Source organism: Hyphococcus sp. D3-15, from assembly GCF_055809375.1.
This window is the reverse complement of record NZ_CM147910.1, coordinates 1,569,926-1,683,265: the sequence shown is the minus strand read 5'-3', so window position 1 is coordinate 1,683,265 and position 113,340 is coordinate 1,569,926. Positions and strand designations below refer to the sequence as shown.

Annotated in this window: 105 protein-coding genes, 1 other RNA gene and 7 pseudogenes (1 of these 113 running past the window's edge); 42 read left to right on the top strand and 71 right to left on the bottom strand. The window is 59.5% G+C overall.

Translation table 11 applies throughout. The annotated features are described in order from the left end of the window. The 5 genes and pseudogenes from AC0L8G_RS08300 to AC0L8G_RS08280 all read left to right on the top strand — a co-directional run. Positions 1-111, top strand: the 3' end of a protein-coding gene (locus tag AC0L8G_RS08300) for an XrtA/PEP-CTERM system-associated ATPase (protein ID WP_473388296.1). Its footprint begins 1,311 nt before the window's first position; the window shows 111 of its 1,422 coding nt (coding positions 1,312-1,422); its start codon lies off the left edge, out of view; the stop codon is at positions 109-111. A 13-nt stretch (positions 112-124) separates the two neighbouring features. Further along, on the top strand, positions 125-997 hold the full coding sequence (locus AC0L8G_RS08295) for an XrtA system polysaccharide deacetylase (protein WP_473388294.1): 873 nt from the start codon (positions 125-127) through the stop codon (positions 995-997). Positions 998-1,501: 504 nt separating this feature from the next. Beyond that, positions 1,502-1,825, top strand: a pseudogene (locus tag AC0L8G_RS08290) (GNAT family N-acetyltransferase); the annotation flags it as partial. A gap of 84 nt (positions 1,826-1,909) precedes the next feature. Beyond that, a complete protein-coding gene (locus AC0L8G_RS08285; RefSeq protein WP_473388293.1) occupies positions 1,910-2,062 on the top strand; it encodes a hypothetical protein in 153 nt (50 codons plus the stop codon). Next, positions 2,059-3,255: a TIGR03087 family PEP-CTERM/XrtA system glycosyltransferase gene (locus AC0L8G_RS08280; protein ID WP_473388292.1), complete on the top strand. Its 1,197-nt coding sequence runs from the start codon at positions 2,059-2,061 to the stop codon at positions 3,253-3,255. Before AC0L8G_RS08285 ends, AC0L8G_RS08280 begins: the two co-directional genes overlap by 4 nt. Before the next feature lie 2 nt (positions 3,256-3,257). Here the strand turns inward: AC0L8G_RS08280 and AC0L8G_RS08275 are convergent, their stop codons facing one another. Then, positions 3,258-3,461 carry a hypothetical protein gene (locus AC0L8G_RS08275; RefSeq protein WP_473388289.1) on the bottom strand — a complete coding sequence of 68 codons (204 nt, stop codon included), beginning with the start codon at positions 3,459-3,461 and terminating at the stop codon, positions 3,258-3,260. Between the two features lie 9 nt (positions 3,462-3,470). After that, positions 3,471-6,132, bottom strand: a pseudogene (gene clpB / locus AC0L8G_RS08270) (ATP-dependent chaperone ClpB). 231 nt (positions 6,133-6,363) lie between these two features. Here clpB and AC0L8G_RS08265 point away from each other — a divergent pair. Continuing rightward, complete coding sequence (locus AC0L8G_RS08265) at positions 6,364-7,491, top strand: aminotransferase class V-fold PLP-dependent enzyme (protein WP_473388287.1); 1,128 nt, start codon at positions 6,364-6,366, stop codon at positions 7,489-7,491. A gap of 22 nt (positions 7,492-7,513) precedes the next feature. Here the strand turns inward: AC0L8G_RS08265 and AC0L8G_RS08260 are convergent, their stop codons facing one another. The 3 genes and pseudogenes from AC0L8G_RS08260 to thiS form a co-directional block, all read right to left on the bottom strand. After that, positions 7,514-8,323: a UDP-2,3-diacylglucosamine diphosphatase gene (locus AC0L8G_RS08260; RefSeq protein ID WP_473388286.1), complete on the bottom strand. Its 810-nt coding sequence runs from the start codon at positions 8,321-8,323 to the stop codon at positions 7,514-7,516. Positions 8,324-8,389: 66 nt separating this feature from the next. Further along, positions 8,390-9,159 (bottom strand): annotated as a pseudogene (locus AC0L8G_RS08255) (thiazole synthase). Between the two features lie 15 nt (positions 9,160-9,174). Next, positions 9,175-9,375: a sulfur carrier protein ThiS gene (gene thiS / locus AC0L8G_RS08250; protein ID WP_473388285.1), complete on the bottom strand. Its 201-nt coding sequence runs from the start codon at positions 9,373-9,375 to the stop codon at positions 9,175-9,177. 126 nt (positions 9,376-9,501) lie between these two features. On the opposite strand from thiS, the gene aroQ reads away from it, so the two are divergent. Genes aroQ through accC form a run of 3 tightly spaced genes read left to right on the top strand, consistent with a single transcriptional unit; the run spans position 9,502 to position 11,861 of the window. Next, positions 9,502-9,957 (top strand): type II 3-dehydroquinate dehydratase, encoded by a 456-nt coding sequence (gene aroQ, locus AC0L8G_RS08245; RefSeq protein ID WP_473388283.1) that lies wholly within the window; start codon positions 9,502-9,504, stop codon positions 9,955-9,957. A 43-nt stretch (positions 9,958-10,000) separates the two neighbouring features. Beyond that, positions 10,001-10,471, top strand: coding sequence for an acetyl-CoA carboxylase biotin carboxyl carrier protein (gene accB / locus AC0L8G_RS08240; protein ID WP_473388282.1), 471 nt, complete (start codon positions 10,001-10,003; stop codon positions 10,469-10,471). 46 nt (positions 10,472-10,517) lie between these two features. After that, positions 10,518-11,861, top strand: a complete 1,344-nt coding sequence (accC, locus tag AC0L8G_RS08235) for an acetyl-CoA carboxylase biotin carboxylase subunit (protein ID WP_473388281.1) — start codon at positions 10,518-10,520, stop codon at positions 11,859-11,861. Here the strand turns inward: accC and AC0L8G_RS08230 are convergent. From AC0L8G_RS08230 to AC0L8G_RS08215, 4 genes are read right to left on the bottom strand one after another with little or no spacing between them, the layout of a single operon-like run. After that, on the bottom strand, positions 11,858-12,985 hold the full coding sequence (locus AC0L8G_RS08230; RefSeq protein WP_473388279.1) for an ABC transporter permease: 1,128 nt from the start codon (positions 12,983-12,985) through the stop codon (positions 11,858-11,860). The two genes, accC and AC0L8G_RS08230, sit on opposite strands and share 4 nt — an antisense overlap. Then, positions 12,982-13,923 carry an ABC transporter ATP-binding protein gene (locus AC0L8G_RS08225; RefSeq protein ID WP_473388277.1) on the bottom strand — a complete coding sequence of 314 codons (942 nt, stop codon included), beginning with the start codon at positions 13,921-13,923 and terminating at the stop codon, positions 12,982-12,984. Before AC0L8G_RS08225 ends, AC0L8G_RS08230 begins: the two co-directional genes overlap by 4 nt. After that, entirely contained in the window at positions 13,920-14,789 is an 870-nt protein-coding gene (locus AC0L8G_RS08220; protein ID WP_473388276.1) for an HlyD family secretion protein, read from the bottom strand. The genes AC0L8G_RS08225 and AC0L8G_RS08220 overlap by 4 nt, the downstream gene beginning before the upstream one ends. Positions 14,790-14,796: 7 nt before the next feature. After that, a complete protein-coding gene (locus AC0L8G_RS08215) occupies positions 14,797-15,426 on the bottom strand; it encodes a TetR/AcrR family transcriptional regulator (RefSeq protein ID WP_473388275.1) in 630 nt (209 codons plus the stop codon). 115 nt (positions 15,427-15,541) lie between these two features. On the opposite strand from AC0L8G_RS08215, the gene aat reads away from it, so the two are divergent. Next, positions 15,542-16,207, top strand: a complete 666-nt coding sequence (gene aat, locus AC0L8G_RS08210; RefSeq protein WP_473388273.1) for a leucyl/phenylalanyl-tRNA--protein transferase — start codon at positions 15,542-15,544, stop codon at positions 16,205-16,207. On the opposite strand, the gene AC0L8G_RS08205 is transcribed toward aat, so the two are convergent. The 3 genes from AC0L8G_RS08205 to AC0L8G_RS08195 are packed head-to-tail and all read right to left on the bottom strand — an operon-like array spanning position 16,159 to position 17,745. Then, positions 16,159-16,812 carry a DUF2155 domain-containing protein gene (locus AC0L8G_RS08205; protein WP_473388272.1) on the bottom strand — a complete coding sequence of 218 codons (654 nt, stop codon included), beginning with the start codon at positions 16,810-16,812 and terminating at the stop codon, positions 16,159-16,161. The genes aat and AC0L8G_RS08205 overlap by 49 nt on opposite strands. Next, entirely contained in the window at positions 16,812-17,312 is a 501-nt protein-coding gene (gene mlaD, locus AC0L8G_RS08200) for an outer membrane lipid asymmetry maintenance protein MlaD (RefSeq protein ID WP_473388270.1), read from the bottom strand. The genes AC0L8G_RS08205 and mlaD overlap by 1 nt, the downstream gene beginning before the upstream one ends. A 22-nt stretch (positions 17,313-17,334) precedes the next feature. After that, entirely contained in the window at positions 17,335-17,745 is a 411-nt protein-coding gene (locus AC0L8G_RS08195) for an NADH:ubiquinone oxidoreductase subunit NDUFA12 (protein WP_473388269.1), read from the bottom strand. 205 nt (positions 17,746-17,950) lie between these two features. Here AC0L8G_RS08195 and AC0L8G_RS08190 point away from each other — a divergent pair, with 205 nt between their 5' ends. Next, positions 17,951-21,694: a vitamin B12-dependent ribonucleotide reductase gene (locus tag AC0L8G_RS08190; protein ID WP_473388267.1), complete on the top strand. Its 3,744-nt coding sequence runs from the start codon at positions 17,951-17,953 to the stop codon at positions 21,692-21,694. A 112-nt stretch (positions 21,695-21,806) separates the two neighbouring features. Beyond that, entirely contained in the window at positions 21,807-22,658 is an 852-nt protein-coding gene (locus tag AC0L8G_RS08185; RefSeq protein WP_473388266.1) for a pentapeptide repeat-containing protein, read from the top strand. Here the strand turns inward: AC0L8G_RS08185 and AC0L8G_RS08180 are convergent. The 3 genes from AC0L8G_RS08180 to AC0L8G_RS08170 form a co-directional block, all read right to left on the bottom strand. Beyond that, positions 22,655-23,503 carry a lytic transglycosylase domain-containing protein gene (locus tag AC0L8G_RS08180; protein WP_473388265.1) on the bottom strand — a complete coding sequence of 283 codons (849 nt, stop codon included), beginning with the start codon at positions 23,501-23,503 and terminating at the stop codon, positions 22,655-22,657. The genes AC0L8G_RS08185 and AC0L8G_RS08180 overlap by 4 nt on opposite strands. Before the next feature lie 59 nt (positions 23,504-23,562). After that, positions 23,563-24,684: a glycine oxidase ThiO gene (thiO, locus tag AC0L8G_RS08175; protein WP_473388264.1), complete on the bottom strand. Its 1,122-nt coding sequence runs from the start codon at positions 24,682-24,684 to the stop codon at positions 23,563-23,565. A gap of 207 nt (positions 24,685-24,891) precedes the next feature. Next, complete coding sequence (locus AC0L8G_RS08170) at positions 24,892-25,473, bottom strand: hypothetical protein (RefSeq protein WP_473388263.1); 582 nt, start codon at positions 25,471-25,473, stop codon at positions 24,892-24,894. Positions 25,474-25,746: 273 nt separating this feature from the next. On the opposite strand from AC0L8G_RS08170, the gene AC0L8G_RS08165 reads away from it, so the two are divergent. Beyond that, the gene (locus tag AC0L8G_RS08165; RefSeq protein WP_473388261.1) at positions 25,747-26,970 is read left to right on the top strand and encodes a cation:proton antiporter domain-containing protein; all 1,224 of its coding nucleotides are present in this window, start codon (positions 25,747-25,749) and stop codon (positions 26,968-26,970) included. A 4-nt stretch (positions 26,971-26,974) separates the two neighbouring features. Here the strand turns inward: AC0L8G_RS08165 and AC0L8G_RS08160 are convergent, their stop codons facing one another. Both AC0L8G_RS08160 and AC0L8G_RS08155 read right to left on the bottom strand, forming a co-directional pair. Continuing rightward, entirely contained in the window at positions 26,975-27,694 is a 720-nt protein-coding gene (locus AC0L8G_RS08160; RefSeq protein ID WP_473388260.1) for a protein kinase domain-containing protein, read from the bottom strand. A 69-nt stretch (positions 27,695-27,763) separates the two neighbouring features. Further along, positions 27,764-28,558: an ion transporter gene (locus tag AC0L8G_RS08155; RefSeq protein WP_473388259.1), complete on the bottom strand. Its 795-nt coding sequence runs from the start codon at positions 28,556-28,558 to the stop codon at positions 27,764-27,766. Between the two features lie 252 nt (positions 28,559-28,810). Between AC0L8G_RS08155 and AC0L8G_RS08150 the strand changes: the two genes are divergently transcribed. Next, positions 28,811-31,321, top strand: coding sequence for a hypothetical protein (locus AC0L8G_RS08150; RefSeq protein ID WP_473388257.1), 2,511 nt, complete (start codon positions 28,811-28,813; stop codon positions 31,319-31,321). Positions 31,322-31,334: 13 nt separating this feature from the next. Here the strand turns inward: AC0L8G_RS08150 and AC0L8G_RS08145 are convergent, their stop codons facing one another. The 5 genes from AC0L8G_RS08145 to AC0L8G_RS08125 form a co-directional block, all read right to left on the bottom strand. Further along, positions 31,335-31,799, bottom strand: coding sequence for a hypothetical protein (locus tag AC0L8G_RS08145; protein ID WP_473388256.1), 465 nt, complete (start codon positions 31,797-31,799; stop codon positions 31,335-31,337). Positions 31,800-31,870: 71 nt separating this feature from the next. Then, a complete protein-coding gene (locus AC0L8G_RS08140) occupies positions 31,871-32,500 on the bottom strand; it encodes an ABC-type transport auxiliary lipoprotein family protein (protein WP_473388255.1) in 630 nt (209 codons plus the stop codon). Beyond that, on the bottom strand, positions 32,500-33,420 hold the full coding sequence (locus AC0L8G_RS08135; protein WP_473388253.1) for an MlaD family protein: 921 nt from the start codon (positions 33,418-33,420) through the stop codon (positions 32,500-32,502). Before AC0L8G_RS08135 ends, AC0L8G_RS08140 begins: the two co-directional genes overlap by 1 nt. Positions 33,421-33,436: 16 nt before the next feature. Next, positions 33,437-34,225 carry an ABC transporter ATP-binding protein gene (locus tag AC0L8G_RS08130; protein WP_473388252.1) on the bottom strand — a complete coding sequence of 263 codons (789 nt, stop codon included), beginning with the start codon at positions 34,223-34,225 and terminating at the stop codon, positions 33,437-33,439. Next, positions 34,222-35,271 carry an MlaE family ABC transporter permease gene (locus AC0L8G_RS08125; protein ID WP_473388251.1) on the bottom strand — a complete coding sequence of 350 codons (1,050 nt, stop codon included), beginning with the start codon at positions 35,269-35,271 and terminating at the stop codon, positions 34,222-34,224. Before AC0L8G_RS08125 ends, AC0L8G_RS08130 begins: the two co-directional genes overlap by 4 nt. 260 nt (positions 35,272-35,531) lie before the next feature. Between AC0L8G_RS08125 and AC0L8G_RS08120 the strand changes: the two genes are divergently transcribed. Beyond that, complete coding sequence (locus AC0L8G_RS08120) at positions 35,532-37,805, top strand: CHASE2 domain-containing protein (RefSeq protein ID WP_473388249.1); 2,274 nt, start codon at positions 35,532-35,534, stop codon at positions 37,803-37,805. A gap of 15 nt (positions 37,806-37,820) precedes the next feature. On the opposite strand, the gene AC0L8G_RS08115 is transcribed toward AC0L8G_RS08120, so the two are convergent. From AC0L8G_RS08115 to queC, 6 genes and pseudogenes are all read right to left on the bottom strand, one after another. After that, positions 37,821-38,138: an ArsR/SmtB family transcription factor gene (locus tag AC0L8G_RS08115; RefSeq protein ID WP_473388248.1), complete on the bottom strand. Its 318-nt coding sequence runs from the start codon at positions 38,136-38,138 to the stop codon at positions 37,821-37,823. 1 nt (position 38,139) lies between these two features. After that, a complete protein-coding gene (locus AC0L8G_RS08110; protein WP_473388246.1) occupies positions 38,140-38,586 on the bottom strand; it encodes an SRPBCC family protein in 447 nt (148 codons plus the stop codon). 115 nt (positions 38,587-38,701) lie between these two features. After that, positions 38,702-41,120 (bottom strand): annotated as a pseudogene (locus AC0L8G_RS08105) (DUF305 domain-containing protein). Positions 41,121-41,327: 207 nt separating this feature from the next. Next, the gene (locus tag AC0L8G_RS08100) at positions 41,328-42,026 is read right to left on the bottom strand and encodes an MFS transporter (protein WP_473388245.1); all 699 of its coding nucleotides are present in this window, start codon (positions 42,024-42,026) and stop codon (positions 41,328-41,330) included. Beyond that, positions 42,026-42,493 carry an MFS transporter gene (locus tag AC0L8G_RS08095; RefSeq protein WP_473388243.1) on the bottom strand — a complete coding sequence of 156 codons (468 nt, stop codon included), beginning with the start codon at positions 42,491-42,493 and terminating at the stop codon, positions 42,026-42,028. The genes AC0L8G_RS08100 and AC0L8G_RS08095 overlap by 1 nt, the downstream gene beginning before the upstream one ends. Before the next feature lie 8 nt (positions 42,494-42,501). Continuing rightward, complete coding sequence (gene queC, locus AC0L8G_RS08090) at positions 42,502-43,233, bottom strand: 7-cyano-7-deazaguanine synthase QueC (protein WP_473388242.1); 732 nt, start codon at positions 43,231-43,233, stop codon at positions 42,502-42,504. 70 nt (positions 43,234-43,303) lie between these two features. Between queC and cutA the strand changes: the two genes are divergently transcribed. Further along, a complete protein-coding gene (gene cutA, locus AC0L8G_RS08085) occupies positions 43,304-43,645 on the top strand; it encodes a divalent-cation tolerance protein CutA (protein WP_473388241.1) in 342 nt (113 codons plus the stop codon). Between the two features lie 63 nt (positions 43,646-43,708). Beyond that, the gene (msrA, locus tag AC0L8G_RS08080) at positions 43,709-44,188 is read left to right on the top strand and encodes a peptide-methionine (S)-S-oxide reductase MsrA (protein WP_473388238.1); all 480 of its coding nucleotides are present in this window, start codon (positions 43,709-43,711) and stop codon (positions 44,186-44,188) included. Between the two features lie 83 nt (positions 44,189-44,271). Here the strand turns inward: msrA and AC0L8G_RS08075 are convergent, their stop codons facing one another. After that, complete coding sequence (locus AC0L8G_RS08075; protein ID WP_473388237.1) at positions 44,272-44,454, bottom strand: hypothetical protein; 183 nt, start codon at positions 44,452-44,454, stop codon at positions 44,272-44,274. Positions 44,455-44,926: 472 nt separating this feature from the next. Between AC0L8G_RS08075 and AC0L8G_RS08070 the strand changes: the two genes are divergently transcribed. Beyond that, positions 44,927-46,162, top strand: a complete 1,236-nt coding sequence (locus AC0L8G_RS08070) for a glycosyltransferase (RefSeq protein ID WP_473388236.1) — start codon at positions 44,927-44,929, stop codon at positions 46,160-46,162. 17 nt (positions 46,163-46,179) lie between these two features. Here AC0L8G_RS08070 and AC0L8G_RS08065 read toward each other — a convergent pair whose 3' ends face one another. Continuing rightward, positions 46,180-47,031, bottom strand: a complete 852-nt coding sequence (locus tag AC0L8G_RS08065) for a glycosyltransferase family 2 protein (protein WP_473388235.1) — start codon at positions 47,029-47,031, stop codon at positions 46,180-46,182. Between the two features lie 50 nt (positions 47,032-47,081). On the opposite strand from AC0L8G_RS08065, the gene AC0L8G_RS08060 reads away from it, so the two are divergent. Beyond that, the gene (locus AC0L8G_RS08060) at positions 47,082-47,813 is read left to right on the top strand and encodes a methyltransferase domain-containing protein (protein ID WP_473388234.1); all 732 of its coding nucleotides are present in this window, start codon (positions 47,082-47,084) and stop codon (positions 47,811-47,813) included. A 9-nt stretch (positions 47,814-47,822) separates the two neighbouring features. Here the strand turns inward: AC0L8G_RS08060 and AC0L8G_RS08055 are convergent, their stop codons facing one another. The 3 genes from AC0L8G_RS08055 to hppD form a co-directional block, all read right to left on the bottom strand. Beyond that, positions 47,823-48,761 carry a lysophospholipase gene (locus AC0L8G_RS08055; RefSeq protein WP_473388232.1) on the bottom strand — a complete coding sequence of 313 codons (939 nt, stop codon included), beginning with the start codon at positions 48,759-48,761 and terminating at the stop codon, positions 47,823-47,825. Between the two features lie 162 nt (positions 48,762-48,923). After that, positions 48,924-49,406 carry a MarR family winged helix-turn-helix transcriptional regulator gene (locus tag AC0L8G_RS08050; protein WP_473388231.1) on the bottom strand — a complete coding sequence of 161 codons (483 nt, stop codon included), beginning with the start codon at positions 49,404-49,406 and terminating at the stop codon, positions 48,924-48,926. 9 nt (positions 49,407-49,415) lie between these two features. Further along, on the bottom strand, positions 49,416-50,483 hold the full coding sequence (hppD, locus tag AC0L8G_RS08045; protein ID WP_473388230.1) for a 4-hydroxyphenylpyruvate dioxygenase: 1,068 nt from the start codon (positions 50,481-50,483) through the stop codon (positions 49,416-49,418). Between the two features lie 103 nt (positions 50,484-50,586). On the opposite strand from hppD, the gene maiA reads away from it, so the two are divergent. Continuing rightward, a complete protein-coding gene (gene maiA, locus AC0L8G_RS08040; protein ID WP_473388228.1) occupies positions 50,587-51,225 on the top strand; it encodes a maleylacetoacetate isomerase in 639 nt (212 codons plus the stop codon). Here maiA and AC0L8G_RS08035 read toward each other — a convergent pair. Then, positions 51,204-52,400, bottom strand: a complete 1,197-nt coding sequence (locus tag AC0L8G_RS08035; RefSeq protein WP_473388227.1) for a glycosyltransferase family 87 protein — start codon at positions 52,398-52,400, stop codon at positions 51,204-51,206. The genes maiA and AC0L8G_RS08035 overlap by 22 nt on opposite strands. Before the next feature lie 308 nt (positions 52,401-52,708). Between AC0L8G_RS08035 and AC0L8G_RS08030 the strand changes: the two genes are divergently transcribed. Further along, positions 52,709-53,248 carry a gamma carbonic anhydrase family protein gene (locus AC0L8G_RS08030; protein WP_473388225.1) on the top strand — a complete coding sequence of 180 codons (540 nt, stop codon included), beginning with the start codon at positions 52,709-52,711 and terminating at the stop codon, positions 53,246-53,248. Between the two features lie 9 nt (positions 53,249-53,257). On the opposite strand, the gene AC0L8G_RS08025 is transcribed toward AC0L8G_RS08030, so the two are convergent. Further along, a complete protein-coding gene (locus AC0L8G_RS08025) occupies positions 53,258-54,244 on the bottom strand; it encodes a mitochondrial fission ELM1 family protein (protein WP_473388224.1) in 987 nt (328 codons plus the stop codon). A 258-nt stretch (positions 54,245-54,502) separates the two neighbouring features. On the opposite strand from AC0L8G_RS08025, the gene glnA reads away from it, so the two are divergent. From glnA to AC0L8G_RS07990, 7 genes are all read left to right on the top strand, one after another. Then, the gene (gene glnA / locus AC0L8G_RS08020; RefSeq protein WP_473388222.1) at positions 54,503-55,909 is read left to right on the top strand and encodes a type I glutamate--ammonia ligase; all 1,407 of its coding nucleotides are present in this window, start codon (positions 54,503-54,505) and stop codon (positions 55,907-55,909) included. Positions 55,910-56,061: 152 nt separating this feature from the next. Next, the gene (locus AC0L8G_RS08015) at positions 56,062-56,616 is read left to right on the top strand and encodes a VPLPA-CTERM sorting domain-containing protein (RefSeq protein WP_473388220.1); all 555 of its coding nucleotides are present in this window, start codon (positions 56,062-56,064) and stop codon (positions 56,614-56,616) included. 275 nt (positions 56,617-56,891) lie between these two features. After that, positions 56,892-58,388 (top strand): UbiA family prenyltransferase, encoded by a 1,497-nt coding sequence (locus AC0L8G_RS08010; RefSeq protein WP_473388219.1) that lies wholly within the window; start codon positions 56,892-56,894, stop codon positions 58,386-58,388. Positions 58,389-58,395: 7 nt separating this feature from the next. Beyond that, complete coding sequence (locus tag AC0L8G_RS08005) at positions 58,396-59,709, top strand: ArnT family glycosyltransferase (RefSeq protein ID WP_473388217.1); 1,314 nt, start codon at positions 58,396-58,398, stop codon at positions 59,707-59,709. 3 nt (positions 59,710-59,712) lie between these two features. After that, positions 59,713-60,069, top strand: a complete 357-nt coding sequence (locus AC0L8G_RS08000) for a DMT family transporter (RefSeq protein ID WP_473388215.1) — start codon at positions 59,713-59,715, stop codon at positions 60,067-60,069. A 14-nt stretch (positions 60,070-60,083) separates the two neighbouring features. Continuing rightward, a complete protein-coding gene (locus AC0L8G_RS07995; protein WP_473388213.1) occupies positions 60,084-60,785 on the top strand; it encodes a class I SAM-dependent methyltransferase in 702 nt (233 codons plus the stop codon). A 33-nt stretch (positions 60,786-60,818) separates the two neighbouring features. Then, a complete protein-coding gene (locus AC0L8G_RS07990) occupies positions 60,819-61,190 on the top strand; it encodes a GtrA family protein (protein ID WP_473388211.1) in 372 nt (123 codons plus the stop codon). On the opposite strand, the gene AC0L8G_RS07985 is transcribed toward AC0L8G_RS07990, so the two are convergent. Both AC0L8G_RS07985 and AC0L8G_RS07980 read right to left on the bottom strand, forming a co-directional pair. Next, positions 61,169-62,029 carry a sterol desaturase family protein gene (locus AC0L8G_RS07985; RefSeq protein WP_473388209.1) on the bottom strand — a complete coding sequence of 287 codons (861 nt, stop codon included), beginning with the start codon at positions 62,027-62,029 and terminating at the stop codon, positions 61,169-61,171. The genes AC0L8G_RS07990 and AC0L8G_RS07985 overlap by 22 nt on opposite strands. Positions 62,030-62,142: 113 nt before the next feature. Continuing rightward, complete coding sequence (locus tag AC0L8G_RS07980) at positions 62,143-63,210, bottom strand: helix-turn-helix domain-containing protein (protein WP_473388207.1); 1,068 nt, start codon at positions 63,208-63,210, stop codon at positions 62,143-62,145. A 132-nt stretch (positions 63,211-63,342) separates the two neighbouring features. Here AC0L8G_RS07980 and AC0L8G_RS07975 point away from each other — a divergent pair, with 132 nt between their 5' ends. Genes AC0L8G_RS07975 through AC0L8G_RS07960 form a run of 4 tightly spaced genes read left to right on the top strand, consistent with a single transcriptional unit; the run spans position 63,343 to position 65,274 of the window. Next, positions 63,343-63,690, top strand: a complete 348-nt coding sequence (locus AC0L8G_RS07975; protein ID WP_473388205.1) for an ArsR/SmtB family transcription factor — start codon at positions 63,343-63,345, stop codon at positions 63,688-63,690. 1 nt (position 63,691) lies between these two features. Then, on the top strand, positions 63,692-64,225 hold the full coding sequence (locus tag AC0L8G_RS07970; protein ID WP_473388204.1) for an SRPBCC domain-containing protein: 534 nt from the start codon (positions 63,692-63,694) through the stop codon (positions 64,223-64,225). Positions 64,226-64,228: 3 nt separating this feature from the next. After that, positions 64,229-64,798, top strand: coding sequence for a DUF5655 domain-containing protein (locus AC0L8G_RS07965; RefSeq protein WP_473388203.1), 570 nt, complete (start codon positions 64,229-64,231; stop codon positions 64,796-64,798). A gap of 41 nt (positions 64,799-64,839) precedes the next feature. Further along, positions 64,840-65,274, top strand: coding sequence for a hypothetical protein (locus AC0L8G_RS07960; RefSeq protein WP_473388201.1), 435 nt, complete (start codon positions 64,840-64,842; stop codon positions 65,272-65,274). Positions 65,275-65,294: 20 nt separating this feature from the next. On the opposite strand, the gene AC0L8G_RS07955 is transcribed toward AC0L8G_RS07960, so the two are convergent. Next, on the bottom strand, positions 65,295-66,584 hold the full coding sequence (locus AC0L8G_RS07955; RefSeq protein ID WP_473388200.1) for an NADH:flavin oxidoreductase/NADH oxidase family protein: 1,290 nt from the start codon (positions 66,582-66,584) through the stop codon (positions 65,295-65,297). A 102-nt stretch (positions 66,585-66,686) separates the two neighbouring features. Here AC0L8G_RS07955 and AC0L8G_RS07950 point away from each other — a divergent pair. From AC0L8G_RS07950 to AC0L8G_RS07935, 4 genes and pseudogenes are all read left to right on the top strand, one after another. Beyond that, a pseudogene (locus AC0L8G_RS07950) lies at positions 66,687-67,479 on the top strand (crotonase/enoyl-CoA hydratase family protein). A gap of 83 nt (positions 67,480-67,562) precedes the next feature. Further along, the gene (gene parE, locus AC0L8G_RS07945; RefSeq protein WP_473388198.1) at positions 67,563-69,551 is read left to right on the top strand and encodes a DNA topoisomerase IV subunit B; all 1,989 of its coding nucleotides are present in this window, start codon (positions 67,563-67,565) and stop codon (positions 69,549-69,551) included. Between the two features lie 20 nt (positions 69,552-69,571). Beyond that, positions 69,572-71,353 (top strand): DUF262 domain-containing protein, encoded by a 1,782-nt coding sequence (locus AC0L8G_RS07940; protein WP_473388197.1) that lies wholly within the window; start codon positions 69,572-69,574, stop codon positions 71,351-71,353. 214 nt (positions 71,354-71,567) lie between these two features. Then, the gene (locus tag AC0L8G_RS07935) at positions 71,568-72,383 is read left to right on the top strand and encodes a M90 family metallopeptidase (RefSeq protein WP_473388196.1); all 816 of its coding nucleotides are present in this window, start codon (positions 71,568-71,570) and stop codon (positions 72,381-72,383) included. Here AC0L8G_RS07935 and lpdA read toward each other — a convergent pair. The 28 genes and pseudogenes from lpdA to AC0L8G_RS07795 all read right to left on the bottom strand — a co-directional run bounded on the left by lpdA (position 72,380) and on the right by AC0L8G_RS07795 (position 106,023). Then, the gene (gene lpdA, locus AC0L8G_RS07930; RefSeq protein ID WP_473388194.1) at positions 72,380-73,765 is read right to left on the bottom strand and encodes a dihydrolipoyl dehydrogenase; all 1,386 of its coding nucleotides are present in this window, start codon (positions 73,763-73,765) and stop codon (positions 72,380-72,382) included. The genes AC0L8G_RS07935 and lpdA overlap by 4 nt on opposite strands. A 3-nt stretch (positions 73,766-73,768) precedes the next feature. Beyond that, a pseudogene (locus AC0L8G_RS07925) lies at positions 73,769-75,081 on the bottom strand (dihydrolipoamide acetyltransferase family protein). Next, positions 75,081-76,097: an alpha-ketoacid dehydrogenase subunit beta gene (locus AC0L8G_RS07920; RefSeq protein WP_473388193.1), complete on the bottom strand. Its 1,017-nt coding sequence runs from the start codon at positions 76,095-76,097 to the stop codon at positions 75,081-75,083. The pseudogene AC0L8G_RS07925 and the gene AC0L8G_RS07920 overlap by 1 nt, the downstream one beginning before the upstream one ends. A 3-nt stretch (positions 76,098-76,100) precedes the next feature. Next, positions 76,101-77,333: a thiamine pyrophosphate-dependent enzyme gene (locus AC0L8G_RS07915; protein WP_473388191.1), complete on the bottom strand. Its 1,233-nt coding sequence runs from the start codon at positions 77,331-77,333 to the stop codon at positions 76,101-76,103. 226 nt (positions 77,334-77,559) lie between these two features. After that, positions 77,560-79,263, bottom strand: coding sequence for a DUF2207 domain-containing protein (locus AC0L8G_RS07910; protein WP_473388190.1), 1,704 nt, complete (start codon positions 79,261-79,263; stop codon positions 77,560-77,562). Then, positions 79,260-79,818: pseudogene (locus tag AC0L8G_RS07905) on the bottom strand (LemA family protein). The gene AC0L8G_RS07910 and the pseudogene AC0L8G_RS07905 overlap by 4 nt, the downstream one beginning before the upstream one ends. A 71-nt stretch (positions 79,819-79,889) precedes the next feature. Beyond that, positions 79,890-82,061 (bottom strand): NAD-dependent DNA ligase LigA, encoded by a 2,172-nt coding sequence (gene ligA / locus AC0L8G_RS07900; RefSeq protein WP_473388189.1) that lies wholly within the window; start codon positions 82,059-82,061, stop codon positions 79,890-79,892. Positions 82,062-82,070: 9 nt separating this feature from the next. After that, positions 82,071-83,822: a DNA repair protein RecN gene (gene recN / locus AC0L8G_RS07895; protein ID WP_473388188.1), complete on the bottom strand. Its 1,752-nt coding sequence runs from the start codon at positions 83,820-83,822 to the stop codon at positions 82,071-82,073. 102 nt (positions 83,823-83,924) lie between these two features. Next, complete coding sequence (locus AC0L8G_RS07890; protein ID WP_473388187.1) at positions 83,925-84,905, bottom strand: outer membrane protein assembly factor BamD; 981 nt, start codon at positions 84,903-84,905, stop codon at positions 83,925-83,927. 138 nt (positions 84,906-85,043) lie between these two features. Continuing rightward, positions 85,044-85,919, bottom strand: a complete 876-nt coding sequence (lpxC, locus tag AC0L8G_RS07885; RefSeq protein WP_473388185.1) for a UDP-3-O-acyl-N-acetylglucosamine deacetylase — start codon at positions 85,917-85,919, stop codon at positions 85,044-85,046. A gap of 245 nt (positions 85,920-86,164) precedes the next feature. Further along, positions 86,165-87,769 carry a cell division protein FtsZ gene (gene ftsZ / locus AC0L8G_RS07880; protein ID WP_473388184.1) on the bottom strand — a complete coding sequence of 535 codons (1,605 nt, stop codon included), beginning with the start codon at positions 87,767-87,769 and terminating at the stop codon, positions 86,165-86,167. 220 nt (positions 87,770-87,989) lie between these two features. Further along, on the bottom strand, positions 87,990-89,276 hold the full coding sequence (ftsA, locus tag AC0L8G_RS07875) for a cell division protein FtsA (RefSeq protein WP_473388183.1): 1,287 nt from the start codon (positions 89,274-89,276) through the stop codon (positions 87,990-87,992). Between the two features lie 39 nt (positions 89,277-89,315). Further along, complete coding sequence (locus AC0L8G_RS07870; RefSeq protein ID WP_473388182.1) at positions 89,316-90,182, bottom strand: cell division protein FtsQ/DivIB; 867 nt, start codon at positions 90,180-90,182, stop codon at positions 89,316-89,318. After that, positions 90,170-91,096 (bottom strand): D-alanine--D-alanine ligase, encoded by a 927-nt coding sequence (locus AC0L8G_RS07865; RefSeq protein ID WP_473388180.1) that lies wholly within the window; start codon positions 91,094-91,096, stop codon positions 90,170-90,172. The genes AC0L8G_RS07870 and AC0L8G_RS07865 overlap by 13 nt, the downstream gene beginning before the upstream one ends. Further along, entirely contained in the window at positions 91,093-92,010 is a 918-nt protein-coding gene (gene murB / locus AC0L8G_RS07860) for a UDP-N-acetylmuramate dehydrogenase (RefSeq protein ID WP_473388178.1), read from the bottom strand. Before murB ends, AC0L8G_RS07865 begins: the two co-directional genes overlap by 4 nt. 2 nt (positions 92,011-92,012) lie before the next feature. Then, positions 92,013-92,444 (bottom strand): hypothetical protein, encoded by a 432-nt coding sequence (locus AC0L8G_RS07855; protein WP_473388177.1) that lies wholly within the window; start codon positions 92,442-92,444, stop codon positions 92,013-92,015. A gap of 3 nt (positions 92,445-92,447) precedes the next feature. Continuing rightward, the gene (murC, locus tag AC0L8G_RS07850) at positions 92,448-93,899 is read right to left on the bottom strand and encodes a UDP-N-acetylmuramate--L-alanine ligase (protein WP_473388176.1); all 1,452 of its coding nucleotides are present in this window, start codon (positions 93,897-93,899) and stop codon (positions 92,448-92,450) included. Between the two features lie 10 nt (positions 93,900-93,909). Beyond that, positions 93,910-95,004, bottom strand: a complete 1,095-nt coding sequence (murG, locus tag AC0L8G_RS07845; protein WP_473388175.1) for an undecaprenyldiphospho-muramoylpentapeptide beta-N-acetylglucosaminyltransferase — start codon at positions 95,002-95,004, stop codon at positions 93,910-93,912. Further along, positions 95,004-96,140, bottom strand: coding sequence for an FtsW/RodA/SpoVE family cell cycle protein (locus AC0L8G_RS07840; RefSeq protein WP_473388174.1), 1,137 nt, complete (start codon positions 96,138-96,140; stop codon positions 95,004-95,006). Before AC0L8G_RS07840 ends, murG begins: the two co-directional genes overlap by 1 nt. Continuing rightward, entirely contained in the window at positions 96,137-97,549 is a 1,413-nt protein-coding gene (gene murD, locus AC0L8G_RS07835; protein WP_473388173.1) for a UDP-N-acetylmuramoyl-L-alanine--D-glutamate ligase, read from the bottom strand. Before murD ends, AC0L8G_RS07840 begins: the two co-directional genes overlap by 4 nt. 8 nt (positions 97,550-97,557) lie before the next feature. Continuing rightward, positions 97,558-98,691, bottom strand: coding sequence for a phospho-N-acetylmuramoyl-pentapeptide-transferase (mraY, locus tag AC0L8G_RS07830; protein ID WP_473388171.1), 1,134 nt, complete (start codon positions 98,689-98,691; stop codon positions 97,558-97,560). Further along, positions 98,691-100,157, bottom strand: coding sequence for a UDP-N-acetylmuramoylalanyl-D-glutamyl-2,6-diaminopimelate--D-alanyl-D-alanine ligase (locus tag AC0L8G_RS07825; RefSeq protein ID WP_473388170.1), 1,467 nt, complete (start codon positions 100,155-100,157; stop codon positions 98,691-98,693). The genes mraY and AC0L8G_RS07825 overlap by 1 nt, the downstream gene beginning before the upstream one ends. Continuing rightward, a complete protein-coding gene (locus AC0L8G_RS07820; protein WP_473388168.1) occupies positions 100,157-101,593 on the bottom strand; it encodes a UDP-N-acetylmuramoyl-L-alanyl-D-glutamate--2,6-diaminopimelate ligase in 1,437 nt (478 codons plus the stop codon). Before AC0L8G_RS07820 ends, AC0L8G_RS07825 begins: the two co-directional genes overlap by 1 nt. Continuing rightward, positions 101,590-103,452 carry a peptidoglycan D,D-transpeptidase FtsI family protein gene (locus AC0L8G_RS07815; protein ID WP_473388167.1) on the bottom strand — a complete coding sequence of 621 codons (1,863 nt, stop codon included), beginning with the start codon at positions 103,450-103,452 and terminating at the stop codon, positions 101,590-101,592. The genes AC0L8G_RS07820 and AC0L8G_RS07815 overlap by 4 nt, the downstream gene beginning before the upstream one ends. A gap of 33 nt (positions 103,453-103,485) precedes the next feature. Continuing rightward, positions 103,486-103,860, bottom strand: a complete 375-nt coding sequence (ftsL, locus tag AC0L8G_RS07810; protein WP_473388166.1) for a cell division protein FtsL — start codon at positions 103,858-103,860, stop codon at positions 103,486-103,488. Next, positions 103,857-104,882: a 16S rRNA (cytosine(1402)-N(4))-methyltransferase RsmH gene (gene rsmH / locus AC0L8G_RS07805; RefSeq protein ID WP_473388164.1), complete on the bottom strand. Its 1,026-nt coding sequence runs from the start codon at positions 104,880-104,882 to the stop codon at positions 103,857-103,859. The genes ftsL and rsmH overlap by 4 nt, the downstream gene beginning before the upstream one ends. Next, positions 104,879-105,373, bottom strand: coding sequence for a division/cell wall cluster transcriptional repressor MraZ (locus tag AC0L8G_RS07800; protein WP_473388163.1), 495 nt, complete (start codon positions 105,371-105,373; stop codon positions 104,879-104,881). Before AC0L8G_RS07800 ends, rsmH begins: the two co-directional genes overlap by 4 nt. Before the next feature lie 266 nt (positions 105,374-105,639). Continuing rightward, positions 105,640-106,023, bottom strand: coding sequence for a hypothetical protein (locus AC0L8G_RS07795; protein ID WP_473388162.1), 384 nt, complete (start codon positions 106,021-106,023; stop codon positions 105,640-105,642). A gap of 477 nt (positions 106,024-106,500) precedes the next feature. Here AC0L8G_RS07795 and ctrA point away from each other — a divergent pair, with 477 nt between their 5' ends. The 3 genes from ctrA (at position 106,501) to AC0L8G_RS07780 (ending at position 108,118) form a co-directional block, all read left to right on the top strand. Next, complete coding sequence (gene ctrA / locus AC0L8G_RS07790) at positions 106,501-107,202, top strand: response regulator transcription factor CtrA (RefSeq protein ID WP_473388160.1); 702 nt, start codon at positions 106,501-106,503, stop codon at positions 107,200-107,202. Between the two features lie 227 nt (positions 107,203-107,429). After that, positions 107,430-107,897 (top strand): hypothetical protein, encoded by a 468-nt coding sequence (locus AC0L8G_RS07785; RefSeq protein ID WP_473388159.1) that lies wholly within the window; start codon positions 107,430-107,432, stop codon positions 107,895-107,897. A 14-nt stretch (positions 107,898-107,911) separates the two neighbouring features. Then, a complete protein-coding gene (locus tag AC0L8G_RS07780; protein ID WP_473388158.1) occupies positions 107,912-108,118 on the top strand; it encodes a helix-turn-helix transcriptional regulator in 207 nt (68 codons plus the stop codon). Positions 108,119-108,130: 12 nt separating this feature from the next. On the opposite strand, the gene AC0L8G_RS07775 is transcribed toward AC0L8G_RS07780, so the two are convergent. Next, on the bottom strand, positions 108,131-109,003 hold the full coding sequence (locus AC0L8G_RS07775; protein WP_473388156.1) for a bifunctional transcriptional activator/DNA repair enzyme AdaA: 873 nt from the start codon (positions 109,001-109,003) through the stop codon (positions 108,131-108,133). Between the two features lie 129 nt (positions 109,004-109,132). On the opposite strand from AC0L8G_RS07775, the gene AC0L8G_RS07770 reads away from it, so the two are divergent. After that, positions 109,133-109,483 carry a hypothetical protein gene (locus AC0L8G_RS07770; protein ID WP_473388155.1) on the top strand — a complete coding sequence of 117 codons (351 nt, stop codon included), beginning with the start codon at positions 109,133-109,135 and terminating at the stop codon, positions 109,481-109,483. On the opposite strand, the gene AC0L8G_RS07765 is transcribed toward AC0L8G_RS07770, so the two are convergent. The 4 genes from AC0L8G_RS07765 to rnpB form a co-directional block, all read right to left on the bottom strand. Beyond that, the gene (locus tag AC0L8G_RS07765; RefSeq protein ID WP_473388154.1) at positions 109,480-110,961 is read right to left on the bottom strand and encodes a beta-ketoacyl-ACP synthase II; all 1,482 of its coding nucleotides are present in this window, start codon (positions 110,959-110,961) and stop codon (positions 109,480-109,482) included. The genes AC0L8G_RS07770 and AC0L8G_RS07765 overlap by 4 nt on opposite strands. A gap of 78 nt (positions 110,962-111,039) precedes the next feature. After that, positions 111,040-111,525, bottom strand: coding sequence for a YajQ family cyclic di-GMP-binding protein (locus AC0L8G_RS07760; RefSeq protein WP_473388152.1), 486 nt, complete (start codon positions 111,523-111,525; stop codon positions 111,040-111,042). Between the two features lie 17 nt (positions 111,526-111,542). Beyond that, entirely contained in the window at positions 111,543-111,965 is a 423-nt protein-coding gene (locus AC0L8G_RS07755; protein ID WP_473388151.1) for a hypothetical protein, read from the bottom strand. A 91-nt stretch (positions 111,966-112,056) separates the two neighbouring features. Next, positions 112,057-112,452: RNase P RNA component class A (rnpB, locus tag AC0L8G_RS07750), an RNA gene on the bottom strand. A gap of 58 nt (positions 112,453-112,510) precedes the next feature. On the opposite strand from rnpB, the gene AC0L8G_RS07745 reads away from it, so the two are divergent. Both AC0L8G_RS07745 and AC0L8G_RS07740 read left to right on the top strand, forming a co-directional pair. Continuing rightward, positions 112,511-112,954, top strand: a complete 444-nt coding sequence (locus AC0L8G_RS07745; RefSeq protein ID WP_473388149.1) for a hypothetical protein — start codon at positions 112,511-112,513, stop codon at positions 112,952-112,954. A gap of 103 nt (positions 112,955-113,057) precedes the next feature. Beyond that, positions 113,058-113,333: a hypothetical protein gene (locus AC0L8G_RS07740; protein WP_473388148.1), complete on the top strand. Its 276-nt coding sequence runs from the start codon at positions 113,058-113,060 to the stop codon at positions 113,331-113,333. The last annotated feature ends 7 nt before the right edge of the window (positions 113,334-113,340 follow it).

The window sequence follows — 113,340 nt, the reverse complement described above, 5'->3', positions numbered from 1 at the left end:
GTCCGCCTCACAAAATCGGCAAATGCCGGGCGCAAACGCCGCGCCAATATCGCGGAAGGTCTTCAACGCGCGGAAACCCTGCTCAATGAACTGCGCCAGGCGCAGCATTAACGCGCCAGCGCGCATGACCAGGCAAACCTCCATAAACCCAGCGGAAAACCGCCACCGCTTTGCGCTTTCGGTCGACGTTGAAGATTATTTCCAGGTCTGGGCGTTTGCCGACATTGTCTCGCGTAGATCGTGGGACGGTTTTTCACTACGCGTCGGCGACAATACGCGCCGCTGCCTTGATCTCTTTGACCAGCATGGCGCAAAGGGCACATTTTTCACCCTTGGCTGGGTCGCCGAACGGGATCCGGAACTGGTTCGCGAAATCGTCAATCGCGGGCACGAGCTGGCGAGCCATGGCTATGATCACACAAAGGTCACCGCGCAAACGCGCAATGCATTTTCCGCTGACGTAAAAAAAACCAAAGCCCTGCTTGAAGACCTTTCCGGTCAAGAGGTGAAGGGCTACCGCGCGGCCGGTTTTTCAATCGGACGCGACACGCCCTGGGCCCACGAAGCCCTCGCAGAAGCGGGGCATGTCTATTCTTCAAGCACGCATCCTATTTCACATGACCATTATGGCGACGCTACTGCACCGCAATCACCCTTTGAGACATCTGCCGGAATAATTGAAGCGCCTGTCGCGACCGCCAGCCTGTTCGGAAAGCGCGTCAGCGCCGCTGGCGGCGGCTGGTTTCGTGCAGCGCCATTGGCCGTATCAAAAATGCTGCTGGAAAAAGCTGCATCCTCGCTCACCGGCCCGGTCATTTTCTATTTTCATCCATGGGAGATCGACCCGGACCAGCCGCGCCTGAACCGCGCATCGGCCAAATCGAAATTCCGTCACTATCTCAATCTCAAAACGACAGAGAAAAAGCTGACGAAGCTGCTGACCCATTTTTCATGGGCGCGGATCGATGAAACATTGTTGCCGGATCAACGATCATGAGCGCATTACCGGCAATTCAGCGCTCACCTGTTACCGTCACGACCGATACAGCTTGCTGTGCGACGCGCTGGAACAAATATGTAGACGACCACAAGCAGGGAACTTTTTTTCATCTGTCGGGGTGGGGAGACGCCGTAAAACGCACGTACAATTACGACACCCACTATCTGACCGCAGAGCGCGACGGTGCGCTGGTAGGCATATTGGCGCTAACCGAAGCCCGAACACCGTTGCTCGGCGCCTCGCTTGTCTCAACCGCATTTTCCGTCGGCGGCGGCCCGCTGGCGGACGACAAGGAGGCCCTTGATTCTTTGTTGAATGAGGCCGCCAGACTTGGCGAAAGCCGGCGCGTTCGTTACATCGAATGTCGCAGCAATTTCGTCGCAGACAATTGGCGCTCGAAAACCGGCCTTCACGCAGGATTTGAGACCGCATTGATCCGAGACGAGGCCCAGGCGCTCGCCGCCATTCCGCGCAAGCGCCGCGCAGAGATCTCGCAAAGCGCTGGACGCCGCAACGACAGGCGGCCTGTCTATCCGCCACAATGGCGAGCCCGAACTCTTCTACGAACTCTATGCGCAGTCCCTGCATCGCCTCGGCACGCCGGTTTTTCCCAAACGATTCCTCGACGCGCTGCTGGCAATTTTTGCGCAGAACGCGGAAATCTCCATCGTTGAGCAGAATGGCGCAGCGCTCGCTGCGCTCGTTACATTTTATTTCAAGGATGTCGCCCTACCCTATTATGTGGGCGCATCGGAAACGGCGCGCGCCAGTCGGGCGTTTGATTTTCTTTATTGGTCCATCATGCGCCGGGCTACCGAAAAAGGCTGCACCCGATTTGACTTTGGCCGCAGCAAAATAAACAGCGGCGCTTATGCGTATAAAAAGCTTTGGGGAATAGAACCGCGCCCATTGACCTACAAAGTAAGCCTGATCGGCGCCAACGCCATGCCCGAGATTAATGCGCGCAATCCAAAATTTGCCGCGCTCTCCAAAATGTGGCCATCCCTTCCGGGCGCGGTGGCGAACCGGCTCGGGCCTTTGCTCGCGCCGAATTTCCCATGAAACCGGAAATCCTGTTTCTCGCCCATCGCATCCCCTATCCGCCGGATAAGGGTGACAAGATACGCTCATGGCGCATTCTCAAACATCTGACATCACGCTTTCGCGTGCACCTCGCCTGTTTCGCCGACGATCCGCGTGACCTCGTGCACAAACAGTTTCTTGAAAATCATTGCGCCAGCGTGACGATCATAAGATTGAATCCGCATATTGCGCGCATCAGGAGCCTCGGCGGTATCTTGTCCGGCATGCCCTTGAGTTTTTCATATTTCCAAAGCGACAGAATGAAAGCTGCGCTTCGCATCGTCAGACAGAAACCGCTCGCGGCGGAGATCGCCTTTTCATCTTCCATGGCGCCCTATCTGGAAACGCAAATACCGGGACGCAAACGCATTGTCGATTTCTGCGATTCCGATGCAGAGAAATGGCGCGGCTATTCACAGGGCGCCAGGGGCGTCATAAAGTCCGTCTATGCGCGCGAGGCTGACTTTATGGCGCGAGCGGAAACGCAGATCGCTGGCTGGGCGGATGCAAGCTTCGCGATCACGCCGGACGAGGCGGCGGTGTTCAATAACCGCTCGGGCATGACGAAATCCGTTGACTGGTTTTGCAATGGCGTCGACGCGGATTATTTTAATCCGGATGCTATCGATAGCTCGGAAGCGCCCATTCATGATTGCGTCTTTGTCGGCGCCATGGACTATCGGGCCAATATTGAAGGCGTCTGCGAGTTTGTAAGACGCGTGTGGCCATTGATTCGAATGCATCGTCCGGCCGCAAGCTTCGCCATCGTCGGCGCAAATCCTTCGAAAGAAATATGCGCGCTGGACGGAAAGGACGGGATCACCGTCACCGGCCGGGTTGACGATGTGCGCCCATGGCTTTGCGGTGCGAAAACCATCGTTGCGCCATTGAACATTGCACGCGGCATTCAAAACAAGGTGCTTGAGGCCATGGCGATGGAAAAACCGGTTGTCGCCTCGCCGGAGGCCATGACGGGCATTAACGCGCCGAAGGACGCATCAATCATCGCCGACACACCGAAAGCAATGGCGCAAGAAATTTGCGCGCTGCTTGAAAATGAAGACCGTCGCCGCGTGATTGGCGCGGCGGCGCGGCGTTTCGTGTTGAACCATCATGATTGGGGCGCCGCCCTGGCCAGATTCGACCAAGCACTCGATCGGCTGGGCTTGTAACGCTACTTCTTGCGCGTTTCGGCGAGAACCTTTTTTACATAGGCGTCGACATCAACATCACCCTTAACGCGGCCCCTGATCTGATCGCGCACTTTCGAAGGAAGGAGCGCGGGATCCAGCGATCCCGCACTCTTGATAGTGGCGCGAATAAGGTCTTTCAGACCCTCTTCATCGTCCGGCGTCCATTTCGAGTTTTTATCCGCCATGGCGTCACCCTAATTTAGGAGCGCGCCGGGCGCCGGCGCGTCCGGGCTCACGCCGCCGAGCGAAAACGCATCCCTGCCGCCGACCGGCTTGCCGTTTATCGTCAGCCCATCGCCATTGGCCGAAACATTTAGCGTTTCTCCGTCAGCCACTTCGCCGGCCAAAATCAATTCCGCAAGCGGGTCCTGCAGCTTTTTCTGTATGACTCGCCGCAAAGGCCGCGCGCCATAAACCGGATCATACCCGCTGTCGCCAAGCCAGCTGCGCGCCGCTTCATCAAGCGAGAGCGTGATCTTGCGGTCAACAAGCAGCTTTTGCAGGCGCTCAATCTGGATATCAACGATGGCATCCATATTATCGCGCGTCAGGCGATGGAACAGGATGATTTCATCGAGCCGGTTGAGAAATTCCGGACGGAATTTCGCGCGCACCGCCTCCATCACTTGCGGACGAACGGCATCTGAATCTTCGCCTTCCGGCTGGTTCGCCAGATAGTCGGCGCCGAGATTCGAGGTCATGATAATCAGCGTGTTCTTGAAATCCACCGTATGGCCCTGCCCGTCAGTCAGGCGGCCGTCGTCAAGGACCTGCAACAGCACGTTGAACACATCCGGGTGTGCTTTTTCGATTTCATCGAACAAGACAACTTGATAGGGGCGCCGCCGCACGCGCTCAGTTAGCACGCCGCCTTCCTCATAGCCCACATATCCCGGCGGCGCGCCAATCAGGCGAGCAACCGAATGTTTTTCCATGAATTCCGACATGTCGATGCGCGCGATCGCCGTTTCATCGTCAAACAGGAATTCCGCCAGCGCTTTTGTCAGCTCGGTTTTGCCGACACCGGTAGGACCGAGGAACAGAAACGAACCCATGGGCCGGTTCGGATCTTTCAGCCCGGCACGGGCGCGACGCACCGCAGCCGACACCGCCGTCACCGCTTCATGCTGGCCAATGACCCGATTGCCGAGCCCGTCTTCCATCGACAGTAATTTCGCCCGCTCGCCTTCAAGCATCTTGTCGACAGGCACGCCGGTCCAACGCGACACGATCGCCGCCACATTTTCATCATCGACGACTTCATGAACAAGCGCCTTTGCGGACGCCTCGTCAGCTTTCGCCTCGGTCATGGCAAGCTGCTTTTCAAGCGCTGGGATCTCCCCGTATTTCAACTCCGACGCACGGCCGAGATCGCCGCGGCGTTCGGCATCCGCGAGCATTTGCCGAGCCTGATCAAGCGTTTCTTTCACTTTTGTAGACGATGCGAGGCTATCCTTCTCCGCCCGCCAGCGAGCAGTGATATCGGCTGATTTCTGCTCCAGCTCCGACAATTCCTTGTCGAGCTTTTCGAGACGGTCCTTCGAAGCGCGGTCGTCTTCTTTTTTCAGCGCCTCTCGCTCGATCTTCATTTGAATAATACGCCGGTCGAGTTCGTCGAGCTCTTCCGGTTTCAGATCCACTTCCATGCGCAAGCGCGACGCCGCCTCATCTACAAGGTCAATCGCCTTATCCGGCAAGAACCGATCAGTGATATAGCGGTTCGACAGGGTTGCGGCCGCAACGATCGCGCTGTCGGAAATGCGCACCCCGTGATGAAGTTCGTATTTTTCTTTCAGGCCGCGCAGTATTGAAATCGTATCTTCAACCGTCGGCTCATCAACAAACACCGCCTGGAAACGACGCGCAAGCGCAGCATCCTTTTCAACATATTTACGATATTCGTCGAGCGTGGTCGCGCCCACGCAGTGCAACTCACCGCGCGCAAGCGCGGGCTTCAACAGGTTTGACGCATCCATCGCGCCATCTGACTTGCCGGCGCCCACAAGCGTGTGCATCTCATCAATAAACAGAATGATTTTGCCTGCCGCTTCGGTGACTTCCGTCAACACCGCCTTCAGGCGCTCTTCAAACTCGCCGCGATATTTCGCACCGGCGATCAGCGCGCCCATATCCAGCGCAAGCAATGATTTGTCTTTCAGGCTCTCGGGGACATCGCCATTGACGATGCGCAACGCCAGACCTTCCGCAATGGCGGTCTTGCCGACACCCGGCTCGCCTATCAACACAGGATTGTTTTTCGTCCGGCGCGAAAGCACCTGCATGGTCCGGCGAGATCTCTTCATCTCGACCTATAACCGGGTCGAGCTTTCCGTCTCGCGCTGCTTCAGTTAGATCGCGCGCATAGCGCTTCAGCGCGTCATAAGCTTGCTCCGCCGACGCCGTGTCAGCCGTGCGTCCCTTGCGGATGTCATTGATGGCTTCGTTGAGCTTCGCCGCCGTGACGCCGGAGTCCTTCAGAATTTTAGCGGTGCCTGCGCTTGCCTCTACCGCCAACGCAGTGAGCAGGCGCTCGGCGGTGACGAATTTGTCACCCGCTTTCTTTCCAATCTCTTCAGCAGCAGCAAAAACTTTTGCGGTCGGCGCCGCCATATAAATCTGGCCGTTGCCGCCCTCGACCTTGGGTAGCTTGCCAAGCGCCTCGTCCGTTAGCTGCAGCGCTTTTTCCGGCTGTCCGCCTGCAGCGCGAATCAAATTCGCGGCGAGCCCCTCCTGATCGTCGAGGAGCGCTTTTAGAACATGTTCAGGTGTGAATTGTTGATGGCCGTCGCGCAGTGCGATGGTCTGGGCGGCCTGAATGAGACCGCGAGCGCGGTCGGTGTAGTTTTCCAATTGCATATCGACCTCAAGTTGAGCGTCAAAGAGTTAATAGCGCCCCAAAAAGGCGACGCCTTGTTCCAAATCAAAATGGGGGCGGAACCGCCCAAATCAAGCCGGGGCGGCAAAAAAGCGGCGCTCAGGCGCGGATTTTAGGCCTCACACGGCAAGTAACGGGGCGGTTTACAAATCCCCTGCTTTGTGCGGAAAACACTTGGCCAGCCCGCCCGCGACTTACAACAGGACACCCCCATGCCAGCTCTACGCCCCGACATCGACCCCGACGGCCTGCTTGAATATTCCGTCGTTTATACCGACCGCTCGCTCAATCACATGTCAGCGGCTTTTCAATCGGTGATGCGCGGCCTCAATGAAGAGTTGAAGGGCGTCTATAATGCACAGGCCGTCGCCCTGGTTCCCGGCGGCGGCACCTATGCCATGGAAGCGGTCGCCCGCCAGATTGCGACCGACAAAAAAGTGCTGGTCGTGCGCAATGGCTGGTTTTCGTTTCGCTGGACGCAGATTCTGGAGACCGGCAAAATCGCCGAGGAAACCATCGTGCTCAAGGCGCGCAAACCCGCGAACGCGCCTGATGCTCCATTCGCCCCCGCGCCGATTGAGGAAGTAACCGCGCGTATCGCCGCAGAAAAACCGGACGTAGTTTTCGCCCCGCATGTGGAGACGTCATCCGGCATGATCCTCCCGGATGATTACCTGAAGAAACTTAGCGCCGCGGCGCATGCGGCCGGCGCGGTCTTTGTGCTCGATTGCATCGCTTCAGGCTGCGTCTGGGTCGACATGAAAGAAACGGGCGTCGATTTCCTGATCAGCGCGCCGCAAAAGGGATGGAGCGCCTCCCCTTGCGCCGGGATCGTGATGATGAGCGAGCAAGGCCGCGAGCGTGTGAAGTCATCTAAGTCGACGAGCTTCGCCTGTGATCTCGGCAAATGGCTTGAGATCATGGAGGCCTATGAAAATGGCGGGCATGCCTATCACGCGACCATGCCCACCGACGCGCTGCGCGGATTTTTGAATGCGGTGCTGGAAACCAAACAGCGCGGTTATGAAGCGATGCGCGAAGCTCAGTGGGAATTGGGCAGCAAAGTCCGCGCGCTGTTGAAGTCGCGCGGTTTCCCCTCCGTTGCGGCGGAAGGCTTTGAAGCGCCGGGGGTTGTCGTGTCATACACCACCGACCCCGGCATCAAGAATGGCTCGAAATTCGCCGCGCTAGGGTTGCAGATCGCCGCCGGCGTGCCCCTGCAATGCGACGAGCCGGAAGGGTTTTCCACCTTCCGCGTCGGCCTATTCGGTCTTGACAAATTATCGGATGTTGACGGGGCCGTTGCGCGACTCGAAGCAGCGCTCGACAAGATCGCCTAGTTCAAACCGCCAAGCTTTGGGTTTAAGCCACGCTGACCGGCTCCCGCACGGCCTGCGGCGCCCTTGCGGGCTGCATTGCGTCGGGTTTGTGTTCAACAAGCTCCCAGCGCCCGTCATGATGTTCCACCAGGGCTGTGCAGCTCTCAACCCAATCGCCGTCATTCATGTAGGCGACGCCCCCAATGTCGCGCATTTCGGCGACATGGATATGACCGCATATCGCGCCGTCAAATCCCTTGCGGCGGCAGTAGCCCGCGACGTGATCTTCAAAGTTGTGAATGTAGTTCAATGCGCGTTTGGTTTTCTTTTTCAGCGCCTGCGACAAAGACCAGTAAGGCATGCCGAAACGACGGCGAACGCTGTTGAGCTTGGTGTTTGTCCAAAGCAGAAAATTATAGAGATTGTCGCCAAGAAACATGATCCATTTCTTGTCGGCGCGCATCATGCCGTCAAACATGTCGCCGTGAACGACAAGATAACGCTTCTTGTCCACGCCCTCATGAACGGCCCTGTTGCGGATCAGGACGCGCCCGAAATTGACCCGGAACTGAAGAAAGGCGCGCAGAAACTCGTCATGATTGCCCACAAGATAAATCACTTCCGAGCCGCGCTTGGAAACCGTCAGAATACGGCGGATGACATTGGTATGAGACTGAGGCCAGAACCACTTCTTGCGCAGACGCCAGCCATCAACAATGTCGCCGACCAGGTAGAGTTGATTGCAGGTGTTCGCCTTGAGAAACTCACACAGGGCTTCGGCCTGACTGCCTTGTGAGCCGAGATGCACATCCGAAATAAAGATTGCGCGATATTTCGGTTGTTTGCGTTCCATTGCACGAAATCAATGCCCCGATTTCGTGAGAGTTTTGTGACAGAACGGCTGCTAAATCAGCCCCGCCTATATCAAGCCAGCAAGCGGGCTCGACGGGTCAGCATAGCGCTTCTTCGGCATGCGGCCGGCGAGATAGGCTTCGCGGCCTGCGATAACGCCGTGCTTCATGGCGCTCGCCATCAGGATCGGATCTTTGGCTTCTGCAATCGCGGTGTTCATAAGTACGCCGTCGCAGCCAAGCTCCATCGCCATCGCGGCGTCGGATGCGGTGCCGACGCCAGCATCGACAATGACCGGCACGGATGATTGCTCGACGATGAGACGGATATTGACCGGGTTCATGATCCCGAGTCCCGACCCGATGAGCGAGCCCAGGGGCATGATTGCACAGCAGCCTGCGTCTTCGAGTTTGCGCGCATAGACCGGATCATCGGAGCAGTAGACCATGACGTCGAAGCCCTCCTTGATCAGGAGCTTCGCCGCGCGCAGCGTTTCCTCCATGTCCGGATAGAGCGTTTTCTGGTCGGAAAGGACTTCCAGCTTCACCAGTTCCCACCCCCAGCCTCGCGGGCAAGGCGAAGGGTGCGGATCGCATCTTCGGCGGTGAAGCAACCGGCGGTATTCGGCAAATAGATGTATTTTTTCGGATCGAGATAGTCGACCAGAAGCGGCTTATCCTTATCGGTGAGGTTCACCCGCCGCACCGCGACCGTGACCATCTCTGCGCCGGCCGCTTCTGCGGCGCGCGCATTCTCCTCATAGGTCTTGTATTTACCGGTGCCGATAATCAGCCTTGAGGCGAGCTTGCGGCCCGCCACTTCCAAAACGTCAGACATTGTCTCTTCCCGGCCTCAACCTCCGCCCACGAACTGGACGATTTCAATTTGGTCGCCATTCATCAGCGCCGTCTCGCCAAATTGCGATTTCGGCACGATCTCCAGATTGCGCTCCACAGCGATTTTCCGGGGCTGAAGCTCCAGCGCAGCAAGGAGGTCAGACACGGTCAACGGGCCGTCAAACGACTTTTTCTCGCCATTCACGGTAATATCCATGAAAATTCAATCTCTTCCGTCTATTGCGCGAGGCCGGGGCGCGCTTTTATACCGGATAACCGGCCCCGATAGGGCGCAGATGTATTCAGGCGCGGCGGCGCCCGCAAGGAAAACGACGGAAAAACCATGGCTTCGAAGACAATCTATGTCCTCAACGGGCCCAATCTGAACCTGCTGGGGACGCGGGAACCCGAAATATACGGGAAAACCACCCTCGCCGACATCGAAACGGCGACGGTCTCCCGCGCCAAGGAACTTGGCTACACTACTGAGTTTCGCCAGTCGAACACCGAAGGAACGCTGGTGGACTGGGTGCAGGAAGCATCCGCCAAAGGGGCCGGCCTTATCATCAATCCGGGCGCCTATACCCACACCTCCATCGCCCTTCTGGATGCCCTGTCCGCAGCGGCGATACCCAAAATTGAGCTCCATCTATCTAATATCCATGCGCGCGAGCCATTCCGGCGGCAATCGGTCACGGCGGCAGCGGTCGACGGCGCGATTATGGGGTTCGGCGCTACGGGCTATCGTTTGGCGCTCGAAGCCCTTAAAAGCCTTATCGAAAGCCGCGCGGCCTCCTGATTCCGCCTGCGTAGCGTGTTGTATCTGAAGAAGCGGGAATTGCATGTCCGACAAAAAAGACCAAAAAGATCACGGGCCGGAGGCGGCTTGGATTCGCGAGCTCGCCGGCATCCTCGAAGAAACCGGCCTGACTGAAATCGAAATTGAAAAAGACAACACGCGCCTGCGTGTTTCGCGCCAGGGCGGCGCAGCGGCGTACGCGGCTCCTGCCCCCGCGCCTGTTGCAGCAGCGCCCGTTGCGATGGCGGCCCCGGTTGCGGCGGCGCCAAGCGCTGCGCATCCCGGCGCAGTCAAATCGCCTATGGTCGGCACAGCGTATTTATCACCGTCGCCCGGCGCCGATCCGTTCATTCGTGAAGGCGCCAATGTGACCGAAGGCCAGACCGTGCTGATCGTTGAGGCGATGAAAACGATGAATCCGATCGCGGCGCCGCGTTCGGGAAAAGTCGTGAAGATCATGGTCTCTGATTCCCAACCGGTCGAATTTGACGAGCCGCTGCTCATCATCGAGTAAGCCGGCCCCATAAGCCGACTTTACCGGCATGATTTACGGGTAGAAAATGTTCAATAAGGTTCTGATCGCCAATCGCGGTGAAATCGCTCTTCGTATTCACCGGGCGTGCAAGGAACTCGGCATCTCCACTGTCGCGGTCCATTCAACCGCTGACGAAAACGCCATGCATGTGCGCCTCGCCGATGAGAGCGTGTGCATTGGACCGCCGGCGCCGAAAGACAGCTATCTCAACATCCCGGCGATCATTTCCGCCGCTGAAATCACCGGCGCCGATGCGATCCATCCAGGCTATGGCTTCTTGTCGGAGAATGCGCGCTTCGCCGAAATCGTTGCCGCGCACAACATCACGTTTATTGGTCCCGATGCGGAACATATTCGCGTGATGGGCGACAAGATCGCCGCGAAGGAAGCCGTGGGCGCAGCCGGCATTCCGCTGGTGCCTGGCTCTGAAGGCGCCATTCTCTCCTATGAAGACGCCAAGGAAGCCGCCGACAAGATCGGCTTCCCGGTTCTGGTCAAAGCCTCTGCGGGCGGCGGCGGACGCGGCATGAAGCTCGCGAAAACCCCTGCGGATCTGTCGGAAGCGCTGTCGACCGCGAAGGCGGAATCAAAGGCCGCCTTTGGCGACGATACGGTATATCTTGAGAAATATCTCGAATTGCCGCGCCATATCGAACTTCAGATCATCGCCGACAAGCACGGCAATGTGGTGCAACTGGGCGAGCGCGACTGCTCATTGCAGCGCCGCAACCAGAAAGTGCTAGAAGAAGCGCTGTCCCCCGCCCTGACTCAAAAGGAACGGGTCAAAATTGGCGAGACGGTCCGCAAGGCAATCGAAAAGATCGGCTATCTCGGCGCCGGCACAATCGAATTCCTCTACGAGAATGGCGAGTTCTATTTCATCGAAATGAACACGCGCCTGCAGGTCGAACATCCAATTACCGAAGAAGTAACCGGGGTCGATCTCGTGCGCGAGCAGATCCTCGTCGCCGCCGGTAAAAAGCTGAGCTTCAAGCAGGAAGACATCACCTTCGCGGGACATGCCATTGAGTGCCGGGTGAACGCGGAAAACCCGCGCACCTTCCGTCCCTCTCCCGGCAAAATCAGTCAGTTTCATGCAGCCGGCGGACCTGGCGTGCGTTTCGATTCCGCGGTCTATACGGGCTACAAAATTCCGCCCTATTACGACTCGATGATCGGCAAACTGATTGTCTATGGCGATGACCGCGCGCATTGTATTGCACGATTGCGCCGGGCGCTTTCGGAAATGGTGTTTGTCGGCATTGAGACCACCGTGCCGCTGTTTATCGATCTTGTAGACGACCCGGATTTCCAGAAAGGCGACTATCACATTCACTGGCTGGAACAGTGGCTGGAGAAGTCCGCCTAATCCAGCGTTCTCTGGAAGCGCAGCAAGGCGATTGCAGCGAGCACAAACAGGATCACGACAAGCGGCGCCAAATCGCCGCTAATGTCGCTCATCCCTGCGCCCTTCAACATGATCTCGCGGACCATGCGCAGAAAATGCGTGTTGGGAATTCCCTCGCCGATCACCCTCGCCCAGGCGGGCATGGCGCGGAACGGAAACATGAAGCCCGACAGCAGGATTGATGGCAGGAAGACGAAAAACGTCATCTGCATCGCCTGCATTTGCGTCTTCGCCACCGTCGAAATCAGATAGCCCAGCATCAGATTGGTGAGAATGAACACGGCGATGACCAACAGGAACGCGCCCACATCACCCATGAAGGGAATATGAAAAACGAAACGCGCAGCCAGCAGAATGATCGACGCCTGGATCGCGCCGACAATAATATAAGGCGTCGTTTTGCCAACCATGATTTCCAGAGGACGAACCGGCGTAGACAGCAACGCCTCATAGGTGCCGCGTTCGCGTTCCCTGGTCAGGGCGATTGAGGTGATCATCGTCATTGTCATGGTCAAAATGACGCCGAGCAGGCCCGGAACAATGTTGAAAGCCGTCACCCCTTCCGGATTATATTGACGATGCACCACCATATTGTAAGGCGAGGCGCCGCCCCGCAGTTTCACCGGCAGCCGGTCGAGCTCCGGCGCAAAAGCCCGGCGCGCAATCTCGCCCACAGCGCCGACAACGCCGCCCGCCGCAACGGGATCAGAAGCGTCAGCAGCGATAAGGATTTCCGGTCGTTCGCCGCGAACAAATTGCGTTTCAAAGTTCTCCGGAATGACGATGAGAAAATTCACCCGGCCTGATCGTAACAAATCCTCGCCTTCCGCGGCGCTATGCACGATCTCCGTGATCTCCAAATAAGTCGATTGTTTAAGCGAGGCCAGAAAGCTGCGCGTCAACGGACCGTCATCGCGAAGCTCAACCGCCGCAGGAAGATGGCGCGGATCAGTGTTGATGGCGAAACCAAACAGCGCGAGCTGCATGATCGGCACCATAATCATGATCGCAAATGTTGGCCTGTCGCGCCGCATCTGCACCAGTTCTTTGATGAACACCGCTGCGATGCGCGAAAACGAAATCATGCGGCGCTCTCCACGCCGAAATTGTCATCGCTTTGCGACATCAGGAAGATGAACGCTTCCTCCAGCCCGGCTTCAATCTCCGTGATCCTGACGCCGGGCGCGTCCTGCACGCGGCCCACAGCCGCCGCGAGCTTTTCCCGGTCACGGCCGCAAACATGAATGGACGCGCCGAAGCGGGCGAGAATCTCAACGCCCGGCGCGCCCTTTAACATCGCCGACAATTTATCGAGATCGCCATTGTCGATTTTAAACGCATGAAGCCCCAACCGCCCGGGGATTTCCGCGGTCGGCGCATCGAGCAATTTCTTGCCATAGGCGATATAGGCGATGCGGTCGCACTGCACTGCTTCATCCATATAATGGGTCGACACCAGCGTTGTTACGCCTTCGCTTGCATAGCGCCGGATCGTGTCCCAGAAATCACGGCGCGCTTTAGGGTCAACGCCAGCGGTTGGCTCATCCAGCAGCAGCAATTTCGGATCATGAATCATGCAAGCCGCGAGCGCGAGACGCTGTTTCCAGCCGCCGGACAGACTTCCCGCCAATTGACGCGACCGTCCTTCAAGGCCCAGTGACTCAATCGCCTCGTCGACCCGGTGACGCATACGGTCGAGCCCATAGAGGCGCGAAAAAAAATCCAGATTTTCCCGGATGCTTAGGTCTTCATAGAGCGAAAAGCGCTGGGTCATGTAACCCACATTGGATTTGATTTTCACGCTTTCGCGAAGGACGTCATAACCGAGACAAGTCCCCTCGCCCTCATCCGGTTTCAACAGACCGCACACCATGCGAATGGTTGTTGTCTTGCCCGATCCGTTCGGCCCCAGAAATCCATAAATCGAACCGCGCGGCACTTTGAGATCAAAATGGTCGACGACCGTCTTGTCGCCAAAGCGCTTGGTCAGGCCGCGCACATCAATGACAGCGTCGCCATTCATGGCGCATCTATATCGACCGGCAAGCCGGGACGAAGTCCGGCTGGCGATAAGGGCCGCGCCTCAATCAGAAAAACCAGCTTTTCGCGTTCATCAAGACTGTAAATCACTGGCGGCGTAAATTGCGGTTCGGTCGCGATAAAAGTAATCCGCGCCTTCAATCCTTCAGCGCAACCGTCGCACCGAAACGAAACTTCACCGCCCGGCGCGAACGAAGACAGCAATCTTTCCGGCGCATAAAATCTGAGCTTCACATTTTCCGGCGGCAGCAACGCCACAACCGGATCGCCGGCCGCTGCGACCTCTCCTGTGCGGCGATAGATGCGCTCAATGGTTCCGGCCTGCGGCGCGCTCACCGCGAGGTCGTCCAGACGTTGCTTCGCCAATCCGGCTTGCGCCTTGACAGACTCCATGTCGTCTTGTGCTGCGTCCTTTTCCGCGCGCGCGCTTTCATATCTGGCGCGCGCCGCGATCAATGCAGCGCGGTCATTGTCCAAATGCGCCTTGGAGACATATCCATCCGCAAAGAGTTTTTCACTACGGGCGAATTCGGCGGCAAGTCGCTCATAATCTGCCTGCGCTTCAACAACCGCCTTGGCGAGCGAACCTGCGTCATCGACCCGCTTCTGCGCTGCTGACGCCGCCGCGTTCGCCTGTTCAGCCTGAAAGGAAATCCGGTCCGCTTGCATATGAAAAAGGACATCGCCCGCTTTTACGGAATCACCTTCCGCAACAACGACATCCGCAATCACACCCGCTTCCTGCGGCGCCATGTATAGCGTGTCGGCTTCAATATAGCCGTTCAACATATCCGCCGAACGATCGGAGCAGCCTGCGAGCGCTGTAAGGGCGCTAATAAAAATGAACACTCTCATTCTACGCCACCAACCCGTTCAATAGAATTTCCGCATGCGCCTCAACCCGTTCCGACGGGCTAAGAGGCCCGGATTCACCGAGCAAAATATGCGTGTAAAATCCGTGTATGAAGACTGGCCCCAGAACCGATCGCGCGGCGACATCCGGCTGACAGTTGCGGAACACGCCTTGCTCAATGCCAGCTTTCACAAGCGCGGTTACGGAACCCAGTCCCTGTTCAACGACATGCTCTCGATAGTAAGCGGCGACGTCCGGATAGCGACTGGCGACCGACAACACGAGACGCGGCACGGCGAAGAAACGCTTGTCGCTGGTAAGCTGCGTAAGTGCTGCAATAATCAGGCGCAGGGAACGCACCGGGTCATCGACGCCCGCTTCGGCCATCAGGCGCAAACGGCGCGCAAGCGGCGCGACTTCGCGTTCAATCAATCCGCGCAGGATCGCGTCCTTGGTGTCGAAATAGAGATAAACGCCCGCCTTGGAGAGGGACGCCGCTTTCGCGATATCCTCAACCCTTGCCGCATCAAAACCGTCTCGCTCGAAAATGATCAGCGCCGCGTCCAGAATCTCATCGGGACGGGATTCGGCGCGGCGGCGCCATTTCGGCTTCGGTGAGGCTTGTTGGCTCATGACCGACACTAACTTACTGACTGGTCAGTTATATAAATGAACCTCTGAAGATTTCAACAACGCCCGGCTCCGCTCTATAGATGACGCCTCCCCGGCAATTGGCGTAGGCTGGGGCATGCCCCGCGATTCGGCGAGCTCCATAGCGACTGAGGACCTCTTAAAGGCCTATACGCTCGGCTATTTTCCCATGGCGCGCTCCCGTGATGACGCGCAGGCGGTCTGGGTGCTGCCCGATGAGCGCGGCCTTATCCTGCTCGACAAGCCGCATGTGCCGAAAAAGCTCGCCCGGCAGCTGAAATCCTCGCCTTTCGAGATCCGTATCGACACCGCCTTTTCCGAGGTCATCGCCGCCTGCGCAAAGGCCACCAAGGCGAGGCCCGACACCTGGATCAACGATGCGATTATCGAGGCCTATTCAGAGCTGCATTTTCAGGGCCGCGCCCACAGCGTTGAGTGCTGGCGGAACGGCAAGCTTGTCGGCGGGCTTTACGGGGTCGTGATGGGCGCCGCTTTTTGCGGTGAAAGCATGTTTTCGCGCGAGACCAACGCCAGCAAGATCGCCATGCTGCATCTGATGGCGCGCCTGAAGATCGGCGGTTTCCATTTTATCGACGCGCAATTTTACAATGAACATCTGGTGCAGTTCGGACTGATCGGCGTGCCGGATGCAGAATATCAACTCATCCTCGCCAGGGCGCTTCGCGCGAAAGCGGATTTCTTCGCGGCGCCGGCTCAGTTAGACGCGACTTCGGTTTTGCAGTCGATCACCCAAACGTCATAGACCGAATGTTGAAGCGCGTTGAGCGCCGGCGTCGATGCAAACATCCAGCCGCGGAAAATATTCACCCCATCGGATTTCGGTCCTTCAAGCACTTCGGGCGCAGGCTGGGGTTCATCCATGGGAACGAATTCCGGCGCTTCGCCAATCGGCTCGCCGGGCAGCACATCGAGATCAGTCGCCATGATTGCATCTTCGATGATTTCCGGCTCCTGAATTTTCAGATCGCTTTGCCGGCTGTCGAATTCGAGATCATAAATTTCGAGGAACGCGGTTGTTTCCGGGAATTCTTCCGGCGGGCGCCGGTCACAGGTGCGCGGCAGAATTTCCAGCGAACCAAAACGCGCAATCTCATTCATGCCGATTTCAAGATCAGTGTAGCGCGCCGTGATTTTGTTGAGCGCCCGCAAGGTGACCGAAACAGGCGTGCGCTTCACTTCTTCAATCACGCCGGCAAACGGATCGTCCTGAGCGCGTGAAAGCCGGTCAAGCTCGCTCAATTCATCCTGCGGCGCAGGGTCAAGCGCCGTTTCTTGCGCGGTCAAACTCGCTGAAAACATAGCGGAAACCGCCAGCAATGAAACACCCAAACGGGACGCAATACGCATTACATATCTCCCAGCGGATCTGCCTCTGCTTCCGACTTGCCTTTGCCGCCGCCGGAAGCTTGATTGGTGAACGCCTGCACGGCGATGCCCAGCAAATCGACCGAGCCTTGCGTGATGGTGATCTTGTCGCCCGCGCGAAGCATTTCCTCTGCGGCGCCCGGCTCGATTGAAATATGCGCGCCGCCCAGGAACCCGTCTGAAACAACTTTCGCAACAGAATCATCGGGGATTTCGACGCTACTATCGATGGCGAGTTCGACATTCGCTTCGTAAGTATTTGGATCAAGGCTGTTGGCGGAAACCGAACCGATTTTTACGCCGGCGATCCGAACTTCCGAACCGACAGTCACGCCATCAACCCGCCCGAACACTGCGCCGAGTTTGTAATGATCGCGGCCGATGCCCTTGCCGCTGGCGCCATAGGCATAGGCGAGAAACGCCGCCGCGATGGCGATCACCGCCGCCCCAACAATTGTTTCAAAAAATCCGGCGCGGCTCATTGGTTCGCCTCCCTAATCGGCCTCAGGCGCTTTCCGGCGTCCAGGCTTCGTAATCATCATTCACATCAGCCGGACCGCCTGCGCGCGAAAGACTGCCTTTAGGATGATAGGCGAGCGGCGTGCCGGTCATGTTCGGCAAATGATCCGTCTCGAAGGCGCGGCGCGTCAAGGGCGAAACCGTCGGCGCTTCATCAAATGTATGATGCAGCCAGCCATGCCAGTCAGCGGAAACCCGCGAGGCTTCGGCGATCCCGTGATAGACCACCCAGCGGCGCCGGCGCGTACCGTCGCTCCCCGGAAGGCTCGGGTCCTTTTCCTCAAAATAGCGATTGCCCTGCTCGTCGGTTCCGACAAGCCGGGCGCCCCTGCGCCAGAGGGTGAATGAAGTGCCGAAGGTGGACGAGTTCCACCAGGTGAAAAGCTGTGAAAACATGCGGGATTCCCGAATTCCTGACGGGGATCCTGGCCCCCATACGCGGCGCGAATATGGCGCCCGTCGCCAGCCCCCGCAAGAGAGGCGGGCCGATGGCCCCAAAAGGGCGATTTTCCCTTGAATTACAAAGAAAACGGGTGGAGCCAAGGGGACCGGATGACTATATTTGGGGCTGGCGACAGGCTTCGCCCCTAGAGAAGGTTCTATGCGCATCGACCGCCGCTTTTCGGAAGACAAGGGCGCGCCTTATGGCGGCGTGGTCTTTCGGCGCGCTGATTCCGAGATTCGCGCCCTGTCCGGCGAAGTCATATTCGAAATGCGCGATCTGGAGGTTCCCAAAGCCTGGAGCCAGACCGCCGTCGACATTCTCGCCCAGAAATATTTTCGCAAAGCCGGCGTTCCCGCGAAAACCAAGCGCCTGAAAGAAAAAGGCGTCCCCGATTTTCTGCAGCGGTCCATGCCGGATATCGCCGCGCTGGCGAAAATGCCGGCAGATGAACGCTATGGCCCGGAGACTTCCGCCAAACAGATGTTCGACCGAATGGCCGGCGCCTGGACCTATTGGGGCTGGAAGGGCGGCTATTTCGATGACGAAAAAACCGCCCTCGCCTATATGGACGAAATGCGCGCCATGCTCGCGCAACAGATCGGCGCGCCAAACTCGCCGCAATGGTTCAACACCGGGCTGCATTGGGCCTATGGCATCGACGCCGCCGGACAGGGTCATTACTTCGTCGATCACCTGACCGGCGCGCTGGTTGAATCCGACAGCGCCTATGAACGCCCGCAACCCCACGCCTGCTTTATCCAGTCTGTCGATGACAGTCTCGCCGGTGAAGGCGGCGTCATGGATTTGTGGAAGCGCGAAGCGCTGTTGTTCAAATATGGCTCCGGCTCGGGCACAAATTTTTCAAATATTCGCGGCGCAGACGAACCCCTGTCCAGCGGCGGCAAGAGCTCTGGCCTTCTCAGTTTTCTGAAGGTCGGCGATGCGGCCGCCGGCGCGGTCAAATCCGGCGGCACCACAAGGCGCGCCGCAAAGATGGTGGTGGTCGATGTGGATCACCCGGATATTGAAGACTTCGTTTCCTGGAAAACCCGCGAGGAAGAAAAAGTCGCCGCCCTTGTCGCCGGCTCGCGCGCGCTCGCAAAGCATCTGCCGCGCGTCCTTGAAGCCTGCTGGGAAGGCGATGATCCGGAAACCCGGTTCGACCCGAAAGAAAACGAAGCGCTGAAAACTGCGGTCAAAGAAGCGCGGAAAGCGTTCGTCCCCGACGCCTCAATCCGCCGCGTCATCGACTTCGCCCGTCAGGGGTATCGCCGCATCGACGTCGATAAATATGACCTCGACTGGGATTCTGAAAGTTACCGGACCGTCTCCGGCCAAAACGCCAATAATTCCGTGCGCGTCACCGACGGCTTCTTGTCCGCGGTGAATGACGACGCGCAATGGTCGCTCACCCGGCGCACCGATGGCGAGCCGACCAAAACCATTCGCGCGCGCGCCTTGTGGAGCAATATCTGCTCCGCCGCTTGGACCTGCGCCGATCCCGGCCTGCAATTCCACAACACGATCAACGCCTGGCACACCTGCCCGGCGGGCGGCGAAATCCGCGCCTCCAATCCATGTTCTGAATATATGTTCCTCGATGACACGGCCTGCAATCTTGCATCGTTGAACCTGTTGAAGTTCAAAACCGATAACGGATTCGACGCCGACCTGTTCGAACATGCCTGCCGATTGTGGACGCTGACGCTCGAAATCTCCGTGCTGATGGCGCAATATCCTTCCTCGGAAATTGCGCGCCGGTCATTCGACTACCGCACGCTCGGCCTTGGCTTCGCCAATCTCGGCGGATTGTTGATGTCCGCCGGCCTCGCCTATGACAGCGAGGAAGCGCGCGCCGTCGCCGCCGGCGTGTCGGCGCTGTTGACCGGCGCGGCCTATCGCGCCTCCGCTGAAATGGCGTCGGCAGTCGGACCCTTCACGAAGTTCTCCGACAATCGCGACGCCATGCTGCGGGTCTTGCGCAACCACCGCCGCGCCTGCGCCGGGACTGCAATTGGTGGCGCTTTTGAAGGGCTCGCCGTTGAACCCGCCCTGTTCGACGCTGACGCATGTCCCTGGAGCGAACTCACCGACGCCGCGCGCCGCGTCTGGAACGAAGCCTATGAGCTCGGCGCCATTAATGGCTACCGCAATGCGCAAGTCACCGTCGTCGCGCCAACCGGCACGATCGGCCTCGTCATGGACTGCGACACGACCGGCATTGAGCCGGATTTCGCATTGGTCAAATTTAAAAAGCTCGCCGGCGGCGGCATGCTCAAAATCGTCAACCAGGCAGTGCCCGCAGCGTTGAAAACTCTTGGCTACACCAAGGCGCAGATTGACGATATCGGCCATTACGCAGCCGGGCGCGGCACCCTTGAAGACGCGCCGGGCATACAGCTTAAAGACCTGCGCCGCGAAGGGTTTGAAGATCGCCATATCAAGGCGCTTGAAGACCGGCTGAGAACGACATTTGATCTGACTTATGCATTTACGCCGCAAGCGCTTGGCGAGGATTTCTGCGTGCATGTGCTCGGCATGCGCGAAAGCGAGCTTTCCCTCACCGGATATGAAGTGCTGCAGTTTCTTGGTTTCGCCGATGAGGAAATTCATCAGGCCAATCTGTTCTGCTGCGGGGCGATGACCGTCGAGGGTGCGCCGCATCTGAAAGAAGAGCACTACCCGATTTTCGATTGCGCAAATCCCTGCGGGCGCATCGGCACGCGCGCCTTGAGCGTCGAAGCGCATTTGAAAATGATGGCGGCGGCGCAGCCCTTTATTTCCGGCGCGATCTCAAAAACCGTCAACCTGCCGAACTACGCCAGCATCGGCGATTGCGCCAAAGCCTATATGCTCGCCTGGCGCATGGGACTGAAATCCATTGCGCTCTACCGTGATGGATCGAAACTGTCGCAACCGCTCGCCGCCGCTCTCCTCGCCGCCGAAAGCGATGACGAAGACGAGGATGAAGAGTTTCAGGCGGAGATTGCGGAAGCGCCCGCCGCCCAGAAATCAAAGGTCGTCGCCGAGCGCATTGTTGAGCGCATCATTGAGCGCACGCCCGGCCGCCGCCGCCTGCCCGACCGGCGCAAAGGCTATATCCAAAAAGCAATCGTCGGCGGCCATAAGGTCTATCTCCATACCGGCGAATTCGACGATGGCGAACTGGGCGAAGTGTTTATCGACATGCACAAGGAAGGCGCCGCCTTCCGCTCGCTGATGAACAATTTCGCGATCGCGGTGTCGCTCGGCCTGCAATATGGCGTGCCGCTTGAAGAGTTTGTCGACGCCTATGTCTTCACCCGCTTCGATCCGTCAGGGCCGGTGCAAGGCAATGACCAGATCAAGAATGCAACGTCGATCCTCGACTACATCTTCCGCGAATTGGCGATCTCCTATCTCGGGCGCGCCGATCTCGCCCATGTGCATCCGGAAGAAACGGCGATCGATTCCATCGGCCGCGGCGTCAACAAGGAAAAGACGCAAGCGGACGCGACCAAGCTGATCTCGAAAGGCTTTTCACGCTCCACCGTCACCGACAATCTGGTCATCCTGCGCGGCGGCGATTTCGACCGGCTGCGCCATTCGGCGAACGAAGCCAAAGGCATCGAGGACGACGCCCAGGAAGAAGAAGATATCGAAGTCGAAATCGAGGACGTCCAGGAAGCCGTGCGCGCGGAAACGGCGCCGGAAATCGAAGCGCAGGTCGCCAAACTAGCGGATGCGGTTAACCAGAAAGCCCCGCGCGGCGTGCTGGCGACCCCCGGCGCGGCGCGACAGGACGCCCGCATCAAGGGCTATGAAGGCGACGCCTGCGCCGAATGCGGCCAGTTCACGCTGGTGCGCAACGGCGCCTGTTTGCGTTGCGATAGCTGCGGCGCGTCAACGGGCTGTTCGTAAATTTCCGTTAAGACTTTTATCGCCTCTATAACAATTCGAATTTTATCCTTAATCGAACATTGACCCGGCGCCGTCTATTTTGACGGTCAGTAAGAACCGGGAGTTTGCCGCGATGAAGTTGATCGCGATGATTATTGCGTTGATGATTGCCGTCATGTCCGTTGTCGCTACGATAACGCCCGGCTCGAAGAGCTATAACAAACCGAACCCCGTGGCCGAGATCGGCAAGGAAATCGCAAAACCGCTCAGCCAGGTCGATCAGATCGGGCCGGAGCTTGAGCGCGTGCTGGATGGCGCCGGCGTGAAGCTGCCGTCAATTTCGGTTGGCCGTTCCGAGAAAAAGGTCGACCACAAACACGCGGTGCAAGATTTCAATGGCGCGAATTTCGCCAATGTGGATTTGCCGCGCACGAATTTCGCCAGCTCCTTTGTTTCAAACGCCCAGTTCCATGACGCCCTGCTCGACGGCGCCAGCCTTGAAGGCGCGACGGGCGACGTTGTGAATTTCAAAGGCGCGCGCATGGCGAAATCTATACTCAATGCGGCCATGTTCACCAATTCCGATTTCTCCGGCGCGGAGTTGCGCGAGGCGAAAGCCCGCGCTGGCGATTTCACCGGTTCGCTGTTTGTCGACGCCGACCTTTCTTTTGCAAGCTTCGCCGGCGCAAAATTGTCCAAGACTAATTTCCGCGCGGCCTATATTGCAGGCGCTTCCTTTGTCGGCGCCGACATGACCGACGCGCATTTCGAAGGCGCCGATTTGACCGGCGTGCGGTTCGCGCGGGCCACGCTCGACAAAGCGAACTTCACCGGAGCCAATCTAAAAGCCGCGACTTTTGACGGGACCAAGCTTCTCGGCGCGGACTTTTCTGCAGCGGTCAATCTGACGACCGAGCAATTGGCGAAGGCTTGCGCAAGCTCAGACACCAAACTGCCGCAAGAGGTCACCGCCCCGCGCTGCTAGCTGCGCTTTGCGGTCAGGCTGTCATCTTCATTGTCATCGCGGTCTTCGCGAAGGCTCGTCGCATCAAGCGCATCGAGCACGGCCAGCGCCGTGGCGCTGTAGCCGGTCGGCATAGTTTTCTTGATCGGCGCCGTAAACGACTCGACGATCTGATGCATATAATTGCGCACCGGCGAAAAATTCCGCGCCGATTGCGTTTGGGCGAGCGCCGGATTTGCGTCCGGGGACTGTACCGCGCCGCCCATGGATTGCGCGATCGAGCCGATGACTTCACCAACGCTTTTCGCGCGCGCGCCATCATAAAACACATTGCGGTTCGCCGCCGCTGCTTGCGGCAGCAGATCCGCCGCCTTCACCGAAGCGCCAGCCGAGAGCAGCTTCGCTGCGCCTGACGGCCCAAGGAAATGCGCGGTATAAAGATCCGCGCTGGACGCCGCCCGGCCGAGACGGCTTTCAAGCATTGTCTTGTTCTCATTCGCCAGTTCGCCCGCCATGGCGGATGCGGCTTCTGCGTTGAAGCGCATATTCAAAATCTTTTCGCGCGCCGCGCCGTCGGCGACTTCATAGCGGCCATTGGCGTTTTGCGAGATCGCGTTCGCCGCGGCGCCAAGGCCATGCTCGGCGCCGTATTTTTTCACCGTCGAGAACCAGGTCTGCTCGATGAACTGAAACAAACCCGCTGCGCTGGAGGTTTTCGCCTGCGCATTCGGGTCAAACCCGCTTTCGCGCGCGGCCATCTTCATCAAAAAATCGAAGCCCGCGCCGGTCGAGGCGCTGGCGCGTTTGACCGCGCCGGTTACGAGCGCCGCGCCACTGGCGCCGGCGGCGGAGATTTCCGTACTCATCTGCAGCCCCTCTGTTGGCGCAATGACCTCCAATCTGGCGGCCAATCGTCAACAAAGCGCTAACCATGATGTCCCGCCGTGAAACGGGCGATCCCGAATGGGACAAGGCTGACCGGCGGTTCGCGCCCGGAAATGAGCGCCGCCATGGCTTCCGCCGCCGCCGGCGCATGCAGCACCCCGTTGCGGTAATGGCCAAGCGCCAGAAACCGGCCTTCTTCGTCGCGCCCGAAAATCGGCGCGCCATCGGGCGTGCCGGGGCGCAAACCCGCCCAACGCTCCAATTCCCGCGCATCCGCCAGTACCGGCGCCGCCTTGGCGGCGTTGAGGCGCAAGCCCGCCACCGCCGCCGGTTCGACGGCGATGTCGTCGCGGCCGATCTCTTCGGTGGCGCCGATGACCAGCCGCCCCTCCGCCTTCGGGCAAAGATAGGCGCCGGGCGCGCGAATATACCGAGACAACAGCCCGTCCTTGATCTCGACCGCCGTCGCCTCGCCCTTCACCGGATAGACAAGCCCCATTGGCGCCAGACCGCTGACCGCGCCGGAGGCCAGCACGACCTTTCCCGCGGAAACCTCGTCGCCATTGGCGAGCGTCAGTCGAAACCCGCCGCCTTGCGCAACGACATCTTTCGCCGTCGCGACAATGACCGTGGCGCCGCGTTCCGCCAGCCAGATTTTCAGCGCCTTGATCACGCGGCGCGGATCGAGCTGCGCATCTTTCGGCGCATGCAGCGCCGCGATGATCGCCTCAGACAGCGCCGGCTCCATTTCTCTCGCCGCGTCGCCGGAAATCATTTCCACCGCGCCGCCCAGCGCCGCGACGCGCGCCGCCTGCGCTTCGAGCAGAACCCTGTCGCTGTCGCTATAGGCGACGCCGAGCGCGCCAGCCCCGCGATAATCGACAAACACCCCGGTCTCTTCTTCCAGCGCGGCGGCGTAATCGCGCCAAAGCGACAAACCGCGCGCGCCAAACCGATAGAGAGCTTCACCCAACGCCGCCGGCAGCTCGCCATATTCAAATGACGGCGCCAGCATGCCCGCCGCCGCCTCGCTTGCGGGCGGGATCGCTTCGCCTGCATCGATGATGGCGACTTGCGCGCCTTCCAACACCAGCGCGCGGGCCAGAGTCAGACCGATGACGCCGCCGCCGATGATCGCGATCTCGAAACTCTTGGAACTCATTCGTTTTGCTTTTGCCACAATGCCTATCAATCTCTACCGCCATACCTCCCCGTTGAGGGGAGGTCAAAAACGCACACGCGTTTTTGGGTGGGGGTTGTCTTCACTTTCATAACGCAGCGGTTTGAAAAAACGCTATTCCCCCTCCCGAGCCGCCCCTATGGCCGGCTCGACCTCCCCGCAAGGGGGAGGTGAGATGTCGCGCGCGCTTCAAAATTTCTCACTTTCTTTCATCTTGCCTTCCGGAACGGGAAAGGCGATCAGCCTGGTCTTTTCCCGCGAGCCGGCGGATGAGCCGAAAAAATAATTGACCACTGCGGCGGTCATGGTGGCGAGCGCGCCAAGCATGATTGAAAACTCAGTCTCTGCGCCGACGGGAAGTTTTTTCGCCACCATGACGCCAAGCACCACAAAGAAGCCGAGTATGACCAGCGCGCCCAGCACGGAGGGCGTCCAGTCATTCATCTTGATCTGCCGGTCGCGCGCATTGGCGCGATCGCCCGCATCAATGCGCAATTCCGCAACGCTTGCCTGACGCAAGGCCAGTTGAAATTCCTGCTCGGCTTTTTTTAGCGCAAGAAGATGTTCCGGACCGGCGCGCTCCAAAGCGTCCGCGAGCGTGTCTTCGCTTGCCGCATCGCTGCCGAATATTGCACGGGACAATTGCTCAACAGCGGCGCCCGCCAACGGACCGCCAAGCGCATGGGCAAGTCCCGGCGCCGCGCGTGCAATCGCGCGTTTCAATCTGCCCCGGTTTTTTGTTTGCTTTGTCTCGTCCGGCGACGCGCTCATACAAACCTCTCACACCTTACCAATCGCCTCGCAGTGTAAGGCCGAAACAAAAGTGGTGGATAACTATCCACCAAAAAAATTTCCGTGTTAGAATGGAGCGTCGCAGTTTGCCCGGCGGGCGCCCCGCCAGCATGACCCGCCAAAAATAGGCCGCATGCGGCCTATTCTGTCAAAAATTCAATTTGCAATTGCAAACGGATCAATTCATTCTTGGCCAAATGATTCGGCGCGTCTGAATAGCGCCGAATGACAATGGCGGTCAAAAAAATCCCAATGGCTCTCGCAGGCGCGGCGGCTCTCCTAGCTGCTTTGTTTTTGATTCTTGGTCGGTCGAAAGCTTTCACCCTGAAAGCGGTCGATGCGGCTGCGCGCGCGCCCGCCTTGATGCTGGCCGCCGGCGCCGGCGCTTCCCTCATTTGGCGAATTTCCGGGGCGCCTTTCGCGCCGTCCGAATGGACCGCCGCCGGCGCCGATGTCCTGCTCGCGACGCTCGCCTTCACCGCCGCCGCGCAATTCCGGATCACCCGCCTCGCCAGCGTCTGCCCCGCCTCTTTCCGGCTGACCATTGGCGGCGCGCCGATCTTTCTGATTGTCTGCGGTCTCGCGGCGTTCATTCTCGTGCCGCAATTGTCGATCAGCGCGGCGTTCCTGCTCGCGGGCGCATTGACCCTTAACGGCGCCGCCTTTGACCGCCGCGCTGTAACGGGCGCGCCGGCGCCTGCAACGTTGAAAGCCGCCGTCCGGCTTGAAAGCGCCGCGATCCTCGCGCTCGGCATTCCCGTCGCCGTGCTGCTCGAAGCTGTCGCCACCGCCGCGCCGCAAGGCATGCCGCAGGCGACGCCGCTGTTTGAAGCCTCGCGCGGTTTCCTTATCTCCTTCGCGCTTGGCGGCGCGCTTGGACTCGCAGCCGGTCATTACGGCAATTTCTATCGTTTCCGGAAAAAGACGCCCGCCTTTGCGGTCGGCGCCGGCATGGCGGCGTTTCTGATCGCGCCGCATATCGGCGCGCATCCGGTGATCGCCGCCGCTGCGGCCGGTCTGTTATGGGGCGAACAAACTTCGGCGCTTACCGTGACGCGGGTTCGCCTGCGCCGTTCCGCCGAGCGCCTTGTCGCGCCGCTCGCCTATTTCGGCTTCGGGCTGGTTCTCGCGCCGCGTATCCTGCAAGCGGATCTGCTGATCGTGCTGTTCGCCGCCGCCGCCGTCACCATCATGCGCGCCGGTCCGCGCCTTGCGGCGTTGCGCAAGACGACGCTGCCGCGCGAAAGCCAGATGTTCCTCGCCTGGTTCGGCGGCGCGCCGGGCGCAGCCTCGGCGCTGTTCCTGATTTCGCTGTTCGATGCGCCATCCATCATGGCGCAGGATGCGGTGCTCACTGTCGGCGCGGTCGCCGTGACCTTCGGCATTCTCGCCGCGCGGATCACCTCGCGGCCGCTGGTCACGCTGCTGTTGAAGCAGACGGCCCTGGCGCGCAAACGCGCCAAGTTCGCGGGCTAGCTCCTCACCATTCAAACGTCTCAAGATGCGCCCGCAGGTGAAACACCGTCGGGAACTTCTTCAAAATCAAGTCCGAGCGGTTGCCCATGCAGATCTCGCGGATCGCGGGAGGCTGTTTCTTGTAGTGCTCGCGTCCGCCAACGAGATCGTAAAGCAGCCGCACGACGCAAAGAATGTCGGCGCGGCGCTCCACCGCCGCCGTGCGGCCCCAATCGTGGAAATCAATCGTGCGCAGGCGAAAGAACACGCCATTGCGCTCCACGAAGATATTGCCCTTATGCAAATCGCCGTGGAATTCCTTGCGCGCATGGATCTCCTCCAGACCGATCACCAGCGCGTGGATCAGGTTCAGCGCCTCGAACACCGGCATCCGCCCGCCGCGATAGGTCTTCACAAGGTCTTCGAGAATGGCGCCGCCGAAATATTCGCTGATCAGGCAATAGATGAAGCGGTCATCGATCCACACTTCCTCGGCATGGAGATAGGTGATGACGATGGCGCAGTCGCGCAGCGCGTCGAGCTTCCTCGCATAGCGCAGGAACTGCTTTGAGTGGTCTTCCTTCGAGCGGAAATAGAGCTTCGCCGCGCGGGTCAGCCCCGTCGCCTTTTCGCGGATCTTGTAGACCTCGCCTTCGGACCCCGCGCCAATGCGCTCGATCACCTCATAACGCCAGGTCAGCCGGTCGCCCTTGGATAGGCCGAAGGATTTATGATCTTTCGCCACGCAGCCCTCTCGCCGGACAGGTTGTTCAAGCGGTCGTCCAGTGCGCCTTTCTAGACGTTTCGCGAGCCTCTAGGAAGCAGGCGGCAGCCGCTTCGACAGCGCCTGAATCTCCTCACGCAAGGCGCTGATATCACTGCGGATTGTCTGCTGGCCTTCAATCACTTCATCGACAACCGGCTCGCTGTCTTCCTCCACAACCCGGACGACGATGGCGACGAACAGGTTGAGCATGGTGAAGGTCGCGATCAGCACGAAGGTCAGGAAAAACACCCAGGACCGCGTATGGGTTTCAGCCACCTGCGAGGCGATGTCGGGCCATCCCTCCAGCGTCATCACCTGAAACAGCGTGTACATAGCCGTGAAAACATCACCGAAAAGCTCGGGATGGTCGGGCCCGTAGAGATTGGCGGCGATCACCGCGAAGACATAGACGATCAGCGCCAGCACGACCCCGACCGAGGCGATGCCGGGGATCAGATCCAGGAGCGCCGAGACCACCACCCGCATGCGCGGGATGATGGTGATCACCCTGAGAACCCTGAGGACCCGGAACGCCCGCAGCGCCGCCAGGCCGGATGTCGCCGCCCCGATGGAGACCACGACAATCAGGAAGTCGAAGATATTCCAGCCATTTTTGAAATAGGCGGCGCGCCAGGCGATGACCCGCATGCCGATCTCAATGACGAAGGCGTAGACAATGATCCGGTCAATCGCCGCCAGCCAGCGCCCTGCGCTTTGCTTGACGCCGGGAAAGGTCTCCGCCCCCAGGATCACCGCATTGATGATGATCAGCGCCAGCACCACCGCCTGAAACGGCGCGCTGTCGATAAAGCGTTGCAGCAGTGTTTTCTGTGGTTCGGTCATGGGCCGCCAATATGGGGAAAACCGCCCGGTAGAGGGGCGCGGAACCTCCCTATGGGGATTCTGCCGCGCTAGAAAACCAAGGCCCTTCCCTTTCCCGGGCGGGACGCGCAAATATTGCCAATTGGAAACGGAACGCTGGCGCAAGAATTTGCTCAAGCGATTGGCGGTCCTTGCAAATTCCGCTATGCGGGAACGTTCGGGCGGGCAAGCGCGCCCGGCTGGAGAGAATTCGGCGATAAAGAGGCCGGCACATTGACCGAACACGCAGACGACAAGCAGCAGGCGGAAGCCGGACAGCAGGCGGATATCGACCATCCGGACGAGGCTGGCGAGACCCCGCGCATGCGGTTCAAGGGCATTGTCGAGGCCGAAGGACGCGAAGCGGCGGGCTATGGCGCGCCGGCTTATGCGCCCCATCGCGAACGCCGCTGGAACGCGAAAAGCCGTCAGCTCTGGCAAGCCGCGCGCATGACCGCGGTGTTCGTGTTCTTCTCGATGATTGTCGGCCTGCCGCTGGGCAACTGGTTCGCGCATAATCATCTGAAGGCGCTGACCGGAACCGACACGCCGTGGAATCCGCTCGCCGCTTATGAAATCGAAACGCTGCTCTTTGCGTTCATCGTGCCGGCCTTGCTGTTGTTCATCGGCTATGCGCTGTCGCGTTTGATCGAAATGATCCGCGCTGCGGAGTCAATCGCCGCAACAGCGCAGCGCATGGTGACGCCAGACGTGACGGCGGCGAGTAATGCAGACAGCGTCGGGCTCGTCGTGCAGGGACATATGACGGCGCTCAATGCGGGCCTTGATTCCGCCCTCACCCGCCTTGCGTCGGTTGAGGCGATGATCCGCCAGCATGTGGAAGCGATCGAGATCGCCGGCGAAGCGATTGAAGCGCGCGCCACCGGCGCCGTCGGCCGCGTCGCCGATGAACGCTCGCGCCTGATGGAGCTGACCGAAAGCCTCAACGCCCATGCGGACAGCTTTGCCGCCGCGATTGCGGAAAAAGCAAAGACAACGATTTCGTCCCTGGAGTCCGCTGAAAATACATCCTTGCAAGCGGAGAAAGATTTCGACGAACGCCTCTTGCGGCTTGAGACCGCAGCGGAGCGCGCCTTTGGCAGCTTTGAGTCCCTGCGTGAAGCGTTGCGCGATGTGGATGAAACCATGCGCGCCTCGGCTCAGTCGATCGACAGCTCCACCGCCGAGACGCACGCAGCAACGCAAAAAGCGAAAGCCGCCGCAGACGCCGCCGCTGAATCGGCGGCCCGCAACGCCGCGAATATCGGCGCCGCCGCGCGCGCCGCATCGGAAGAAGCGAAGAAAGCCGCCGCCGCAGCGATTGAATCGTCGCGCGAACATGCGACCCGCACCGCGAAGACCGCCATCGACGCCGCGACAGAAGAGTCGGCCAAAGTGCAGGACGCCGCCGCCAAGGCGCTTGACGACATCACCAAGTCGACATCGCAGGCGCTCTCCGCCGCCGCAGACGGCGCTGTCAAAGCCACCAAAGCCGCCGAGAGCGTTTCCGACGCGGCGCGGCGCACGGGCGAAGCCGCAGATAAAGCCTCAAGCGATGTCGCCGCCGCCGGCGAACGCGCCCGCAAAAGTTCTGAAGACGCCATGAAATTTTCCGAAACCGAAGCCGCGCGCATTGAAGAACGCAATCAGGCGCTCGCCGAAGCGCGCGCCGCGCTGGAAAAAGAAAATGCGCGGCTGGAATCGCTGATCGACGAACAAAGAAATCGCGCCGACCGCCTCGCAGAGGCCATAGCATCTCAGACCGACCGCCTGTCGCGTCTTGCTGAAGCGCAATTGCGCGAACAGGAAGCGGCCGCCCGCCTCGCCGAAGCGCAAAACGAAATGCAGGCCCGCGCCGACCGCCAGGCTGCTGAAAAGAAAAAAGCCGAAGCGAGCGAGCGCAAGGCCGCACAAGAAAACGCCGCCAAATCCGCGGAAAAAGAAGCTGAGGCGACGCTTGACCTCGCAGCCGCCGCCCGCCGCAAAGAGCCGCCGCTGACCGCCGCGAAACCGGCCGCCGGCCCTGCGGCTGCAACGCCAGCTTCCGGCGCCGCTGCCGGACCCGAGGCGAGCCCGCCGGCGTCCCAAGCTAAAACGGCTCCTGCTTCCGCACCGGCGCAAACGCCGACCCCCGCGAAATCGTCAAACGGCGCCGCGCGCCTTGATGAGCTGGCGCGCGACATCGCAGAACGCCGCCCGAGCAAACAGGCGAAAGCTAAAGAGCCGCCGCTAGCGCTTGGCCGCGAAGAAAAAGCCGAAGACACAAAACGCAGCAAGGGCAACCTGTCCTGGCGCGAAATCCTTGACGCCGCCGATGACAGCGCCCCGCTCGATCTTGGCAAGGCTGCAAAAGAAAACGACGCAGAAGCCGTTGCACGCAAGCAGGCGGAAGACGCCATCCGCATCATCGCGCAACTGCAGGACTTCACCCATGAGCTGGAGACCCGGCTCTATGGCGAACCGCCCCCCGCCCTGCAGGAACGGTTTGATCGCGGCGACCGCAATGTCTTTGCAAATCGGATGCTGCGCCTCAATGAGGCGGATGTGAAACGCCGCATACGGACAGAGTCGGGGCGCGATCGGCATTTCGAAACCGGGGTGCATGAATTCCTGCAAGGCTTTGAGCATTTGCTGGAAGACGCCACCACATCGGAAACCGCCGATGAGGAGCTTGAGGAATATCTCTCTTCGCCGCTCGGCCGGGTCTATCTGCTGATCGGCGCGACTGTCGGCTATTTCGCCTGACGCGGCGCGCCGCTTACTGCGCTGTCACGACATCCGTGATGTCCGCCAGAACGCCGTCACCGCACATCACCACAACACCGCGATATTGTTTCGCGATCGCCGGGCCTTCATAGCGCACCGTCTCGGACGTGATTACCTGTGCGGCCATGCCGTCGGGCGCCGAGGCAACCAGATAAAGTTTTTGAACCGGAATCGCGCTGCGGTCGGCGGCGCCGGGCGCCCACGAAATCTGATAACCCGGCGTCGGCAAGACAACGACGCCTTCAACGATCAGCGTCGCGGACGCATCCGGTCCGGGCATAGCGTTCACCCACGCCGTCCAGCCATGCGAGTCGAGCACGGGACAGTCTGCGCCGGGCGTCACGTCTTCTTCCTCGTCAACTTGATGGGCCCCGAGACCCGGCGCGCCGCCGGGTTCTGCGCAGCCTTGCAAAGCGAATAACAAACAGGCGGAAAGAACGGAACAAACTGGTTTCATGGCCTCTGCTCCTTTAAGTGCGGGAGCAGCTTATGATCGGCCGGTCGCGAAGTCTAATATCGCAAAACGCCTTAAGAGGCTTTTTCGCCTTTGGCTGTCGCGCCGGCGTCATAGGCCCAGCCGACGACGCTGGCGATCACTTCGTCAAATGCGCCGTCAAACGCCTTGTACACCGCATCCGGCTCGATTGAGCCCGCAGAAACGCGCGCGCTGAACTTGCGCGCGGCATAGACCGAGCCTTTACCGTCGGTGAGACGCGCATAGATCGAAATATCGGCGGCGCGGTCCCGGCCCTCGACCGCCAGCTCCATGCGGCGAATGTCTGTCTGTAAAATGAGGTCAGCGACGGGAATCGCGGAACGGTCGCCTACGCCCAAAATCCGGCCGGCGTCTTCAAAGGTTTGCACCAATGCTGTCTGAAACAGGCGCGGCGCCCGGTCAGCCCATTCAGCGCCCGGAAGATATTCAATCCGGCCCGGCGCGGAGGCAACGGCGATGCGCACCGTATCATAGACGCGCGTCGCCCGCGGCTCATCAACGATCAAGGTGAAAGACAACGCCTCGCCGCTCAACTGCGCGCTGTCGGCGGCGGCGATATGAAAGCGTGGTTTCGCCGGCGCCGCATCGGGAAGCACAGATACACAGCCCGTCGCGAGCAATGCGAATGCGGCGGCTACGCCCTGAAGAACAATCTTCGCCATTATTCGTCCCCTGCATATTCAGGCGCGCGCTCGCCAAAGAAATAGGCGTTCGGATCGCGATCAATCTCGCGCAACATCGCATCCAGCGTGCGCAACAAGCGGCGCGCTTCGGCGAGCGCGGGCGCGACCTGACCCAATCCCTGATCTGCAAACACTTTAATCGACGCACGGTTCTCATTGGTGATGGCGCGCAGATCCGTCACCAGCGCGCGCGATTCCGACAGCAGCGCCTCGACGTCCTCTACGGCGCCCGGCGCATCGTCTTCCATGAATTTCTGCAAGCTCGTCGCCGCCGCGTCGAGTTTCGACGTGACTTTTGCAAGATCGGTGGTGATCTTGTTGAGGTTCTTGATGGTCGCGACGATGTCTTCTTCGTTTTCCGCGAACGCGCCGGTCAGCGTGTCCACATTGGCGATGATGCTGGAAACGCCTTTGATATTGTCATCGGACAAAAGCCGGTTTGCTTGCGCCAGCACATCGCCGGACCCTTCGAGAAAGGCGCCAAAGCCGGACGTGTCGGCTTTCAGCTGCGGCACTTTCATGTCGCTGGCGTCTTTCAAAAGCGGCGCGCCCGGGCTGCCGCCGACGAACTGGATGATGGCGAGACCGGTGAACCCCACAAGTTCAAGTTCTGCTTTGGTGTCGGTTTTGACCGGCGTGTCATTTTCAACGCGCACACGCGCGATGACGATCGACGGGTTGTCCGGATCAATCGACAGCTCAACGACTTCGCCTTTTTGAATGCCGTTAAAACGGACCGCCGCGCCATCCGACAATCCGGAGACGCGCTCGGTGAAGATGATGTCGTACTCGTCAAAGTCGCGTTGGGCTTGCGTCAAATTGATGATGAACAAAAACGCCGCCGCGATCGTGATCAACACGACCGAGCCGATGACGACATAACTGGCGCGCGTTTCCATCGGACTCAACTATCCCCTAGCTCGCCTTTGCGGTGAGCGCGGCCCTGCCCCTTGGGCCTGAAAAATACTCCTGTATCCACGGATGGTCGGTCTTGCGGACTTCATCGAGAGGTCCGCAGGCGATGACTCGCTTTTCAGCCAGCACCGCCACCCGGTCACAGGTCGCATGCAGCGTATCAAGATCATGGGTCACCATAAACACTGTTAACCCTAAGGAATCCTTGAGATTGACGATGAGCTCGTCGAACTTGGCGGCGCCGATCGGGTCGAGACCGGCGGTCGGCTCGTCGAGAAAGACGATTTCCGGGTCAAGCGCGAGCGCACGCGCAAGCCCTGCGCGCTTTCTCATGCCGCCCGACAACTCTGAAGGGTACTTCGCGCCCGCCTCTTCCGGCAGGCCGGACATGGAGATTTTGAGCGCCGCGATGTCTTTAGCTAATTCTTCAGGAAGATGAAGATGTTCTCTAATCGGCGCCATGACGTTCTGTGCGACGGTCATCGAGGAAAACAAGGCGCCGCCCTGAAAGAGCACGCCCCAGCGCTGTTCAATCGCTTCGCGCGCCTTGTCAGTCGCCTTGTAATAGTCCTCGCCAAACACGTTGACGATGCCGGCGCTGGGCCGCTTCAGCCCGATGATCGCGCGCATCAAAACAGATTTGCCGGTGCCGGACCCGCCGACCACGCCGAGAATCTCGCCGCCGCGCACATTAAGGTCGAGATTTTCGTGCACGACAAAATCGCCGAACTGGGTCTTCAACCCTTCGACTTCGATGACGTGACGCCGGGAGGTTTGCGCATCGCTCAAAAGTCGATCTCCAGATAAAACATCGCGAAGAAGGCGTCGATCACGATGACCAGAAACAACGCCTGCACCACCGACAAGGTCGTGCGCTGGCCGAGCGACTCGGCGCTGCCTTCGACTTCAAGGCCCTGAAAACATCCGATGACCGCAATGACGAAGGCAAAGAACGGCGCCTTGATGAGCCCCGCCCAGAAATGATTGATGACGATGGTTTCCTGAAACCGCGCCATGAACAGCGCCGGCGAAATATCCATGGCGAGCCAGGCGACAATGCCGCCGCCGATCATGCCGAGCATCGCCGCGATAAAAGAGAGCACCGGCAACATGATCACCAGCGCAATCACCCGCGGCAAGACCAGCACTTCAATCGGATCGAGACCGAGCACGCGCATGGCGTCAATTTCTTCGCGGATTTTCATCGAACCGATTTGCGCTGTGAAAGCGCTGCCCGATCGCCCGGCGATCAGGATGGCGGTCAACAACACGCCAAACTCGCGCAACACCGAAATGCCAACCAGTTCAACCGTGAAAATATCCGCATTGAACATGCGCAAAATCTTCGCGCCCATGAAGGCGACAACCGCGCCGATCAGAAACGACATCAGCCCGACAATTGGAATTGCGTCGAGCCCCGCCTCTTCCATGTGATGGACGGTCGACGCCCAGCGCATCTTTTTCGGATTGACCGTCACCCGCGCGCCCGTCGCCAGCGTCAGCCCGATAAAACTCAACACTTCGATAGACGCGTCATAGGCGTCGGCGACGCCCTGTCCGAGACGCTCAACCACCACCAGAAACGCATTGCGGTGCAAGGGCTCAACATGGCAAGGCGCGAGATGCGTTTCGACCTGGGCGAGCAGCGCCGCATGGGCCTCGTTGGCGCCGATAAACCGCGACGCCTCGGTGCGGCTGGTGCAGCTATGCATGGTCCGCTGCAGCATCATGGCGCCGACCGTGTCGAGCTTTTTCACCCCGGTCATATCGATGACGAGATCGCGGCCCACCGAGATCATCTGCGAAATCGCGCAAGCCGTCATCGAGCGGGCCAAGGAAGCGCGCGCGCCAGTCGCCGCGGGGAACAAGTTTCAGCGTTCCGCGCGAAACATCGATGTCGAAATTCGCCGCCGAGATCCGTCATGGTTAACTCTTTCTTAAAGGGCCCGACGCCCGGCCCGGCCCTTGCAACGACATGGTTTAGAACAGGATAATAAATTCATCCTGAATAAGGACTTGCAAGTGGGGGTGGCTTTGGGCTGATGGGGCTCGCTGCAGATCGCTGCGCGCAAATGTGTGATAAAGGGGTCATTTTTTGACCAAACGTATGTTTTCCAAGCCTTTTCAGTGGCTTACGGCGCTTCCGCTGTTATTTGTCACGGGCGCATTGGCGGTCATCGCGCTTGGGGCCATCACCGGCGCGCAATCCCCGGACGCCCATCTGCGCGAGCAACTTTTCGATTATTTTCAAAGGCTTGACCCTGCCGAGGGCGCCGCTGTGGATAACTTCCACCTGGTAGTGATCGACCGGGAGAGCGTCGAGGCGGTCGGCCCCTGGCCATGGCCGCGCACGGTGATCGCCAGACTGGTCGAGGCGGCCGGGGCGGCTGGCGCAAAAGGCGTCATTCTGACTGAAACGGTCGATGCGCCCGATCCCTTGTCGCCAGAGACCATTGGCGAATTCTGGCTTTCCGGCGCGCGGGACGAAACCCTGGCGCAACAGCTCGCCTTGCTGCCGCGCACCGATGAGCGGCTGGCCGAGGCCTTCGCCGCGATTAATGGCGCGGTCGGCGTTTCCGGCGCTGCGCCGGTCGACCCTAATCGCGCAGCCTCGTTCCGGCGCACCGATATGAAGGGCGCGCCCTGGGTCGAGACCAGCGGCGCCAATGGGGATTTCCTGGCCTTGCCGGGCGCGCGCTTTTTCTATGCGCTCAACCCGGCGCTGGCGAATGCGGCGCAGCCTTCGATTTCCGCACTGGCGCCGGATGGCGACGGCGTGTTGCGCCGCGCGCCGCTTTTGTGGTCACTCAATGCACGCCCCGCCCCCGCAATCGCGCTTGAGGCGGCGCGCCTCGCCAGCGGCGATGGTACTGTGATCGTCAACGCCGCCGCCGCCGCCAATGCGCAAGGACGCACCGTAAGCAGTCTGGAAGTCGCCGGTCACAAATTGCCGGTCTCCGACAGCGCGGCGATCCGGCTCTATCTGCCGAAAAATATTTCATTGCCGACAACCTCCGCCGCTCGTCTTGTCTCCGGCTTCAACGGCGCCCCGGCGACCATTGCCGGGTCGAACGCGCAACTGAAAGATACGGTCGTGCTGATCGGGCTCGACACCGAGCTTGGACCGTCCGTGCGCACGGCGCGCGGCGACATGGCGCCCGCCGCCGCCCACGCCCTCGCCGCCGCGCAAATCGTTTCCGGCGAAGCGCCGCGCCGCCCCGGCTGGGCCGGCTATGCTGAAGCGCTCGCCGTCATGTTGTTCGGCGCAGCGGCGATCATGACGGCGCAACGGCTCGACTTCTGGCGCGCCGCCGGTTTCGCGGCGCTGGCATCGCTGGTGCTGATGCTTGGCGCCTATGCCTCCTTTGCATTTGGCGATGTGTTGCTGAACCCGATCCCCCCGGCGCTGGCGCTGTTTCTTGGCGCGCTTTCCATCGCCGGCGGCAAATCCATTGGCGGCGTGTTGCGCGATGATAATCTGCGCGGCTCGTTCCATGACACGCTGCCCGAAGCGGCGATGAAGAAACTGCGGGAAGACGCAGGCGCAGAAATTCTCGCCGGCGTGCGCCGGGACATCACGGTCCTCGCCTGCGAATTGCGCTTTGCAGATGAAGATCTGCGCACCATGGAAAATCTTCCCGACGACATCACCAAGCTGCTTGCTTCCGCATCGCTCGATGTGCGTCAGACGATCATCAATGCAGGCGGCGTCGCCGATCAAGCGGAAGGCGGACGCCTGTTCGCTTATTTCAACGCGCCGCTGGAAAGCGCCGACCATATTCAGGCCGGCTGCGCGGCGGCCCTGCGCCTGATCGAAAGCATGGACAAGGTCAACGCCGATCTCGACGCCTCATCGCGCACGCGCGGCCTGCAAATTCATCTGGCGATCGGCGTCGCCACCGGCCCCTGTTTTGTCGGGCCTATGGGGCATGGCCGCAATAACCGCTACTCCGCCGTCGGCCCGGCGGTCGATCGCGCGACCTTCCTACGCAGTCAGTCGGAATTTTACGGCCCGGCGATGATCTGCGATGAACAGGTTTACAAGGAAACCCATCACCACTTCGCGTTCCTCGAACTCGACAGGCTGCGCCTGCGCGGTGAAAAACGCCCGGTCTCGATCTATGCTCTGATCGGCAATCCGTTCATCAAATCGTCAAAGGCGTTCCGCGCGCTGGACGACGCCCACCGCCAGCTTCTCTCCGCCTATCGCGCCGGCGACATGAACGCCGCGCGCGCCAATCTTGAAAAAGCCAAAGCCTCCCCCGGCGCCAAGATCGCGCTGTTCGACATCTACGAAGAGCGCATCGCGAAGCTTGCGGAAAAAGGCGTGCCTGAAGGCTGGGACGGCGCGCATTCGGCTGGGGTGTAAGCGCGCCTCGCCCGATCAGTCTTCGACCAGATTTTTAAGCCGCCCAATCGCCTCGTCCCACTGGCGCGATGCGCGATCAAGATAGTCGCAAGCCTGTTTCAGTGTTTCAGGCCGCACCTGATACAGGCTTTCCCGACCTATGCGGCGGCTGCTTACGATTTTCGCACGCTGTAAAGTCGCCAAATGCTTGGTCACGCCTTGCCGCGTCTGATTGGCGCCCGAAGCAAGCTCCGTGATGGAATATGCGCGCCCGTCGCAAAGCCGGGAAAGCAGTGACAATCTTGTTGGGTCGCCGAGCGCAGCAAAAACCGGCGCCGCTCGCGCCGCGGACATATTACCTCTGGACATAGTCAGCGATATTCTTGGCTTGTAGGTTCCATCCTTCGGTATTGCCGCGCAGCACTTCGAGGCGGCGCGGATCAGGCAGCGATTCAAACCCGCTTTCCGTTATGGTCAGCCTTGCGCCCTCGGCAGTCGGCTCCAGCAGGAACTCGACAAGCATGGTCGGCTGGTCCGCTACGTCGACGCCCGATGTTTCATCGAAATCATGCCAACTGAATGAAAACAACCGTTCGGGCTCCATACGCACGACCATCGCGCGCCAAGGATAATTCTCGTAACCGGGATAGACCATATGACCCGTGGAAAGGCCGCCAACTTCGAATGGTCCATCGAGCTTGACGCGAAACCACTCCCCAAACTGCTCATGATCAGTCAATGCGCGCCAGACCCGGGAGACAGGCGCCTTCAGGTCAACGATTTTTACAATGCGGTTTTCCATTCGCAACCTCCTGGTTGCGAATACTGTATTGCAAACACAAAGATACGCAACCTTTTAGTTGCTCTTTTCACACAAAAAAGGGCGCATGATTGGCGCCCTTTTTATTGTTACGTTTTCAACGAAGCTTAGCCGCTATACCATTCAGCGTTTCGCCAAGCGCGGCCTGACGTTTGTCGTCGCTTAGTTTGCGCGCCAGCGATTTCAGCTTTGATGAAAGCCCCCTGTCGGCGCCGCCTTTTGCAAGCGCCGCGTCGGCGCTGTCGAGCGCCGATTTGATATCCTCCGCCAAAGACGCATCAAGCGCCTCCGCCCGCGCGAGCTGATCCATATAGGCGCGGGCGACAACCGGTTCCGCCGGCCATGTCACCGGATACTGATCCTGCGGGTTGAAGGTTGCGCCCTGATCGGCGAGCGCGGCGGCGGCGATTTCATTTTCGGTGAGATATTCGCTCGGGGTCAGCGCCAACATGTCGAGCCCGCGCGCAATCGCCGTGCCGTAGATTTTTCCCTTATACCAATAGGTCGACCAGTAACCGCCAAGGATAAGATGTTTGTCATTGATCGGGCCGCGGTCGAAATAAGCGATCTCCACCGGGTTTTCGGAGTCCGTGAAATCCATCACCGACACGCCGCCCTGATACCAGGCCTGCACGAAAATATCGCGGCCCGGCACCGGCACGACGGAACCATTATGAGCGACGCAGTTTTCCTGATCGGTCTGCGGCGCGAGCAGTTTGTAGTAGCTGCGGAATTTCAGCTTGGCGCCGTCAATGTCGTAAATCGCATCGGCGCCCCAGGTCTTCGGGTCGGAGGCGCGGCAACGCGGCCGGCTGCCGCCGCCCCATTCATCCGTGAACACTACTTTTGAGCCGTCATTGTTGAATGTCGCCGAATGCCAATAGGCGAGATCCCGCATCGAGCACCGCGTCGATGCGTTTGGGCTTCAATGGATTGGATATGTCGAAGATGATGCCATTGCCGGAACACGCGCCCGCCGCAATCTTCATCGCCGGAAAGACAGTGATGTCGTGGCACTGATTGGTCTGGCTCGTGGTCTGGGTTTCATCGCCATGATCGCCGCCCTGCCACAGGCCCGCGACATTGCCCGTCGCCGCGTCAGCGAACACGCGCGGACTGTCAACGATGCGCGCTTTCGACGGATCAGCGACGGGGATTTCGATCACATCAATGCTGAACAGCGCTGTGCGCGTATCGCCGGGAATGTCGCCGACGCAGCCCGCAAGCTCTGCTTCCTTGCGGACGCTGGAAGTACCGGAATTATAGACTATGATCTTGCCGTTCTTGCCGGCCGGTTTTGAGACAACCGAATGGGTGTGCGAACCGCGGCAAGTCTGGACCTGACCGACTTGCACCGGCCGCGCGAGATCGGAGATGTCGAAAATGCGCAAGCCGCGAAAGCGTTCGGCGCTCACATCCTCTGCGACGCCCTGCAAACCGCAATCGACCCGGCCACGGGTTTGCTCAACCGACATGATCAGAAGGTCGCCGACAATTGAAACGTCGCCCTGCCCGCCCGGACAGACGACCGAGCTGTAAAGCGCCGGCGCGCCGTCGGCGCCCAGCTTGTAGATGTTGAAGCCGTGATAGCTGCCGACCACCAGCACATCGCCGGTAAAGGCCATATCGGTATTGGAGAAACTGAATAGCGGCGAGCGCTCGCTCCACTCGGTGTCTTCATTGCCCTGCGCATCATCTTTTTGCGGCTTTGCCGGCGGCAGCCTGGCGGGATTTTGCGGATCGAAAAATCCTGACGGCTTGGGCAGCGCAGCGACAAGCGCCATATTCATGGCAGCCTCGCCCGCATCATCAAAGCCCGGCTTCAAGGTCGCGCGCGGATCGCCCGAAAGCCCCACCAGCAGCGCGTGCATCCGCTCAATTTCTGCGGTCTGTCCGTTTTTCACCTCGGTGACGAAGTCGAACAGCAGCGGGTCATAAGCAGACCCCGGCTGTTCAAGCAGATGATCCACCATCTTCACCGCGCCTTCATGATGCGGGATCATCAGTTCCAGAAACAGTTTGTCGAACGCAACGCCCTTCGACGCGGCGAGCGCCGCCATCTGTTCAGGCGTCGCCATGCCCGCCATCATTTTATGCGCGGCGCCCATGCCGTGATGCCCGCCATGACCGCCCGCCGACGGATCCGGCGCCGTTTCGCCGCGTTCGCGCAGCCAGGTTTGCATGAAGGATATCTCATCAGCCTGAGACGCGTTGATGCGCCCTGACGCATCGAGAATTTCTTTCCGGTTTGTGCGGTCGGCGACAAGCTCAGCCATCAAAACAGCCTGGTAGTGATGCGGGATCATGTCCTGCATGAACTTCACATCATCCGCAGAATAGCTGTTGTCGGCGATCTTGATCGCTTCATCGGCGCTCAGCTCACGCCCCACCTGCCCCGGCGCGCCCGGCTGTACGATAACCGGCGTTTGCGCCATGGCGACGCTGGCAAGGACGAGCAGACCGGCGCCCGCGCAAAGGCTGAGCTTTCGCTTATGTGCCGGGAAACGTAAGACCATCACAGTCGCTCCTATGGTTTTGCTTTTATTTGGCGAATGCCAGACTCTTCGATCCTTGGCCCCACTATAAAAATGGGGCGTCATACGCAGCAGGAGCGCGTCAGGTCGTAAGGATGGGTCCATGCCCGATGCATGCGAATAGCGCCCGCCCGCAAATAGAGTAGACGTCTGAAATGCTGGAATGGCCGATCCGCCCAATCATGGGCGTCAGTCAAACATCTTCCCGCCATTCCACATACGTGGAAGCGCCAGCGCTGCAAGGAATGCGACAACGCCCATCGCCGCCATCATCAGATAGGCCGGCGCGGGTCCATAGGCGTTCCAGACAAATCCGCCGATGATCGTGGCGATGCCGGTCACGGCGCCAACACCCGTCGTCGACATCAAGGTCATGCCGGTATTGACGAGACGCAGCGGCGACGCGCGGTCAAGAAATTCGATCATGCCGAGATAGGCGCAAGCGAATGTGCCCGCATGCAAGGTCTGGACGAGAAACAACACCGGCAGCGGCGGCTCCGCCGCGACGACCGCCCAGCGCAGGGCGGCGGCGGCGCCGGCGATCGCCAGCAAAGTCGCCGGGCCGAACCGTCTCGCCAGCCCGCGCGCGCGCGTCAGCAAAATAATTTCCGCGATAACCCCGGTCGCCCACAGACAGCCAATGATCAGTGTCGAATAACCAAGCTGCTCCCAGAGCAGAAACGAAAACGCATAATACACCGCATGCGCGCCCTGGGTGAGGCCCGCCGACACCAGCACAATCAGGAACACCGGATTGGCGATCAGCTTCGGCGCCTCGCGCCAGGAGACAGGCTTGGCGCCGCCGCGCCCGCCAGCGCCCGCGGGCAACAGGAATGTCGTGGCGAATGCAAATATCGCAGCGAGCGCCATCGCCGGGGCGGCGGCCATTATGCCCGCCGCCGCGAGAAAGGCGCCGCCGATAATATTGGTCGCCAGAAAAAAACAGAACCGGCGGCGCGGGTCTGACCATAATGCAGCCATCCATTGCGGTCCGCGCGCAGAACCGCCGTGTCGGTCAGCGGCACCAAAAGACCAAAGGTCCAGATCATCACCGCCGCCGATGCGCCAATGAGGAGTTTCGTCGGCGCGATCAGCAATCCCGCGGCGCCAAGCGCAAAGAAGAATGTGACGACGCGCAAGGCGCGGCGTTCGTCCGCCTGATGGTCGGCCCAGAATGCAATGGGCGGCCCGAATAGCAGCCGCGCAATCAGCGCCGCCCCGGTGATCAACCCGATCTCCGACGCGTTAAAGCCCTTCATCGCCAGCCAGCCGGCGAAAAACGGCAATTGAATGCCGAGCAGCACAAACTGGCCGCCATAATATAGCGCGTAAAGCGGACCGGCGTGTTTCTTCAAATCAGGCTTCAAGACTGCGCCGCGGCGCCGTCAGCGCGATAGTTGGCCCAGCCCCTGGCGCGCAATTCGCAAGCCGGACATTCCCCGCAGCCATAGCCCCACTCATGACGGGCGGCGCGCACGCCATGGTAACAAGTGTGACTGTGCTCGTTGATCAGCGCGACGAGTTTTTCCCCGCCGACCTTTTCCGCCAGCCGCCAGCTTTCCGCCTTGTCGATATGCATCAGCGGCGTTTCCAGATCGAAATTCGCATCCATGCCGAGCCGCAGCGCATCAAGCTGCGCTTTCAGCGCCGCATCGCGGCAATCGGGATAACCGGAGAAATCCGCCTCACACATTCCCGCCACCAGCACACCGAGATTGCGGCGATAGGCGAGCCCGCCGGCGAGCGCCAGAAACACAAGGTTGCGCCCCGGCACGAAGGTCGTCGGCAAGCCGTCATCGGCCAGCGCGATCTCCGTCTCGTGGGTCATCGCCGTTTCGCCGAGATCTTTCAGACCATGGGCGCCGACAATCGCGTCATTCCCCAACCGCGCGGCCCATTCGGGAAACGCCTTCGCGATCTCCCGGCGCACCGCCAGCCGCGCGCCGAGTTCGACCGAATGGCGCTGGCCGTAATTAAAGCCTACCGTTTCCACATGGGCGTAGCGCGACAGCGCCCAGGCGAGCGAAATCGACAGATCCTGCCCGCCTGAGAACAGGACGAGCGCATGAGTGGGGTCGAGCTTGCGCATAGTCATAAAGCACGCGAGAATCAGCGCGCATCCTCTTTACCTGGGGGATGTTTAGGCCGCCGCCGGGAGGCTCGCAATGTCTGGATCCGCGCTGTCTGAAATCGTTTTCCTGTATGTCACGGCCCCGAATTCGGAGACGGCGGCGAGGATCGCCCGCGCCCTGATCGAGGAAAAGCTCGCCGCCTGCGTCAATATTCACGCCGAAATGCGCTCGATCTACGAATGGGAAGGCAAGGTGGAGATCGGCCTTGAGACCCCGCTGATCGTCAAAACCACCGCCGCCGGGGCGGATGCGGCGCGCGACCGGATTATTGAGCTGCACCCTTATGGCGAGCCCTGCGTCGCCGCCTTGCCAGTCGCTGCAGAAGGCTCCAATCATCGCTTTCTCGACTGGATCAGAAAGACCACAAAAGCGTGAAGCCCCTTGCCGCCGGGCCTGTTCAGCCCTTTATGCTATCAGGCAAAGGCCGGAGATAAACACATGACTGAAACCGCAATTTTCGCCGCCGGATGCTTCTGGGGCGTGGAACAAGTGTTCCGCGATACGAAAGGCGTCACCGCCACCGAAGTCGGCTATACGGGCGGACACACCGACAATCCCACCTATCGCGAGATCTGCAATAAGGGCACCGGCCATGCGGAAGCGGTGAAGGTGGAATTCGATCCGGCTGTCATTTCATTCGATCAGTTGCTTGCGATCTTCTGGGAAAGTCACGACCCGACCCAGGTGAACCGCCAGGGCCCGGATGTGGGCGATCAATATCGCTCGGCGATTTTCACATTGAATGACGCGCAGCGCGATGCGGCCCTCATTTCCCTCGCCACGGAAGAAGCCTCCGGACGTCACCCTCGTCCGATCGCCACCAAGATCGAACCGCTCGGCCCGTGGTGGAAGGCGGAAGAATATCACCAGCAATATTTTGAGAAAAACGGCGGCGGCGCCTGCCACGTTCCGCGCTAGCGGCTGTCAAAAAACTCAAACTGCAAAGACGCCGCGACGATGAAAATCGCTCGCGGCGTTTTCTAATTTCGGCGTCTTCTTGATCAGATCGCAGCGCGGCGCGCATTCAGTGCAGGCGCCGGCTTCGCCGCGCGCAGTTTCCTGCGCTGCGCCGAGGTCTCCTTCACTGCGCGCGTATTATTGGTCGCGATCATCAACCCGCCAAGCAAGACCACAAGGCCAAGCGCGTCGCCGAGAATACGGACAAATCTCAACATGCGTTTCATATGCGATCTCCGTATTCCAACTGCAGCGGCATCACTTCTAACCGCAACCATTAACCTTATGCGCTGACTCATTGCGCGACCGGCATCCGCGATGACTACGCATTGCAGAATCGCGCATGCGGACAATGTAATCCTATTACGCAGTCATATGACAATCGCGTGAATTCACGGGGACGCCGCAACTGCCGCACAATTTGCGCAATTGTCATTTTTCTTCTCACACTGAATTTCTTGAAAGCATAAAAACGATTGTATCGCCTTGGCTTTTTACGCCGGCAAAAAATACGCCGCATTCGGACAATATTTTTACGCACGCAACAGGTGCGCAAATGTCATAAAAAATTTCCTTTACGGCGCGCCCGGCATCCATCCAATAGTCACAGGTGCTGGCAAAGGGGCGCGAGCCAAGCGTGCGGTCGGTCGAAGACACTTCCTCAGAAGTAAGGTTGCGAGGCAGGATTTAATCGTGCGCATGCGTTCACCAGCGCTCACAATCTGCGACGTTACGCAATCCTATGCGGTTCGCGGCGGCGGGGTGAAAACATTTCTCAACGAAAAACGCAACTTCATTCTGGAGCGCACGGATGCGCGTCACGTCCTGATCGTTCCCGGCCCGGAAGATCGCATCACCCATGACGGCCGGACCTCCACCATTGAAATCAAATCGCCGCAAGTGCCGGGCAGTCCGAATTACCGGCTGCTTTTGCGCTCACGCGCCGTGCTGGAGGCGCTCTCCCTCGTCAAACCCGATCTGATCGAATGTCAGGACGCCTATAATTTGCCCTGGACGGCGCTCGCCTATCGCCGGCGCTGTCCGGAAACCGCCGTTGTTGCGGGCTATCACACCGATTTTCCGACCGTCTATGTGGAGCGTTATTTGCGCCCGCGCGCCGGTCGCTTTGTCGCCCGGCAGGTCCGCCGCTTCTCCTATCGCTATGCGATCAATCTCTACAAACGCTTCGACGCTTTCTACACATTGACCCAGATCGCGGCGGAACATTTCGCCGAACTGGGCCTGCCGAATGCGCATATTCTGACCCTCGGCGCCGATACGCGGCTGTTTCACAAAGCCCAGCGCAGCGATGCGCTGCGCGCCAACCTCGGCGTTCAGGATAACCAGCCCTTGCTGATTTACGCCGGGCGGATCGACAAAGAAAAGAAAGCGCGCGTCGTGGTGGATGCCTTCCGCAAGCTGCCCGCTTCGTGGGGCGCGGGCCTTGTCATGCTCGGCGACGGCAAGGAACGCGAAACGCTGGCGAGCGAATGTGCTGATTTGAAAGTGCATTTTCCTGGTTTTGTCGACGACCGGGAAACCCTCGCCACATATCTCGCCTCCTCCGATATTTATGTGTCGGCGATGGAAAACGAAACATTCGGCATCTCCGTCATCGAGGCGCAGGCGGCGGGCCTGCCCGTCGTCGGCGTCAAGGCGGGCGCGATGGTCGACCGGGTGCCGCCCTCGCTCGGACGGCTCGGCCCCTGCGGCGATGCGGATGCGATGGCAGCGAATGTCGCGGCGGTGTGGATGGATCGCTTATCCGAAATGGGCGCGCGCGCCCGCGCCCATGCGCTGGAAAATTTCTCCTGGCCCAAGACTTTTGAAAATCTCGTTTTCCGGATTTATCCCGAAGCCCTGAAAGGGCGCAGCGACAAATCCGTCGCCGCGACATTCGAACCGGCGGAAAGCCAGCATGCGAGAGTCGGCTGACCCGCAGCGCGCAAAGTTCAGGCGCTGACTTCTTCCCAGGGCCGCTCGCGCAGGCGCAATTCATCATGCTTGCGCGCCGCCATGCGCGGGCCGAGAAACCGGTAAAAGAACCAGTCTTTCAGTTGAAACGGCGTCGCGTGATAGAGCGCGCGTTCAAACAGCGTCCACCGCTTTTGCAGGGCGCTGGAGCGCCGGTCGCTCGCCCGGCACCATAAAAGCGGATCATGCACGACCCGGCCCTGCTTCCAGACCCGGTGCATCAATTCGTGATCCTTGCGCAGATGCGGCCACAGCGCGCGCGAATATCCGCCGGCGCGCTTCAACGCCGCCGTCCGGAATGTATGCGCGTAACCGCCCGCATGGCACTGCTTGCGCAATAAATGCGGCACGATGGCCATTTTGGCCTGTGCGAGGCGGCTGCTGAAGCTGCCCGGCTCGTCATAGAGCGCTGTCGCCAGCACCGCGACGACATCGCCCGGCGATACATCATAGCGCGCCGCCGCGCGTTCAAGATAATCCGGCGCGTAAACCGTGTCCGCGTCGCAGATCGCGGTGAACGGCGTATCCGCTTCCGCGATGCCCCGCTCAAGCGCCGCCGCCTGCCCCGGCGCCGGTTCATGCAGGAACAGGATTTCAACGTCTTCAATGCCGGCGAGAACATCGCGCACGACGTCGGAAGATCCATCTGTGGACGCATTATCGACAAGGATGAGGCGGAACGGGCGCACCGTTTGCGCAATCATCGAGGCGAGCATGGCCGGCAGAAACGCGCGCTCATTATAATACGGCACGACAACCGACCAGCGCGGGCGCGCTTTCGGCCCGTCGCTGCGCGGCATGGTTTGATCAGGAACCATTCGTTCTGTCACATTTCTCTCATATTGTGTCCGAACCGCAGCGGCAGGATTCGCATTCCGACATGACGACAAAACTGAAACAGAATTATGACGCTGCGTTTTACGCCAATCAAAAAGCAGGAAGCCTGACCAGCGCCGAGATCGTCCTTGCCGCGATAAAACCGATGATCGGCGAGATCGCCTCAGTGCTGGATGTGGGCTGCGGCGCAGGCGGCTGGCTGAAAGCGGCAAGCGCCGCTTTTGGCGGTGCGGAGATTTTCGGCGTCGATCATCCGGGCGTACCGGATTCGCAAATGTTCATCCCGCGCGAAAAATTTTCCGGCCACGATCTCTCCGCGCCGATTGACCTGCAGCGCCGTTTCGATCTGGTGATCAGCCTTGAAGTCGCTGAACATATCCCGCCGGAAAAAGCCGATATATTTGTCGACACGCTGACCGTGCATGGCGATCGCGTCTTGTTTTCCGCCGCGCTCCCCCGTCAGGGCGGCACCGGCCATGTGAATGAGCAATGGCCGGCCTACTGGATCGAGCGATTTGCGGCGCGCGGCTTTTCGCTATTCGACATTGTTCGCCCGATGATCTGGGACAAGGACGACGTCGCCTCGTGGTACAAACAGAATATGCTGTTGTTCGCGCGCGAGGACGCCATGGTGAATTTCGCCGGGCTTGAGGACTGGCGCGGCCGCGCGATGGTGCATCCGGGCGCGTGGGTCCGCAAAACAGAACCGGCGGCGCAGCAAGTGTCGCGGCTGTTGCAAGGCAAGAAACCCGACCATGATTGGCGCAAAGTCTAATCCGCCGCGCTAGGGCTTCGCCGCACGCGCCTTCAACACCCAGTCCGCCACATCGCGCCAGACCGCTTGCGCCTGCAGGTCGCGGAACAGCATGTGCCAGCCCTCAGGGTAACGGCGGAAGGTGATGTCGCCGGACAAGCGCATGGCGGTTTTCTCCATCGCCTTGTGCGGAATGATTTCATCCTTCTCGCCCATCAGGAAAAGAATGTCGCCGCGCACTTGATCGGCGCCGCCATAGGCTGAGCCCATCACCCGCGTCACGCCGAGAATTGCATCAAGCCGCGTGTCCTTGATGACCAGCGGGTCCTTCGCCATTTCGCGCAAGGCTTCGATATTATCTGTCGCCTGCCGTCCTGCGCGCTCGCCGGTCAGCGTCTTGCCCGGCGCAAAGGTCGCCGCGATATTTGCAGACAGACGGTAAGGGATCGGCAGCGCCGCCCCGCCCCACACGCCGGGCGCTGCAAGAATAAGTCCGTCAGCGCCCAGCGGCGCTTCCGCTTCCGCCGCAAGAATGACGCCCGCACCCATGGAATGACCCAGCACGAAAACCGGCAAGCCCGGATGCTTCGCCCGCGCAGCGATGACCGCGCCGCGCAGATCGGCGATCATCGTCTCTTCGCCGATCCAGTAACCGAAATTCGGAGAGCGCCCGAAGCCGCGCTGATCGACGGCGTATGTCACAAGGCCGGCCTCGGCCCAGAATTGCGCGGGCGCGGCGAACATATGGGAATAGTCATTCATCCCATGCAGCGCGATAATCACCGCGCGCGGTTCATCCAGCGCCCATGCCTCCAATCCGAGAACGGCGCCGTCAATGGAGTGAAAACCATCCGCTTCGAAACGCGGTGCAAACTGCGCCGGCGGCGCTTTGGGAAAGGAAACGCAAGCGGACAGCGCGAAGGCGATAAACGCTAAGGCGGCGTACGCCCTGAACCTTTTACACAGCATCTAAACTCGCTCATCCCGGCGAAGGCCGGGCCCCCGTCATTTCTTTCAGGCCAACAATCGCGGATTTTTCCAGGGAAGCAATCCCGCCCGCGAAAGGAATTAGGCGATCTGTTCATTGGTTTTCTGGATCCCGGCCTTCGCCGGGATAAGCGGCGACAACGGCTAAGCGTTTTCCGCTTTCGCCCGCTCTTCGAGCTTTTCAAGCGCCAGCCGGAATGCGGCCGCCTCGTCCGGCTCCAGGCTCGACAAAAGATCGTCCTCGAATGCGAGCGCCAGCGCCGCAATGCGGTCAAACAAGGTCCGCCCCGCCGGCGAGAGCGAAAGCATCGACACCCGCCGGTCGGATTCGTCCGCCGCACGGGTGACAAACCCTTTCTGCTCAAGGCTCGTCACTGCACGAGAGACGGTCATCTTGTCCATCGGCGTCTTGCGCACCACGTCGCGGGCCGCAACGCGGTCCGCTTCACCGATCACGGCAAGCACCCGCCATTCAGGGATCGTGATGTTTTCATCGCGATAGACCCGCGAGAGCCGGTCGGAAATCAGATGCCCAAGCGCCACCACCCGGTAAGGCGCAAACTGGTCGAGCACCAGCTTGCGTTTGGCGCCGGGTTTGGATTTTCGCGATACGCAGGCAACGGTCATGCAGACTACCTATGCAGATTCTTTCAAAACGCCGCGCTTGATCTGATCTTCTTCGATTGATTCAAACAACGCCTTGAAGTTGCCCTCGCCAAAGCCCTCATTGCCCTTGCGCTGAATGATTTCGTAGAAAATCGGGCCGATAGCGTCCTGCGTGAAGATTTGCAGCAAGAGTCCCTGCCCCTGTGTGGGCGCGCCATCGATCAGGATGCGATTTTTTTGCAGGCGCGCGAGGTCTTCGCCATGATCGCCGACGCGCTCGTCGACTTTGGCGTAATATGTATCCGGTGTGTCCTGGAAAGGAATGTCACGCTTGCGCAAGGCCTCAACGGTTGCGTAAATGTCGCCGGTTCCCAATGCGATATGCTGAATGCCTTCGCCATTGTAACGGGCCAGAAATTCTTCGATCTGGGATTTGTCGTCACGGCTTTCATTTAGCGGAATGCGGATCTTGCCGCATGGGCTGGTCATCGCCTTGGAGATGAGGCCGGTCATTTTCCCTTCAATATCGAAATAACGGATTTCGCGGAAGTTGAAGATGTCTTCGTAATAGGCCGCCCACTTATCCATATTGCCGCGATGGAGATTGTGGGTCAGGTGATCGATATAGGTGAGTCCCATATCGTTCTTCGCCGGGTCTGCGCCTTCGATGGGTTCAAAGTCGACATCGTAAATCGAACGCGCGCCATAGCGGTCAACGAGATAGACGTTAAGTCCGCCAATTCCCTCAATGCCGGGAATGTTCAATTCCATCGGGCCGGCTTTGGCTTCAATAGGTTTCGCGCCGCGCTTCACCGCTTCCTTGAACGCCTTTTGCGCATCCTTCACGCGGAACGCCATGGCGTTAGCGCCGGCGCCATGCTGGCCGCGAAACACGCCGGGCTGTCCGGACTGTTCGCGGTTCAACAGAAAGTTGATGTCGCCCTGACGATAGTGAATGACGTCTTTCGACCGGTGCTTGCCCACCGCTGTAAAGCCGAGCCGCTCGAACAGCGCCGCAAGCGCATCCGGGTCGCCGCTCGTATATTCAACAAACTCGAAACCGTCAGTGCCGATAGGATTTTCGAAAAGGTCAGCCATGGCTATCTCTTCCTGTTAGGATGCTTGTTTGAGATATTGGTAACATATGTTACTATTTTGAAGCAAGGGCCGCTCTTGCAGCCGCGCGAGAAAAGGCAAGGTCATGAAACTTTTCGGATATTGGCGCTCCAGTGCGACCTTTCGGGTGCGCATCGCTTTGGCGTTGAAAAATATTTCCTATGAATACGCGCCGGTGAATCTGCTGAATGGCGAGCAGACCAGCGATGCGTATCTCGCCAAGAACCCAACCGGGCTCGTCCCGACATTGCTGACTGATGACGGCGCGCTGCTGACGCAGTCCATGGCGATTATCGAATATCTGCAGGAAATCCATCCCAAGCCGTCGCTCCTGCCGGGCGGACCGATCGCGCGCGCCCATGCCCGCGCAATTGCATCGACCATCGCCAGCGAGGCCCAGCCCTTCGGCAATCTGCGCATTCAGAAATATCTGCGCGACACTGGCGGATTTGACGATGCGGCGATGACGGAATGGATGAACCGCTGGCCCGGCGGCGCCATGGCGGCGGTTGAAAAGATGCTGTCACGCACCGCCGGTGATTATTGCGTCGGCGACGTTCCCGGGCTCGCCGACTGTGTGCTGGTCCCACAAGTCTTTGCGTCCCTGCGCTTCAAGGTGGATATCGCCGGCCTCGCCAAGGTGAATGAAATCTATGGGCGCTGCCTGAAGCATCCGGCTTTCATCAAAGCCCATCCCGACAATCAGCCGGACGCCATCGCCTGACGCCGCGGCGCGTAAATATTGACGGCCGCAAACAACAACAGCATCGCCGCAAGGCTGGCGAGCAGGCTGCCGGGGAAATGCTGCGAGCTTTCCGGGTTTGTCAGGCCAAGCGAGGTGGCCAGGTTGCCGCAGCGGAACAGCAAGAGGCATCCAACCACCGCCGCCAATAGCTGCCAGGAGGTCCGCCGCGCGAGCAAGGGCAGCATCACCAGCACCAATCCGAAATCATAGGTGTGCATCGGCACGAGGGCGAGCATCGCGCCAACCATGATCAGGCAGCGATCATGCGGATCTTTCACAAGCACAGCCGACACCGCGCTGACGCCGCCTGCCAGCAGCACCATCGCCCCGGTTGGCGGGCTCCAGCCGCTGAAAAGCGACCAAAGATGCACAAACCCTGTGAGGTTCTCCGGCTGGGTCGCCGAAAAACGAACATCGCGATAGTTGCTCAGTGCATTCAGGAATCCGCCAATGGTTTCCTCAAAACCTGCGGAGAAGATGGCGAGCGCCGTAAATCCGGCGCAGACAATAGCCGCGCCGGCGGCCGCGCGCCATGCTGAAGGACGCATAGCAAGCAGGCAAAGAGCGACAAGTCCCAGATGCGGTTTCAACATCAACAGGAGGACGCCGGCGGCGAGCCAGACATGTTTGCGTTCCACATATCCCTTGATGAAAACAGCAGCGCCGGCAGCCACCAAAAACGCGCTCTGTCCCAGAGCCAGGGCAAAGGGCGTCGCTTGCAGCAAGCCGCCAAATATGAAAATCGTCAGAAATGCGATGCGCCGTTGTGCGACGACGGCGCTGATGCGTTCTGCGGTCAGCCATGCGGTGAGACCCAGCAGGCCCAGATTTAAAAGATTCCAGACCAGCAGCGCGCTGCGAAAAGGCAGCATCGACAAGGGCGCGCTCAGAGCGATCCAGTAAGGCGGATAAACCCAGAAATGCGTGCTCGGCCCCTCCCCGAAGGCGGCGAGATACGCTTCTGAAAAATCGCTGGAATAGGGTGATGCGCCGCTCATCCAGAGCTGGCCGGAAAGCCAGATCAATCTGAAATCAAGACCGTCCTGCGTATTGAGCGCTTTTACTGAGAGATAGAGAGCAGCGAGCACGGCGCCGGCAAGCACTGCAAGCGTGAATGTGCGATGTATTCCAGCTTTGAGCGTGCCGTAATGCATTATTCGCAGCCCCCGGCGCTGAATCAATGCTTACTCTTCAAAACGAACGCTAAGGACGCGATTACACATGGTCAATCTTTGCGCGGCGAGATGCAGAATTTTTTACGGCGTTTTTTTAAACAGGTAGTCGCGCCTCTAGCGACAAGCAGAAGAAATCATTGAGCTACTTCTGAATTCGTTTGCACAAGGATAATTCCGAAGACCCTCGCGAAAATCCGGTCGCGCGCAGCGCCGCACTGAATCGCAGCATTGCTCCCTGTGATCGGGCGTGACATTCTCACATTTCCGCAACAAAACCGGCGCAGCATATGAAACCGCTTATCTTTTCCATTGGCGACAAGACCCCGAAAATCCACGAAACCGCATTCATTGCGCCCGGCGCCGTTGTTTGCGGCGATGTTGAGATCGGCGAGAACGCTTCCGTCTGGTATGGCTGCGTGTTGCGCGGCGACACCAACAAGATCGTTGTGGGCAAAGGCTCCAATGTGCAGGACGGAACGATCATTCATGTGGATGATCCTGCCTGGGGCGGATTGCCGACGATCATCGGCGAGAATGCGCTGATCGGCCATAAATGCATGCTGCATGGGGCAACGGTGCAAGATGGCGGCTTTGTCGGCATGTGCGCCACCATGCTTGACGGATCGGTGGTTGAAACCGGCGCGATGCTTGCGGCGGGGGCATTCCTGTCGCCCAAGAAAATCGTCCCTGCGGGCGAGATGTGGGCGGGCATGCCGGCGAAGAAATTCCGTGATCTGCGCGAAGGCGAAGACAAATATGCGCTGGTCGGTTCCGGCCATTATGTCGAGGAAGCGCGGGCCCATGCGGCTGCGCTGGCGAAACTCTAAACGCCCTCGCTAGAGACCAAGGCGTCTTTTGATTTCCGCAACGATCTCTGGCGTCGCATCAATCGGCGAGCGGTCATAAGCAGGCGCGGCGTCGGTGAAGGCTTTGGCGTCGCCGCGAGCAACCAGCCGCTCGATGAACCATCCCATTTTCTCCGCCAGCCCGTCCGGCTTCCAGACATAGACCGGCGCGCGGGACGCCAACGCTTCACTGACCATGTTGTGAGAATCCCCGGCGACGACCAGCGCTGCGGCTTTCGCCAGAATATCTGGATACGGATTGTCGCCGGCGCCGTCCCAGACAAAAACATGGGCGTGCGTCAAAGCCTGCTTGAGCGCGTTAACAAAATCCGGCGGCGTCCGGCGCGATGGCGTCGCGGCGATGGCGGCGTAATCCCGCCCGGCCTCGGACAGGCGCGCCGCCAGATCCCTCGCCGCCTCGACAGAATAGTCCGCGCCGCCGCCCGCCGTCGGCCCGCCCAGGACGACGCCGAGAAATGGCCGCGGCAATCGCGCAATGGCTGGACCCGGCGCATCGGATGATTGAGCCCGCGCGCCCAGCGCATGCGGCGAAGTCAGCGTTGAAAACACATTCTCGCCGGAGAGCCGGTCATGGGCCGGCGCCCAGAGCGCATCGGCGGCCGCGCGCCCGGATCGCGGGTCCTTCAAAATGACGATACGGGTTCTGCCGCCGCTGGCCTTGCGCAGCGCCCGCGCATGGGGGATCGCGCGCCGCCCGGAAATGATCGCCACATCCGGCAAGGCGCCGGAAAGCGGGCCGCCCTCCCGGCCCGGCGCCTCACGCGGATCAACCGGGCCCCAGGGCGCCAGCAGCGCCCATAAGGGGCGCGGCGAGACCACGCGTTTTTCGAAGTCAGGAGTAAGCGCCGCCGCCACCGCGTGACACTGCACATCGTCGCCGATCTTGCCGTCGGTGAGGACCCAGACGCGGCATTCGCGGTTGCGCGTTTCCCCCACGCCTCTGTTCAGTCCCGTCATGACCGGCTATTCCTGCATTTCACACGAGTAACGTCGCATCGAATGGATCAGAATATAATCGCGCAAAAAAGACATAATCTGTCATTTTTTGTCGATTGTGAAACATTTTACGATTTCTGACTCGATTTTGATGTTGCGTCGCAATAATTTCTTGCGCCGGCGGCGAATCTTAACGCATGCTAAGTCGACACGAGCGGCGTAGCGTAATTGCGCCGAATAAAGGCTGTCGAGGAAAAACAAAACAGGGGCCTAATGACCATGAGCGCAGAAGCCGTTCTCAAACGCATCAAGGACGAAAAAATCAAATTCGTCGACCTTCGTTTCACCGATCCCAAAGGCAAGTGGCAACATGTGACTTTCGACAGATCGCTCGTCGACGCGGACCTTATGTCCGAAGGCACAATGTTCGATGGTTCGTCCATCGCCGGCTGGAAGGCGATCAACGAGTCCGACATGATCTTGATGCCGGACCCGGCGACAGCGGTCATGGATCCGTTCTTCGCGCAACCCACCTTGTCGCTCACCTGCGATATTCTGGAGCCGTCGACCGGCCAGCCTTACAACCGTGACCCTCGCACCACTGCGAAAGCGGCGGAAGCCTATCTGAAATCTTCAGGCATTGGCGACACGGCGTTCTTCGGCCCGGAAGCGGAATTCTTCGTCTTTGACGATGTTCGCTGGTCCACCGAACAGAACAATATGGGCTACGCGGTTGATTCCACGGAAGGTCCTTACAACAGCTCAACGGATTTCGAAGGCGGCAACCTCGCCCACCGTCCGGGCCCGAAAGGCGGCTACTTCCCGGTCCCGCCAGTGGACAGCTGTCAGGACATGCGTTCTGAAATGCTGGCGCTGATGGGCGAAATGGGTTTGCAGCCTGAAAAGCACCACCACGAAGTGGCGCCGTCGCAGCACGAACTCGGCATGAAATTCTCGACACTGACGGTCATGGCCGACCGCCTGCAGATGTATAAATACATCGTGCATCAGGTCGCCGCCGGCTACGGCAAAACCGCGACCTTTATGCCGAAGCCGATCTTTGGCGACAACGGCTCGGGCATGCATGTTCACCAGTCAATCTGGAAGGGCGGCCAGCCGACTTTCGCGGGCAACAAATATGCGGACCTGTCGGACACCTGCCTCCATTATATTGGCGGCATCATCAAACACGCCCGCGCGCTCAACGCTTTCACCAACCCGCTGACCAACTCCTACAAGCGTTTGGTGCCTGGCTACGAAGCGCCGGTGCTGCTGGCTTATTCCGCCCGCAACCGCTCCGCTTCCATTCGTATCCCCTGGGTTTCCTCGCCGAAAGGCAAGCGCCTCGAAACGCGTTTCCCGGATCCGGGCGCAAACCCGTATCTCGCTTTCTCGGCACTGCTCATGGCGGGCCTCGACGGCATCGAGAACAAGATCAATCCGGGCGATCCGATGGACAAGGATCTCTACGATCTTCCGCCGGAAGAGTTGAAAGACATTCCGACGGTTTGCGGCTCCTTGCGCGAAGCGCTCGCAGCGCTCGACGCAGATCGCGAATTCCTCAAAAAGGGCGGCGTCTTCAACGACGACCAGATCGACGCCTATATCGATCTGAAAATGGAAGACGTGCTGCGGTTCGAAACCACGCCGCACCCTGTCGAATTCTCCATGTACTATTCGATCTAACGGTCGAATAAGGACGCTCCTGAACGGCGCGTTCAACACTCGCATCACCCTCGCCGGAAACTCCGGCGGGGGTTTTTTAATGGCTCGCCAATTGACGTGAAAGTTTGGTTAGCGTACCCACCCGCCAGTGGAATTTAGTTGGGGGTAAACACATGAATGTTCACAAAAAATTTGCAGCCGCGCTCGTCTTGTTGGCGACTTTCGTCATGGCGCCGAATGCGCATGCCGCACTCATCTTCAAGTTCTCTTTCGAAAATACCGAAGGAAACACGCCGGGCACGGTCTCCGGCCGTATTTTCGGCCTTGAGGATAATATGGACGACCAGTCGGCGACGAGCATTATCCTAGACGAATTCCCGGGCGGACTCGGCGGCGTCGCCGACGCCGGCTTTGACGTCGTTCTATGGGCCAATGTCTTCGTAAACAGCTTTAACGTCTTCAACGGCGAGATCACCTTTGGTCGGGTGGCGGTCCAGGATCCCGGTGGCGACACGTTCGCGCTTTTCAATCCTTTCATTACGGGATGCTGCGGCACGGTCAACAATGCCCTGTCGCTAGACAATAGCCAGACCGTGACCGCCAATACAGGTGAGTTCGCGGGAGTGACGTACACCAACGTCTCTGAGGTTCCGCTGCCTGCGGCGCTTCCTTTGTTTCTCGCCGGTCTTGCCGGCCTTGGTTTCGCACGGCGCAAGCGCGCGGCCTGAGCTTCGAAGCCACGCCTGCACCCTGTCGAATTCTCCATGCACTATTCGATCTGACGACTATCACACGCATGCGAACAGGCCGGGCCCAGCGCCCGGTCTTTTTTTGCGCGTTAACTTCTTAACGGCGCCGGTGCGGTAATCTTCGATATCGAGGCTTTTTCTTTACCCTTGCGCGCAATCTGTGGCACACCGATTGAAAGCGGATAAAGGCGGCGGCGGGGCTGGCCTTGGGCGACTGGTGGAGCGCCCTTCCCCGGCGCAGGAAATTCTTAGGAGTGCGGATCACCGTGCCGATTGAAGACAGCCAATCCCTATCCCGGCCAGCGGACGCGAACGCGAAAACCGAAGCGCCGGCGCTCTTCGTCGATCTCGACGGCACGCTTATCCATGGCGATACGCTGTGGGAGAGCGCAGCGGCGCTTGCGGGCAAGAACATGTTCTCCTTCCTTGCCTGCCTGCCCGCCTTGTTGCGCGGCCGGGCCGCCTTCAAGGCGGAGATCGCCGGAAGGATGCAGACAACGCTGGCTGATCTGCGCCTGAACACCGACGTCTATGAATACGCCAAAACCGAAGCCGGGAACCGGCCAGTGATCCTGGCGACCGCCGCGGACAAATCCGTCGCAGACGCCGTCGCCGAAGATGCGGGATTCTTTTCCGGCGTTGTCGCCAGCAGCAATGGCGCCAATTTCAAAGCGGCGAAAAAACTCGCCGCCATCCGCGCCTATCAGCAAGCCAACAACCTCTCCGCCGCTTTTGACTATATTGGCGACAGTCCGGCGGACCGCGCGATCTGGAAAGAGGCGGAAACAGCCTTCGTCGTCGCGGGCGACGAAGCCGCTGCGCGCGCCCTCGCCGGCGATCACAAAAACGTCGTCCGCTTTGCCGGGACAAGCGCAAAAATAAAAGATTACCTCAAGGCGATGCGGCTTCACCAATGGGTGAAGAATGTCCTGATATTTTTGCCGCTTATCCTGTCGCATCAGATCTTCGATCTCGGCAAGGTCGGCGGCGCCTTTGCGGCCTTTATCGGCTTTAGCCTGTGCGCCTCCGCGACCTATCTCATCAACGACATTCTCGACATTCGCTCTGACCGGCGCCATCCGCGAAAATGCAAGCGCCCCTTCGCCGCCGGGCGCATCGGCATCCCCCAAGGCCTGCTTGCCGCCGGATTGTTGTTCATCGCCAGTTTTTCCATCGCCTTCATCTTCACAAGCCCGGTGGTCGCGCTGTTATTCGCCGGCTATATCGCCTTCACGCTGACTTACTCATTCTATCTGAAAGAGAAGCTGCTGGTCGATGCGATGGCGCTTGGCGTGCTCTATGGCTATCGCATCCTGATCGGCGGCGCGGCGGCCAGCGTTTTCGTGTCTGACTGGCTGATCGCATTTTCGGTGTTCTTCTTTCTCGGCCTGGCGCTGGTCAAGCGCTACACCGAGATCATGCAGGCCACGCCCACCGAAGAGGGCAAGATCGCCGGGCGCGGCTATTATGTCGGCGACCGCGAAATCGTCAGCGTTCTCGGCGTTGTGGCAAGCTACACCTCAATCCTGATCCTGGCGCTCTACATCACCTCGCCTGACGTCGCGATGCTGTATCATGAACCGCGCACACTCTGGGTGATCTGTCTGGTGATGATTTACTGGCTCGGCCGGATATGGACGCTCGCCCATCGCGGACAAATGCCCGACGACCCGATTGTGTTCGCCCTGCGCGACAAGATCAGCCTGTTATGCGGATTGATTTGCACCGGCGCCATTTTGTTGTCGATCTAGAGAACTCATGACAATGCCAAAATCCTTCACCGCCCTGCTCGCCGCCTGGAACGCGCTTTCTTTCGGGCGCCGCCTTGGCGTTTTTATCGGATTGGGCATGGTGCTGCGTGTTGTCTGGTCGCTTGCAATCCCCGTGGTTCCGGAATCGGATTCCTATGTCTACTGGATCACCGCCGGCAACCTCGCCAATCATGGGGTCTTCGGCATGGCGCCGGATCAGCCCTTTGCATATTGGCCGGTCGGCGCGAGCGCGATCTATGCGGTGTTCTTCAAGATCTTCGGCGTGAATTTCTTCACCGTGGTCCTCGTCAATCTGCTTGCGGGCGGATTGTTGATGTTCACCTCCGCCATATTGGCCCGGCGCTGGTTTGGGGATCGCGAAGCCTTGATCACCACCGCGCTTCTCGCTTTGTGGCCGAGCCTCATCTTGTATTCGACCGTGATCGCCAGCGAAGTGTTGTTTGCCTTGATGGTGAATGTCGCGCTGCTCGCATGGCCTTCGCGCAAACAGCCCGCGCTCGGCGCCAGCCTGCTGAGCGGCATCAGCTTCGCCGCCGCAGCGCTGATCCGTCCGGTCGCCCTGCTGCTCCCTGCGGTTGTCGCGATCATGACCGCCGCGCGCGACCGCGCAATCGGACCGCAAGCGCTGCGTCTCGCGATCATCATGATCGCCATGTTCGCCGCAATCGCTCCATGGACCGCGCGCAATCATGCCGTCTTCGATGAGTTCGTGCTGATTTCAACCAATGGCGGCCCGGTCTTGTGGATGGGCAACAATCCGAACTCCTCCGGCGCCTATATGGCGTACCCGGAAAATGTCGAAGGCTTGAACGAAGTTGAGCGGGCGGAAGTCATGGGCGACGAGGCCAAGGCCTATATGCTCTCGCATCCGGTTCGCACCGCGACGATGTTTGTGCGCAAACTGGCGGACACGCATATTCGCGAAACCATCGCCGTGCACTGGAACAAAACCGGCGTAGAAAAACGCCTCGGCGCGCGCGCTGTCACGCCGTTGAAGCTCGTGACGCAAGCCTACTGGATACTCGTGCTGCTCGCCTCGATCGCCGGCGCCGGATTGATCCTACGCGCCGCGCTTCAGCAAGAGACCCTTGTGGCGAAGGCCTTCGCGATCATGTCGCCGCCGCTTGGGTTGTGGTCCTATTACGCCGTGGTCCATGCGATCATCATTTCCGGTGATCGCTATCACATGCAAAGCGTACCTTTTATTGCGATGCTGGCCGCCCTCGCTGCATCCGCCCTTATTGCGCGGCTGAACGGCGAAAAAACAAGTTTGCCCATGTGGCGATCGGAAGGAGCCTAGCTCATGTCGCCTGGATGGTTATTTATCGCCGCCGCCGCTGCATCCAACGTGCTCGCTAATGTGATGCTGAAAAAAACCGTCACCGCCTTGCCGCCGGAAGGCGGCCTCGCCGCCTTGCGCGCCGCCCTGACCATGGGGTCGTTCTGGGCGTTCGCCGCGGGCGGCGCGATGCTGCTCGGGTTTTATGTTCTCGCGCTCAAATCGTTTGAACTTCCCGTGGTCTACGCCATCGTCACATCGGCGGCGCTGGTCGGCGTTCTCGCTGCGTCGGCGATGTTTCTCGGCGAAACCACGACACCCGTCAAAATCGCCGGCTGCGTGCTTATCATTGCCGGCATTTTCCTGATTTCGAGACCTTGACCGAAATGGCTCCCATGACCTCAACCGACGCCTCCTCATTCAGCAAAAGCGATATTGGCGAATGGTCGAAACGGCTGGGCCGCGAGATTGGCGGCCTGCGCGGTTTCGTGACCACCCATCGCTGGCGCATCGTCCCCTTCGACCGCATTCTTCCCTTGCTCGACAAGGCGGAGAAACCTGAGGTCTTTGACATTGGCGGCGGCGAAGGCCTGCTCCTGTTTCTCGCGGAACGCGCCGGCGCCCTGTCGCGCGGGCTCTGCGTCGACGCGTCGGAACGCAATATCCGCGTCGGCACGAAGGCCCTTTCCGCTGCCGGCGCCGATGCGATTGAACTGTCCTGCACGGCCGCCATCGAAGACTGGCCGGATCGCGAATTCGATGTCGTAACCATGATCGATGTGTTGCATCACATCCCTCCCGCCCTACAGCGCAGTTTCATCGATGAGGCGGCGGCGCGGGTGCGCCCCGGCGGCTTGCTGATTTACAAGGACATGGCGGACAGCCCATTCTGGATGGCCGAGGCGAACCGGCTGCACGATCTGGTCCTGGCGCAGCAATGGATAAATTACGCGCCGATGGAATCCGTATGCGAATGGCTGGGTGAGAAAAGCTTCGTTCAAGAGCATGACGAAACCATCGATTTGTTCTGGTACCGCCATGAATTGCGGGTCTTCCAGCAGCCCTGCTTAACCTTTATTGAGATTTTGCCGCGATAATCCGGCGCGAAACGAGGATTTCGCATCGCGCCAATGCTTGAACAATTCGTCAGATATTGTCTCGTCGGGCTTATCAACACGGCTGTCGGCTTGTCGCTGATCTACGCCGCGATGATTTTTCTCGACCTGGCGCCCGCGCTGGCCAACGCCGCCGGCTTCGCGGTCGGCCTGTGCGTCAGCTACAGCTTGAACAAACGCTGGACATTCAAAAGCAACGCCCCGACCGGCCGCAGTTTCGCGCTATTCGTCGGAGTCGTTGCAATTGGATATGTCGCCAATCTCGCCGCTGTCATGGCCGCGATACACGGCGCTGGCGTTAATCCCTATATCGCCCAGCTATTCGGCGTCGGCATTTACGCCGTGCTGGTGTTTCTGGGCTCACGCTATGCGGCTTTCCGTTCATAGCTGCGCAGCGGCGTCTTCATCGCCGCAATCGCGGACCCATCCAGCGGCTTGCGCACGGCCTCTGCGAATTTTTCATGATAGAGCGGATGCTCCGTTCCCATCAGCCGGTCCCACCAGCTGAAATAGAGTCCGTAATTCCATCCCGCTTGCGCATGATGCAGATCGTGATGCGTCACGGTGGTCATCCAGCCAAAGAGCGGACGCCCGTCGCGGCGGCTCGGGAATAGTTCATAGCCGCAATGGCCCATGGCGTTGCGGATGATCATATGCGCCAGAAACACGATTATCGCCTGAATGGATGTGGGCATGATGAAGAGGGCCAGCGGCAAAAAAGCGGCGTTGATCGCAGCCTCCCCGATATCGAAAGAATATGCGGTCCAGGGCGACGGGTTGTGTGATTTGTGATGGGTGCGGTGAAAACGGCGGAACAGCCGCGGGTGATGGATCAGCCGGTGCGTCCAGTAGAACCATGCATCATGCGCGACGATCAACATGACCAGCGTAAAGGCGAAATAGGCCCAGCCCCGTTCCCCCGCCACATAATAGGTGTCGAGCCAACCGGCCTTACCGGCCAGCACGGAAGCGACCCCGGACAGCGCGAACACGATAATCGTACGCATTGAAATGGCGAATTCGCGGCGCATCTGCGCCGCCTTCGGAGATGCGGGCCGGATCTTGCGTCCGGCGAGGCGTCCCGCGAAAAGCACATTCACAAGCAGAAACACCCCGCCGGCGCCGAGCATATAGCGCAGGAAGTCATTCGGCAGAATGTGCAGGAAAATGCCGATGGCGGCGGTCATGGGGTCGGCGGCGTCGATCAGGCGGGCTTGGGCTTCCACATCTTTCTCCTCAATTACGATGAGAAAATGATGTCCTGCGCGCCGTCTCCAATCTCCGCAAATCCAGAAAACATGCGGCTTTTTCAAAAATGATCAGGGATTTTCAAAAGCGGTCAGCCGCCTTCGAGCGCCGCCCGGCGATATTCTGTCGGCGTCTGGCCGGTCGCCTGCTTGAAGGCCCGGTTGAACGGCGCGATGGACCCATATCCAAGATCAAGCGCGATCTGGAGGATCTGCTTTCGGGCGTTTTCACCATCGGCGAGCAGCGCCTTGGCGTCCTCGATTCGCCGGGCATTCAGGAATGCGGAGAAATTGCGGAAACCGAGCGCGCCATTGATGAGTTTGCGGAGCTGGTGCTCCGGCACGCCGACTTTTTCCGCCAGCGCCGCGACGCTCAGGCCTTCCTGTCGGTAGACGCCCGCATCCATCAGCGCCATCAGCCGGTCATAGGCGGGCTTATCGGCAGGCGAAACCGCTTGCGCCTGCGCCGCCCAGCCGGATTTCCCGGTCACTGTCGCCGCCGGATCGGCGAACAGCGCTATTTGCGGGCGCAAAAGCCAGCAACCGAAAATCAGATTGAGCCCGCAGATCGCAATCGCATGCGCCATGCGCAACATATCCGGCAGCAGGTAATTGCGCTCCACCGTTTCGGCGCTGGCGATGATCAGCCCGAAAATACCGACCGTGACGGCGATCGCAAACCGGAACCGCCGCCGCGGCGTCACCAGATCGTCCGCCGCATTAAAGAGCGCCAGCCGCAACGCATCGAGAAACATCAGCGCGTTGAGACCGACATGACCGTACCAGAACAGCTTTTCGAGCCAGCCTGGCGGCGCCGCGATATGACCAATATGCAAAAACGGGATCAGCACCGCAGGCGCAAACCGCCACCAGCGCCAGCGGAAGCCATCGTCAAACAGCGCAGCCGCGAACCACCAGAAAAACACGGTCCCATAAATGGCGATAAATGAAACCGGGATGATGACAGTGCCGAATAGCTGGCGCGTCGCCTCGCCGGCGAGTAATACATAAACGCCGGTGGAAAAGATGAAGACCGCGCCCAGCCGCCGGACCTGCACGCCCTCGCCGCCCCTGAGGCCGACAACAAAGGCGAGCAGGAAAGACGTGCCAGCGCCGGCGCCGCGCAGCACCGTTTCCCAAATGTCAGCAAGGTCAAACATTGCGCGCGGACGCTGGCCGCAACACCTTCTTCTGTCAACGCAAAACCGGCTGGAGCGAAGCTGTCGCAGGACCGGTTGACCGCGGCGAGTTTTTTTGTAACCTTTAGGTTACTTATGATAAATGACACCGATATGGACGCCGTTTTTCAGGCGCTTGCCCATGAAAGCCGCAGACGCATGCTGGACATCGTGAAACAGCAACCGGGGATAGGCGTCGGCGCGCTTGCAAGCGACTTTGATGTGAGCCGCATCGCGGTGATGAAGCATCTCAACGTGCTGGAAGACGCCCATCTCATCATCTCTGAAAAAGATGGCCGCACCCGAAAGCTCTATTTCAACGCCGCGCCGATCCAGATGATTCACGAGCGCTGGACCACCGACTACAGCGCCTATTGGGCCGGCCAGATGACCCGCCTCAAATATCTGTCTGAGGCGCGCCATCATCAGGAAACGGATAAAAGAAAGAAGGGGAAATCCTGACATGAACGACAATCACTATGCCGAAAAACAGATTTACCGCGTCGTCATCAACGCGCCCATAGAGACAGTTTGGTCAGAACTGGTGAACACCGCCTCGCCCCGTCCATTCTTCTGGAATTCAAAATGGGATGCGAAACAAATGGCGCCGGGCGAGCGCTACCGCATGTTGTCAAATGACGAGAAAGTCGTCGCCGTCATCGGTGAAATCACCGAAATGGACCCGCCGAACAAGATGGTGACCAGCTTTCAGCTGACCTCCCTGCCCGACCCGGCCTCTACGGTCACTTACCTTCTGAAGGAAGTCGATGGCGGCACGGAATTCCAGCTCGTGACGGAACGCATCGTCGCCGGTTCAAAGAGCGAGAAGTCCATGGCGGACGGGGCGAAGTTCATCGTCGAGAATTTCAAATCCTATGTGGAGACCGGAAAAATCAGCCTCAGTGCGCGCGTGATGCTCGGCCTGTTTTCGCTGATGGCGCCGATGACGCCAAAGGCCATGCGCGCGGAAAACTGGCCGCTAGATAAGGGAGAATAACCAATGGCGAAATCACCCGAAGAAATGGCGGCGAGCATGATCGCCAATATGAAAGAAAAAACCGGCAAGACGCTGGACCAATGGATCGCCCTCGCGAAAAAATCCGGCGAGGAAAAGCACGGGGGCGTGGTCAAATTTTTGAAAGCCGAACACGGCATGACCCATGGCTTTGCTAATCTTGTCGCCCATAAATTTCTGAAAAGCGACGCGGGCAGCGCCGAAGGCGGCGATGATGCGCTTGTCGCTGCGCAATATGCAGGCCCGAAATCAGAGCTGAAGCCTATCTATGACGCGCTCATCAAGACCGTTGCGTCACTCGGAAAAGACGTCGAGATCGCGCCGAAGAAATCCTATGTGAGCCTCAGGCGGAATAAACAATTCGCCCTCATTCAACCTTCAACCAAGACCCGTGTTGATCTCGGGATCAACATCAAGAACGAGCCCGCCAAGGGCCGGCTGGAAAAATCCGGAAGTTTCAACGCCATGGTCAGCCACCGCGTCAGACTGGAAAAGCCCGCGGACATCGACAAGGACGTCAAAGCCTGGCTGAAAAAGGCCTATAACGAGGCCTGATTTTAATATTCTGTCTAATGACTAACTTTGGAGAGAGCCGAATGTCATCACCTTCATCGAAACTTCCTGTGTGGTACACGGTCGCCGCGGTCGCCGCGCTTGTCTGGACAATTGCAGGCGTGGCGTCTTTTGTCATGGACATCACGATGAGCGAGGAGGCATTGGCGGCGATGCCGGAAGCCCAGCGCTCGATCTATGAAACGCGGCCCTTCTGGGTGGTCGCGCTCTATGCGATCGCGGTCATATGCGCGTTTGCCGGCGCCGCCGCGCTGCTCTTGCGGAGAAAACTCGCTGTGCCGTTCTTTGGCGCTTCGTTGGTCGCCGTTATTTTGCAGATGACTTATGTCCTGTTCGGCATGAAGGCCGTCGCGACGCTCGGCGCGGCGACCGCGATCTTCCCCAGCATCGTCACCATAATCGGCGCCTTGATGCTGTGGTTTTCGATACAAGCGAAAGCCAAGGGCTGGCTGCAATAGCGGCGACAGCGACGGCGGGCTTATTTGAGCGCTTTCGCCTTGCCGGCCTCGCCGATCTGGTATTTCAGGAACGCCGGAAACACCGCCATGCTTTCCTTGGTTTCGCGCCCGTCGGCCATGCGAAAAATATTCTCATAGAAAAACGCCATCACGGAAAATCCGTTTAGCGCTTTTAAGAGGTCGATATTCGAATTCGGCCCGAGAACGCCTGGCCCGATACGAAGCTGCTTTTCATAGGATGGCGCTATCTCCATCTCGCCATGCAAAAGCTTTTTCGGCACATCCGGATCGACGCATAGCGGACGCGCAATGCCGATCACATCGCAGGCGCCGGAAGATATCGCCGCTTCCATCCCCTCGCGGGTTCTAAATCCGCCGGTGACCATGAGGGGCATGCGCGCCACATTGCGAATTTCCTCCGCATAGGTCAGAAAATAGGCCTCGCGCGCGCGCGTCGATTCGCGCTTTGTTTCTTCATAGCGCGCGTCCATACCCTCAAGGTCCATCATCGCTGGCTGCTCATAGGAACCGCCGGAAATTTCCAGCAGGTCAACGCCCGCATCATTGAGCCAGCGCGCGACCTGCAGGCACTCGGCAGGCGAGAACCCCCCTTTTTGGAAATCGGAAGAGTTCAGCTTCACCGAGACCGGAAATCCCGAGCCCACCTGCGCGCGCACTTCCTTGATGACGCGCATCAACAGCTTTGCGCGATTTTCGAGACTGCCGCCCCATTCATCGTCGCGCCTGTTGACCAGCGGGTTTAAAAACTCAGAAATCAGATAGCCATGCGCCGCATGCACCTGCACGCCGGTGAAGCCCGTGCGCTTCGCCACCGAGGCGGCATGGGCGAAGCGTTTGATCACATCCTCGATTTCATCGCCGGTCAGGGCGCGAGGGCGCCCGAATGTGCCGCCGGGAAGCCCAAGCTCCACCGCCGATGGGGCGACCGGCTCTTTCGCGACGATTTTCGGCGTCTGGCGGCCCGCATGGGAAATCTGCATCCATATATCGGCGCCCGCCTGCCGCGCCGCGCCAGACCAGGCCTTCAATCGGCCGAGTTGTTCATCCGTCTGCGGACCATCAATCGCCACATTGCCCGGCCGTTCAAGATAACGCCGGTCAACCATGACATTGCCGGTGAGCAGCATCCCCGCCCCGCCCTCGGCCCAGCGCCGGTAGAGCGTCACATGCCTGTCGGTCGCGCGGTTCCAGGCGTCAGCGAGACCTTCCGTCATCGCCCCTTTTGCGATGCGGTTTTTCAGCTGGCCGCCGCTGGGCAGCACGATCGATTTCGCCAATTCGCCTGTCATAGGGCCCTCTTCGGCGCAAAGCCTAGCACGTCTGCGTGAATCTCACGAGAAACTGCTGATCACGCTTGCGCGCTCTCCGGGATATGCATGAAACTTGACCGCATGAGCCAGGAACGCCCCATCATCACGCAAACCGATGGTCCGGTGCTGACGGTGACGATCAATCGGCCGGACCGGCGCAACGCCGTTGACGTCCCGGCGGCGCAGGCGCTGACGCAAGCGTTTCGCGCCTTCAACGCCGATGACAGCCTTTTGGTCGCGATTCTGACGGGCGCGGACGGAAATTTCTGCGCCGGCGCCGATTTGAAAGCGCTGGCCGGCGGCGAGGAAAAGCGCGTCGAAGAAGCCGACACAATGCTCAACAGCGACGCGCCCATGGGACCGACGCGCTTGCGGCTCTCCAAACCGGTCATTGCAGCGGTTGAAGGCTTCGCGGTCGCCGGCGGGATTGAGCTTGCCCTGTGGTGCGATCTGCGCGTTGCCGCGGAAGGGTCGGTCTTCGGCGTCTTCTGCCGCCGGTTCGGCGTGCCGCTGGTCGATCTCGGCACAGTACGCCTGCCGCGTCTGATCGGTCATTCGCGCGCCATGGATATGATTCTCACCGGGCGGGCCGTCGCCGCCGCCGAAGCGCTCGAATTTGGCCTGGCGAGATCGCCTGGCGCCAAAAGGCCAGGCGCTGACCGCCGCCAAAGCCCTCGCCGCAGAGATCGCCGCCCTGCCCCAGACTTGCCTGCGCAATGACCGCCTGTCGGCGCTGGAACAGTGGGGCCTCAGCGAGGAAGCCGCCGCCCGCAATGAAATCCGGCGCGGTCTGGCCACCATTTCCTCCGGGGAGACCCTGTCGGGCGCGGCGGCCTTTACGGGCGGCGCAGGCCGGGGCGGCGCAAAACGGTAGACTTTTCCCCAATGCTTTGCGGATCGCTCAAAACCGCGCTAGATCGGGCTTCCTTCTCACGCCCCACATAGTTGCGAGTTCCTATGGCCAAACGCGCCGCCAAAAAGCAAGATTCCGACCTGTTTGAAGATTACTCCGCCAAGGACATCGAAGTCCTTGAGGGGCTTGAACCGGTGCGCAAACGCCCGGGCATGTATATTGGCGGCACTGACGAAAAAGCGCTGCACCATCTCTTCGCCGAAGTGCTCGACAACTCCATGGATGAGGCAGTCGCCGGACACGCCACGCGCATCGAGGTTGAGCTGCATGAAGACGGCTATCTCTCCGTGTCGGACAATGGCCGCGGCATTCCTGTGGACGCGCATCCGAAATTCAAAAACAAGTCAGCGCTTGAAGTCATCATGACCACGCTGCATTCGGGCGGTAAGTTTGAGGGCAAAGCCTACGCTACGTCCGGCGGCCTGCATGGTGTCGGCGTATCGGTGGTCAACGCGCTCTCTGACGATCTCATTGTCGAGGTTTGCCGCGCCCGCACCATGTATCGCCAATCCTATGGCGACGGTCACCCGCGCTCGAAGCTTGAAAAAGTCGGCCCCGCACCGAACAAGCGCGGCACCATGATCATGTTCCACCCGGACCCGAAAATTTTCGGCGCATCCGCAAAGTTCAGACCGTCGCGTTTGTTCAAGATGGCGCGCTCAAAGGCCTACCTCTTTGGCGGCGTAGAAATCCGCTGGAAATGCGCGCCGGGCCTGATCAAGGACGACACGCCGGCGGAAGCGGTGTTTCACTTTGAACGCGGGCTTACGGATTATCTGGAAAGCCTCGCCGGCTCGCGCCCGACGGTCACTGACGGCGTGTTCTCCGGCAAGGTCGAAAAGAAAGACGATGGCGGCCACGGCAATGTGGAATGGGCCGTGCTCTGGGGCGCGGCGGGCTTTGGCGACGCTGACGGTTTTGTGCATTCCTATTGCAACACCATCCCGACGGCGGAAGGCGGCACCCATGAAGCGGGCCTGCGCGCCGCGCTCACCAAAGGCATCAAAGCCTATGGGGAATTGGCGGGCAATAAAAAGGCCGGCAATGTCACTGCCGAAGACGTGCTCGGCACGGCGGGCGCCCTGCTCTCGGTCTTTGTGCGCAACCCGGAATTTCAGGGCCAGACCAAAGACAAGCTCGCTACGGCGGAAGCCCAGCGCATCGTTGAAAACACCGTGCGCCCCGCCTTTGACCACTGGCTAGCGTCCAATCCGAAACAGGCGGGCGCGCTGGTCGACTGGGTCGTGGACCGCGCTGATGAACGCCAGCGCCGGCGCAAGGAAAAAGAAGTCTCGCGCCAGCAGGCGACGCGCAAATTGCGTCTGCCCGGCAAACTCGCCGATTGCTCAAACGCCAATCGCTCAGGCACGGAGATTTTTTTGGTCGAGGGCGACTCCGCTGGCGGGTCGGCCAAACAGGCGCGCAACCGCGCGACGCAAGCCATTCTTCCCCTGCGCGGCAAGATCCTCAATGTCGCCTCGGCCAGCCGCGACAAGATCCTCGCCAACCAGGAAATCGCCGACATCACCCAGGCGCTGGGCGCCGGGCTCGGCTCGAAATTCGATCTGGAAAATCTGCGCTACGAAAAAATCATCATCATGACCGACGCCGATGTGGACGGCGCTCATATTGCAGCCCTCCTCATCACCTTTTTCCATCAGGAAATGCCGGAGCTTATTCGCGCCGGCCGCCTTTATATGGCGCAACCGCCGCTGTTCCGCCTCTCGGCGGGCGGAAAGTCCGTATACGCCATGTCGGAGGAAGAGCGCGAGAAGCTTTTGAAATCCGAATTCAAGGCGAACCAGAAAGTCGAAGTCGGACGCTTTAAAGGCCTTGGCGAAATGATGGCCGCGCAGCTTAAAGAAACCACCATGAACCCGGAAACCCGGGTGCTGGCCCGCGTCGTCATCGCCGAAGACAAGGAAAAAGACTGCGATTCGCTGGTCGACCGGCTGATGGGCAAGAAGGCCGAAGCGCGCTTTCAGTTCATTCAGGAGAACGCCGCCTTCGCGCAGGACGCGCTGGATATTTAGCTGGAGGAACGAGGTACTTCATGGCGGTAAAAAACGAAGTTGAACGTTTGACGACAAGCTCAGATGAAAGCCAAATTGCAAAGCTATTCGCTGCCGAAAATATCTATCAAATACCATATTTCCAGCGACCATATCGCTGGAAACCAGATAGAATAAAAAGGCTACAGGACGACATTCTTCAACTTGTAGACGGCACAAATGATCTGCACTTTCTAGGTGCGATTATAATACAAAATACGCGAAGCCCCTCCACAGAGCCTGACATATATAATGTCATTGATGGGCAACAGCGCATAACAACGTTTTTCCTCTTTCTTTTATCCTTAATTTCCCAATTATCTACTCGTGGCGAAATAAAAACGGCATCTAGTATATTTAAAAAGTATGTCACGATTGGGCGTGACATTGAACACTTTTCCAACATTCGACTAACCCCTTGCAAAGAAGACAGGGCTCAATTGAATGCGATATTGCGCTCTGTGTGTTCTAATGAAGGTCTTTTTGAAACCCTTGGCGATCATAAGCCGAAATACCTTCCGAACACCGGCCTCGAAACTGGCCGCATGTTAAGTAACTTCAGAAATTTCTCAAAATTTCTAGACGGGCAGTTTTCGCAGGGTGGAATTGACAGAATAAATGAAGTCCACAATTCGCTCGTCTCAAGCTTAAACATTGTAGAAATTGATGTAAAAGACGCCACGAGTGGGCCAAAAATATTTGACAGCTTGAATTCCAAGCAAGAACCAATGACAATCGGCGACCTGGTACGAAACGACGTCTTTAGTAAAGTGTCCGGGCAGACGCCAGCTTCTGTTGACAAAATTGACCAAGACCACTGGCAAGTTTTTTATGGTCGCTTTGATGTCAGCGGAAAGAGTTATTTCGATAAGTATTTTTTTCCATATGGCCTGATCTTAAATGACAATCTAAGCAAATCAAAAGTTTACCCTTATCTCCAGGAAAAATGGAAGACTATCCATAACCCTGTCGAGATCATCAACGAATTAGAAACTTACCAACGGGATTTTTTGGATCTCATAGCTGGTACAGAATTTTGCAAACATAATCGCCCTATCTCTGACAGAATTTACCGCCTTTTTGCACTTGACGCGCCGTCATCGACTCTGCCTTTCACAATGAAGTTGTCACATGCAACAAGAACGCACGCGGTCGAAGAAAGAGCAGCCACTGAAATATTTGACGTGATTGAAAGCTTTCTCGTAAGAAGGGCGCTAACAGGAATCGAACCAACTGGTTTACACGCCGTATTTAAAGGTCTTTGGAAAAACCTCTCTGAAGTTACGCCATACGGCGTTATTTCAGCAATACGTTCAAGAACAACAGTAACTTGGCCCTCAGATGAGGAGGTCAAGAAAGCTGTAATTGAACGAAAACTTTATGGCACGGGGCACCAGAACTTCATACTGTTGGAGTATGACAGAGCACTTGGCGGAGATGTTCCAGATAACTCACCATGGATAGAGCATGTTTATCCTCAATCTTCCAATGATTCTTGGAAAACCTCTTTCCTCGAAGGGGTCAACAAAGAAAGTCTATCAAAAATAGACATGACACAAATTAGAGACACATTTGCCAATCTTGTGCCCTTGTCTCCAAAGATGAACGGATCGCTTGGGGCTAAACCCTACAAAATTAAACGTGAAAAATTTAAAGTCGACTCTATGTATAAGACTTCTCGCAAATTCGCTGAGGACTACCCTGAATGGAACTACAGCACCTTAGCCAAACGCGCGGCAACTCTTGCTGAATGGTGCGTAAGTAGATGGCCTGATCGCAACTAGGTCAAAATTCAAAACTCTTGCCCACGCGGTTCCTCTATTCACCTGCCCAATGCATAAATCTTCGCATCCGATGGAATATTGAGGTAGTGGGCACCTACGCTTGTCTCATCAGGCCAGGGACAAGCGAGCCGCAGCAAGTCGCGGCATAATATTTGCCACTTAGAATTCTGCCTCGCTCTAGACATCCTCTCACCTCACACCATATTCCCGCGATATGAACACGCTGATCACCCTACTCATCGCGGGCGCCGGGCTTTTTGTCGGCGGGCGCTGGGCCTATGCGCGCCGCAAAACGGAGGCGCTGCTCGCTGCGCCATTGCCGGCTGAACACCGGCGCATTCTGCGCGCGCGCGTGCCGGTCTACAGAGCGTTGCCGCTCGATTTGCGCAAACGCCTTGACGGGCTCATCAATCGTTTCCTTGCGGAGAAAAAATTCTACGGTTCGGGCGGGCTCGAGATCACCGAGGAGATGCGCGTCATCATCGCGGCGCAGGCTTGCCTGTTGATCGTCAGCAAGCCGAACCGCTGGTATTCGACTTTAAAGACCATCCATATTTATCCGTCGGTGTTCACCAGCAATCAGGCGCGGCGCGACGGGCATCTGGTTTCCGAACATCGCCCGGTGCGCTCCGGCGAAAGCTGGGCGCGCGGGCCGGTCATCCTCTCCTGGGATCAGGCGGCCTATGGCGCCTTCGCCGCTCATGACGGCCAGAATGTCGTGTTCCACGAATTCGCCCATCAACTCGACGCGGAGACCGGCGTTACAGACGGCTCGCCCCTGCTCGACAAGGACCAGAGAGCAGGACGCTGGGCGCGCATCTTTCAGGACGCCTACGGACGATTACGCGATGATGTGGAAGCGGGCCAACCCAATGTGCTCGATGCCTATGGCGCAACCAACCCGGCGGAGTTTTTCGCCGTGGCGACGGAAGTATTTTTTGAACGCCCGCAAGACTTACGCAGGCAAGAGCCCGACCTCTATGGCGAGATGGCGCAATATTACCATCTCGACCCGGCGGATTGGGGCTAGATATGCAGCGCGTGGCCGAGGGTGCGTAGCGCCGCTTCCTGAAACGCTTCACCCAGCGTCGGATGGGCGTGGATCGTTCCGGCGATGTCTTCAAGCGTCGCGCCCATTTCCATCGCGAGGCCGAAGGCGGTTGAAAGCTCGCTGACGCCACGGCCCACAGCCTGCACGCCCAGAACAAGATTATTGTCGGCGCGCGCGACGATGCGAATGAAACCGTCTTCCGCCTCCATCGACATGGCGCGGCCATTGGCGGCGAAGGGAAAGCTCTGCACCTTCACCTCGTGCTTCGCCTTCGCTTCCTCCGGCGACAATCCCACGGAAACAATTTCCGGATCGGTGAAACACACGGCAGGGATCGCGCGCTTGTCCCAGCGGCGATTGTGACCGGCGAGAATTTCCGCGACCATCTCGCCCTGCGCCATGGCGCGATGCGCCAGCATTGGCTCGCCGGTGACATCGCCGATGGCGTAGATGCCGCTCATCGACGTTTTGCACCGCTCGTCGATTTTCAAAAACTTGCCCGCCATATCGAGCACGAGCTTTTCGCGGCCCCAGCCTTCGGTTTTCGGCGCACGGCCTACAGTGACGAGAATTTTCTCGGCTTTAACGGTCTCGCTTTTGCCGTCTGCGGTTTCGATGTCGAGGCCTTTTTTATTGGCGCCTTTGGCTTTCGCGCCGAGCAGCACCTCAACGCCGAGGCGCTTCAGCGTTTTCTCCACCGGCCGCGTTAGTTCCTTGTCGTAAAGCGGCAGGATCTTGTCCATGGCTTCTACGACCGTGACCTTGGTTCCGAGTTTTGCAAAGGCGATGCCCAATTCGAGGCCGATATAACCGGCGCCGACAACCGCCAATGTTTTCGGAGGCGCCGGCAGCGACAAGGCTTCCGTCGATGAAATGACATTGTCGCCGAAGGGCATGAAGGGCAGCTCGACCGGGACAGACCCCGTCGCGATGATGATGTTGTCGGCGCGGATGCGATAGTCCTCATCGCCGCCACTCACATCGACCGTCTTGCCGTCGATGAATGTCGCCCAGCCGGAAATGCTGCGCACTTTGTTTTTCTTCAGGAGCCCGCCGACGCCGGTGGTCAGGCGCTTCACGATCCCGTCTTTCCATGCCAGCGTTTTCGCAAAGTCGAGTTGCGGCTTGCCAGCGCTGACGCCAATCGCCGAGTCGCCAGCGAAATGCGCCGCCTTTTCGAACTCGTCCGCCGCGTGAATGATCGCCTTGGACGGAATGCAGCCGACATTAAGGCACGTCCCGCCGTGATATTGCCCCTCGACAATGACGCAATCGAGGCCGAGCTGGCCCGCGCGGATCGCTGCGATATAGCCGCCGGGCCCGGCGCCGATCACCAGCACTTTGCATGAAATGTCTTGCATGTCTTAGTTCTCAATAAAAATCATCGCCGGGGTTTCGAGCAGCGCCTTCAGACGCTGCACAAACACCGCCGCATCCCAGCCATCGATGACGCGATGATCGAAACTCGATGACAGGTTCATAATTTTGCGCGGCACAAATTCCGTTCCATTCCAGCGCGGCAAGGTCTGCATCTTGTTGACACCGACAATCGCGACTTCCGGGTGGTTGATCACCGGCGTCGTGACGATGCCGCCCATGGCGCCGAGCGAGGTGATGGTGATCGTCGAACCGGAAAGCTCGTCGCGCGACGCCTTGCCTTCCTTGGCGGCTTCGGAAAGCCGCGCGACTTCGCCCGCGCAATCCCAGATGTCGCGCGCTTCGGCGTGGCGCACCACCGGCACCATGAGGCCGTTTGCGGTTTGCGCCGCGATGCCGATATGCACGCCGCCATGCTGATGAATGACATTCGCCTCATCGTCATAGATCGCATTGATCTGCGGTTGTTCGCCGACCGCCTTGACCATGGCGCGCATCAGGAACGGCAGGATTGTGAGCTTCGCCTTTCCTTCCTTGCGCGAGGCGTTGAGTTCGGCGCGCAATTCTTCAAGCGCGGTCACATCGACCTCATCCACATAGGTGATGGGCACGATGCGATTGTTCGCCGCTTCCATCTTCTCCGCGATTTTGCGGCGCAAGCCGATCACCGGCACGTCGGTGACTTTCATATTGCGTGCATAACCGCCGCTGCGCGCAATGGCGGTCTGACCGTCGCTGGCGAAAAACGCGTCGAGATCTTCATGGGTGATGCGCCCTGCCGGTCCGCTGCCCGGCACCCGGCGCAGATCGACGCCCGCATCGCCCGCGCGTTTCCTCACCGCTGGCGATGCTAAGGGTTTTTCACCTTCATGGCGCGGCATGGCGGATTTGGGGGCGGAAACCGGCGCAGCGGCGCCATTGGCTTTCGTTTTTTCCGCTGGCGCTGCAGGCTTTTCAACGGGCTTGTTCTCAACCTTTGCTGGCTTCGTTTCTTTCGGCGCTGGCTTTGACGCTTCCGCTTTCGCCGGCTCCGCTTCGCCCGGTTTCACATTGCCCGCGCCGTCAACTTCGAGCCGCACAAGCGGTGAGCCGACCGCCAGCACATCGCCGGGCGCGCCGGCGCGCCACAAAATCTTGCCTTCAACGGGGAAGGAATTTCCACCGTCGCCTTGTCGGTCATCACCGCTGCGACGACGTCATCCTCGCGCACATTGGCGCCGATATCGACCATCCACTCAACGAGTTCGGCTTCCGCCACGCCCTCGCCCACATCTGGGAGCTTGATGACATGTTCGCCCATCAGACGGCCTCCATCACTTTTTTCATTGCGTCGCCGACTCGCTTCGGCCCCGGAAAATAATCCCATTCATGGGCGTGCGGATAGGGCGTGTCATAGCCCGTCACCCGAATGATCGGCGCTTCGAGATGATAGAAACAGTTCTCCGCCACAATCGCCGCCAGTTCCGCGCCAAAGCCGCAAGTGCGCGTCGCTTCATGCACGACGATGCAGCGCCCGGTCTTGCGCACAGACGCCTCGATGGTTTCCAGATCGAGCGGCAGCAAGGTGCGCAAATCAATGATCTCTGCGTCGATGCCGGCCTCTTCCGCCGCAGCTTCCGCAACATAGACCATGGTGCCGTAAACCAGCACGGTCACATCCGCGCCTTCGCGCCGGATCGCCGCCTTGCCCAGCGGCAAGGTGTAATAATCCTCCGGCACTTCGCCCAGCTCATGCTTGGACCAGGGCGTCACCGGGCGCTCGTGATGGCCGTCAAAAGGACCATTATAAAGCCGCTTCGGTTCAAGGAACATCACCGGGTCATCATCTTCAATGGCGGCGATCAACAGGCCCTTGGCGTCGTAAGGGTTCGACGGCAGCACGGTCTTGATGCCGGAAATATGGGCGAACAAAGCTTCCGGGCTCTGGCTGTGCGTCTGGCCGCCGAAAATACCGCCGCCTGTCGGCATGCGCACCACCATGGGCACGGTGAAATCATTATTCGAGCGATAGCGGATGCGCGAGGCTTCCGAAGCGATCTGGTCGAAACCCGGATAAACATAATCCGCAAACTGAATTTCGACGCAGGGGCGAATGCCATACGCGGCCATGCCGATCGCGGCGCCGAGAATGCCGCTCTCGCTGATCGGCGCATCAAAGCAACGCTGGGGCCCGTATTTTTCCTGCAGGCCTTGCGTGCACCGGAAAACGCCGCCGAAAAACCCGACATCCTCGCCAAAGACGACGACATTTTCGTCGCGTCCCATGGCGTTGTCCATGGCGCTGCGGATCGATTGAATCATGGTCATGCGCGCCATGGCTTAAAACCCCGCTTCTTGACGTTGGCGGCGAAGATGCAACGGCATCTCCTTATAGACGTCGTCGAACATGCTGGCGGGAGAGGAATGCGGCCCGTCATGCAACGTGCCGTTCTTCTCGGCCTTCTTTTGGGCCTCTGCGACCTGCGTTTCCAGCATCCCCTGCAACTGGTGGTGCTGGGCGTCGGACCAGACGCCGCGCTTGATCAGATAATCCTTGATGCGCTCCACCGGATCACCCAGCGGCCAGTTTGTCGCTTCTTCTTTCGCTCTGTATGCGGATGGGTCGTCCGACGTGGAATGCCCGCCCATGCGATAGGTCACATGCTCGATCAGCGTCGGGCCAAGCCCCTTGCGCGCCCGCTCCGCCGCCCATTTGGCGACCGCGTAAACCGCCAGATAATCATTGCCGTCGACGCGTAGCGAGGGAATGCCGAAGCCCAGTCCACGCGACGCAAAAGTCGCGGCGCCGCCGCGCGCAATGCCCTGGAAGGTGGAGATAGCCCACTGATTGTTGACAACATTCAAAATCACCGGCGCACGATAGGTCGACGCGAAAACCAGCGCGGAATGGAAATCATTTTCGGCGGTCGAACCTTCGCCGATCCAAGACGTGGCGATCTTGGTGTCGCCCTTGATCGCCGACGCCATGGCCCAGCCGACGCCTTGAATGAACTGCGTCGCGAGATTGCCCGAGATGGTGAAAAAGCCATGCTCTTTTGAGCAATACATGATTGGCAATTGCCGCCCTTGCAGCGGGTCGGCAGCGTTCGAATAAATCTGGTTGATCATGTCGACCATGGGATAGTCGGTCGAGAGCAGCAAACCCTGCTGCCGATAGGTGGGAAAGTTCATGTCGCCGGGCTGCAAGACTTTGGAAAAGGCGCAGGCGATCGCTTCTTCGCCAAGACATTGCATGTAAAAGCTTGTCTTGCCCTGACGCTGGGCCATCAGCATGCGCGCATCAAAGGCGCGCACCCGCATCATGTCCTCAAGCCCCTCTTTCACCTGTTCGTCGGTGAGCATATCCGCCCAGGGACCGACCGCTTCGCCTTCGCGGTTCATGACGCGGATGATCGTATAGGCCAAGTCGCGAATATCGCCGGCATCCACATCCACCGGCGGCATCAAGGCGGCGCCGGCTTGCGGAATTGGAACATTGGAGAAATCCGGCTTGTCGCCGGGGCGAAATTCAGGCTCTGGGACAAACAACGACAGCGGCTTGGTTTCGCTCATCAAAGTCTCCAAATTTCCCCCGCCAGAGGCTTCCGCCGAGGCGCTTACGCATTTTTCGCCATAAATTCTGGCTTGTTTTGCAGGGATTTAGCCCGTCAGCGCCAGGCAACGCAATGGCGTGCGAAAACAATGCGCAAAAAGGACCATTCGTTGTTTTCAGCTCCTCGTTAAAGGTTGAATCTGCCACAGCGCTCCGCGCCCATAGCAGAAGCTGCACATCGCGAAATCACCAGCCGCCGCCGCCGCCGCCACCACCGCCTCCGCCGGAAAATCCGCCGCCGCTGGAGCCTGATGAGGAAGAACTTTGCGGCAACGCACTCGCAACGCCGGTCGCCATGCCCGCCACCAACGCACGATTAAGGCCATGCATGGAATTGTAATGTCCGCCATGGGCGCTAACCCATCGCGGCTGATAGTTGGCCGCCTCGTCCGGGATCAGTTTTTCAAAATGCCGTGTCCAGGGTTCTTCGACGCCGAGCGCCACCGCATAGGGAAGAAACCGTTCATAGCGTTCGACCGTCATCGGCGGCGGCGCGCCCGAGCCGGGCGTCACCGCATCGAGATAAATTTTCTCGGCTGTCTTGAGATAGAGACGGAAGCCCTCAATCTCGGTGCGCACTTTTTGACCACGCATGGTCGGCGCGGGAATTAAATAGGCGAAAGCGCCGAGCATCACGACAAGCATGCCGACGCCGGCGAAATGCCACGCTGTCCACCCTACCGAAACCGCTGCGGCGACCGCAATCGCCGCAATGGTCATCACAGCGCCCAGCGCCAGATAGCCTGCGTTCCATCTAAAATAGTCCTTACCGAACCGTTTGCCGATTTCTTTTTGAAATGCCTGATACGCAGTCGTGAAATAGGAATCGTAACCGCTGCCGAGCGTGACTTCGCGCCTTTGCGTAAACAATCCGCGCAGGAAGTTTTGTTCCGCTGGAGAGAGCAAGCCCTCTCCACCATCAAGCAAGGTCAGCTTTGTCTTCTTTTTGCTCTCTGCATCGATTTTTACGCGGTCTTTGATAGCAAGGTTGAGGATCGTCGCGATCAGCGCCTGATGGCCGGAGAGACCGCGATTATAGATCTGATGCGCCGCTGCCGGAGAATAGCCTTCGGGCGGATCGTAGCGGGGGAACACCGGACCCTTTGCTGGATCCTGCCCGGCCCGGGTGAACGCCCATCCATAAAACAGGGAGAGCAGAGCGATGGCGCTGGAGAGGACAAGCGCCGATGCGTTGCGCGCGAGCCATTCATTGCGTTTGTCAGCCGCGGATGGCGGATCGACGGCGCCTTTTTCAAACCCGACAGCGATGGTCAAGCCTTCGCGCGCATTGAGCGGCTGCGTCGTTTCAAAAATTTGCGCCTCGTCTGAACTGTCGAGGCGATAGGCGCGCTTGTTCTGCCCCTGCTTGCCAGTATAGGCGGCGGTCGACGTGATGATCGCGCCTTGCGGCAGCCGCACGATCGCGCGCGCGTTCAAGATGGGAAAGCGCCAGTAATTGCCCGTCGCATTCCAATAGACTTCGTCATAGTTCTCGAAATAGCGGACCTGATTTTTAACGACGTATTCGATCACATAGTCATGGGCGCCATGGGGCAGCAAAACATCCGCGTCGCCAATGCGAATACGCATCGCATTCCCCTCACGCTCCGTCGCATAGGGTTCGCGCTCGCCATCGCGGGTGACGCGCTTGATGTCATAGTCGTAACCGAGCTTTGCGCCATTGCTCATATAATAGCGCGGCAGATCGCGGAAAATCCCGCGCCTGATCTGGTCGCCCTCAACGATCACCTTGATGTTCTCAGTAACAAGAATGTCGCCGCTTTTTAGAACGACGATCTCGACAGTGAAGTCGGTGATTTCCTCACTGGCGGCGACCGCAAACGGCCAGACAAGCGCCAGCAGCGCGATCAGGACTGCGCGCAAGCTCATGCCTGAGCTCCCATATCGATCGCTGGGACCGCCTTGTCTGCGGTCTCGATTTCAAAATAGTCACGCTTGGCGAGATCCGAAGCCGCCCGCCAAAAAATTCACCGGAAAGCTTTCGATCATCGTATTCAATTCGCGCACTGCGCCATTGTAAAAACGCCGCGCCATTTCGATTTTGTCTTCGGTGTCGGAAAGCTCGTTTTGAAGATCAAGAAAATTGCCGCTGGCTTTGAGGTCGGGATAGTCTTCTGCGACGGCGATCAGTTTCGCCACCGGTCCCGATAGGGCGCTCTCCGCTTGCCCCCTCGCCGCCGGATCGTCGCCCGCAGCCATCGCCATGTTTCGTTTGGCGACGATGTCTTCAAACAAATTACGCTCATGGGCGGCGTAGCCCTTCACCGTCGCAACAAGCTGGGGGATCAAATCGGCGCGGCGTTTCAACTGCACATCGATATCGGCCCAGCCATTATTCACCAATTGGCGGCGCTGCACGAGGCGGTTGTAAATCGCAACAAGCGCGACGGCCGCAATCGCAGCCGAGCCCAAAGCAAAGAACAGTAAATTCATGATATTCCCTCCCGCAGTGTTTTATATAGGCATTCTACGGAGGAATTTAAGGCCCCGCAGGATTATCCCTTGGACAGGCTCGCCCATTCATCTTCCGTCAGCACCGTCACGCCGAGCTCTTGCGCCTTTTTCAACTTGGACCCGGCGCCCGGCCCCGCCACAACGTAATCGGTTTTCGCAGAGATTGAGCCGGAGACTTTCGCACCGAGCGTTTGCGCGCGCGCCTTGGCTTCATCGCGCGTCATGGATTCAAGCGACCCGGTGAATACGACAGTCTTGCCGGCGACGGCGCCGGTCGCATTGACCGCAACCGCTTTTTCCGGCGTCACCTGTTTCAGCAAGCGATCAACCGCGTCGCGATTATGCGCCTCGTCGAAAAAGTCGATGACGCCGCGCGCGACCAGCGCGCCAACGCCGTCTATCGACAACATATCCTGATAGGCTTCGCTGTCTTCGTCGCGGGCTTTCTGCGCCGCTTGGTAAAAAGCACTCACCTCGCCATAGTGACTGGCGAACAGCCGGGCATTGGTCTCGCCCACATGGCGAATGCCGAGCGCGTTGATGAACCGCGTTGCTGATATTTTACGGCGTTCATCAATCGCGTCGAACAGATTGTTGATCGACTTGGCGTTTGTCGGCGGCTTTTCCTTGCCTGACTTGTCGCGCTTGCGCGCGCCGCCCTCATCAAGGTCATAGCGATAGAGATCAATCTCGCCCGCATCCTGGCGCGCGCGCAAAGTGAAAATGTCCGCCGGTTCTCTAATGACGCCTTCTTCGTGAAACGCCGTAATCTGCTTTTCGCCGAGCCCTTCAATATCGAAAGCCTGCCGCGAGACGAAATGTTTCAGCCGCTCGACCATCTGCGCATCGCAAATAAGCCCGCCAGTGCAGCGTTTGTCCACATCGGCTTTGCCGGTATTCGGGTTCACTTCGTTGACAGCGTGCGACCCGCAAACCGGACAGGTCTCGGGAAATTTATACGCCTTTGCGCTTTTCGGCCGCTTACCCAGAACAACTTCGACAACTTGCGGAATGACATCGCCCGCGCGCTGGATCACCACCGTGTCGCCTTCGCGCACATCCTTGCGCTCGATCTCATCAGCATTGTGTAGCGTGGCGTTGGTGACGACCACCCCGCCGACAGTCACCGGCTTTAACCGCGCCACCGGCGTCAGCTTGCCCGTGCGGCCGACTTGTATGTCGATTTTTTCGAGCAGCGTTGTCGCCTGCTCCGCCGGGAATTTATGCGCCATCGCCCAGCGCGGCGCCCGCGACACAAATCCCAGACGCTCCTGAAAATCGAGCCGATCGACCTTGTAGACAACGCCGTCAATATCATAGCCGAGGGAGGCGCGCTGTTCCTCGATCATTTTGTAGCGCGCCAGCATGTCTTCAATGGTCTCACAGCGCTTGGTCAGCGTGTTGATCTTGAAACCAAGCTTTTTAAAGCGCTGCACCGCTTCCCATTGCGTGCCGGCGAGCGGCTCGCTCAGTTCGCCCCAGGCATAGGCGAAGAAATGCAAGGGCCGCGACGCGGTAATCGCTGCATCGAGCTGACGCAGGGACCCGGCGGCGGCGTTGCGCGGATTTGCGAAAGGCTCCTCGCCTTCGGTCTCGAGGCGCGCATTCAACGCCTCGAAATCCTCAAGGCTCATATAGACTTCGCCGCGCACTTCTAAAATATCAGGCGCGCCTTTGAGCTGTTGGGGAATGTCCTTGATGGTCAACACATTTGCGGTGACGTTTTCGCCGGTTTCGCCGTCGCCGCGTGTCGCCGCAACTTTCAACACGCCCTGCTCGTAGCGCAGATTGAGCGACAGTCCGTCAATCTTCGGTTCGGCGGTAAAGGCGACGGTTTCATCCTCGCCAATACCGAGGAACCGCCGCACGCGTTTTTCAAAATCGACGACATCCTCATCGCTAAAGGCGTTATCAAGCGACAACATCGCGATCGCATGTCTGGACTTTTCAAATTTCGCGGAAGGCGGCGCGCCCACTTTATCGGACGGTGAATCCGCGCGCTTTAATTTCGGAAAGCGCTTTTCGATGAGCAAATTGCGGCGGCGCATCGCATCATATTCCGCGTCGCTCATCTCCGGCTTGTCATGCTCATAATATGCGGCGTCCGCGCGCGTCAGCGCCGCCGCCAGCCGCATAAGCTCCGCCTCCGCCGCTTCCGGCGTCATTTTGTTTACAGGAATCATCGAAAAATCAGTCGCGGACTTCTTCGCCATATCGATTGGTTACGCCCGTTTGCGCGCAGGCTTTTTCGCCGCGGCTTTGGTTGTGGATTTGGCCTGCGTCTTTGGCGATGAATTTGACGATATGGGCGCGCCAAGAAGGCGTTTTGCGGCGGCGCGCGCTTCTTCTGTGACTTCCGCGCCGGAGAGCATGCGCGCGATCTCTTCTATACGCTCATCTGGCGCCAATGTGGTGACCCGCGTGAGCGTGGTGGATTTCGTCTGCGTCTTTTCGATCCGCCAATGGGCGCCGGCGCGCGCCGCCGCTTGCGGCGAATGGGTGACGACCAGCACTTGCGCGTCGGATGCGAGGCGCGCCAGTCTTTCGCCGACCGCATCCGCAACGGCGCCGCCAATACCCGCATCAACTTCGTCAAAGATGATGACGGTGCGATTTTCTTTCGCCGCGAGCGCCGCTTTCATGGCGAGGACAAATCGCGAAAGCTCGCCGCCAGAGGCGATGGTTTTCAACGGACCCGCCGGCGCGCCCGGATTGGTCGCCACCATGAACTCCACCGCGTCGTTCCCGTCCGATGTGGGATGTGTCTCATCGGTGCAGATCTGGGTTTTGAAAATCGCCTTGCCGAGCTTTAACGGCGCCAGTTCCTTCGCAACCGCATTGTCCAATTGCTTCGCCGCCGTGATGCGGTCTTTGGAAAGCGCCGCCGCCGCCTTTTGAAAAGCGGCGAGGGTTTCACGCACATCTTTTTCGAGGCCCTCAAAGGCCGCCTCGCCCAACTCCAGATCTTCAAGAGCTTTGCGCGATTGCGCGAGAAACGCCGCCAGCGCGTCCGGCGTCACCCCATGTTTGCGCGCCTCAGCCCGCAAGGCGAAAAGCCGCTCCTCCACCCGGTCGAGCTCATCGGGGTCCGCGCCAAAGCGATCAATAGCGCGCTCAAGCGCGTCGCGCGCCTCTGCGGCCTCGTTAATGGCGCTGTCGATCCGGGCCGCCGCCAAGGAAAGCGGGTTTTCTTTTTCCGTCAGCAAACTCGCCGCACGCTCAATCCGGCGCAGGGCGCTTGAGAGTTTCGCATCAAACGCCCCCTCGCCCAGCGCGGACATGGCGGCGTTCAGATCGTCGGCGATCTTGTCAGACGCCATCAATTCTGCGCGGCGCCCGGCAAGCGCCGCCTCTTCATCCGCCTGCGGATCAAGCTTGCCAAGCCGGTCGACAACATGGCGAAGATAGTCCGCCTCGCGCGCGGCTGCGTCGCGGTCGCGCTTTTTCTCGTCAAGCGCGGTTTCTGCGTCGCGCCAGCGCCGCCAAAGCGCGGATACATTTTCGGCTTTTTTCTGAAGCCCGCCAAATTCATCAAGCATGCCGCGATGGGTCGATGCGGTCAGGAACCCGCGTCCATCATGCTGCCCGTGAATCTCCACCAGCGTCTCGCCGATGGTTTTGAGCATCGCGACCGATACGGGCTGGTCATTGACGAAACCGCGCCCGCGCCCGTCAGCAGTCTGCACCCGGCGCAAGATCACCTGATCCTCCCCGGTGTCGAGACCGTTTTCCTCCAGCGCCTTCCAGACCGGGTGGCCCGGCTTGGGTTCGAAGATGACGGAGACAACGCCCTGCTTGGCGCCCTGGCGCACCGCGCCGCGTTCAGCGCGACCGCCCACCGCCAGCCCGAGCGCGTCGAGCAGGATCGATTTGCCCGCGCCGGTCTCGCCGGTGAGCGCCGTCATGCCGGAGCCAAGCGCAAGCCGCGCCTGGTCGATCAGCACAAAATCTTGAATATGTAGCGCGATCAGCATCGGCGCGATTACACCCGTTCAAATAACGCGAGCGCCGGGAGGAGAGACCCCTCGCCCGTCACCATTCGATTTATCGCAGTTTGGGCCCCGGTTAAAGACGCCTTAAAGCGGGTCGTTCGCTTCGTCGATGGCGTTTTCCGGCGTGTTGTCCGGCATTTCCAGCGCTTCGAGCTCGTCCGGCGTCGGCGGCTCGATCGCGCGCAGATCGCCCGAATTGATGTCCGAATGGAGCGGCGCCGCAGCATCCAGCTTCCGCGGTTTCCCAGCACGTTTGCCTGAGCCTTCGGCGACCAGATTGCGGTTTTCAAACAGGCGATAGGATTCCTGATACCACCGGCTGCCGGGATAATTGTAGCCCAGAACCGCAGCGGCGGCGCGCGCTTCGTCGACAATGCCGAGCTCCAGATACGCCTCGACAAGACGATGCAGCGCTTCGGGCACATGGCTTGTGGTCTGGTATTTCTCGACGACGGTTTTGAAGCGATTGATCGCGGAGATGTGCTTGTTCTGCTTCAGGTAGAAGCGGCCCACATACATTTCCTTGCCCGCAAGGTGGTCGAAGGTCAGGTCGAGTTTCAGACGGGCGTCGCGCGCATATTCCGTATCCGGATAACGGCGAATGACGTCGTTCAGCGTCTGCACGGCGTTATTGGTGTAATCCTGGTCGCGCCCTACATCGCGGATGCGTTCGTAAAAACACATCGACTTCAGATAATAGGCGTATGCGGCGTCCTTGTTGCCGGGATGCAGCGCAATGAACTGGTCAATCGCCGATACGGCTTCTTCGTAATCATTGCCCTGGTAATAGGCGAAGGCCTTCATCAGCATCGAGCGGCGCGCCCATGCGGAATATGGGTGCTGGCGCTCAACCTCTTCGAAATAGGCGATCGCCGTATCATAGCGCTTGCGTTCAAGTTCGCGCGTCGCGAGGCTGTAGAGGATCTCTACCGGACGCTCCACATAGGCGAATTTCTGTTTCTTTTTGCCCGAAGATCCGCAGGCGACGACAGCGGTGCAGGCAACGAGAACTAGGAGAATTTTACCGACAAGCGCCAAAGACTTTTTCACTGGAACCGACTTCACCTGGGAAAGGCCTTTCGAGACGCGGTCCACGCCGACAGTCGGCGGAACCAGGGGGCGGAAGACGTTCTAGTTGGCTGCAGGCGGGGCTGTCAAACGAGGATGCCGGTCGGGGTGGAGACCCGCCGCCGCCAGCCGAATTCAGGCGCTGGCGGTCATGGGCTGGGCGGCGTCGCAATCGCTCTTGACCAGCGCTATCGCCGCCTGGGTGTTGACGCCATGGCCAGGCCGATGAGCCCGGATGCGCCCGATAATCGGCGCCCCGGCGAGATACAGATCGCCCAGAAGGTCCAGCGCCTTGTGCAGCGCAAACTCCTCGCTGTCGCGCAACGGATCGTCATTGAGCAGCTTGTCGCCATCCACGACCAGGGCGTTGGTCAGCGCCCCGCCGCGAATAAGCCCGGCCTTTTTCAACGCATTCACCTCTTCCAGCCGCACGAATGTGCGCGCCGTCGACAGTCGGACAAGATCGGCCGGATCGTCGAGATCGAGGGACAATGTCTGGCGGCCGATCAGGCAGCCGGCGAAGTTGATTTCGATTTCCACGCGACGCCCGTCGAAAGGCTCGAACTCGATCCAGCGCGCTTCGTCGCCAACGCGAAGCTTGTCCTGAACGACAATCGGATTGCGAGGCGCGGATAGTTGCGTCAGCCCGATTTCGGCGATGGCCCCGACAAATGCAGCCGCGCTGCCGTCGAGAATCGGGATCTCCGGGCCATGCACTTCAATTACGATGTGATCGATGCGGGTCAGCGCCAGCGCCGCCATCAAATGTTCGACCGTGCAAACCCGGGCGCCGGCGCGATTGGCGAGGCTGGTGCCGTGATCAGCGCTGATGACGTTTTCCGGCGCTGCTTTGATCTGAGACACAGCCCCCTGCTTGTCGCAGCAATGAAAAACCACGCCGCCGCTGGAGGCGGGGATGAGCCGGATGCGACACTCTTCACCGGAGTGAAGGCCGATGCCGGAAAACTCCACCTCCTCCGCGATAGTCCGCTGGCGCGCAGGCTCACTCATACTGCTCTCGCTAATCTGATGCTGATCCCCAAATGCCGCATCCCCGTAATGGTTCCCCACGGGACGATGCGTCGTGTTGAACGAGCATAGATTAGTTTTGCGGGTGCGAACATTACTCATGATCAAGATTTTTTCGGATTCTTCCCCCGGCGCAAATGCCGAATTGCGAAAAACCGCGCCGGCAGATTACTTGCCGAGCGCGGTTTTCACTTTAAAAACAACCTATTAATGAAGCTTTTCCAGCATCAGCCGGTTTTCTTCTTGCGCAGGAAGGACGGGATCTCCAGATCGGCGTCCTCCTGATCGTCAAACAAATCCCCGCGAGGGCTGCCTGCGGGCTTCGGCGCTTCCGGCGCGCGCGGCGGCGCAACTTCGCGCCGCTCTTCCTGACCGCCAAGCGCCTTGAACATATCGACAGCCGCCTCAAGCGAATGCTTGCCGAGCGCCTGAGCGCTTCGGAACGGATTGACGGCGTGGCGCGGCGGCTCCTGGCGAGCCGGGCGCTGCGGACCGGGCCGTTCAGCCGCCGGGCGTTCCGATGCGGGACGCTGGGGTGCTGGCGTGCGCGAAGCGGATTGGGCCGGCGCCGAGACTGCGCCAGGCCGGGTTTCGGTGACCGCGCCCTCTGTAAGCATCTTGCGGATGCGCTCATGCACATCGCCGACCGGATTGACTGCAGGCGCCGGGCTTGTTGCGGACATGCCCCGGACAATCGGCTGCGCAGACGTCGAAGACGTCGCCGTGCGCGGCGTCGCCGGCACAGATGACGCTGCGGTCATTGACGGCGCAGCAGCGGCCGGACGATCCACTTGCGTCGGCTCGCGCCATGGCTTGGCGACCGCGCCGGTGTTGACTTTGATCTGCGGACGGTTGGCGTCGCGTGCTTCAATATCGATGCCCGTCGCAACAACGGAAACACGCACCCTGCCCTCAAGGTCCTGATTGAAGGTCGAGCCGACAATGATGTTGGCGTCCGGATCGACTTCCGCGCGAATGCGGTTCGCCGCTTCGTCAACCTCAAACAGAGTCATATCCATGGACCCAGTGATGTTGATGAGAACGCCCTTGGCGCCTTTCATCGACTGTTCGTCGAGCAGCGGGTTGGAAATGGCGGCCTCGGCGGCCTGAATGGCGCGTTTTTCGCCTTCGGCCTCGCCCGTGCCCATCATCGCCTTGCCCATCTCGCTCATCACCGTGCGCACATCGGCGAAGTCGAGATTGATCAGGCCTGGCATGACCATGAGATCGGTGATGCCGCGCACGCCAGAATGCAACACCTGGTCGGCCATGGCGAAGGCTTCGTGGAAGGTGGTGCGCTCATTGGCGATCGCGAACAAATTCTGGTTCGGAATGATCAGCAGCGTGTCCACATGCTTTTGCAGCTCTTCGATGCCCGCTGTCGCCAGCCGCATCCGCCGCGCGCCTTCGAAATGAAACGGCTTGGTGACAACGCCGACCGTCAGGATGTCACGCTCTTTCGCCGCCTTGGCGATAACCGGCGCTGCGCCGGTGCCTGTGCCGCCGCCCATGCCTGCGGTGACGAACAGCATATGGCAGTTGCCTACATGCTCGAGAATTTCATCCAGCGACTCTTCCGCCGCAGCGCGCCCGATATCGGGAATGGACCCAGCACCGAGCCCTTGCGTCGTTTTCACGCCGAGCTGAATCTTCTTTTGCGCCTTGGCCAGGCCAACCGCCTGCGCGTCGGTGTTCGCGACAACAAATTCGACGCCTTCAAGCTGGCTTTCGATCATGTTGTTGACGGCGTTGCCGCCTGCCCCGCCGACGCCAATGACGGTGATGCGGGGTTTCAATTCTGTCAGTTCCGGCACGCTAAGATTGATTGGCATGGATGTCTCCGCTGATGCGCATATATTCTGGGCTGTGCGGGCGCCCCGCTCCCCGTTGGTTAATCCGTCGTTAAAGAATCGTTCATAACCCTTTCCAAATGGTTAACAGGGGCTTAACGACTCCTCGGCTGACCTCTTTTTTTTGAGAGAATGTCGCCGCCGATTTCTTTGTTTGAAAACGCCCGCCCGACCAAAAAACACGCGGTCGGAAAAAGCGCCTCTAGAACTTCGCGCGCAACCAGGCTTCTACATTGCCGAGCACGGAGGATCTGGATTCTGATTGGGGTGATTGGCGCAAAAGGCCAAGCCCGCTTTCAGGGTTTCCACCTAAATTTGCGTAATACTGAATCAGCCCCGCGCATACGGCAAAACCCGGCGCGGACGCCGCCTCCGGAGAGCCGGCGATCGCTGCCGGACGACCGAGGCGGCTCTTCATGCCGAGGCTTTTCTCCGCGACCTCTCGGGCGCCGACAAGCAAAGAGCCGCCGCCGGTCAGCACAACGCGGCGCAGGCCCGAACGGCGCATGCCGTCATCGGGCAGTTGATCGCAAACCAGTTCGAAAATCTCTTCCAGGCGCGGCAGGATCACTTCGCAAATATCGGCGCGGCTGGCGCGCGCGACTTCGCCGGGGACGCCAAGCTGCGGGAAGTCGATAAAACGGTGCTCATCGCCGGGACCAATCAGCGCCGATCCGTAAAGCGTCTTCACCCGTTCCGCATGGGCGAGCGGAGCGCCGAAGATTTGCGCGACATCGCGCGTGATATGCGCGCCGCCCACCGGCACGCCGCCGCATTCGATAAGCGCGCCATTGTCATAAACGGCGAAATCGGTCGAAGTCGCGCCAATGTCGATCAGCACGACGCCGAGTTCTTTTTCATCTTCAAGCAGGATCGCTTCAGCCGCAGCGAAAGGCGCGGCGGCGAATTCTTCGACCTTTAAGTCGCAGCGCTCGATCAGGTCCGCCAGATTGTCGAGATAACTTTGCCGGGCGCCGACGGCGAACATCTGGGTCGACAAAACCCCGCCCGTCAGCCCGATCGGATCGCCAAGCCCCTCCTCACCGTCAAGCTTGTACCCGACAGGAAGCGCGTGAAGCGGCGCACAGTCGGGCGGCGTCGCGATCTTCAAGCCTTCTGAAAGGCTGTCATCCACATCTTCCTGCGCGACAACGCCGCCGGCTATCTCAAGATCGACGCCGATCCGGCGCGCCCGCAAATGTTTGCCGGGAACCGCAACGATCAGGCGGCCGACATTTTCGCCCGCCATGCGCTCGGCGGCTTCGACGGCGTTGCGGACGCCGGTTTCAATGGCTTCGGCGGTCGCCGCGCCGCGAGATGTCGCCGGCGCGCCGTAACATCCGACGCCGACAATCTCCGCCTGCGGCGCAAAATCTTCTTCTGTATTGATGCGCGCGATGAAGCAGGAAATCTTCGAGCCGCCAATATCCAGCGCAGCGGCGAGGCTTTCCTCTTTGCGGCGTTTTCTATGGTTCGGTTTTTGCGCCACTTTCGCCCTTACTTTGCAACGACGGTAAATCCGCGCCGCTTACTCTATCCGCCCAAGCGGGCGCTCCAGCTCAACGCCGCCAACTCTTCTGTAGACGAAGTTTTCCGGATTGCGCAAATCGACATATTCGAGCTGCTCGTCAAGCAATCCGGTTTCGGCTTGCAGGCGCGACAGATAATGCACTGCATCGCCGACCCCGCCTTCGGGGAATTTCACGTCGATGCCATTGCGCGTCTTCAAATTCCAGCGGCGGTCGCTGACCCGGATCAGCGCCGAGGTCAGCCCCCAAAGCTCCGGCGCGTGCTGCAAGGCTTGCAGCATTTCCGACGCGGCCTCCGGCGCACCGGCGCCGACAATGAGCGGCAGATCCGCATATTCATAAGCGTCGACCTGACGAATGACTGCGCCAGTGTCATCGATCAGATGCAGCGCGCCCGACAATTGCCACACAGCCGCGGGTTCCCGCTCGCGCACCGATACATGAATGGTGTTCGGCATCAGGCGCGACACGGCGGCGGTGCGCACCCAGCCAAGCTGCTCAACCGCCGCGCGGGCCCGGTCCGCATCGAAATGCAGGATCGAACCGCCAATCACCGGCCCGACCGCAGAGAGCACTTCATCTTCGCTGGAATGGGCGACGCCGCGCGCGGTTATGCGCGTGATTTCAAAACCTGCATTGACGGCGCCGGCGCCGGCGAAGCGATTCAGCTTCTCGCCCATCAAGCCGATATAACCGCCAGCCCAGAGAAATCCGATGGCGACCACCGCGAGCAAAACCGAACTTGCGATCATGGCGTGAGAAAAGCGCGTCCAGACGGCGCTGACCCGTTCGAAAAAGCCCTCAGGTTTTTTGCGCGACCGGCGTTTCGCGGTTTTTTTTGCTGGTTTCTTTTTCACCTTTGGCACGACGCATCCTCCACCATCCAGGCGCAAAGTTCAGAAAACGGAATGCCGCAAGACGCCGCCTGCTCCGGCGAGAGCGACGTCGCGGTCAATCCCGGCTGGGTGTTCACTTCAAGGCAATAGACCTGTTCGCCTTCGGCGTCAGGGTCATATCGAAAATCGGCGCGCGACAGGCCGCGGCAGCCCAGCGCATGATGGGCGCGCAAGGCGAGATCCATGCAGCGCGCTGTAATTTCATCGGGAATTTCCGCCGGCAACACATGTTTCGATCCGCCGGCGGCGTATTTCGCTTCATAATCATAAAAAGCGAGCGCCGTCGTAATCTCGGTCACGCAAAGCGCTTTGTCGCCCATGACGGAAACCGTGAGTTCGCGCCCGGCGATGAATTTCTCGACCAGCACCTCATCGCCCAGCGACCATTCTTTTGCTGTCAGCTCGGCTGGCGGGCGGTTCTCGCCCTTTCTGACGATGAAGACGCCGACGGAAGAGCCTTGCGCATTCGGCTTGATGACATAGGGCGTCTCCATGACATGGCCCTTCGCCGCCTCCGCGCGCGAGACGATCTTGCCATAGGGCGACGGGATATTCGCATCTTCAAACACCGCCTTGGCGCGCTGCTTGTCCATGGCGAGCGAAGACGCCAGCACGCCGGAATGGGTGTAGGGAATGCCCATCACCTCCAGCACGCCCTGCACGCAGCCATCCTCTCCCCATTGTCCATGCAGCGCATTGAACACCGCATCCGGTTTGATTTCGGCAAGTTGCGCGGCGAGATCACGCTGCGCGTCAATCTCGATCACCTCATATCCCGCTTCGCGCAGGGCCTTCGCCGCCGCCGCGCCGGAATTGAGCGACACTTCGCGTTCCGGCGACCAGCCGCCCTTCAGGACCGCGATGCGGTTGTATTTCCTCGTCACTGCCCTGGCTCTCCTATCCGCCGGATTTCCCAGTGCAACTCAACGCCGGTCTTGGTTAACACATCTTTACGAAGTGACTCGATTAGGGTCTCGAGGTCCTCCGCCGTGGCGTCGCCGCGATTGATGATGAAATTGCAGTGCTGTTCGGAAACCTGCGCATCGCCGACCACGCGGCCCCTGCCCCCGATTTCGTCGATGAGCTGCCAGGATTTGCGTCCGCCGGAGATTTCCGGATCAGGATTGGCGAAAGTGGAGCCGCCGGTGCGCTCGCGGATCGGCTGGGTCGTTTCCCGCATTTCGCTAATTTCATCCATGCGCTTCAAAATTCGCGCAGGATCGTCAGGACGTCCCTCGAAGGTCGCGCTGGTAAAGATGAAATCTTCCGGCGCCGAGCAATGGCGATAGGAAAAGCCGAGCCCGGCATTGGAGAGAATGCGGCGCTTGCCCTTGCGGTCATAAGCGACGGCGGCGACCAGCACGTCCTTCACCTCGCCGCCATAGGCGCCGGCGTTCATGCGGATGGCGCCGCCAATCGTGCCCGGCACGCCGCGAAAAAATTCGAGCCCCGCGACGCCTGCCTTCGCGGCGGCTTTGGCAACCTGCGCGTCAATACAGCCGGCGCCGGCGGTGACCCGCATGCCCTCGACTTTAATCTGCCGAAATGGCGAACCGAAACGAATGACAACGCCCCTCACGCCGCCGTCGCGCACCAACAGGTTCGAGCCGACGCCCATGACATGAACCGGAATGTCTTCCGGCGTTTCTTTCAAAAAATGCGCGAGGTCGTCTTCATCGGCAGGCGAATAGAGCACATCAGCAAAGCCACCAACGCGGAACCATGTCAGCGCGGAGAGGTCTGCGTTCTCCGTGTATTTCCCGCGGACGGTGGGGAGATCCTGGATTGTTACGTGCAACTTCAATTCTTGCCCAAAGCATCACGATATGCATCGACTGTTGCCGGCTCGTATTTACTTATCGCCCGGGTCAACGCGCAGTCAGTAGTGACCAAACGCCCCATTTCATCAGAATAGGCGAAAACAAAATACTCCTGCGCTTTTTCAAAGTTGAGACCGCAATTACCGTTATCCTGTCTGTCGTGAAAGATCGAAATACGGTCTTGCTCAACGCCCTTCATCTTTTCACGCACCTGAAATTGGGTCACCCGATCAGGATTGTCGGGATTCAACCCTATCAAGGCTCTCTGCGTTTTGATCGGGACGCCTATAAAGATCGCTTGCATGCCGGAGACATGCTCTTCTACCGTAGCAGGAACCACACAGGAGCATGCATTCGCAGCCGTCGCAGCTAACGAGAATAACAAAGCGCCTGTCAAAATGAGCGGTCGCATTCTTTAACTCCCCATTTTGCCAAGCTCGCCCGCCAGCGCATTAGCATATTTCGTAATGTCGCCAGCGCCGAGGCAAATGACATAATCGCCCGCTTCCGCCACTTCGGAAATGACGCGCGGCAATTCATCGAAACTTTTAAGCGCGCGCGCGCCTTGGTGCCCATGGCTTTCAAGGCCGGCGACAAGACTGTCACGATTAAACCCTTCAATGGGCGTCTCGCCCGCCGCATAGACATCGGCGACAAGCGCCACATCGGCCTCATTCATGCAGGCGCAAAATTCGTCAAAGAGGTCGTGCAAGCGCGAATAACGGTGCGGCTGCACCACCGCGATGACTTTGCCCTTGGCGATATTGCGCGCTGCGCGCAGGACCGCCGCGATTTCCGCCGGGTGATGGCCGTAATCATCGATGATCGTTACGCCCTTCCATTCGCCCGCCGGAGAAAAGCGCCGCTTCACGCCCGCAAATTTCGACAGGCCGGATTTGATCTGCTCGTCGCTGGCGCCGAGGCGCTTGGCGACGATCACGGCAGGCAGTGAATTCAGCACATTGTGATTGCCCGGCATGGGCAGGCGAACGCCCTCGATGCGGTCGATCTCTTTCCCGCGCTCTCGGAAAATGATGTCGTAAAAGCTGGCGCCGTCTTCATGGCGAATATTCGCTGCGCGCACATCGGCCTGCGGATTGACGCCATAGGTGATGAGGCGGCGGTCGGTGACGCGCCCGACCAGCGCCTGCACTTCCGGGTGATCGAGACAGACGACGCCGAAGCCGTAAAACGGCGTGTTCTCGATAAAGCGGTCGAACGCGGCGCGCAATTTTTCAAACCCGCCCCAATGGTCGAGATGTTCCGGGTCGATATTGGTGACGATAGCGACGGTTGTCGGCAGGCGGATAAACGTGCCGTCGCTCTCATCGGCTTCGACGACCATCCAGTCGCCCTCGCCAATGCGCGCATTGGCGCCATAAGCATTGATGACGCCGCCATTGATGACGGTGGGATCAAGATTGGCTTCGTCGAGCAATGCAGCAACCATGGTCGTGGTCGTGGTCTTGCCGTGGGTGCCGGCGACCGAAACGGTCCATTTGAGGCGCATCAGCTCGGCCAGCATGTCGGCGCGTTTGACAACCGGAATATGTCGCGCGCGGGCGGCGGCGACTTCCGGATTGTCGCGTTTGATCGCGGTGGAAATGATCACCGCATCGGCGCCCTCCACATTCGCGGCGCTGTGGCCGATGGTGACCGGAATGCCCTTGTCGCGCAGGCGCTGAACATTGGCGCTGTCTGAAACGTCGGAGCCGCGCACATCATAGCCAAGCGTGCGCATCACATCGGCGATGCCGCTCATGCCAATGCCGCCAATGCCGACAAAATGCACAACGCCCGCGCCAAATGGCAGGCGAACCTTGATCGCCGGCGGGTCGATTTTTGAAAATTGGTCTTTGCGCGTCATAATACTCTACTCAGCCCGCCCTTTGCGCGGCGATGGTCTCTACCAGATCGGCGAGCCGCGAGGCGGCGCCGGATTTAACCGCCCCATGCGCGGCCTTCGCCATCGCTTCAAGGCGCGCCGGATTTTCCAGCAAGGCCGCCAGCGGCGCGGCCAGCTCATATTGATTAAACTGTTTTTCGGGCAAAATCACGGCGGCCTTTTTATTGGCCAAAGTCCGTGCGTTACCGCTTTGATGGTCGTCCATGGCGATGGCCAACGGCACCAAAATCGATGGCCGCCCGATGGCCGCCAGTTCAGTCACGGTGGATGCGCCGGCGCGCGAAATCACCAGATGCGCCGCCGCCATGCGCTGCGGCAGGTCGGTGAAGAACGGCGCCACTTCGGCGCGGACGCCAGCTTGAGCATAGGCGGCTTGCACCGCTTCCATTTCCCCGTCACGCGCCTGATGCGTAACCACAAGTCGCTTGCGCAAATCTTCCGGTAGGCTGGCGATAGCTTTCACCGGCGCGTCGGAAAAAATGCTGGCGCCTTGGGAGCCGCCAAAGATCAGCAGTTGAAAATCGCCGCCGCGCCGCGGATAGGAAGCGCCGTCCAGCGCGGCGACCGCATCGCGCACCGGATTACCCACTTCAATTGTCGCTACGCCGCCGGGCAATTTTTCAAGCACGGGGAATGCGTGCGCGGTAAAGTCTGCGCCCTTTACCAGCATGCGGTTTGCGCGGCCCAAAACGCCGTTTTGTTCATGCACGCCATAAGGGATGTTCATCAAGGCCGCCGCCTTCATGGCCGGCAGCGACGGATAGCCGCCAAACCCCACCGCGGCGACGGGCTTGCGCCGCCTGAACTCGCGCATGGATTTCACCAGACCGGAGGCGATGGAAACCGCGGCCGCTGCTTTTGCGACAAGACCGCCAATGGACGGGGTCGCGGCGGAAATCTCAAACCGCTCATCGGCGGGGAAGTCTTTAGCGTATCGCGCACCGCGCACATCGGTGACGAGCAGCACGCGATGGCCACGGCGTTTTAATTCCTGCGCCAAGGCTTCGGCCGGAAACAAATGCCCGCCAGTGCCGCCCGCAGCGAGCGCGATTGGCCCCGAGACCATCACGGCATGATGTCCTTGCGCCGATACACGCCCTGCCGGGTGCGGGTCAGTGCGAAAATGAGGCCAACGGTCAGGCCTGTCGCGAGCAATGAAGACCCGCCATAAGAAATAAAGGGCAGCGTCATGCCCTTGGCGGGCAAGGCGCGCAAAGAAACGCCGATATTGATGATCGCCTGAAAGCCGATGATCGCCGCAAGCCCGGTCGCGGCGCATTGCGCAAAGACGCTTTTCAGCCCCGCCGCAACGCCCATGACGCGCGCAGTGAAAATCGCGAACAAAATGATGATCAAGATCGCCAGCAGAAAGCCGAACTCCTCCCCCGCCACCGCGAAGATGAAATCCGTATGGGCGTCGGGCAGCGCGGTCTTGACCGGCGGCGCATCGCCCCGACCTATCAACCCGCCATTGGCGATCGTTTCGATCGCGCGATCAACCTGATAGGTTTCCGTTGTTTCCGGTTTGAAAAAACCGTCAACGCGCGCGGCGACGTGATCGGAGAGAAAATACCCGGCGGTCAATGCGCCCATGCCCGCCATGCCAAGCAGCGCGATCCATAACCAGCTCCAGCCGGCGACGAAAAACATCACCGCCCAGACGGCGGTTATCAGCGCCCATTGCCCGAAATCCGGCTGCAGCAGCAACAACATGGCGAACAGGGAATATAGCCCGATGGCGACCGCGCCGCCGGGAAATTTCGGATCGCGCGCACCCTCCGCCAGCATCCAGGCGGCGGCGATGACGAAACCGGGCTTGGCGAATTCAGAAGGCTGCAGCGACATGCCGGCGAAATACAGCCAGCGCTTTGCGCCGTTCACTTCGCCGCCGAAAATCAGCAAAAACACCATCAGCGCGATTGCGCCGACAAACACAAACACGCCTAGCCGGCGCGCCTGCAACGGCGTCAAAAACGCAATCGCTGTGATCAACAGCAAAGTCGGCCCCATAAAAACGAGCTGGCGCATAGGAAACTGGAACTGATCCACATTAGACATGCGCGCCGCTGCAGATGGGCCCGCGGCCATCAACACCACCCCGCCAATGACAATGATCAAAGACAGGATCGCCAGCGCCGTGCGGTCTATCGACCACCACAGACGCGCAAACGGGGAATCATCGAGCCGCGACAGTCGTTTCACGCCGCCTCTCCATTGGTTGCCGAGAGATCAGAGACGAGCGTGCGAAACGCCTGGCCTCGTTCGTTAAAATTCTTGAACTGGTCATAGGATGCGCAGGCAGGCGATAGCAGCACGACCGGGTTCGACGCATCGGACTTCGCCGCATCCTTCGCCGCCGCCGCGACGGCCTTTTCCAGATCGCCGCATTGCATGCATTTGACCGAGTCTTTCAACTGCGTTTCAAATTCCGCCGCCGCTTCGCCGATCAGATAGGCGCCGCGCACCCTGCCCATCAGCGGCGTCAAACTTTCTACGCCGCCTTCTTTCGGTTTGCCGCCGACGATCCAGAAAATATCCTGAAAAGCGCTGAGCGCCCGCGCCGTCGCGTCTGCGTTGGTGGCTTTTGAATCATTGACAAACAACACCTTGCCGTTGCGTCCGACCTCTTCGAGCCGGTGCGGCAAACCTTCATAGCGCTGCGCCGATTTTACGGCGAGCGCCGGATCGACGCCAAACCGCGCGCAGACGGCGACCGCCGCCGCGGCGTTTTGATGATTATGCGCGCCGCGCAAGGACCGCGCCGTTGTCAGATCGCCCGCAGTCGCGGTCTTGCCGTCGAGATTGTAGTAGATCTTGTCTTCAAGCGCATAAACGCCGCGCCCCAGCGCGCTGCCTGCGGAGACCGGGCGCACTTCAGCCGGTCCGCGCGCCATCAATTCGGTGCAAACGCTTTGCGCATAGTCGTCATCGACGCCGATCACCGCGAGGTCTTTTTCGGTCTGGTTCAAAAAGATCCGCTTTTTTGCGTCGAGATAGCCGTCGACGGACCCATGCCGTTCAATATGGTCAGGCGACAGGTTTAAAAACACCGCCACATCGAGACGCATGGAATGAGTAAGATCGAGCTGGAAGGAAGAAAGCTCGAGCACATAAATTGCGTCGCTTTCAAACGCCGGCAGCGACAATACGGCCTCGCCAATATTGCCGCCCACATAAGCGTCTTCGCCCGCCTGTTTCAGAATATGCCCGATCAACGCAGTCGTCGTAGATTTGCCATTGGAGCCCGTGACCCCGACAATGCGCGGACGCGCGCGTTCTTCCAGCGCGTTCAACGCACGAGCGAATAATTCCGTGTCGCCGATGACGGGAACTTTTTCCAGCTTCGCCTTACGGACAATTGCGTGCGGTTTTGGGTGGGTCAGCGGCACGCCGGGCGACACCACCACCGCTTCGAGTTCTTTCCAGGGCCAGTTCTTTGGATGCTCGCAGCGATATTCCGTGTCCGCAATCTTGTCGCGCGCCTGACGGTTTTCATCGAAAGAAAAGACCTGCGCGCCCGAGGCGACCAGCGCATCGCATGTCGCAACGCCGGAAACGCCGAGGCCGAAAACGCCGAACTTCTTTCGCTTTACGTCAGGGATCAAGATCATCGTTCGCCCTAACGCAGTTTCAAGGTGGCGAGGCCAACCATCGCCAGCACGAAAGCAATGATCCAGAACCGGATGACGATGGTGGATTCCTTCCAGCCAAGTTGCTCGAAATGGTGATGGATCGGCGCCATGCGGAACACCCGCTTGCCGGTAAGTTTGAATGACGCGATCTGGATCATCACGGACAAGCCTTCGAGCACAAACAGCCCGCCGACAATCGCCAACACGATTTCATGCTTCGCAGCGACCGCGATCGAGCCGATGGCGCCGCCAAGCGCGAGCGAGCCTGTGTCACCCATAAAGATCGCAGCGGGGGGCGCGTTGTACCACAAAAAGCCGAGACCGGCGCCGATAATGGCGCCGCAGATCACAGTCACTTCGCCGACGCCTGGCACAAACGGAACGCCCAGATAATTTGCGTAAATCGCATTGCCGACAAGATACGCGATAAGCGCATAGGCGCCCGCCGCGATCATCACCGGCACGGTGGCCAGCCCATCAAGACCGTCGGTCAGGTTCACCGTGTTCGAGGCGCCGACGATCACGAAGGCGGCGAAGGGTATGATGAAAATCCCGAGCGGCACGCCAGGCGCGTTGAACCATTCCTGAAACAAGGTAAGCGGCACGAACGGCACGCCGACCGAGCGCGCCAGCCCTTCCGGCGCATCCGGCGCGGCGCTGAGCGCATCCATGCAGAAATAGGCCGCAAGCAAGGCCACGGCGAACTGCACGATCAATTTCAAGCTGCCGACAACACCGTCCGTCGTTTGCTTGGTGACCTTCATATAGTCGTCGATAAATCCAAGCGCGCCAAATGCGAGCGTCACGCCCATGACGATCCAGACATAGGGATTGTCGAGCCGCGCCCATAAAAATGTGGCGACGGTCAGCGAAATCAAAATCAGCACGCCGCCCATGGTCGGCGTGCCAGCTTTCTCGATGATATGGGTCTGCGGGCCATCTGTGCGGATCGGCTGACCGCGCCCCTGCTTGCGGCGCATCCAGCGGATTAGCGACGGGCCCAACAAAAACGAAATCAACAACGCCGTCATCACCGCGCCGCCGGTGCGGAACGTCAGATAACGGAACACATTGAACAACTGGAACTGATCCGCATAGGGGGTCAGCAAATGATACAACATCAGGCCCGGCTCTCTTTCAAATCATCCTTGGCGCCGCTTTGTTTCAGCGCACGCGCGACTGCGCTTACTTTCGAGGCGTTCGATCCCTTGACCATGACAATATCGCCCGGGGCGACCGCGTCCAATACGGGGCCGACGAGACCGACGGCGTCGCCGGCATGCAGGCCGCGCATGGCTGGAGGAAGGACATCCCAGAGATGGCGCATTAACTGGCCCGCTGCGTAAACCCGGTCAACCTTCGCCGCAAGCAGCGCGTCTGCCAGTTTTGCATGCAGCGCCGGGCTTTCCGGCCCCAACTCCAGCATTTCGCCCAAAACCGCGATGCGCCGCCCGCCGGAAGTCGGCTCCGTAGCGCCCAGCAGGCCAATCGCCGCCGCCATGGAAGCCGGGTTGGCGTTATAGCTTTCATCAATCAGGGTCGCCGCGCCGCCATCGATCACGATCTGCGCCCGCGCGCCCCGCCCTTCCGCCGGAAGGATGTCGGCCAGCGCCGCGATAGCGGGCTCAAGCGGCGCGCCAACCGCATCAGCAGCGGCAAGCGCGGCGAGCATATTCGTCGCCTGATGGCGGCCCGCAATGCCGACCTTGAAGCTGTGAACCTTACCCTTGAGCCGTGCTTTCAGTTTCGCCCCGGCGCCATCGGCCTGGTAGTCGAGCAGTTGAAAATCCGCGCCTTCTTTTTCGCCGAAGGAAACGAAACTCGCGGCGCCCGCAGCCTCGGCGCGCTTTTTCAGCAGGCCGAAAAACTCATTATCATAGGGCAAGACTGCAATGCCTCCGGGCGCGAGGCCGGTGAAAATCTCCGCTTTGGCTTCGGCGATCTCTTCGACCGATTTGAAAAACTCCAGATGCGCCGCCGCCACCGTGGTGACGATCGCCGCATGCGGGCGCACCAGTTCCGTCAGCGGCGTAATCTCGCCCGGATGGTTCATGCCGATTTCAAACACGCCATAATCGGCATGCATGGGAAACCGCGCCAGCGTCAGCGGCACGCCCCAATGATTGTTGAAACTCTTATCTGCGGCATGGACCACGCCGTCGCTGCCCAGCACGGCGCGCAAAATTTCCTTGGTCGAGGTTTTGCCAGCGCTGCCAGTAACCGCAATGCGTTTGCCAAAGTTGCGCGTGCGCGCCGCCGCCGCGAGATCGCGCAATCCGTTCAGCGTATCACCGACCACCAATAGCGGCGCACCGTCGGGCGCGTCTTCCGGCGCCCGCGCCACCAAAGCCGCCGCAGCGCCCGCCGCAAAGGCGTTTTTCAAAAACTCATGCCCGTCCCGCGCATCGCGAAGCGCCACAAAAATATCGCCGGGCTTTAAAGTGCGCGTGTCGATGGAAATGCCGCCGGCATTCCATTCTTCCGCCGTCCAGCTTTTCGGATCGCCGCCGCGCGCGCATAAAGCGCCGCCGGTCGCCGCCGCAGCTTCATACGCACTCCACAGATTATCTTGTGTTTCCTTGACCATCACCCGAGCTCCTTTATCCGACCGGCGATAACATCCCGCGCTACGCTGGCATCGTCGAACGGCAAGACCTGATCCCCAACCTGTTGCCCCGCTTCGTGCCCCTTCCCCAAAATCAGAAGCACGTCCCCTTCTGCGAGCATGTCGACGCCCGCAGCAATCGCTTCCGCCCGGTCGCCAATCTCCGCCGCGCCCGGACAGCCTTTTAAAACACCCGCCCGTATTGCAGCAGGATCTTCCGAACGCGGATTGTCATCCGTGACGATCACATGATCCGCGTTTTTCATCGCGGCGGCGCCCATTAACGGGCGCTTGGTTTTGTCGCGGTCGCCGCCGGCGCCAATGATCGCAATGACGCGCCCCGACGCGTGCGGGCGGATCGCGGCCAGCGCGGTTGCGACCGCATCGGGCGTATGCGCGTAATCCACATAAACGCCCGCGCCCTTCGTCTCACCGACTAACTCCATGCGCCCCTGCGCACCCTCGATATTTTCAAGCTGCAAGATGACATCGTCAAATTTCACCCCGGCGCCGACAACCATGCCTGCGGCGAGCAATACATTTTCCGCCTGAAATGCGCCGATCAGCGGCGTTTCAACGCGATAAGTCTTTCCGCCCGCTTCGATAACCAGGCTGAGCCCGCCTAAATGCGGAGTGCAGCTGACAAGCGTGATGTCGCGCCCTTTAACGCCGGTCTGAACCGTGGGCACGCCGCGTGCACGCGCAAGCTCGACGACGTCTTCGGCGCGCTCGCCGTCCATATTGATTGCGGCGACGCCGTTGCTGGCCAAAAGCGATGAAAAAAGCCGGCCCTTTGCCGTGAAATAATCTTCAAACGTATCGTGATAATCGAGATGGTCCTGGGTGATGTTGGTGAAGGCCGCTACACAGAACTGCACGGCGTCGGCGCGAAATTGCGCAAGACCGTGGCTGGAGACTTCCATTGCAAGATGGGTGACGCCGGCGCGCGCCATGGCGTCCAGCGTTTCGTGCAGCATGACGGGGTCAGGCGTCGTATGCCCGAGCGGGCGTTCGTAGACGCGCGACTGGGCGCCGAGCGTGCCCAGACTGCCCGCTTCATAGCCAAGCAATGACCAAAGCTGCGCAGCAAAGCGCGCGGTTGACGTTTTGCCGTTAGTGCCCGTGACCCCGGCGATAAATTCCGGCTGACGCGGATAGAAACGCGCCGCCATTTGCGCCAGCCGCCGCCGCGGCTCCGCATCGACGATGATCGGCAGGTTTGACGTGACACCCGGCTTCGCGAGAACCGCCACCGCGCCGCTTTCCTCCGCCTGGGGAATGAATTTAGCGCCATCCGCATGAACGCCCGGCAGCGCAGCAAACAGAAAGCCGCGCGAGATGGCGCGGCTGTCGGCGGTTAGCCCGTCAATCTGCGGGTCCGGCGAGATGCTTTCATACGCAAGTTCGGAAAGCCTCATGGCGCACCGCCCCCGGCATCGCCTGCGCCATTACCCAAAGCTTCGCCCAAGACTTCACTTTGCAGCGCGGCCTGTCGCATCAGCGCCGGCGGCTGGCCGGAAACGAATGACGCAAGCGCGGTCGCTTCATTTACCGTCGACAAGCCGAGCAACGGCGCCGCCCGCTCGACAAAGCGCGAAAATGCGGGCGCAGCATTCCAACCCGCCGTCGCATAGCCATAGGTTTCTTTCAGCGCTTGCGGATTATCGAAGGAAATCAAAACAGCGTAGCGCGGCGCATAGCCGGGAACGGCGCCGACAAAACTCGCAATCCGCGCATCCTTTTGATAGCCGCCCGTCTCGGAGCGCTTGTCCGCCGTCGCCGTCTTGCCTATCGGATAATAACCCGGCGCCTCGGCGTAGGATGCCGTCCCGTCGGTCACGACACGACGAAGAATGCGGCGCATTGCGGCGCTGGTTGTTTCGCTGAATACGCGATTGCCTTCCGGCGCGCGCGCTTGATGGTCAGCCGATGATGCGAGGAAGCTCGGCGTGCGATATACGCCGCCATTGACCACCGCCGAATAGGCCGCCAGCAAGTGCAAAGGCGTCACCGAAATGCCGTGACCATATGAAATCGTCGCGGTTTCCACCGGCCCCCATTGCCAGGGAAGCTCCGGCGCGCGGTTTTCGGCAAGCTCTATCGGCAAGGCTTCGAACAAGCCGAGCGCCTGTAAAAACCGCTGCTGTTCTTTTGCGCCAAGTTCGAGCGCCATACGCGCCGCGCCGATATTTGAGGAATGCTGCACAACTTCAGACAATGTCAGAACGCGGTTCTCGCCATGAAAATCAGTGATGGTGCGGTCCGCCACCCGGAGGTTTCCGCGCGCATCGTAATTTGTTCCTTCATTGCCAAGCCCGTCCTCAATGACCGACGCGGCGATGAAACTCTTAAACGCCGAACCGAGCTCGTAGCGGTCATAGGTGGCGCGATTGCGGCGGGAATCGGCCGGATAGGCGCCCGGCGCATTCGGATCGAAATCAGGAAGGCTCGCCAGCGCAACAACTTCGCCGGTCTCCACATCCATGACCGCGCCCCATGCGGCCTCGGCGGAGAATGTCGTCATGGCGTCGCTGAGTTCTTCTTCAAGGATCTGCTGCACACGAATATCAATACTGGCGCGCATGGGCCCGCCGCCGCCTTTTGGCGCGCGATACCGGTTTGCGACTTTTTCAAGCCCCATAACCCCGCCCTTGCCGGGCTCGTCATGACCAACCACATGCGCGGCGAGCTTGCCTTGCGGATAGAAACGTTTCACCCGCGCCGCGAAGCGGACGCCCGGCAAGCCTAGATCGAACACAGCCTGACGCTCCGCCGGGGTCAGATCGGCACGCACTTCAACATAGCGGCCCTGGTCGAGCTTCGCTTCCAGTTCAAGCGCGTCAATGTCGGGCAGGACCGCAGATAATTTTTGCGCCGCCTCGCGCGCATCCCAGACTTCGCGGCCGGCGACTTCCAGCGCGATCACCGGCAAATCGGCCGCCAGCAGCGCGCCATTGCGATCGACAATTTCCGGACGCGGCGCGACGGCCATCGGCGCGGCTGCGAAACTTGTCGCCGGTGCAAGATCGCCGAAAGAAATAAACGCCAGCCGCACACCAAGACCGGCGAACACAAAAACAAATACCGACGCACACATCATGACGCGCATGCGGGCGCGTTCAGCGATACGTCCGCGCGCGCCCATGGCGCGCACATGCAATGACTGCTCGCCCGCCGCCCGCGCCTTGCTCAGCGTTCCAAGCTCAACATCGCTCGCCGCCGCATCGGCGATGACATAGGCCTTTGGCTTGGCTCTTTTGTTTTTGCCCTGGAACATCTGGCGGCCGCCTGTGGGTAAGGATTGAAGTCGTTATTGCGCGTCCGCAAGCTGCGCCATGGCCAGCGCATTGCGAATAACATCGCCCGCCGGCGCTGGCGCCTCTTCTGTTGCGATATAGCTTTCATCACCGAACAGAGAGGCAAACTCGTGCGCATTGACCAGTTGCTCGCCGGTCGACGGACGCAGCTCAGTCTTGGTCTCAGCGACTTTCGCAAGGCGGTCCGGGTTTTCAAGATAGGCGATCTCAGCCCGCAGCATCTGGATAGCCCGCTGCTCTTCGACCTTGCTCACCTCGATGCGCTGAATGTCTTCGCGCAGCTCACGAACCGAAATTTCCGCCTTGTACCGGCCAAACGCCGCCGCCGCCAGCAACACACATAGAAAAATAGTTGTTATACGGATCATTTTTGCCTGCCTCCGTCCATAAAGGATAATTTGATTTCTTTTGGCGCGCCAAGCGCCTCTCCCGCGTCCGGTGCGGGCGCCGCCTCAGTCCGAAGCCCCGCCCGGAGCTTCGCTGATCGCGCCCGCGAATTTTCATCGATTTCTTCCTGCGACGCAGCGACTGCGCGCGAATAGAGAAGCTCAAAAGAAGCCGGCGGCTCATCCGCCGGCGGCAGATGCCGCGAACCGCTGCTTTTGGCGTCGGAACGCCCTGTCAGAAAGCGTTTGACGATGCGGTCTTCAAGCGAATGAAATGCGACGACCACCAACCGGCCCGCCGGGCGCAACAGTCGCTCCGCTGCGCGCAAGCCGGCGATCAACTGACCGAGTTCGTCATTCACAAAAATACGCAGCGCCTGAAAGACGCGCGTCGCGGGATGAATTTTCAGCCGCCCGGCGCCCGGCGTCGCCTTTTCGACAATCGCCGCCAATTGCGCCGTGGTTTCGATCGGCGCCTTTTCGCGCTCACGCAGTATTGCCCTTGCAAGGGCGTTGGCGCGATTTTCCTCGCCATAGCGGCGAAAGATGGTTGCAAGGTCCTGCGCGTCAGCGCGCGCGATGACTTCCGCCGCATCAGGCTTGCCGCCATCCATCCGCATGGAAAGCGGTCCGTCAAAGCGAAACGAAAAGCCGCGCTCGGCCTCATCCAGCTGCATCGAAGATACGCCGAGATCGAAGACAACGCCGTCGACAGTTTCCACGCCCTCCTCCGCCAGCGCCTCGCGCATTTCTGCGAAGGGCCGGTTGATGAGGAAAAGCCGTCCGGTGAACTCTTTCGCCCACTCTTTCGCCCGCTCGATTGCGGTCGGGTCACGGTCAAAACCGTAAACCACGCAATCAGCGGCAGCCAAAATCGCGCGCGTATAGCCGCCGGCGCCGAAAGTCGCATCGACATAAACGCCGCCGTTTTTCGGCGCGAGCGCTTCGATGACTTCTTTCAACATGACGGGCTTGTGCCCGGATTGCGGAGACGCTGCGGTCATTGCGCGCCCTCCCCGCTGCTCAACCCATTGCCGGGATTGCGCAGCGAACGCTTTGCATCGCTGGCGATCTTCTTCGCCTCATCAAGCGGATCGGCGAAGAGTTCGGGATTCCATATCTGAAAAGAACGTATGTGACCGGCGAACAGCGCCTGGCCGTTCAGCTTGGCGTGCGCGCGCAGATCTTCAGGCAAATTTATGCGCCCTTCAGTATCCGTCGTCACCGGCGTCATTTGCGTAGCGATGGCGCGCTCAAGCGCGATGCGCTTTTCCGAATAGGGATCAAGGTCTTCAATCATCGCGAGCAGATGGTCGATATAATCGGCGCCGCCGCATTCAAGGCACGGCTCTTCCGTAGACGGAAGGCAATAGATGACATTTTCAGAGGCCAGATCGAGCACGCGCCGAAACGCAGCCGGCGTCGCCAGCCGGCCCTTCGCATCAATCTTGTTGGTGTAGGACCCGAAAAATCGAGCCCCGGCCCCGCGCCGCATGCCGCATCCTCCGCCGCGTCGCGCTCCCGGTTCCCGCCGGGCGCACGCCGCCCTCAGCCCCAAAAATTTGGGCTATGCTGGGATAGCATGGGATTTCATGGGCGGTCAAAGGATGATTCGCCTCCGGCCGCGATTTCTCCCCGACGATTCCGGAACAGAAACGGAACATCATCGAGATCACTTCGCGCGATGTTTTGTAAACACCGGTTAACAAAGGGTGAATTTTCCACGCAGTTTGGGGAAAAGTTTGCGCCTCAGGCTGAAGGCTATGCGCCGCGGGCGGAAACCCGCCTCGCCGCCGCTGGCGGCGCGCATTCCGGCATGACTGAATCTGCGGCAGTCCCCGCCTCGGCCAGCGTCATTTGCGCTTCGAGCTGCGCCGCCAGCCCCGCCGCCGCCGCAAGCTTTTCCTGCGCATCGGCTTCAGCCTGCTCAAGCGTCGCCAGCATTGCCCTGAGCCGGCGCCCGCGCGCAAGCGTGCTTTCCGCGCCGCCGCCGTCTTTCGCGCAATCGATTTGCGCCAGGGACCGTTCCGCCGCCTGCCGCGCTTCGGCCACATCCGCCAAATCCTCGCGCAACGCCGCACGTTCCTCACGGGCAAGCGTCAGCAATCGTTTCAGTGCGCTGAGCAATTTTGCGGTGATGATCATGCCCTGCCCTTCCAATCGCGAATTGGGCGATGCTTCGCCCTGATTGTCCAATGCTCTGCGCCGCGCGACGCTGGGTCCAAAATCCAAACGCGATCCGGAACATATGCCAAAACGTCCATTTCGGGGGCGAATTGAATGATCGCCCGCGCGCGCTTACCCTTTCGTCCAAACAGGCGCGCCCGATAAAGCCGGCGCGTCTTTCCGAGTTAACACCGCCCGCTTAAGCCCCGGTAAATTGGTGAACTGCTTTAACCACAAAAATCCGAACATGCTTAATGACAGCGCCCGCAAATCAAGCAATCACTAGGGCTCGCCAGTAACAAGTATTTTCGCAGCCTTAAAAAGCTCCCGATAAACCAGCGAATTTGATTCACGCTGTTAACCATTATGAAATCTTATCGTCGTTAACTTCCCGACGATGAAACGAATTTAGCGCGACGAGTTCGAGGGGAACAGCGCGCCAATAGGAGACGGACTATGCGGGTTCTGCTGATCGAAGATGACGGCGCCACGGCACAAAGCATCGAACTGATGCTGAAGTCAGACGGGTTCAACTGCTACACCACCGATCTCGGTGAAGAAGGCGTCGATCTCGGAAAAGTATATGACTACGACATCATCCTTCTCGACCTAAACCTGCCGGACATGACCGGCTTTGATGTGCTCAAATCTTTGCGCGTCGCCAAGGTCAACACGCCGATCCTCATTCTGACGGGTCAGGGCGACATTGAAACAAAAGTCCGCGGCCTCGGTTTTGGCGCAGACGACTACATGACCAAGCCTTTCCACAAAGACGAACTGGTCGCGCGCATCCACGCAATTGTGCGTCGCTCCAAGGGCCATTCACAGTCAGTCATCACCACTGGCCGCCTGATCGTCAATCTCGATGCAAAAACGGTTGAAGTTGCGGGCCAGCGCGTCCACCTCACCGGCAAAGAGTACCAAATGCTGGAGCTCCTCTCGCTCCGCAAAGGCACGACGCTGACCAAGGAGATGTTCCTCAATCATCTCTATGGCGGCATGGACGAGCCGGAACTTAAAATCATCGACGTGTTTATTTGTAAGCTGCGTAAAAAACTCGCCGCCGCTACACAAGGCGAGCATTATATCGAAACGGTCTGGGGGCGCGGTTATGTTCTTCGCGACCCGCAGGAGGAAAAAGCCCAATCCGTCGCGTAACTCCAAGCGCGCGACGTTTATTCTAAAACTTGCACCCGAAAAAAAACGCCCCGGAGAAATCCGGGGCGTTTTCTTATGGCTTTGACCTCATACCCATCGCTTGACAGTGGAATTTGTATATGCAAAGTTTGCTTTGCATTTTGACAATCAAACTTTTCTTCCCTGTTTGGCGCGCCAAACGCCATCGGGAGCGATTTTCGCGATATGCCCTGTAAGGAGAGATGGATATGAGCAAGCCAAATAAAAAACACGCCGGTCTAAGGCGGGTGCTCGTCTTACTGATGGCGGGGGCGCCGATCGCGTTTCTCGTATCGTTACCCTGGCTAAAGGAACAAGGGGCCGCAACGGTGTATCTGTTGAGCGCCGCCGCCGCCTTCATTGTAATCGGAACGTCTTTTGTACTTGCTGTCATTAGTGATCGGGAAGCCGATGAATGGGCCAGAAGTTCAGCACGGTTCGCTTCCCAATGGGGCATGCTGGCGGGCGGTTCGATAGTTGCTATAATCCTCGCGCTACCGCCTTTTCACTCCTTGATCTTCGAAATTGCATCCTGGTTTCATCGGGAAGGGCCGGTTGACCAAACACTCGTTTTGGCGATTTTTACGGCGGGTTTTGTAACCTGTGTGCTCGCCCAGACGATCGCGCACCTTTTGATTGGACTCATCTGGCGTTTTTGGTCGTCGCGATCAATCTAAGCCGAGAAAGCTGAATGAAAAACCGCATCCGCGTCTTACGCGCCGAAAGAGAATGGAGTCAGGCCGAGTTGGCGGAGCGGGTCGGCGTATCCAGGAACTCCATCAACGCCGTTGAGAACGGTCGTTTCGATCCATCCCTCACACTGGCCTTTGATATCGCCACTGTATTCGGGTTGAAAATAGAAGACATATTCACGCGCCAACAAAAAGGTGACTCGTAACCAGGATTGCCTTCACCCCTCAACCACCGCCTCTTCCATCGCCAGCACCGACTTCTTGCGCGCAACGCCCCAGCGATAATTGTGGATCACGCCGGATGACAAGATCACCCGATGACAGGGGATGAGCACGGAAATGAGATTGGCGCCAACCGCAGATCCCACCGCGCGATTCGCTTTGGGTTTGCCGATGCCAGTTGCGATATCGCCATAGGTGCAGCGCGCGCCATAGGGAATCTTGAGCAGCGCTTCCCACACCTTCAACTGGAAATTCGTACCGCGCACATGCAGGCGCAACGGCTCATCGAGCCTGGCGTTGAGTGCAAATGCGAATGCCTGCGTCGCCAAGGGCGCCACATAGTCTTTGTCGTGAACGAAATCCGCCGCCACCCAATCATGCTTCAATTCGGCAAGATTGAAGTCGTCGCCGCCTTCATCGGCAAAACTCAACCAGCACACGCCCTTGTCGGTCGCACCTATCAGCACGCGCCCTAATGGGCCATTGAGGAACGCATAGCGAATAGTCAGCCCCGCGCCGCGCCGGCGATAATCGCCCGGCGTCATCGCTTCGGCGGCGAGAAACAAATCATGCAAGCGCGACGATCCGGAAAGCCCGGCGGAAAACGATGCGGACAACACATCCTCGCCTTCGGACATGGCGCGCTTGGCCTCCTGCGCGGCGAGATATTGCAGGAACCGTTTGGGCGAGACCCCGGCGCCAGCTTTGAACACGCGCTGAAAATGCGTAGGCGACAGCCCCACATGCGCGGCCGCCTGCTCAAGGCTTGGCCGCATCTCAGCATTCGCGGTCAGATAATCGATCGCCCGGGCGACGGGCTCGAAATCGTCAAGGCGGCGGGCGGCGTTGAATGTGGACATATCGTTCATGAGGCCCTTTTTGGGCGAAAAATTCGCCGGACAACACCCGTTTCTTGCGGGATCCGCACCGGCCTTTTACCCACCATTAACCCTAATGGCGCCTAAATAGGGGGGCAACAATCCGGAAGGGATCCTCAAATGGAAGATCTCAATTACATTATCGGCATTGGGTTTTCCGGCGCGGATCTGCCCCGCGCAGTTATTCTCGCATTCCTGTTCGCGATGTTCGCGCAAGGGAACGCAAATATCTGGAAAGTCGGGCTCCTCGCGCTTTTGATCGACCGCACTGTCTGGCCGATCGCCGCAATGGGCTCGTCAGGCGCGGAATTGCAATCAATCTATTCCGCGATCGCCGGCATGGCCAAAAGCTTCAAAGACGATATCGGCATCTACATTGTGCGCTATATCGGACTTGTGCTGATGATCGGCGGCTTCCGCTGGCTGCGCGCGAGCATTCACAACATCTCGCCGAAAAAAGCGGCCGCTTAAACCTTCTCGAACGCGACAACCGCGTTCAGCCCCCCAAAGGCAAATGAATTTGAGAGCGCGACAGCAATGTCGCGCTCTTTTGCTTCATTGGGCGCATAGTCGAGGTCGCATTCGGGGTCCGGTTGGTCGAGATTGATCGTGGGCGGAACAACCCCGTGCTTTAGCGCCAAAATCGCGGCGATGCTCTCTATGCCGCCAGCCGCGCCGAGCAGATGCCCGTGCATTGACTTGGTGGATGACGCCACAAGGTCGTCCGCGCCTGAGCCGAAGACGTCGCGTATGGCTCTGGTCTCGGTCGGATCATTGAGGAGCGTTCCGGTGCCATGTGCGTTGACGTAAACCGACTTCGGGTCGGCAACGCTTACGTCTTTCATCGCGAGTTTCATCGCGCCGGCCGCGCCGTTCACATCCGGATTGATCATGTCCTTGCCGTCGGCATTCATGCCGAAACCCGCAAGGCGGCAGATAATGTTGGCGCCGCGTTTTTTAGCGTGGCTCTCTTCTTCAAGCACGAGGATGCCTGCGCCTTCGCCAATCACCAGCCCGTTGCGGTTTTTCGAAAACGGCCGGCAGGTCTCATCGGCCAGAATATGCATCGCCTTCCAGGCTTCGAGCGCGCCATAGCACAAGATCGCCTCGCTGGCGCCGGCGATCCCCGCATCGGCGGCGCCGGACTTGATCAGCTCCGCGCATACGCCGATTGCATGAGCGCCCGTAGCGCAGGCGCTGGACACCGCGAATGAGGGTCCGCGCACCCCATGTTTGATGGTCAAATGGCTGGCCGCTGCGTTTGGAATGATTTTCAAGATTGTCAGCGGATGCGGACGCCGTTCGCGGCAGAGCATCGCCACATACGCATCGTCAAAAGTCGACTGGCCGCCAATGCCGGTGCCGATGATGCAGGCCGTGCGCGCGCCCAGCGCCTCATCGAACTCGATCCCCGATTGCGCGACGGCTTCCTCGGCGGCGAGCACCGCAAGCTGCGAGAAGCGATCAGCGCGCATTAGCTGCACGCCGAGCGATTTGATGCGCTCTTCCAGCCCATCAATCGGCGCCACCGGCAAGGTCAGGGAAAATTTGTCGGCGGCCGTAAATTCGCGTTTTTGAATAGCGCTGCGCCCGGCGGAAAGACCGTCCCAATAATCGGCGACGCTCGCGCCCAACGGCGTGACCGCGCCCATTCCCGTAACGACGACATTTCTACTCATTGGGGCGAGCCATGCCTTATGATTTTTCTTGATCAGCTTGTCGAGCGCATCGAGCAGTTCGCCCACCGTCGCCATATCGCCAAACGGATTTTCGTTGGCGTTAAACGGCACTTCCACATCGAGTTTCTCTTCGATCTCATAGATGATTTCCACGACCGAAAAGGAATCAATGCCAAGATCTGCGATAGGCGTATCGCGGTTCAGCTCTCCGGTGAGGCCAACCGCATGTTCCTTGATGATCTCTAAAAGGGGCGCTTCCAATTCGGCCATGTCAGATCTCCGTTGCGTCATCCGGTCTTAACCGACGCCGCTGGAAATGCCTAGGCCGCGGCGCCGTCAGGGCGCGCCCTAGTCCCGGAAATTCTGGTATTGCATCGGCTGTTCAAGCTTCAAGCCCTTCACAAAGGCGATCACCTCTTGGAGATCGTCACGTTTTTTGCCCGTGACCCGCAGCTCATTGCCCTGGATGGCGACCTGCACCTTCAGCTTCTCACCCTTGATCGCCTTGACGATTTTCTTCGCCAATTCCTTATCAAGGCCTTCCTTGATCAGCACACGCTGACGCACCGACTGGCCCGCCGCCGGTTCTTCCTTCTGGTAGTCCAGTGATCCCGGCTCGATGCCGCGCTTTTGCATGTTGCCCTGAAGGATCTCATGCATCTGTCGCAGTTTCATGTCGTCATCGGCGAAGATCGTGATGACGCCGTCTTTCATTTCGACGGATGATTTTGATCCTTTGAAATCGTAGCGCGTGGAAATTTCGCGCGTCACATTTGCGATGGCGTTCTCCGCCTCTGAAAGGTCGACTTCGGAAACGATATCAAATGAAGGCATGAAAGACTCCCGGGAGGTTAGCTGATTTTGGGTTCGGCCCAATTATTGCGGCGGGACAGAAAGAAGAAAACCAGACAGGAAACATAGGCGAAGATCGACATGCCCGTCATGATATTCGGTGCAACGCTGAGCGGAGATTCGCTGCCGGATTTCACTAACGGATGCCAGGCCAGCGAAGACCCTTCCTGCATTGAAATGCGGACCATTTCCGCGGCGATCTCCGCAAGGTCGCGGTAAATATTCACCAGCGCATTTGCGTAACCGAGACAGAAGGCCGAGAAAACAGCAAGCACCAGCACCGCCATCTTGCGAGAGATCTTCGGTGCAAAGAAATAGCTTGCGACGAGCATGGCGGTGATAATCGCCATCCAATTGGTGAAAACGGCATTCGCTGTCTCAAACACTTGATAAAACAAAGCCAGAACTTCTGTGTCCGTCATACACATCTCCCCATCGCCACGTTGTTACCGCACGCCTGCGGGCGAAGGCAATGACACTTCGGGCGGGCGGGAGAATGCCCCATAAAATAAAAGCGCCAGACGGTCTGTAAGCCGGGTTCTGTACCCCTTCCCTCTTTTGCAAGAAGACCGGGGCGACGACCATTCCTCTAGGCCGCGGATTGCTCCGCGGCTCAAGCAACCAACCCGGACGACTCAGCGCGAAGACACGCCTGCCCCGAAAGGCTCGTCATCCCTATTCGGTTTTGCTCCAGGCGGGGCTTGCCGTGCCCGTCCCATTGCTGGGCCGGCGGTGCGCTCTTACCGCACCTTTTCACCCTTACCTCAAATAGAGGCGGTTTGTTCTCTGTGGCGCTATCCCTCAGGCCGCCCGAAAGCGTCCCGGCCGGGCGTTACCCGGCGCCTTGTCTCCATGGAGCCCGGACTTTCCTCCCGCGGCAAAGCCGCCGGCGGCCGTCCGACCGTCTGGCGCTAAGGGATGTGGCGGTCTAGGAGGGCAAGGTCAAGCGGCGGAGAAGGAGCAGATCATGGGGACGCTGTACCATTACAGCTCCGATGCGGAGGTCATCAGGGTCGGCGAAGGGTTTTTGGACCGCTCGCTGCCCAAGGAGGCATGGACCCACGGCGCCCACTGGGCGGCGGCGTTCTGGCTGATCCTGAGGCGTCCTGACATTACGCCCGAGCGCGAGATGCCGGATCTCATCCGCCGCTACAATGTCGCCACCGGCGGCGAAAACACCGATATGGCCGGCTATCACGAGACGATTACACAGGCCTCGCTGATCGTCGCGCGCAGCTTCATCACCGCACAGGAAGATGCGCCGCCGCTCCACGAGCTCTGCAATCGGCTCTATGCTTCGCCATTCGGGAAGAGCGACTGGCTTTTCTCCTATTGGACGAAAGAGGTGCTGTTTTCCGCCAAGGCGCGGCGGGAATGGATTCCGCCTGATATCAAGCCGCTTGTATTATAGCTAACAGAACCTTGCGGCACTGTTTCGATCTGACAGGCGCATCCTCAAGCGAAATTAGAAAACCTGCATTAGCTAAGGCTCACCCTCGCAGTCCGGACGTTTCATGCAGAATCTTTCACATACCTATTTCGGCGCAATGCTGTTTGCCGCCGGCGCCATCACTTCGGTTGTGGTGTTGCAGTTTCCCTGGTTTGCGTTCCTGGCGACCTTGCTGGTCTGGACCGCGATGCGCTCGCCGGAATCGATCGGGGTCGGCGCCATCTTCAAAATAACACCGGCGCCATCTGTGTCTGATGCGGCTTACGAAGGATTGTGGGCGGCGGTTGCGCTGGTTTTCGGCGTGACGGTCTTCTTTGAAGGCTTCAAAGCAGTCCTTTGACATAGAC

Bases quoted from the DNA above. Each gene is read 5' to 3' on its own strand.
- AC0L8G_RS08140 (WP_473388255.1), bottom strand. From the start codon at position 32,500: ATGGCGAAGATTGTTCTTCAGGGCGTAGCCGCCGCATTCGCATTGCTC.
- ligA (WP_473388189.1), bottom strand. From the start codon at position 82,061: ATGGCGAAGAAGTCCGCGACTGATTTTTCGATGATTCCTGTAAACAAA.
- murG (WP_473388175.1), bottom strand. From the start codon at position 95,004: ATGGTCTCGGGGCCAATCGCGCTCGCTGCGGGCGGCACTGGCGGGCAT.
- AC0L8G_RS08265 (WP_473388287.1), top strand. From the start codon at position 6,364: ATGCCAGCTCTACGCCCCGACATCGACCCCGACGGCCTGCTTGAATAT.
- AC0L8G_RS08025 (WP_473388224.1), bottom strand. From the start codon at position 54,244: ATGACGGGACTGAACAGAGGCGTGGGGGAAACGCGCAACCGCGAATGC.
- AC0L8G_RS07915 (WP_473388191.1), bottom strand. From the start codon at position 77,333: ATGAGCGAAACCAAGCCGCTGTCGTTGTTTGTCCCAGAGCCTGAATTT.
- AC0L8G_RS07995 (WP_473388213.1), top strand. From the start codon at position 60,084: ATGACCTCAACCGACGCCTCCTCATTCAGCAAAAGCGATATTGGCGAA.
- ftsL (WP_473388166.1), bottom strand. From the start codon at position 103,860: ATGATCCGTATAACAACTATTTTTCTATGTGTGTTGCTGGCGGCGGCG.
- AC0L8G_RS08030 (WP_473388225.1), top strand. From the start codon at position 52,709: ATGAAACCGCTTATCTTTTCCATTGGCGACAAGACCCCGAAAATCCAC.
- AC0L8G_RS07755 (WP_473388151.1), bottom strand. From the start codon at position 111,965: ATGACGGACACAGAAGTTCTGGCTTTGTTTTATCAAGTGTTTGAGACA.
- AC0L8G_RS07740 (WP_473388148.1), top strand. From the start codon at position 113,058: ATGCAGAATCTTTCACATACCTATTTCGGCGCAATGCTGTTTGCCGCC.
- AC0L8G_RS07960 (WP_473388201.1), top strand. From the start codon at position 64,840: ATGTCATCACCTTCATCGAAACTTCCTGTGTGGTACACGGTCGCCGCG.
- thiS (WP_473388285.1), bottom strand. From the start codon at position 9,375: ATGGATATTACCGTGAATGGCGAGAAAAAGTCGTTTGACGGCCCGTTG.
- AC0L8G_RS07765 (WP_473388154.1), bottom strand. From the start codon at position 110,961: ATGGCCGAATTGGAAGCGCCCCTTTTAGAGATCATCAAGGAACATGCG.
- AC0L8G_RS08145 (WP_473388256.1), bottom strand. From the start codon at position 31,799: ATGAAACCAGTTTGTTCCGTTCTTTCCGCCTGTTTGTTATTCGCTTTG.
- AC0L8G_RS07775 (WP_473388156.1), bottom strand. From the start codon at position 109,003: ATGAACGATATGTCCACATTCAACGCCGCCCGCCGCCTTGACGATTTC.
- AC0L8G_RS08170 (WP_473388263.1), bottom strand. From the start codon at position 25,473: ATGAGCGCGTCGCCGGACGAGACAAAGCAAACAAAAAACCGGGGCAGA.
- AC0L8G_RS07760 (WP_473388152.1), bottom strand. From the start codon at position 111,525: ATGCCTTCATTTGATATCGTTTCCGAAGTCGACCTTTCAGAGGCGGAG.
- AC0L8G_RS08155 (WP_473388259.1), bottom strand. From the start codon at position 28,558: ATGACCGAACCACAGAAAACACTGCTGCAACGCTTTATCGACAGCGCG.
- maiA (WP_473388228.1), top strand. From the start codon at position 50,587: ATGAAACTTTTCGGATATTGGCGCTCCAGTGCGACCTTTCGGGTGCGC.
- AC0L8G_RS08005 (WP_473388217.1), top strand. From the start codon at position 58,396: ATGACAATGCCAAAATCCTTCACCGCCCTGCTCGCCGCCTGGAACGCG.
- AC0L8G_RS08215 (WP_473388275.1), bottom strand. From the start codon at position 15,426: ATGAGCCAACAAGCCTCACCGAAGCCGAAATGGCGCCGCCGCGCCGAA.
- AC0L8G_RS07910 (WP_473388190.1), bottom strand. From the start codon at position 79,263: ATGAGCTTGCGCGCAGTCCTGATCGCGCTGCTGGCGCTTGTCTGGCCG.
- AC0L8G_RS08100 (WP_473388245.1), bottom strand. From the start codon at position 42,026: ATGGCCGCCGCCCCGGCGATGGCGCTCGCTGCGATATTTGCATTCGCC.
- AC0L8G_RS08050 (WP_473388231.1), bottom strand. From the start codon at position 49,406: ATGACCGTTGCCTGCGTATCGCGAAAATCCAAACCCGGCGCCAAACGC.
- AC0L8G_RS07815 (WP_473388167.1), bottom strand. From the start codon at position 103,452: ATGTTCCAGGGCAAAAACAAAAGAGCCAAGCCAAAGGCCTATGTCATC.
- accB (WP_473388282.1), top strand. From the start codon at position 10,001: ATGTCCGACAAAAAAGACCAAAAAGATCACGGGCCGGAGGCGGCTTGG.
- AC0L8G_RS07940 (WP_473388197.1), top strand. From the start codon at position 69,572: ATGGCGGTAAAAAACGAAGTTGAACGTTTGACGACAAGCTCAGATGAA.
- AC0L8G_RS08280 (WP_473388292.1), top strand. From the start codon at position 2,059: ATGAAACCGGAAATCCTGTTTCTCGCCCATCGCATCCCCTATCCGCCG.
- lpxC (WP_473388185.1), bottom strand. From the start codon at position 85,919: ATGAGTGAGCCTGCGCGCCAGCGGACTATCGCGGAGGAGGTGGAGTTT.
- glnA (WP_473388222.1), top strand. From the start codon at position 54,503: ATGAGCGCAGAAGCCGTTCTCAAACGCATCAAGGACGAAAAAATCAAA.
- accC (WP_473388281.1), top strand. From the start codon at position 10,518: ATGTTCAATAAGGTTCTGATCGCCAATCGCGGTGAAATCGCTCTTCGT.
- AC0L8G_RS07770 (WP_473388155.1), top strand. From the start codon at position 109,133: ATGGAAGATCTCAATTACATTATCGGCATTGGGTTTTCCGGCGCGGAT.
- mlaD (WP_473388270.1), bottom strand. From the start codon at position 17,312: ATGAGCCGCGCCGGATTTTTTGAAACAATTGTTGGGGCGGCGGTGATC.
- AC0L8G_RS08260 (WP_473388286.1), bottom strand. From the start codon at position 8,323: ATGGAACGCAAACAACCGAAATATCGCGCAATCTTTATTTCGGATGTG.
- AC0L8G_RS08110 (WP_473388246.1), bottom strand. From the start codon at position 38,586: ATGGAAAACCGCATTGTAAAAATCGTTGACCTGAAGGCGCCTGTCTCC.
- recN (WP_473388188.1), bottom strand. From the start codon at position 83,822: ATGCTGATCGCGCTACATATTCAAGATTTTGTGCTGATCGACCAGGCG.
- AC0L8G_RS08190 (WP_473388267.1), top strand. From the start codon at position 17,951: ATGCGCATCGACCGCCGCTTTTCGGAAGACAAGGGCGCGCCTTATGGC.
- AC0L8G_RS07800 (WP_473388163.1), bottom strand. From the start codon at position 105,373: ATGCGGCGCGGGGCCGGGGCTCGATTTTTCGGGTCCTACACCAACAAG.
- AC0L8G_RS08055 (WP_473388232.1), bottom strand. From the start codon at position 48,761: ATGCTGTGTAAAAGGTTCAGGGCGTACGCCGCCTTAGCGTTTATCGCC.
- AC0L8G_RS08115 (WP_473388248.1), bottom strand. From the start codon at position 38,138: ATGTCCGCGGCGCGAGCGGCGCCGGTTTTTGCTGCGCTCGGCGACCCA.
- ftsZ (WP_473388184.1), bottom strand. From the start codon at position 87,769: ATGCCAATCAATCTTAGCGTGCCGGAACTGACAGAATTGAAACCCCGC.
- AC0L8G_RS07780 (WP_473388158.1), top strand. From the start codon at position 107,912: ATGAAAAACCGCATCCGCGTCTTACGCGCCGAAAGAGAATGGAGTCAG.
- AC0L8G_RS08000 (WP_473388215.1), top strand. From the start codon at position 59,713: ATGTCGCCTGGATGGTTATTTATCGCCGCCGCCGCTGCATCCAACGTG.
- AC0L8G_RS08135 (WP_473388253.1), bottom strand. From the start codon at position 33,420: ATGGAAACGCGCGCCAGTTATGTCGTCATCGGCTCGGTCGTGTTGATC.
- aroQ (WP_473388283.1), top strand. From the start codon at position 9,502: ATGGCTTCGAAGACAATCTATGTCCTCAACGGGCCCAATCTGAACCTG.
- AC0L8G_RS08230 (WP_473388279.1), bottom strand. From the start codon at position 12,985: ATGATTTCGTTTTCGCGCATCGCAGCGGTGTTCATCAAAGAACTGGTG.
- cutA (WP_473388241.1), top strand. From the start codon at position 43,304: ATGTCTGGATCCGCGCTGTCTGAAATCGTTTTCCTGTATGTCACGGCC.
- lpdA (WP_473388194.1), bottom strand. From the start codon at position 73,765: ATGCAAGACATTTCATGCAAAGTGCTGGTGATCGGCGCCGGGCCCGGC.
- AC0L8G_RS08035 (WP_473388227.1), bottom strand. From the start codon at position 52,400: ATGCATTACGGCACGCTCAAAGCTGGAATACATCGCACATTCACGCTT.
- AC0L8G_RS08225 (WP_473388277.1), bottom strand. From the start codon at position 13,923: ATGAATGGCGACGCTGTCATTGATGTGCGCGGCCTGACCAAGCGCTTT.
- AC0L8G_RS08185 (WP_473388266.1), top strand. From the start codon at position 21,807: ATGAAGTTGATCGCGATGATTATTGCGTTGATGATTGCCGTCATGTCC.
- queC (WP_473388242.1), bottom strand. From the start codon at position 43,233: ATGACTATGCGCAAGCTCGACCCCACTCATGCGCTCGTCCTGTTCTCA.
- parE (WP_473388198.1), top strand. From the start codon at position 67,563: ATGGCCAAACGCGCCGCCAAAAAGCAAGATTCCGACCTGTTTGAAGAT.
- rsmH (WP_473388164.1), bottom strand. From the start codon at position 104,882: ATGACCGCAGCGTCTCCGCAATCCGGGCACAAGCCCGTCATGTTGAAA.
- AC0L8G_RS07955 (WP_473388200.1), bottom strand. From the start codon at position 66,584: ATGACAGGCGAATTGGCGAAATCGATCGTGCTGCCCAGCGGCGGCCAG.
- AC0L8G_RS07785 (WP_473388159.1), top strand. From the start codon at position 107,430: ATGAGCAAGCCAAATAAAAAACACGCCGGTCTAAGGCGGGTGCTCGTC.
- AC0L8G_RS08205 (WP_473388272.1), bottom strand. From the start codon at position 16,812: ATGCGTATTGCGTCCCGTTTGGGTGTTTCATTGCTGGCGGTTTCCGCT.
- AC0L8G_RS07795 (WP_473388162.1), bottom strand. From the start codon at position 106,023: ATGATCATCACCGCAAAATTGCTCAGCGCACTGAAACGATTGCTGACG.
- AC0L8G_RS08075 (WP_473388237.1), bottom strand. From the start codon at position 44,454: ATGAAACGCATGTTGAGATTTGTCCGTATTCTCGGCGACGCGCTTGGC.
- msrA (WP_473388238.1), top strand. From the start codon at position 43,709: ATGACTGAAACCGCAATTTTCGCCGCCGGATGCTTCTGGGGCGTGGAA.
- AC0L8G_RS07825 (WP_473388170.1), bottom strand. From the start codon at position 100,157: ATGGTCAAGGAAACACAAGATAATCTGTGGAGTGCGTATGAAGCTGCG.
- AC0L8G_RS07820 (WP_473388168.1), bottom strand. From the start codon at position 101,593: ATGAGGCTTTCCGAACTTGCGTATGAAAGCATCTCGCCGGACCCGCAG.
- murD (WP_473388173.1), bottom strand. From the start codon at position 97,549: ATGATCTTGATCCCTGACGTAAAGCGAAAGAAGTTCGGCGTTTTCGGC.
- AC0L8G_RS07920 (WP_473388193.1), bottom strand. From the start codon at position 76,097: ATGGCGCGCATGACCATGATTCAATCGATCCGCAGCGCCATGGACAAC.
- mraY (WP_473388171.1), bottom strand. From the start codon at position 98,691: ATGTTGTATCATTTGCTGACCCCCTATGCGGATCAGTTCCAGTTGTTC.
- hppD (WP_473388230.1), bottom strand. From the start codon at position 50,483: ATGGCTGACCTTTTCGAAAATCCTATCGGCACTGACGGTTTCGAGTTT.
- AC0L8G_RS08180 (WP_473388265.1), bottom strand. From the start codon at position 23,503: ATGAGTACGGAAATCTCCGCCGCCGGCGCCAGTGGCGCGGCGCTCGTA.
- AC0L8G_RS08275 (WP_473388289.1), bottom strand. From the start codon at position 3,461: ATGGCGGATAAAAACTCGAAATGGACGCCGGACGATGAAGAGGGTCTG.
- AC0L8G_RS08195 (WP_473388269.1), bottom strand. From the start codon at position 17,745: ATGTTTTCACAGCTTTTCACCTGGTGGAACTCGTCCACCTTCGGCACT.
- AC0L8G_RS07990 (WP_473388211.1), top strand. From the start codon at position 60,819: ATGCTTGAACAATTCGTCAGATATTGTCTCGTCGGGCTTATCAACACG.
- thiO (WP_473388264.1), bottom strand. From the start codon at position 24,684: ATGAGTTCCAAGAGTTTCGAGATCGCGATCATCGGCGGCGGCGTCATC.
- AC0L8G_RS08295 (WP_473388294.1), top strand. From the start codon at position 125: ATGACCAGGCAAACCTCCATAAACCCAGCGGAAAACCGCCACCGCTTT.
- AC0L8G_RS07980 (WP_473388207.1), bottom strand. From the start codon at position 63,210: ATGTTTGACCTTGCTGACATTTGGGAAACGGTGCTGCGCGGCGCCGGC.
- AC0L8G_RS08165 (WP_473388261.1), top strand. From the start codon at position 25,747: ATGGCTCTCGCAGGCGCGGCGGCTCTCCTAGCTGCTTTGTTTTTGATT.
- AC0L8G_RS07970 (WP_473388204.1), top strand. From the start codon at position 63,692: ATGAACGACAATCACTATGCCGAAAAACAGATTTACCGCGTCGTCATC.
- aat (WP_473388273.1), top strand. From the start codon at position 15,542: ATGCCCCGCGATTCGGCGAGCTCCATAGCGACTGAGGACCTCTTAAAG.
- AC0L8G_RS07745 (WP_473388149.1), top strand. From the start codon at position 112,511: ATGGGGACGCTGTACCATTACAGCTCCGATGCGGAGGTCATCAGGGTC.
- AC0L8G_RS08060 (WP_473388234.1), top strand. From the start codon at position 47,082: ATGACGACAAAACTGAAACAGAATTATGACGCTGCGTTTTACGCCAAT.
- AC0L8G_RS08070 (WP_473388236.1), top strand. From the start codon at position 44,927: ATGCGTTCACCAGCGCTCACAATCTGCGACGTTACGCAATCCTATGCG.
- AC0L8G_RS07975 (WP_473388205.1), top strand. From the start codon at position 63,343: ATGGACGCCGTTTTTCAGGCGCTTGCCCATGAAAGCCGCAGACGCATG.
- AC0L8G_RS08015 (WP_473388220.1), top strand. From the start codon at position 56,062: ATGAATGTTCACAAAAAATTTGCAGCCGCGCTCGTCTTGTTGGCGACT.
- AC0L8G_RS07965 (WP_473388203.1), top strand. From the start codon at position 64,229: ATGGCGAAATCACCCGAAGAAATGGCGGCGAGCATGATCGCCAATATG.
- AC0L8G_RS07935 (WP_473388196.1), top strand. From the start codon at position 71,568: ATGAACACGCTGATCACCCTACTCATCGCGGGCGCCGGGCTTTTTGTC.
- AC0L8G_RS07855 (WP_473388177.1), bottom strand. From the start codon at position 92,444: ATGCGACCGCTCATTTTGACAGGCGCTTTGTTATTCTCGTTAGCTGCG.
- ctrA (WP_473388160.1), top strand. From the start codon at position 106,501: ATGCGGGTTCTGCTGATCGAAGATGACGGCGCCACGGCACAAAGCATC.
- murC (WP_473388176.1), bottom strand. From the start codon at position 93,899: ATGACGCGCAAAGACCAATTTTCAAAAATCGACCCGCCGGCGATCAAG.